The sequence below is a fragment of the Shewanella gelidimarina genome, assembly GCF_023283945.1.
Taxonomy (GTDB): Bacteria; Pseudomonadota; Gammaproteobacteria; order Enterobacterales; family Shewanellaceae; genus Shewanella; species Shewanella gelidimarina.
On record NZ_JAKIKW010000017.1, the window covers coordinates 1 to 115,343 of the forward strand.

The following is a 115,343-nucleotide window of genomic DNA, read 5'->3' on the forward strand; positions in this document are numbered from 1 at the left end:
CCAAAAAAGCGTAAGATCTTACGCTGATATTTACACTATAAAGGTATCACTCGGGCTTGTTCAACAATCGGGATAAGGACGCGGCTACGCGCGGCCTATCCTTATTCGTTATATTTTTTTACACACTGTAATTTCGTTGGTTTCACTGTTAATTTTCTCCCAACGATTTTCATTTATGGACTTAGTAATAGTTGACGCTGTATCAGCTAACATAGCTTTCCTTAGACTTTCTTCTGCACCCGTAAGAAAACCAGTCTCATCTTTAATTATTGCTATTTCAATTGAGTCTATCTGCTCTTTAACTATAAGAGACTCTAATTGAAAAGTACCTACAGTGTTAGATTCTAAAATGGATTCCACTCCACCTTTTTGAATAAAGGTAACCTTGCCATTATGCGTAAAGCTCATGTCTTGCGTTCGATATTCGACAATACTAATAAGTGCCATTTCACCATTTGCCTCAGGTGAGCAATCCCACTTACCATTTATTTTCAATAAGTCATTTGCGAACGCAAAACTATTCAGACTAAAGAACATAAATAAAACTAGAATTTTACGCATACGTTTCCTAAAAATATAACGCCTTACTAAGCGGCGCGAAATTGTTGGCTAAAATGTACGAGGAACGAGTGCTAGCCAACTGTTTAGCGTCCGTTTGAGTAACTTGTTATACGAACCTACGCCTCACCCGTGCTTTTTCCCCACTGTTTCGCAGCGCCTAAAGATGCACCTAAAGGGAATACAGAAGCTACTATGAAGAAAAAGTTAGAATTTTCAAATTTACTAGACTCAAATATACCGAAAATTAAAAAGTTAATAAAACCAAAAACGCCAAAGCACCAAAAAAACATAATGGCATAGTCTACAATTTTGGATTTTGGCGAGTTAAATGGATTTACTCGTTGAAAGCCAATAATAAACATGAGCATTGCCATACCAGCAAAGTACATAAAAATTGTCATCAAAGGAGCAGCGATGGCTAAAGCTAAATCATCGATTGCATACAGACCTACAAGCAGTGACATTGAGCACCAAATTAATACAAATTTTGTGAGCCACTTATTAGAAAGTTCGATGTAATTATTTAACCGTAATTTGAAATTCACGACATAATCCAAGTTCGTATAACGTCTTAGTATTTGTGCGTTGCGCTGTTTGTAAGGCACAAATCGCTTGTTGGACTTGGCTGCTGCCACATCCATATATTTGGTATGCTTTATGCTATAGGAGTTTGCTTTTTTGCGGTAGTTGTTTTTTTAAGCTTTATAATGATAATTACTTGATATAACTTGAAGTTTGCTCAAACAATTGGCTATCTTTAACTTCAGTTATCGCTATTTTACACCTTCTTGCACCCTTTATATCCCAGATCCAAGCCATATAGCCGCACACATTCACCTCACGGGATCTCATCGTAAGGTTTTCCTATTATTCCCCATTAATTCATGTTGTTGTCTTTAGCCTGCTCATGACTCTTATTATTTAGCCTGTCAGTCGAAAGGGTTCTTCTACCTGTTGCGCTAGGAGCAACAACTGCGGTTCGATGATACGGATGAACTGCAAGTAACCCTGCTGACACCTTGGACACAGCCACATGCAGCTTTGTTTGGCATCTGTTTTTGTAACTGTGGGATTTTCTCGCTGCGCTTGTACAGATGGGAGCTGCGCCTTAATCTGCTCTAACTTATTTCGCTTACAAGCATTGGCTAGAAAACCAAAGTGACGCACCCGCATCACACCTTTTGGAAGCACATGTAATAGGTAACGGCGGATAAACTCTTCACCATCAAGTTGCATCATCTTCCGCTTATTGCTGTCAGCATAATCGGTGTAACTAAAGCTAACACTGTCCGCTGTCACCCTTTTAATTCTCGACTCCTGTAGCATGCCTTTACGAGTATAGCGTCCCAGATATTTCACCACGGTGGCAGCGCGGCTTAAACACGCTTTGCTGTACACACACCACGCTTTACTCATTAAGATCTCAGGGTCAGGAACATCAAGTTCACGTGCCCTTAATGCTTGCAGCATCTTGGCGCGGTAAACGGTGGCAAGTGCTTTGACGGGGAACAAATAGTCTGACTTCACCCCACGCCACTCCCCTTGTTGTGTTAACACACCTCCAGGTATTAAGCAGTGCAAGTGGATATGCTGGCTCAAGTTTTGCCCCCAAGTATGTAACACCGCGGTACCCCCTAACTGACCTTGTAGCTGTTTACGGGATATCCCAAACTGGCTTAACGTCTGCCATACGGCTTCAAATAATGCGCTGTAAAGCGCCTTAGCCTTATAGTGAGCCAAAATATTCAACTCATGAGGCAGCGTAAAAACAAGGTGGAAGTATCGACAATTCAGGACTTCGGCTTCTTGCTTCTCTATCCACTCTTGAGTCTGCTTACCCTGACAGCGAGGACAGTGCCTGTCACCACAGGAGCAAAATATGCGCTGTTCATAATGACACTCATCACAGCGCCACTGTTGCTCACCTAAGGCTCGGGTGCGGCAACTTTTTATATGCTGACACACTGTCGCTTGCCGTGACGTTAACTTATACCACTGTTGATACAGCGGTAAGTGAAGCTTTAATATATCACTCAAGTGGTAGGCGTTTGCCATGACAAGCCTCCTAGATTTGCCAGCAAATCGGTACCTTGGTGTCCAAGCTCTGGCGACCAGTGTAAATATCGCTCTGTGCTTTTTATACTCAGGTGACCAAGCTGTTGCTGCAACTGATTTAGCGGCATTCCTGCTTGCAACTGGTGGGTGGCATAAGCATGACGCAGACTGTGAGGGTTACAAGGCTTGGTGATCCCAGATAAGTCTTTAGCAGCGATCAGTGCCTTACGAAAAGTTGTCTCATGGATAGGGTGATAGGTGCCATGACAAAAGGTACCAAATAGCCATGTTTCTGGTCGATATTGCAGCCAGTACAACTTTAACAGCAGCAGTAAACGGGGAGAGATTATTACCCACCGATCTTTAGCTCCTTTACCTTGTCGTACCGTTAGTAATTGTCGTTGACCGTCGATATCGCTGATCTTCACGTGAGTCAACTCACTGATCCTCAATCCACAGCCATAACAGAGTGCGATCATGGTTCGCTGTTTATGGGTTTTACAGTAGTTTATCAAGGTTGATATGTCGTTGGGTGTCAGTAACTGCGGTAACTTATCCCGCTTTTTGGGGAACACAATCGAAACGGAAAACTGACGATGCAGGACATGTTCAAAGAAGAAATGAATACCATTGAGCTGTAACTTGAGGGTCGATTTAGAATAGCGTTTCTCAAGATTCAGATGGCGAAAGTAATCTTCAATTTGACTATCAGTGACGGTTTCTAAGGGTTGATTAGCCCATTTAAACAAGTGATTGATGGCAAATAGATAAGATGTTCGAGTTCGTTCAGAGTAACCTCTGAGGCTGATCTCATCATTAAACTGTTGTAGAAGTTGTTTCATAAATACCTCCAAATCAGGGATTATCCCTAGAGGTAATTGTGGAACAAAGTGGTAAGAAGCTCCGCGCAGCGGCTTAGTTCAACATTTGTATACACGCCTTGCGCGTTTATCAGGTTAGACCAGTCAGCGCGTGTATCAATAAGTAATTAATTTGTGGACGTTTTTAACGAACACGCTCAAAGCAGCCGCTGGCAAAACGAGAATGGCGAGCTAACTTGCCTCGTATCTCCTGCAAACCGAGCAAGCATACTATTTAGTCAATTGAATTTACTCTGTTTTTTATTCTCACTCAATAGCAAACCGAGAACTGATTAGGAATAATTTTAAGGATCTTCGTAGGAAACCTAATAATACTGTATAAAACCACAGTAAATGGCTAACTTAAAAGTTATCGCTTAACAGAGTATTTTGTCTTTCGGTTGGTGAGAAAAAGTATTGCGAAGCGGACAATACTAAATTCGAGGAAAGACTGCCGCTGACTTGCAATGGGGCACAACTGAGTTACCTTCAGACCTAAGTCGTTCCAATTGCTGGCTGCAAGCGCATATATTTTACTTCTGCAATTTCAAACCTCAGAAGACTGCTCTGCTCTCCTCTTTAACAGCCCTAACCACTGCGCGGGCAATAAAAAGCCCATCCATTGATGGGCTAAATATCTAAAGAGCTGAAACACTAATGCGAGTAAAGAGTATTAACTTGCTGCTTTGTCTTTACGCGCTTGATGCAATTTCTTATAACTTTCAATCAATCTTAAATGTGGCTCTATGCCTTCAAGCTTCATGCTCGTGGGTGTGAGTCCAAAGAAATTCACTTCACCGGTTACCGAGCCAACCACATTTTCCATGGTCTCTTTGCCAAACATTCTATTGAAGTTGCCAATAAAGTGTTCAAGCTCAAGCTCCTCGTCCATGGTGACCTCTAGTACAGCGTTAACGGCTTGATAGAACAAACCACGCTCTACCGTATTGTCGTTGTACTGTAGGAATTCAGCCACCAGCGACATCGCATTTTCTAACTCGCCCATAGCAAGATAGATGAGGATTTTAAGCTCGATAATGGTGAGCTGACCCCAAACGGTATTTTCGTCAAACACAATTCCAATCAATGTCGGAATATCCGTTTGGTTATCGAGTTGACTCTCTTCGAGTCGCTCAACCAAACCTGCCAGTTCTTCATCACCCAATGCATGTAGATTCAAGATATCTTCACGATATTGCAGCGATTTATTGGTGTTGTCCCAAATCAAATCTTCAACCGGATACACTTCTGAGTAATCAGGGACGAGTATGCGGCACACTGATGCACCCAATTGATCAAACTCAGCAATATAAGCTTCTTTGCCAATGTCGGCTAATATGCCAAATAGGCTTTGAGATTCTTCTTCATTGGTGCCTGAGAAATCCCATTCACAGAAATCATAATCGTAGTTAGTGCTAAAGAAGCGCCACGATATAACACCGGTCGAATCGATAAAGTGCTCAACAAAGTTTTCAGGCTCAGTCACTGTCATACTATCGAACGTCGGCTTAGGAACATCGTTCAAGCCTTCAAAACTACGACCTTGTAGTAGCTCTGTCAAACTACGCTCAACGGCGACTTCAAAACTTGGGTGTGCGCCAAAAGAGGCAAATACACCGCCCGTTCTTGGGTTCATCAAGGTGACACACATAACAGGGAATTGGCCACCCAGTGAGGCGTCTTTTACTACAACAGGGAATCCGCGTTCTTCTAAGCCTTGAATACCCGCTAAAATACTTGGGTACTTTTCAAGTACCGCCATAGGGACATCTGGCAGAACGATTTCTTGCTCAATGATTTGTCTTTTAACCGCGCGCTCAAATATCTCTGATAAGCATTGCACCTTCGCTTCAGCTAAGTTATTACCCGCGCTCATACCGTTACTTAAGAAGAGGTTTTCAATCAAGTTAGACGGAAAGTATACCGTTTCGCCATCAGAGTGACGCACGTATGGGATTGAACAAATGCCACGCTCTGTCATGCCAGAGTTAGTATCGATAAGATTAGACCCGGCTAGCTCATCGTCTGGGTTGTAGATGTCTAAACAGTGCTCATCCAAAATGCCAGCAGGCAAAGAATCATCTTCTTCTAGCTCAAACCATTTTTCATTCGGGTAATGAACAAACTCACTGTTGGCTATCTCTTCCCCGAAGAATTGATCGTTATAAAAGAAGTTACAGTTTAAGCGTTCAATAAATTCGCCCAGTGCCGAACAAAGTGCACTCTCTTTAGTTGCGCCTTTACCGTTGGTAAAACACATTGGAGATGCAGCATCACGAATGTGCAGTGACCACACATTAGGCACGATATTGCGCCATGACGATATTTCAATCTTCATGCCTAAGCCAGCCAGCATGCTGGTCATATTGGTAATGGTTTGCTCAAGCGGCAAGTCTTTACCCAATATGTAAGTGCTAGCGTCGTTATCGGCTTGTCCCATCAACATCGCATTCGCGTCTTCGTCGAGGTTTTCAACGGTTTCAATTTTAAACTCAGGTCCGGTCTGAACGACTTTTTTAACCGTACAGCGATCGATCGAACGTAAAATGCCGGTTCTGTCTTTCTCTGAAATATCCGCTGGCAGCTCGACCTGAATTTGGAATATTTGGTTGTAGCGATCTTCAGGGTCAACAATGTTGTTTTGCGACAGTCTGATGTTTTCCGTTGGAATATCTCGAGCCTTACAATACACCTTGATAAAATAGGCCGCACAAAGCGCTGACGATGCTAAGAAATAGTCAAAAGGGCTTGGAGCTGAACCATCGCCTTTGTAACGAATGGGCTGATCTGCAGTGACGGTAAAGTCATCAAACTTTGCTTCAAGTCTGAGGTTGTCGAGAAAGTTAACTTTGATTTCCATTGAATAGTGTCCAGAGTCGTGCGTTGTCAATCGGCTAGCGTGCCTTAATATAGGGAATTATCGGTGTTTTTCAGGCAATAGTCTTGAGTTAATTACCTAAATCGCTTAATTAGGCTCGTTTAGTGCGTAAACGGTAGCAACGGTGAGTAATCTCCTCACACCTTAGATGTTGCCCGTCTTTGTGTTAAACAGGCTGGCTCTATGTCATTGCCATTGATTGAACGCGTAAAAACAAACAAGAGTCGAAATTAACGGCTCTGGGTATTCAAGACTGCTGTGTTGTTACACATAAAGAGAGGCTATCGATAATTTTGCCTGCATTGTTCTACCGTCTTCTCTCCTTGAGCGGTTAACTCCTGAATCCTTGCAGTCGAGTTTTTATATTGCTGCTGATAAAACGCAACTCCTGTTTGTGTACAGATTTAGTTGACCACATCAATGCTTGCTCACTTTTCATTCGGAGCTCAGAAACAAACATTTAGAAATGACTTGGATATAAAACGGTCGCTTGGTCAAAGAAGCAGCGACCATCGATAGATCCCACTGAGTTAAAGAATTTCAGATACGCTAGCCCTATCAATTGTCCTGCTATAAGGCCATACTGAAGCAGTTATTGATTGAATTGGCTTTTATACTAAAAGTCACTGATTACTTCAATCCTTAGGTTGGCTCTAGCTGGCTTTGGGTGTATCACGTAAAAAGGTGGAATGTATTATGAGTAAAGGACAAGACAGTAAAAAGGCAGTTAAAAAACAGCCGCTTTTAAATGCAAAAGAAAAGAAAGCCGCTAAGGCAGCTAAAAAATCTGCACCAAAATCGTCAGCGATGTAAGCAGCATTATGGCCGTCGACATTACACGATGGCCATTATTTTATCGCTCTAATATGACACTACAACATAACCCTACAACCGCTTTAATCACACCGCCATTATCAACATCTTAATATCTAGCGTGCAGACAATACAAACATTATTCGCTAAGGCTGCCCAAGCTTAATGTAGATCACTCCGACCTACGCTTCTCTTTCAACACGACATTCATAGGAAGCCATTTCGAATTCTCGACAAATCCAAGGACGATTTTCATAAATAGAGCACATCAGCGTCTCACGGTCTAATGCTGCGCACCAACCATCATCTAAACGCAACATCGTTTCTCCGCCCCAACTATCGACAGCAATATACTCTTCAGGCACACCAGTATCAGTAATAATCAGCACCTCTAAACGGCAGCAGCAAGCCTGACAGTTTGAGCAGGTAATTTCTGTTTCCGGTACATTTTTAATATCAATGGTCATGCGCGTCATCATAAAGAATAATCGCGTATTTTACCTTAACTAGACCCAATTTGAAATTAACATGGTTAGCGTTTGATGATTTGAGTGCTCTAGTCATCGCCTCTGTGCGCTCTTGCCTTATTAATAGCTGCCATTTTAGTATGTTCCGTTTAATCGCGTTGATTTTGGTGCCCGTCAGTCAAAGCTTAGCCCTGCTTAAAAAGCAGGCTAAGGCTTAACAATGTACATTGACGCGACCTAGACTAACGCGATTAACGGGTTAAACTTCCATCAAAACGTCGGTGCGGATAATGTATTTAGTGCCTTTGGTGATGGCGACAGAACTATGGATACAGTGCATAGGGTGCATTCCATGTGGAAAACACAACACGCTACCCGCGGGTGTTCTTACATCAATGTTGGCCACTTCATCACCGGCTTTTGCGGGTTTAGTGGCATCGTTTGCATTGACCAAAAAGCGTGTTTCTCCGCCTTCAAAATCTTCGCTCAGTAGAATTAAGAACGTCATTTGACTGAAACGATCTGGGTAAGCATTTGCGACTAACTCATTATCGATAATTCGACTCCCAGGCCAAGAACCATCGGAGTGCGGTTTAAAATAGTCATCTTGGCTATAACGATAAAAACGAAAACGGGCATTAATGCCTAACGCCTTATCGCCGTTAAAAATGCCTTGTCTATCGTCCATCAAGTGAGCCACACGTTGCCAAATCGTACCATCTGTTTTAGGGTCAACAATCCAAGTTAGGCTATCGTTATGGCGAACGCTTCGGGGCAAAGACACCGCAGCATCAGGCAAAAACTCCAGCTGCTCACTTATCGCTATCAATCTATTGCATTCGTCTTTAGACAGCACATTGAATATCTGAAAAGCACCCGGCACGTCGGCAAGTTCTCGGCGTTCTACTTGGCTAATATCAAAGTCACTGCTTAGGTTTGCAGGATTAAGCATAGTGTTGCCCCATGCTGGCAAGGCAGGATGTTCTGCTCCTGGCTCTAACGCGGCTACAAAAAATGATTCTGGCTTATTATCTTGTCTCATATATGTCTCAACTTTGTTTAATTTTGGTAGGGTGCTTACGCGATCGTTTGGCTTGATCAGGCGACTCATTAACTATTTTATTTGCTAAGCACTCTTACCTGGGCAAATTGTTGATGCCCTGCAGCCGAGCCATGGAATCCAAAGCCGCTTTGCTTAGCACCGACCCAAGGGCCTGCACCACCAGCGCCTTGATTTACCCCCACCATGCCAGCCTCCATTTGCTCTGCAACATCTGCAGCGCCAACGCCGCCAAATACCGATGCACCCAGCCCATAAGGGCTTGCGTTAGCACGTTCAATGGCCTCAGATATATGATTGAAACGACTGATGGCAACAATAGGGCCAAAGGTTTCATGCGTCTCTAACTGCATATCAGGGGTGATATTTGTAACAACAGTTGGTTGTATGAAAGGTGTCTCATAATGCGCCTGGCCTAACAGGAATCGAGCGCCTTTAAGCTGGGCATCTTTAAGTTGAGAAACAACACTCTGATGCTGCTTATGATTGACAATCGGACCTATATTGACGTTAGTTTGATCCCATGCACCTACTTGATAGCGGCGAGCAAGTGCCACCACTTTTTGCTCGAACTCATCGGCAACTCGCGCATCGACATAGACGCGTTCAGTCGACGTACACATCTGGCCTGCGTTCTCAAATGAACTTGCCACCGCAAATTGCACCGCTTTATCGATATCAGCCGTTGCCATTACGATCATTGGATCGTTACCGCCAAGCTCCATCACTAATCGTTTAAGTGATGAGGCCGCAGACGCCATAATATGTTTACCCGCCGCCAGTGATCCCGTGAAAGCCACCATGTTAATATCGGCATTGACTAACGCCTTACCTGTATCAGCACCACCGTGAGCGACTTGCAATACACCGACGGGCAATACTTCGTTAAGCGTGTTAACGAACAAATCGGCCACTAAAGGGGTTTCTTCTGATGGTTTTAATATCACGCTATTACCCGCCATGAGCGCTGGCAGTAGCAAGTTATTCGCCATTGCTAACGGATAATTCCACGGAGAGATTACAGCGACCACGCCCAAAGGCTTGTATTGCAGTTCTGCGCCATGCCCTAAAGATTCAGGCTGCAACGCTGCGGCAATTTCTTGGCAAAAATATTCAGTATTCTGCACCGTACCCGCGGCCTCATAACCGGCTCTTCGGTGATCCTTGCCCATCTCTTTACTGATGAGTAGTGCCAGCGACTTCTGCACTTTTGCAAGATTCTGATAAGCCTGAACCACTTTTTTCTGGCGTTCTATTAACGATAACTTAGCCCACGTTTTCTGTGCTTTTTTTGCTTGGCTAACCAAGTCTGGCATTTGTTCAATGGTGGTCACCGGGACTTCGCCGAGTGGTTTTTGATCGATTGGATCGTAAGATATGAGCATTGACATCTATTTGCTTCCTTAAAAAGGCATTCACTTATCGTAATGCAGAGCAATTTATCTTTGGTTCTTGGGGCATATTTTGCTAGAGTGGAGAATTAAAGCAACCAGTATACTTTTAGTAACCACGCATAATTTGATTGCAACATGACAAATAAGACTTCAAATACAATGACTAAAGATGAAAAAATAAATATTCAAAACTGCGAGCAACCTTGCCTTATCGAGAGAGGAATGCGTATTTTAGGCGGAAAGTGGAAAGCGTCTATTTTGTGGCATTTAAAAGATGGGCCAGTGCGATTCAATGAGCTGTCACGCATGTTAGGCGGTGCCAGTAAGAAAATGGTTGATCAACGTCTTAAAGAGCTAGAGAGCCAAGGACTGGTGACCAGAGAGGTTATTTGTACTCGCCCTATTGCTGTCACTTATGAGATCACCGAGTTTGGTCGCACCGCGTTAGAGATCTTAGAAAAGCTAAAAGACTGGACTGAAGAAAGTGATTTTTAGCTAAAAAAGCAGAACACGTACATTGGTGTTCTGCTCATTATGGTTAAAATTAACCTGCTAGATTAAACGTTACTTTTAAAAAGTATCGCCGGGCACCCTCACCCAACCTTCCATCAGTATTCGAGCGCTGCGGCTCATAACCGCTTTGTTGACCTTCCATTGACCATCAACTCGTTTTGCTTGAGCACCCACTTTTAAGGTGCCAGATGGATGACCAAATAGCACAGATTCACGTTCAACGTTACCGGCCGCAATACTCACCAGCGTGCCAGGAATGGCGGCGGCGGTGCCAATGGCAACTGCGGCAGTGCCCATCATGGCGTGATGCAACTTGCCCATAGATAAGGCGCGTACGTTAAGGTCGATATCGCCTTTAGCGATAGCCTTACCACTTGAAGAGGTGTAATCAACAGGCGCGGCGACGATGGCCACTTTTGGAGTATGTTGGCGACCCGCTGCTTCATCGATATGGCTAATAAGCCCCATTTGCACTGCGCCATAAGCACGTATTGTTTCAAACATCGTTAACGCGTTAGCATCACTGTTTATCGCCTCTTGTAATTCTGCACCGCTATAGCCAAGATCTTGTGCGTTAACAAACACGGTAGGAATACCTGCGTTAATCATGGTGGCTTTTAACACCCCAGCAGCGACAACGTCAGTCGGTACGATTAAGTCATCGATGAGATTGCCTGTGGGGAACATTGCCCCTTCGCCATCGGCGGGATCCATAAACTCGACTTGCACTTCAGCGGCTGGGAATGTGACACCATCAAGTTCAAAGTCACCGGTTTCTTGCACTTCACCGTTGGTGATAGGAACATGGGCAATAATGGTTTTACTGATGTTTTTTTGCCAAATTCTAACCACTGCAACCCCATTTTCTGGAATACGGCTGCTATCAACAAGTCCACAGCTAATGGCAAACGAGCCAACCGCGGCAGATAAATTACCGCAATTACCACTCCAATCGACAAAAGCCTTATCAATAGCGACTTGTCCGAATAGATAATCGACATCATGATCGGGCTGAGTACTGTTTGCCACAATCACCGTTTTACTGGTACTTGAGGTTGCCCCGCCCATACCGTCGGTTTGCTTGCCGTAAGGATCTGGGCTGCCGATCACTCGAAGTAGCAGTGAGTCACGGGCTGAACCTGCCACCTGCGCTGCTAATGGCAGATCCGTTAAATTAAAAAATACACCTTTACTGGTGCCGCCACGCATATAGGTTGCTGGCACTTTAATCTGGGGTAAATGTACTGTTTTATGCGTCATAAGAGATTACCGTTAGATTGCTAATATTGTGTACAACTGATCGCTGCAGCGCTAGAACCGTGAGTGATCTTAGGCGCTAACAAAACGTGACATACCGCCACTGATATAACACCGCGAGAATAAGTAAACCCTGCGCGGGCAGTCAATACACTGAGCCAATGGCGTTATTGCCACGAAGATGAGCTGTGGCGACGGGGATGTCGCCGCAAAGCCTACAAGCATTGACTTGCGGGATCTCATCTGCGTTGCAATATATAAAGTCTACGCGACTGAAGACTCTAAAAAGTCATTGGCGAAACGTTGTAAAATACCGCCAGCTTCATAGATAGACACCTCTTCGGCGGTATCTAATCGGCACTTAACGGCTATTTCAACGCGCTCGCCATTGCTGCGCGTCATAATCACGGTCAGTGCAGCGCCAGGCGTGCGATCACCCATTACATCATAGGTTTCTGTCCCATCGATTTGATGAGTATGACGATTTTCATTGTTGGTAAATTCAAGCGGTAATACCCCCATACCCACAAGATTAGTACGGTGAATACGCTCAAATCCTTCGGCGACAATCACTTCAACACCCGCAAGACGAACACCTTTTGCTGCCCAGTCACGGCTTGAACCTTGACCATAGTCTGCACCCGCAATAATGATCAACGGCTGCTTACGCTCCATGTAGGTCTCAATCGCTTCCCACATACGCGATTCAGTGCCTTCTGGTTCTATACGAGCATAAGAGCCCTGCTTCACTTCAACTTCACCGGTTTTGCCAAGCTTAGTCACCATTTCATTAAATAACTTAGGGTTGGCAAATGTGGCACGTTGCGCAGTTAAATGATCGCCGCGGTGAGTTGCATACGAGTTAAAGTCAACTTCAGGTAGGCCCATTTTATCTAAGTACGCGCCTGCTGCGCTGTCGAGCATAATCGCATTCGAAGGTGACAAATGGTCAGTGGTAATATTATCGCCAAGTACCGCTAATGGACGCATACCTTTCATGGTGCGCTCACCTGCGAGTGCTCCATCCCAGTAAGGAGGACGGCGAATATAGGTACTTTGTGGACGCCAATCGTACTGTGGATCGTTATCAGAGCCGTATTCAACTTTAATATCGAACATGGGTTCGTAGACTTTGCGGAACTGCTCGGGTTTAACACTTTGAGCAATGACCGCATCAATCTCTTCATCGGATGGCCATAGATCTTTTAGCATAATGGCGTTGCCATCGGCGTCAGTACCCAGCACGTCTTTTTCGATATCAAAACGGATGGTTCCCGCAATCGCGTAGGCGACGACGAGTGGCGGTGACGCTAAAAATGCTTGTTTTGCATAAGGATGAATTCGGCCATCGAAGTTACGGTTACCTGAAAGTACCGCAGTGGTGTACAAATCGCGTTCAATCACTTCTTGTTGAATCACTGGGTCCAGTGCGCCGCTCATGCCGTTACACGTTGTGCAGGCAAAACCGACAATACCAAAGCCTAATGCTTCAAGTTCTGTTAGCAGATTGGCATCTTCAAGATAAAGCTGTACCGCTTTTGAACCTGGAGCGAGTGAGGTTTTTACCCATGGTTTACGGGTTAATCCTTTAGCATTCGCGTTGCGCGCAATAAGTCCTGCGGCAATCACGTTGCGGGGGTTTGATGTGTTAGTACAGCTGGTGATCGCCGCAATAATGCAGGCGCCATCAGGCATTAAGCCCTCTTCATTTTCAACTACGCCACTAATGCCTTTTTCGGCAAGATCCTTGGTTGATACTCGGCGATGAGGGTTCGATGGTCCGGCAATGTTACGCCCGACACTGGACAGGTCAAAACGCAGTACCCGTTCGTACTCAACCTCAGTTAACGTATCAGCCCATAGGCCTGCACGTTTTGCATAGGTTTCAACCAGCTTAACTTGCTTGTCGTCACGGCCTGTCAGTTTAAGGTAATCGATGGTCTTATCATCGATATAAAACATCGCCGCTGTTGCACCAAACTCTGGTGTCATGTTTGAGATGGTTGCTCGGTCACCCAACGTTAGGTTTGCAGCGCCTTCACCATAAAACTCAAGATAGGTCGAAACCACTTTTTCATTGCGTAAAAATTCAGTAATCGCTAACACAATATCCGTTGCAGTAATGCCATCTTGGCGCTTACCCACCAGCTCAACACCCACAATATCTGGCAGACGCATATAAGATGGTCGGCCAAGCATGACACTTTCAGCTTCAAGACCGCCAACACCAATGGCAATAACACCCAGTGCATCAACATGAGGTGTATGGCTGTCGGTACCCACTAAGGTATCCGGAAACGCCACGCCTTCTCGAGCCTGCACCACAGGAGACATTTTTTCTAAGTTGATTTGATGCATGATGCCGTTACCTGGCTGGATCACATCAATGTTCTTAAAAGCCGTTTTGGTCCAGTTAATGAAATGAAAGCGATCTTCATTACGTCGATCTTCAATAGCGCGGTTTTTCTCAAACGCGTCTTTCTCAAAACCGGCGTGCTCTACAGCCAACGAATGATCGACAATCAGCTGTGTTGGTACCACTGGATTCACTTTTGAAGGATCGCCGCCCCTATCTGCAATAGCATCACGCAGACCCGCTAAATCAACCAAGGCAGTTTGGCCTAGAATATCGTGACACACTACTCGAGCAGGATACCAAGGGAAATCTAAATCACTTTTGCGCTCAATGATCTGCTTTAGACAGTCAGTTAGCGTTTCTGGGTTGCAGCGACGCACTAAGTTCTCGGCATAAACACGAGAACAATATGGTAGCTTACGATAAGCATCTGGGCTAATCGCATTTACTGCAGCCTCGGTATCAAAAAAATCTAATTCAGTACCAGGTAACGGTTTACGGTAGGTTGTATTCATAGGGCGTTCCACTTAAAAAGCATGACATCACGTTGGGCGGGGTCTTATTCATTTGCGATCACTTCTTCTATGAAGGAAATCGCTTTTGCATTGAAATTATTAGATAGAATAAAACCGATTAAAATCAATAGCTTTTTAAGTAATGGTAATAAAATTCATTACCACTACTTATTTCTATTGATTATCTTTCACTTATCGGAGAAACCTTACGCGGATCGCTACCGGTGTAATCTGCACTCGGACGAATAATGCGATTATTAGTGCGCTGTTCCATAACGTGTGCCGCCCAGCCCGTAAGACGTGAGCAGACAAAGATAGGGGTAAACAACTTAGTTGGAATGCCCATAAAGTGATACGCCGACGCATGGAAAAAGTCCGCGTTACAAAAGAGTTTCTTGCTGTCCCACATAAACTCTTCACACGCGACAGATATATCATAAAGTGAAGTATCACCAGACTCTTGAGCCAGCTTCTCAGACCACGATTTGATAATCACATTACGTGGGTCAGAGGTACTGTAGATAGCATGGCCAAAGCCCATTATCTTCTCTTTACGTGCCAGCATGCCCGCCATTTGCGCTTTAGCATCGGCTGGAGAGCTGAACTTTTGGATCATATCCATTGCCGCTTCGTTTGCGCCACCATGCAGTGGACCCCGTAACGTACCGATAGCACCCGTAATGCACGAGTACATATCTGATAGCGTTGATGCACAAACACGGGCGGTAAAGGTCGATGCGTTAAACTCATGCTCTGCGTAAAGAATAAGTGATACATCCATAACACGGCGATGCTGCTCTGATGGCGCTTTGCCATTAAGCAGGTGTAAGAAATGACCGCCTATAGACGCTTCATCGGTAACACAATCTATCTCTACACCATCGTGAGAGAATTTGTACCAGTAACACATGATGGCTGGAAACGCGGCTAATAAACGGTTTGCCGAGGTATTTTGCTCGCTAAAGTCATTCTCTGGTTCTAAGTTACCTAAGAAAGAACAACCGGTGCGCATCACATCCATTGGATGAGCATCAGCTGGAATGCGTTGCAGCACCTCTTTTAATGCTTGTGGTAGATCGCGCTGTGCAAAAAGCGCTGTTTTATAGTGATCCAGCTGGGTTTGGTTTGGCAGTTCGCCATTAAAAAGCAGGTAAGCGACCTCTTCAAATGTCGCGTTATCTGCTAGGTCAGATATATCATAACCACAATAGGTTAGACCTGAACCCGATTTACCCACGGTACAAAGCGTTGTCTCACCCGCGCTTTGCCCACGTAGTCCTGCACCCGCTAACTTCTTATCTACCTTTTTAGGATCAGCCATTTCTATCTTCCTTCTATTTTTTGTTACCCGTCAAATGACGACTGCGGGTATTTATATTTTTATTCTAAAGCGCTATTTCATCGCGCTTTAGATTTGTGTTGTAAGGTACTGCTGTCGAGCGTGTTGCTGCTTGCTTAAAGGTTTTTACCCTCAGCAAATAAACTATCAAGCTTTTGCTCATAGTCGTGATAACCAAGGTAGTCGTAAAGATCCATACGCGTTTGCATAGAATCAACCACCGCCTTTTGGTCGCCATTGTCTAGAATCGAGGTATAAACCATTTCCGCTGCTTTGTTCATGGCTCTAAACGCACTTAATGGATAAAGCACCATAGACGCGCCCCACTCACCTAACTGCTCTTTGTTCCACAGTTCGGTTTGGCCAAACTCAGTGATATTGGCAAGAATAGGCACGTCCAGCGCGTCAGCAAAGGCGCGGTAATGTTCTTCGGTTTTAACCGCTTCCGCAAAAATACCATCGGCGCCAGCAGCAACATAAGCTTTAGCACGTGCAATGGCCGCTTCAAGTCCTTCTTGTCCGAATGAATCTGTACGGGCCATGATGAAAAAATCTGGATCGGTACGAGCATCGACAGCCGCTTTAATACGGTCGACCATCTCTTCTGTTGAAACAATCTCTTTATTTGGACGATGACCACAGCGTTTTTGCGCAACTTGATCTTCCATATGCACAGCAGCTGCACCGGCTTTTTCCATATCGCGAACCGTTTTGGCGATATTGAACGCGCCGCCCCAGCCAGTATCGATATCCACTAACAACGGCAGATCACATGCAGAAGTAATACGCTGCACATCAACAATCACATCGTTTAGGGATGTCATGCCCAAATCAGGTAAGCCGTACGATGCGTTCGCAACACCGCCACCTGATAAGTAAATAGCTTGGTGACCAATTTTTTTCGCCATCATCGCTGAATAAGCATTAATGGTACCGACAATCTGTAGCGGACTATTGGCCACTAGTGCCTCGCGAAACTTCTTACCTGCGCTCATGTGCTGTTCCTTTCTTTGTTGCTCACACAGCTTGTTTAAACGACTTGTATAAATAGCTTATACAAGCTGGGCTCTGTGAAGATGATAATGATGACTTAACGGTCTATTGATTACGTTTTTATGATCTAACGGTTTCACTATTCGCTGAGCTATTTAACTCAAAAGCTTGCTCTCGATACTCGATTTTGAATACAAGATATGACGGCGCATGAGCATTTCAGCGAGCTCCGCATCTCGGTTACAAATCGCTTGTACTATGTGTTTATGTTCATCAAAAGCGGTGGTCACACGCGGTCCACTCATTCCCAACTGAACGCGATACATGCGTACAAGATGATAAATACCATCCGTCAGCATCGAAATAAGGTGTTTGTTTTTGCTACCAAGGATAATGCGATAATGGAAATCGACATCACCCGCTTCTTGATAATAAGACTGGCCCGATTGCACTTTTTCAAAATGAGAATTGAGCAGCGATTGCAGATCGGCTATTTCGCTATCGGTCATATTTTGTGCCGCTAAGCGTGCTGCCATGCCTTCTAGTGACTCACGGACCTGATAAAGCTCAATCAAACCTTCAGGTGTTAATGTCACCACTCTTGCACCAACGTTGGCTTTGCGCTCAACTAAATGGCTTGCCTCTAAACGGTTAATCGCTTCTCGGATCACCGCTCGACTCACGGCATACTTTGTCGACAACTCGGTTTCACTTAGCTTAGAACCCGCCAATATAGCCCCTTCTACGATATCTTTACGTAGTTGAAAAAAGGTCTTATCTGCTGACGTTACTGGCTGTTCGGTGAAAAATGTCATAAACCATCGTTGAGTTCTGCTAAAAGGATTGTCGACAATCTAGCGCCATTATGTGATCTAGTCAACACTTCAACCCTAAATTGTCGACAAAGTAGAGTAAAGCATAATGGACAACTATTGTTCACTCACATAAATATGGCAAATTTAACTGACAGTAAGGATCTCTATTTTTTAGCACTCAATAGCAGTATCACAAAGGGGTACACATATCATAATCAGTTATTAAAATTACTGCTGTAATGTTTAAATTCATGAGGTTACATGAAAGTTACAGATTAAATATCAAGAGGTAGAGTATTAGACAATTGAATTAAAACTGTTCTTTATTGATTTTGATTTCACCAGTCACATTTTCACTGTGAGGACAATGCCGGCACTAGCATGATGCCAGCAAGTGTCGACAATACCCTTTATCGAGAACACCAAATGCGACGGTCTTAGGCTAGTTGCATTAGGTGTCTCATTTTTAACAATTGTTTCCAACAAAAAAAAGCAGCACTGAGTGCTGCTTTTATAGATTGACTAAAAATAATGATTAGTGAGCTGGAATGCTCTCTACCTGCCAGTTACCCCCTAATGCTTTATGGAGGCCAATGGTCATATGCGCAGTTTGTAATTTTGCGGCTACCACACGGTCTTTAATCATATTTTCTTGACGCTGCGCGTCCAAAATAGACAAATAGCCACTGAGTCCCGCTTTGTAAAGTGATTTGGCTTTATTGACCGCATTAGTGGTCTCAGCTTCAGCTTCGCTGACAAGTTGCACATATTGTTGGCTATAGCCGTAGCCCTGCAATAGGGTTTCAACCTCACCAAAAGCGGCAATCACTGCATGTTGATAGCTGAGGACACTGGAATCGAACCGTGCCTCTTGCATTTCAACAATGGCGTCACCTCGACCACCATCAAACACATTCCAACTGACACCTATGCTACCTGCCCATGCTATGGAGTCACTGCTAAACAAGTCGTCAAAGTCTTTTGCCAAAACACCAGGAGCCCCCGTTAAGAATACTTTTGGATATTGAGCGGCGATGGCTGCAGCGCGCTCTTCATTGAGGGCCGCCATCTCGCGCTCGGCAATCCTGATATCCGGTCTGCGATTAAGTAAGTCAGATGGTAAGCCTGTTGGGATCACACCTTCAAAATTAGGCAGTGGCATAGGTTGACTAAAGCGTTGTTCTCCCTGTTTTGGCGTTTCACCTAGCAAGATGGCTAAGCGCTGTTTATGGGCATTTTCAGCAATGTTAAGTTGTGGCACTACAGATTTTGTCACTGCCAACATGGCTTTAGCACGTGCTTCATCAAGCTTTGATCCATAACCGCTTTTAACCATTAACTGTACTAATTTTAGCGTCTTCTCTTGATCTTCAACCGTGTGCAGTGCAATTTGCTTACGTTCTTGAGCGCCACGCATTTGCAGATAATTATGGATCACATCAGAAGTAATCAGTGTTGTTAAGCCTTCACGCATTATAACCATCTGTTCTTTGCGGATAGCGGCGGCATTGGCTAGCCTGTCTATTCTGCCAAAGAGATCCGCCTCCCACGCAATGGTCGCTCCCGCAAAGAAGGCGCTATTGTTATCATCAACCAAGCCCAACTCTTCACCACTAATAGGGTTAGTCGCGGTTATTGCGCCCCCGAGTAAAGGGTCATTGTCACTGATCTGATAGTTACCAAAACCTGCACCCAGATTAACCGTAGGCACTTTAAATGACTCTATAGCACTTTGATAAGACTGTGCCATTCTGATGCGTTGCGCTGCGATCTTTAGCGGGATCGCTTGATTTTGCGCATCAATGACCAACTGATTCAAAATAGGATCATTGAACTGCGTCCACCATGCATCTGTATTAGCAGCGCTTCGCTCACCAGCAACCGTCCCTGCCGTATCTTGATATAAATATTCGCTGTCTAAGCTAGTGGTCGGCGCCTGATAATCAGGTCCTACAGCGCAACCAGTCATGATCATAGCAATCGCTAACGGCGCAATTTTAAAGAGATTCATATTATTTTTGCTCCACAGCAGCGCTAGAAAGTATTGGGTCAGTTGCTTCTGCCTTATCATCGCAGTTGCGATAAAACAGGCAGTAGAAGGCCGGCATAATAAACAGTGACAACACCGTCGCCGCTGCTAAGCCGCCAATAATCGTTGCCGCCATTTGGTCAAACAATCTATCGCTCAGCAAAGGGATCATCCCTAACGCTGTCGTCAGTGCGCCCATAGAGATCGCCATCGTACGGTTAAGAGTTGCGGCTTTTACTGCTTCTTGTAATGGCTTATTATTAGCCCGTTCAAGCTCAATTTGATCCATCAATACAATACCATTCTTGATAATCATGCCTGATAGCGTAATGGCACCAATCAACGCCATAAAGCCAAAGGGTTTATCTAGCAAGAGTAAGGTCCAAGTCACACCTATAGCCGCCAGTGGCAGAGTGATTAAAATAATTGCAGGCTGCTTAAAGCCATTAAACATCGCCACCATAATCACCACCATCATCAGTAGCGCTTTAGGTAACTGGCTTAACGTGTCGGTGATAGTACGGTTTTCATCGTAGTATTCACCGCCCCAATTAAATTCATAGCCCGCAGGGAGCTTAATGGCTTCAATTTGATCTTTTATCTGATTACGTACTACAGCAGGCGTAGCATCAAACACATCCGCTTGGGTTGTAATTGTCGGCACACGGTTGCGGCGCCAGATAATGCTCTCTTCGCTCTTCAGCTCAAAACTATCAACCACCTGCCCTAACGGCACACTGTTAACGCCTAGCAATGAACGAACAGGTAAGGTTTCTAAGCTACTGAGATCAGCATTGGCGCTTCTGAAACTGATAGGAATTAGCTGATCTCCCTGATTCAATGTACCCACAGTTACGCCTTCTGTGGCTCGCTTAATCGCAAGGGAAATATCGGTGCGATTGATACCTGCTCGGCGCGCCTGCTCCTGGTTTACCACTGGTTTAATCACTTTACTCAGCTGACGCCAGTCATCACGTACATACTTGGTATTACTGTTCGCCTGCATGATAACTTGTGCTTCAGCCGACAATCTATGCAGGACCTGTGGATCAGGGCCAGAGAAACGCGCTTCAACACTATATTTATCTTTAGTCGCCAGCTTCAGATTTCTAAAGCGAGGTTCAGAGCCCGGAAAGTTATTTGCCAGCCATATATCACCCCGTTTGGTGAGCGACTCAATACCCTCGTAATCAACAACATTAATCACGATTTGCCCATAACTCGTATCAAAAGGTTCTGGTTCTACTGTGACTGAGAATCTTGGTGCACTTGCCCCTACGTAACTCGAAATAACCGTCACTTCAGGTTGTTTTATCAACCAGCCTTCAATTTTCTTCATGTCAGCTGAAGTGCTTTCTATCTTGGCGCCATTAGGCAACCAGTAATCTAAGAAGACCATAGGACGGTCAGAACTAGGAATAAAATTGATAGCGACATAAGGGGCTGCCAACGCAGTCACCAATAATAGCGGTGCTACCATAGAAATCGCTTTGACTGGATTCATCACCGTCCAGTTAACCGCTAGTTGGTAGCGACTTGGTTTGACGTTAGCATCCACCGTTTTCGTGCTTGGCTTTATCCATAACCAGCACAATAGCGGTGTGAGAGTGACTGCCACAAGCCACGAAAATAGCAGTGAGGAACACATAATCACGAACACTGAACTGGCAAATTCACCCGAATCCGTTTGCGAAAACAAGACAGGGCTTGAGCCCATGATGGCAATAATTGTGGCTGCAAATAGGGGTTTAGATGTCTCTTTGACTGAATCAACTGCAGCTTTAGTGCGATCAATGCCCTTATTTAACTTCACCACGAACAGGTCGGTGATAACAATCGCGTTATCGACTAGCATGCCCAGTGCCAAAATAAAGGTTCCTAATGAGACGCGTTGAAGGTCGACTCCTGCAAGGTACATATAAATAAGGGTTAACAAGATGGTAAAAACTAAGCTGCCACCAACAATGGTTGCGCTCTTAAAGCCCATAAAAATAAGCAAGACAACAAATACAATGGTGACACTCTCAAGTAGGTTCACCACAAAATCTTCTACAGACTTTTGCACTTCGTCCGGCTGAAAAGCGATAGTGCCAATTTCAATACCTAGCGGAAGCTCTTGCTGATATTCAGCAATGATCTGGGTTAAGCTTTCACCCAAGCTAACGACGTTAATTCCCGGAACCGGACTAACGGCCAGTGTAACGGCTTGCTTGCCATTGAAACGACTCAAAGTCATTGCGGGTGATTGGTAGCCTAAGCTGACATCGGCAATATCGCCCAGTCTTAGCAGCCCTGTGCTGTAGTCGCCGAACCCGCCTTTAATCGTGAGCGCTTTAATATCATCAATGGACTTAAAGGCGCTACTTTGGTCAACACGAATACGCTCATTGTCAGCTGCAAAACTGCCGCTGTTATAAGTTAAGTTCTGGGTTGCTAACTGATTAATCACCTGTGCAGAAGAGATCCCGTACTGGGCTAATCGCGCATCAGGAAGGTCAATATAAACCGCCTGACTTTGCACCCCGTGAAGCTGGACTTTCTTAATGCCATCAACGGTCTTAATTCGACGTTGTAGCTCTTTTGCGTATTGACGTAACGCTTCAGGCTGGGCGTTCTCGCCATAGACACTAAATAACATGCCGTACACTTCCGAGAACTCATCTTGCACTATGCTGATTTGCGCGGTAACAGGTAAAGTAAGCTTAACGTCATTGACCTTACGTCTCAGTAAATCCCACTCCTGTGGCAACTCATCAGAATTCGTCGTTTCTTTTAAATCGACAAAAATCATCGAACTACCAGGACGAGACAAAGAGCGTAGCTTCCACACTGAGCCCATTTCTTGTAGCTTAGTCTCAATTTTATCAGTAACTTGTAACTCAACTTCTTTTGCAGAAGCACCGGGGTAAAGCGTCACGACGACTGCGCTTTTAACCGTAAAAGTAGGGTCTTCCAGCTTACCCAGCTCAAAATAGGAAATGATACCGACAATCACACATAACACGCTAAAGAACAGCACAAACAGACGCTGTTTAATCGCAAATTCAGCTAAATTCATCATAATTCCTAATAGCTAAAAGCTTTAACAACGGTTTTAGTGACCGTTTGATTGGGTTGAAGATAATTAACACCGGCTGTAACGATGGCGTCACCCACACGTAAATCTCCGCTTAAACAAACACTGTTACTCTGCAGGGATTGCACTGTAACGGCGGTTTCAATAACCGTTTTATTTTTAACGACATAAACACTTTTACCTGCATTATCTTGGATCAGCGCCGCGTAAGGTACACAGTAATTGACCTGTTCATTGTTGAAACTCACTGCGACATTAACTGCTTTACCTGGCAACGCATCTGTTGGCTGTTCAATGACAAATTCGACGTTATAAGTCTGTTTAATCGGATCGGGCAAGGTGTCCATTGCGCTAAGTATTGACGTAAGCCCCTCCTCTCCTTGCCAGCTAACCGATGCTTGCTGTGACAGCATCAACTGACCCATCAAATTTTCGGGCACATCGATAATGGCTTTTAGCTCGTTAGGTTGATGCAGGGAAAAGACCACCGCGCCTGACGCAGTTTGTTCGAATGTTTGCTGAAACTTTGCGCCTATAACACCACTAAAGGGGGCTTTAAGTTCAGTATAATCGAGAGCATCTTGGGCTTTTTGCAGGTTCTGCGTCACAACATCGACCATGGCTAAGCTACGCTGAAAGGCGCTTTGGGCTCTATCTAGATTCACTTTAGAAATAGCATCATCAGCGATGGCTTGTTTGACTCGGTCGAGTTCAACTTTTGCGAGGTGGTGGGCGGCATTTGCTTCAGCTAGTCGAGCTTGTAACTCAACCACATTAACTTGGTAATCATGAGGTTCGAGCCTTGCCAACACTTGGCCTGTTTCGACGACATCGCCGGTTTTCACCAGAATAGCTTCGATGGTCCCCGAGACTTTAAAGGCTAAATTTGCAGTTTGTGTCGCTTCAAGTACGCCTGAAAATTGTTTAATATTGGCTTGCTGTGTATTGTCCAATGTCATCACTTGAACGGGGCGTTCAGGCTTTAACATATCTATGTGCACAGAAGCTGGAGCCTGGCTGCAGGCTGAAGTGATCACTAATGCAAGTGGTACAACAGCAAATTTTACGATTTTCGACGTCGGGTGGTTCATTATTTTCTCCCAATGGAACTATTGGGAGAGAGTGTATGCGTTTAACTTTGCAAGATAATCAGTCTTTCCTGCACTACACTGTCACGAATTTCATTACAAATTCGCACGTTCTGGTATTTCTTGTAATAAAAAGTCAATCAATAGCCGAGTCGGTAAGCTCATCCCTTTTCTATCAGGATAGATAAGCCAAACATCTTCTTTCTTAGATTCATACTCAGGTAAGATCCGTACTAAGTGTTTGGTTTCAATTGCCGCTAATGCAAATAGTGGAGGCATAAAACCTATGCCCTGCCCGCCAACAATGGCTCGCCGTACAAAACCCATATGGTTACAACTAAAGCGGCAATTAACTTTAACGGTATCAGTAATTAAATCCCAGTTATCATCCAGTGTTCCATCAGGCCAGCGATAACAAATGGCTTGGTGCTGTGCCAGTTCTGCTAACGACTTGGGCTCGCCTTTGTCTTGGATATACTCAGGGCTCGCATATATTGCCCGTCCAAGACTGAGCAAACGCCGAGCGATAAAGCCCGAGTCTTGAATTTTACCGGCATGAAGAACAAAGTCGAGAGCTTGAGAATAGATATCGGTGACATAGTTATTGGTGATCCGCAGATCCAGTTCAATATGTGGATATAACAGCTGAAACTTCGCCAATGCGGGCTGCAAAGCTTCATCACTTTCAGGTAAAAACCCCACTTTCACTTTTCCAACGGGTTTGTCATCGATGTCGAGCAGCTTATTTTTGGCTTGCTCAAAGCCCTCGAGCACCGTTAATAACTCGTGATAATAAGCATCACCATGTTGAGTCAATCTCAGTTGGCGGGTGGTTCTGAAAAAGAGTTGCGCATTGAGTGCTCGTTCCAATTCGCCTATTCGTCGACTGACGTTGGCGCGGGGCAGATCTAAAGCATTAGCTGCCGCAGTAAAACTGCCTAGCTTAACCACAATCGTAAATAACTTTAGATCTTCTATGCGCATACTAAACTGCCTTTATCGTGCTATTTATCTGTATTACAGAGGAAATTGATGCCAAAAAGTATCTGCCATCAAAAGACTAAGATTGTTTAGAACAATAACGGTTTTTAACATGCGGTCATAGTGTTGTCTGCCGCTATGTGCATTAACGCACAGATTAAAATACGCAAAGTTACCAGCCGATATGATTTCAGCAATAATTTTACTCAGCCATTTTTGCGCACGAGGCTATAGCGCTAATAATTCGAGATAGGATATCGGGAGCTAGCGCTTATGGACGCTTCAAAGCCAGCATAACTTCTTGTCTACACTTTGCGCTATTAGCAATTAACGGCATCAAACACTGCCAACCATCAATGCTGTTTATGTCATTTGATTAAGGATCATTGCTTAGCCCTGCCAATATTAGATGACCGCATAAGCTGTAAAAAACATCTCAAAAACAATAAAGGGGGTATTGATGCCCTTTCTCAAGATCTTGTTTAAGTGTAAAGTCGAATAAGACTCATGTTTATTTGATACCAAAAGGAACTGATTATCAAAAGTTTGCTAAGCAAGAAGCTAAGACTAAGTGCGTTTCAAGGCTGGGCATTACTGACATTTACGTTGATAAGTTTATTTGCCACTCAACACATCATTGCAGCCGAGTTTGTCGGTTCATTTGAATGTGAACAGTGTCATCAGCAAGCTTTTAACGATTGGAGCGGTTCTGATCACGATATGGCAATGAAACACGCCAATAAGCAATCAGTTGCGGCAAATTTTAGTACTCAATTCACGTACCAAGGTAAGCAAAACCGTTTTTTTACTCAAGGTGATGAATACTGGGTCAATATCGAAGATGGCAGCGGGCAGTTCAACGATTTTAAAATCAGCTATACCTTTGGTATCGAGCCATTACAGCAATATATGGTTGAGTTTGAAGATGGACGTGTGCAACTCATCCCTTTTGCATGGGATAACCGCCCAGTCGCAAAAGGCGGGCAGAAATGGTTCCACCTATACCCTGACACTAGCGCTAAACATGATGATTTTTTCTGGCAGAATGTAGGCCAAAATTGGAACTTCATGTGTGCAGACTGCCACTCAACCAATGTTAAAAAGAACTACGATTTCGAAAAAGATCGCTTCAACACGACTTTCTCCGAGATTAACGTCGGCTGCGAAGCCTGCCATGGGGCAGCAAGCAAGCATCTATCATGGGCGAACAAAACAGCTGACTCAGTGCCGCAAGCCAAAGGCTTCGACAGAGTCTTAGCCAAGCCCGTTTCAAATTGGACATGGCAGCAAGACAATGCTGATAAGAGTGACTTGGCCGATACCGCCATTCACACAGCAAAACCAGTAGGTTCACAACCCAGTGATCAATTACAAACGTGTGCTCAATGCCATAGTCGCAGACTGCAAATAAGCGACAATAATCCATTAGTTAATACTGATTTTGGTGATCGCTATCAGTTAAACCTGATTAGCCAAGATCTCTATTATGATGATGGCCAGATCTACGATGAAGATTACGTTTACGGCTCGTTTCTGCAGTCTAAAATGCATGATAATGGCGTGGTTTGTAGTAACTGTCATAACCCCCATTCGACAAAAACGGTACTGCCAGGTAATGCGTTGTGCAGTCAATGCCATAGTCCTGCTAAGTTTGATACTAACGAGCACCATAAGCATCAAGCCGATAGCAGTGGCGCTCAATGTGTGAATTGCCACATGCCACAAACAACCTATATGCAAATAGATAAGCGGAGAGATCATAGTTTTAGTATTCCAAAACCCGCGAACTCTCAGCGCATAGGCACCCCAAATGCTTGTAATCAATGCCATCAAGACCAAGACATCGCGTGGGCAGTCGATAAAACAACCGCTTGGTATCCAGCAATAAACACCTATGATGCAAAACATTTTAGCAGTGCTTTTGCTGGCGCTAGAGCGCGTATGCCCACGGCTGGAGATCAACTTTCTTATATTGCCCAAGACCACCAGCAAGCAGCTATCATTCGCGCTGGAGCGCTGGAGCGCTTACAGCAATATCCTGGTAGAAACGGGGTGGTCGCCATTGCAAGAGCGACTCGCCATGACGACCCTTTATTAAGATTTGGCGCAATACAAGGCAGTACTCCGTACCCAATTGCAGACAGATGGCGTATGTTAGCGCCACTGCTCAATGACGATGTCCTTATGGTGCGCAGTCAAGCTGCTGGAGCGTTAGCGGGGTTTTGGCCAGAATTGACCTCTGCGCAGCAAAAGCAATTATCGGCGCCATTGGCTGAGTATATTGAAATCTTAAGGTTTAATGGCGACCGTGGCTTTGCTCGTACTAACCTTGCGCATCTTTATGCTAATCAAGGTAAAGTAAAACAAGCGGTTACAGAATATAAAGCGGCTATTGCTGTGCAATCAAATTATGCAGCTGCCTATATCAATCTTGCTGATCTCTATCGCTCAAATGAACAAGATACGCTAGCACTGACCACTCTCGAGCAAGGCATTAAGGCGCAACCCACCTCAGGCGCAATCCAGTTCAGTATGGCCCTTGCTCTTTTACGGGCGAAACAAGCGGAAAAAGCCATGGGACACCTTGTCCGAGCAACAGAGCTTGAACCTAATAACGCTCGATTTTGGTATGTGTATGCCATTGCTATAACACCCACTTCAGTCGCCAAAGCGGGCGCCGCATTTGATAAAGCTTATCAGATCAGTGGTAATCCGCAGTACCTGTATGCTTTATGTGAGCTAATGCTAAGTCATCACAGCCCACAGGCTAAGCAATGCTTACAGCAGTTATCGACTCGGGTACCCGCAGATACAGTCAATCAACTGAAGGCGCGTTTCCAACCCTAGTTTGCCGCATTGATAATGATCAATTTAGGCTAAAATAGAGGGTATACACGGCTAGTGGCAGTTGATCTTTCACGGTTGTTTTTGCCGCAGTTTATTGGCTATTTTGACAAGGCGGAGGCTATGTCGTTTAGTCATTCTCCACAAATAGCCTACAACACAGTAAAAATAGCCAAGAAGCGCGGCCCTTCGGGATCGTTTCAATGCTTCTATTCTTTTAGAACTAGCGTGCGTTACGCGCTTTTCGCTCAAGCTTTATTCTAGAATCATTATTGTTCACGGTAAAGAATCGAACAAAAACCAAGCTCGAAAGAGCAATAGCCCCTAATCTCTTATGGATAATTCAACCTGCTCATGTACACTCATAACATACTGACTTATAGGATAAGTGCATGAGCCAACGTACGCTTCATAACCTTTTCAAACCAAAATCAGTCGCGATTATTGGCGCTTCAAATGACCCCAAACGAGCGGGTAATGTGTTGATGAAAAACCTGCTCTCAGGCGGTTTCTCTGGGCCTATTATGCCTGTAACGCCAAAATATGAAGCTGTAATGGGGGTGCTTGCTTATCCAAATATTCAAGCTTTGCCGCTTAAACCTGATTTAGCCATCATCTGCACCGCTGCAAGCCGTGTACCTGCCATTATCGAAACCTTGGCCCAGTTTGGCTGTAAAGTTGCTATCGTGATGGCGTCGGGGATGGCAGATGAGTTAACCGAAGATGGCATTAGCCTACTGACTCAAATGCAGCAGCATGCTAACCGTTATGGCATACGAATCTTAGGACCCAACAGTCTTGGCATGATCCTGCCTAACTTGGGGCTTAACGCCAGCTTAGCGCACACCAGTGCCCTGCCAGGCAAAATTGCGTTTGTGTCTCAATCAGCCGCAATATGCACCACAGTTTTGGATTGGGCTAATAATAAGGGGATTGGATTTTCATCATTTATTTCTCTTGGTGATGCCAATGATATCGACTTTGATGAACTACTGGATTATTTAGGTCGGGATTCAAAAACCAACGCCATTATGCTGTATATCGATTCGGTTAATGAGAAGCGTCATTTTTTGTCTGCTGCTAGAGCAGCATCTAGAAATAAGCCTATTTTAGTGATTAAGTCAGGCCGAAGCGCTGAAGGCACCAACGCCGCTCAACTGCATACGGGGGGGATCCCCGGTAATGATGCGGTGTACGAAGCTGCTTTTAGGCGCGCTGGTATGCTGCGCGTAAATGACTTAATCGAACTCTTTGCCGCGGTAGAAACGTTAGCACACTCCGCGCCCTTACAAGGTGAGCGTCTTGGGATCATCAGCAATGGTGGTGGCCCCGCGGTACTTGCTCTTGATGTGTTAATGTTAAGCGGTGGCAAGTTACCGCTGTTATCGGCCGATATTCATCAAAGATTAAATGCACTCTTACCAAAAAGCTGGTCAGGACAAAATCCCGTCGACATTGGCGGGGATTCCGATGCACAAAGGTATGCCAAATCACTTGAGATCATGATGGATAGCGATAACTTGGATGCTATATTAATCTTGCACTCGCCTTCAGCATTGGGCGAAAGTGTTCAGATAGCAGAAGAGATTGCCAATACCATCGCAAAACATCCCAATAGAAATAGAGTCAATATCTTAACCAACTGGAGCGGTGAAGATTCAGCTTATGCTGCGCGCAAACACTTCTCCCGTTCTGGGATCCCAACGTATCGCACCCCAGAGGGAGCCGTCGGTGCCTTTATGCACATGGTTGAATATCGCCGTAACCAAAAGTTGCTGCAAGAAGTGCCACTATCGATCCCCGATAATATTCCAGCCAATACCGAGGTGGCGCGTGAAAGACTGCAACACGCTTTAAGCCAAGGTAAAACCATTTTAGAAACCCATGAATCACGCAGTATTTTAAACGCCTATGGCCTTAAAACGATTGATACTTGGTTTGCCAGTAGTCCTGAACAAGCTGTAGCCTTAGCCAATCAAGCTGGATACCCTATCGCGTTAAAAGTGCAGTCTCCTGATATCCATCATAAATCTGATGTACACGGGGTGATGTTAAACCTGACATCGGATCAAGAAGTTGAGCATGCCGCAAAATCAATGATTGAACGAGTGATCTCGCTTAATCCTGACGCCAGAGTTGAGGGACTCATAGTACAAAAAATGGCGCTAACAGCCGGAGCACAAGAGATTAGGGTCGCTGTGGCGAATGATCCAGTGTTTGGTCCCGCGATATTACTCGGTGAAGGTGGCTCTGAGTGGGATCCAACCAAGGATGCCGCCGTTGCATTGCCGCCATTAAACATGACCTTGGCCCGTTATATGGTGATCCAAGCCCTCAAAACTAAAAAGCTCAAAGATAGACATCTCCCCCTTGGACTCAATATGAATGCCCTTTGCGTGATGTTAACGCAAATATCACACCTGATTATCGATTGCCCAGAGATTGCCTCGTTAGATCTCAATCCTGTTTTATGTGCGGGCACGTCAATCACGCTATTGGATGTGAATATCCAACTGCATAAAGAGCCAGTAGACAACGCAGGCCGTTTAGCTATCTCTCCGTACCCTAAAGAGCTTGAGCAACTAGCAACGCTTAAAAATGGCAATCAAGTGATGTTACGGCCTATTTTGCCTGAGGATGAACCTAAACATTTGGCGTTTGATAACTCATTGTCTGATGAAGATAGATATAAACGCTATTTTGGGGTTCGCTCTAAAATGACCCATGAGGAGATGGCAGTACTCACACAGATTGATTACGCTCGCGAAATGGCCTTTATTGCCACCACCAAAGGGGAAGATGGAGAGGATATTACCTTAGGTGCAATTAGGGCCTCTATCGATCCTGATAACACTGAGGCTGAATTTGCGATGGCGGTAAGAAGTAACCACCAAGGACAGGGACTCGGTAAATTACTGCTTGAAAAGCTGATTCGCTATTACAAAGATAATGATACTGAGGTTTTGACCGGCTTTACCCTGTTTGAAAATCGCAATATGGCAAGTCTAGCTAAACATTTAGGCTTTACGGTCACTTTTGATATGGAGGAGCGTTTAATTAAAATGCATATGGATTTAAAACCTAAGCCTTAACAGGCACCTTAACTCAATCTGCAAATGGGCAGCAACGGAGCTGCCCACATCGATAGTGATAAAGTGACGCAGCAGCCTACTCTACTGCTGACTCCGCTATCACACAGTTTCGCCCTGCAGATTTAGCGCGATACAAGGCTTCATCAGCGCGAATAAAATAACTGTCTTTGCTATCGTTAAATTTCAGTGATGCACAGCCCACTGAAACGGTAATATTACCTAATGGCAGTTTCTTCTCTTTACCAATGGTGAGATTTCGCTGGGCAATTTTTTTACGTAGATTCTCCGCAACTATTTTGGCTTCGGCTATTCCAGTATTATGCAATAAAATAACAAACTCTTCGCCGCCATAGCGCGCAACAAAATCATCGCCTTTGACGCTCTGTTTTAGCGCTTGAGCCACATAAGTTAACACCTTGTCACCGATTAAATGGCCATGTACATCATTGAATTTTTTGAAATGGTCGATATCAACAACCAATAAACTGCTTTTAAACTCTTGTTGGTTGAAGGTGTCGATATGACTAATCACTTCTTCGTCAAAAGCACGGCGATTATTAAGGGCGGTAAGTTGATCTGTCATAGCAACCGAGCGCAGGTCAAGCATTTCTGTTTTAAGCGCGCTCACCTCCTGATTCATGCTATTGAGGCTTTCATCCATGGCGATATTGGCACTAATAATGTCATCTAGCTCTGTGGCGATGTCATCAACTAGCGTTTGTAATACTTCAGGGCTTGGATTATTTTTGAGCGCTTGATCAAACGTTTTAAGCGAGGTTGAAAACTTTACAGTGCCTTGACTCATCCCTGCGATTTTAGACAGCAGACTATTAATCAACATCTGCGTCTCTACCTGCACATTTTCTATCACTGCGGGGGAGTGCTGTTGGATATAAGTGGTAAATAAGCCATCGCTAACATCAACGGTAAAGCTGACTTCATTCGCGAGTAAACCATCGATCGCTCGCTTTAAATCCAAATTAATCCCTAAATAATATTCATACCATACTGAATAATTATTAGGGGTGACGGGGATATTCAATTCTGACATTTTGGGGACAGCGTGCCGTAAAATTCTCGCTGACAGCTCTATCTCTGACAAATGTTGCGCCATATCCATATAATTCCCATCCCTAGTTCTAAACTTGATACATATCAATACAATAAACAAAAAAGAGGATGTTGCCATCCTCTTTTATTATTTATTTAACGCTTTTGAATGAGCTTTACTGACGGCAGCGAGAGAATATATCTTTATCTTGTTGATAAACCTCAGTTCTAACGTTCATCAACCCCAATAAACTGTCAAATAAGTTGTCATGAGAATAACCACCCTGTTCGGCTTCTTTCGCTAAACACGCAAGGTTAAGGCGATTTTGTTTGGCGAAACTTTTCGAGAACCATCCTAGAAAAGGCACTTTGGTTTGCTCTTCAGGTGCAAAGGCATAAGGCGCACCATGAAGGTACATGCCACTTTCACCTAACGACTCACCATGATCACTAATATAAAGCATTGCGGTATCAAACTTATCACTCTGCTGCTCTAGCTTTTTAACCACTTCAGAGACGATATAATCGGTATAGAGAATAGTATTATCGTAGGTATTCATTAGTTCTTCATCGCTACAATTCTGGATATCACTGCGCTGGCAATCAGGCGTGAAAAAGCGATGCGCTGCTGGGTAACGTAAATAGTAAGTGGGTCCATGAGAACCAATAATGTGCAGTACTAATAGGCTGTCTTTACTCTCGATATTTTCAAGACGGTTATCAAGCGTGTTAAGTAGCACTTGGTCATAACAGTACTGTCCATTGCAAAGCTCAGGATCACTGCTGCGATCAATAACGATATTGTCGACATTGTCACATACGCCTTTACAACCGCTGTCGTTATCTAGCCAATCTAACGCTATCCCAGCATGATTAAGGACATCAATTGCGCTGTCCTGAGCTCTGGCTTGCCTTGACTCATAATCTTCTCTATCCATCCGCGAGAACATACAAGGCAGTGACACCGCTGTAGACGTTCCACAAGAATTTGTGTCCTTAAAGGTTAGCAAGCCTTGGTTTTCTGTGTGCGCATTGGTCGGTTTATCATAGCCGTAGTATTCGTAGTTCATCTCACGAGCAGTTTCGCCCACCACTAACACCACTAGATTAGGTTTTCCGTTGGCTTTGTCAGTGTTGTTTTTAGCATCCAGTCCTAGTTGCTTATACTCAATAGGCTCTTGCAGGTAGTTAATATTAATATACTTAGCAGTAGAGCCAATAAAGTAAGTTGGAATGATATTGCGCTTAATGATGTCATTATTTCGACCAAAAGAGACATAGTTCTGATAGAAAAAGACAGCAATAACAGCAATGCCAATCAGCATTACGACCATAAAGACCAGTTTATGTAACAACTCTTTAGCTAATGGCTTAAATTGGATGTTGGCTTTATAAATGAACAAGGCAGGTATAGCGCCAGTGAGCATAAAATTAAGCCCTGAAGCCCAATTCAAATAGGTCGCTGCTTCGGCATAATTGGTTTCGAACGTGTTCTCGATCATGCCGTAATCAAACACAACCCCGTATTGTAACGCTGCAAAAAAAACACTCGACGACATCAATGTTAGTACAATAAAAAAGGGTTTCGCTACATGTTTAAGGCTAAAAATACTGAATATAAAGCTCAACGCAAAGATAAGAAATAGTGGGATGGTAGCAATAAAAACAAAGTTTACATCAGCCTGCTTGTCTACACCTTGCTTAACAATTTGGAAAAAAGGAATATTAAAAATACAGACATAATAAAGTGCCAGTAAGACAGTGAACTGATTGCTACTAAGGCTTTTTAAACGAGATAACACAATGAGACACTCTCTTCTTATTTGGGATTGATAACGTTACGATACTAAGCCAAATTCTGCTTGGTCAGCGTGATTATGATGAATACTTAAACTTACACCTCACTGTAACAAAGTTTAATTAAAAGTGAGCGTTTGAAGATATTCTAACATTTGATCTTTGTTGAATGAATGCTTTTGACCCTTTCTTTCAATAAAGACAATCTACTTTGCATTAATGAGTATTAAAAATAGTACGATGTAGCGTGATTTATGCGTACTGACTTATAGGCAACAAATGAACCTATAAGTTCATAACGTTTTTTACAGGAAGATAAAGAGGAGGCGTAAAACAATAGATGAAGCGCTTTTGCGGCCTAAATGGCGAGATTACCTATCCTTGCGTCATAGTAAGAACTCGCGATCAAGTGTTGAACGTTTAGCACTAACTTTGAACATTTGGGTTTAGGTTTGGTGCTTTAAGTCGATTAAAATTCCTTATTGATACGATTAAAAAAGTCTAACATCTGCGCTCGCTCGGCTTCGCTAAATTGAACCGTGAGATCGGTCGTTAACTGCATATGCAATTTGTCGTGCTCTTCAAACATAACTTGGCCTGGATCCGTTAATTCAACTAATATCGAGCGTCGATCTGTTTCATGAGCACGACGCAACACTAGACCCGCTTTAACCATTTTATCAATTTGAACGGTTAACGTGCCTGTAGTCACCCCAATTTTCCCTGCCAACTCTTTCATTCGCATAGGGCCATTAAGACCTAGGATTTCAACAATGTGAACTTGAGGTAAGCTAAATCCATTATCTTTGACTACAGCCATTTCCCAAGACGATAACTTTTCATAAAACTCGATAATCGCATGATTTAGATGATCGTCTTGGTTCTTCATTAATTAATATTCCTTAGCGGTTTCGGGCTTATTGTGCCTGACTCGCCATGTGCACTTCAACGGTTACATGACTTAAGGCCTTAATTTGTGCCAATTTATCTTTGAAATGGTCACTATTTGCGCCACTTTCGCTGACAATAATCAAGCTAGCTGCATAATGGTCTGCACTGACTTTCCATACATGCAGGTCAACTAAGCAATCGCCCTCTTGTTCTATCATCTGTTTTATTTCAGTGAGCTGTTTCTGCTTCATGCTGGCATCGAGTAAAATGGGGGCGGTTTGCCTCATTAATCCCCAAGCCCAGCGAGAGATGATCACCGCGCCCACGATGCCCATTAATGGGTCGAGCCAGTTCAGTCCAACATATTTACCCAGTAATAACGCACCGATTGCCAACAATGAAGTCAGGGCGTCTGCCAGTACATGAAAGTAAGCGGCTTTTAAGTTATGATCTTCATGGCCGTGTGAATGGCCATGGCTAACGGAGTGATCGTGGCTATGATCATGATCGTGTCCATGACTATGTCCGTGGTCATGACTGTGATGATCTTTTAGTAAAAACACACTGACTATATTGACGATTAAACCAATAACCGCAACCATAATAGCCTGATCAAAGTGAATGTCTTGCGGATTAAAAATCCTAACACCCGATTCTACCAACATAACCAGCGCAACTAAGCCTAACGCGACGGCACTGGTAAAACCGCCCAATACACTCACCTTACCGGTGCCGTATGAGTAGCTAGCAGAATTGGCGTGCTTACGTGCATAGCGGTACGCAAACAGCGTAATAAGAAAAGCGGCCGCGTGGGTGCCCATGTGCCAACCATCGGCAAGTAAAGCCATTGAACCGTAAATTGTACCGGCTGTAATCTCAGCAAACATGGTTACCACGGTCAATAACAGCACGATTGCGGTATTACGTTCACCGCTATTATTGTGACTTGCAAAATTGTGCTGATGTGACCATTGCTGACGTAATTGTTCTGTGTTTCCCATAATCCCTGTACCTTATGCAACGTTCGATATCTTGTAATTAATGTCTTTCACTAATTGTGTTATCAGTGTTTTGTCATCAGTTGTTTTATGCGTTAATGATGATTAATCATCGACCAAGCACCCTAGTAAGCGTCTCTATTAGATGAGTGATCAGATAAAGGCTTGTCTGTATCTTTCGATTCTAAACATCATTCTGTTTGATATACAACTAGTTTGACTATCGCTTAACTTGAATGCCATATAGTTCGTTAATCAAAGTAATAATCCTTCATTTATTTTTAACTGACAACCTAAGAACAAAAATCATGTGATCTAAGTCCAAAAGACTTAGTATGGCAAGATCAGTTGATTCCGTCGCAACACTCCCAAACAGGGACTAGTGATCAAGCTTATCGCAATACTCAAACCACAAAAAATACCTTTATTGAACATAGGGGAATTACAGTAAGGCATTGTTTTAATATGTTATGTTTAAATATTAAAATAAAGTTTAAATTATTTTGGAAATATTTAACCCTTTTCAATATTAATGCCGTTTATAGAGGTATATCAAACAAGTACACCCTATATTTATTTTTGGAGATATTATGATTTTCAACTTATTGACTAACAAACAAACCCGTTCTTTTACGCTGGCATCAGGTCTTCTACTCTCCGCTTGTGCTTTTTCAGCCAATGCAACTTCACCCAAGCACCCGAGTGGAGAAAATGAACAGATGGTTAACGCACAAACTTATTCAGCCTCAAATTACGTGTCACAGGAAAACTCAAAAATGTTTCCTGTGCCTAAAGAGGGTCAAGTCCAGCATATACTGACGCTTAAAACACTAGAGAACGAAGCTGACTACATGCTAGAGATCCAAATCGGGCAAACCAAAATGGTCGATTGCAATAAGCATGGGCTTTCGGGAAAGGTCATTCAAAAATCAGTACAGGGCTGGGGTTATAGCTATTATGAAGTAGAGAGCATATCTGCAGGTCCGAGCACGATGATGGCTTGTTTTGATCAAGCATTAACAGAGAAGTTCCTCCCAATTACAACGGATTTGAAGATGCGCTATGACAGCAGATTACCTAAAGTGATATACCTGCCTGAAAATAGCCAAGTACGTTATAGGATCTGGAAAGTTGAATCACCTTTTTCTTATTCAGGTGATAAACAGAAATAGTTGTAACAGCAGATATAGAAAAAGCTACCGTATAGGTAGCTTTTTTACTTTAGAGGTATAGTTAAAATAGCTCGCCTAAAGCAAGCTAAAACTAATGTAGATTAAAGCGCACTAATGGCTTCTTTACATAAAGCTGTGATTCTGCCCCAATCGCCCTGCTCCATTGCATCAGTCGGCGCTATCCAGCTGCCACCAATACAATCAACATTTTTAAGCGCTAAATAGTCTTTGTAACTACTTGGGGTAATACCACCGGTTGGGCAAAAACGAATATCCGCTAATGGGCCTGAAAATGCTTTAAGGGCATTAACACCGCCAGACGCTTCTGCAGGAAAAAACTTAAAGTTCTTATATCCAAGCTCCATGCCTGCCATTACTTCAGAGATACTTGCTACACCTGGGATCAGCGGCGTAGTCCCTGCCATTGCAGCTTTTAGCAGTTCAGTAGTCGCGCCCGGGGTGATCACAAATTGAGCGCCAGCTTTTACAGCTTGAGCTAACTGAACTTCATTTAGAATAGTACCTGCGCCGACTAATGCTTCAGGCACTTCTTTAGCAATTTTACTAATCGCTTCTAATGCGCAGTCAGTGCGTAAAGTCACTTCTAAAACACTAATACCGCCGGCAACAAGTGCTCTTGCTAATGGTACTGCATGTTCAATCTTATTGATCACCATGACAGGAACAATAGGGCTGCGATCAAAAATATCTTGTGGTTGAATTAACCAGTTATTCTCAAGCATTGCGTTACTCTTCCTTAGTCTTTAATAATTTTCATCGATGGCGCTAGTACTACGGGCACCCGTCTCAGGACTACTTAGGCTAGCTCTTAGAGCTCCGAAGAGTTCACGTCCCATGCCATAGCTTGATTTGTGTAGATCAACTTTTTCAGCGGTTCTAGCGAGAAGCTCAGCTTCATCAACTAGAAGACTTAATTCGCCTGTAGTGGCGTTAACACGGACTAAATCACCATTATGGATTTTGGCAATTAAGCCTCCATCAAGCGCTTCTGGCGTTAAGTGAATAGCGGCAGGAACCTTACCTGATGCACCAGACATACGGCCATCAGTCAGTAAAGCGACCTTATAACCTCGATCTTGGAGCGTACCCAGTATGGGAGTTAACTTGTGTAGTTCAGGCATACCAATGGCTTTAGGCCCCTGTCCTTTCACTACCACAACACAGTCTTTATCTAAGTCACCAGCATTAAAGATGGCTTCCAACTTATTCTGATCATCAATCACAATGGCTGGAGCTTCAACAATACGATGCTGCTCTGCCACGGCTGACACTTTGATAACCGCTCGGCCTAAGTTACCTTTCAATAACTTCAAGCCGCCATTGACTTGGAACGGTGTATTTAAACTGGTTAATACTTCTTCGTCTAGGCTGGTATGCTGCCCATCAACCCAAGTCAGTTGTCCATCTCTGATCTGTGGCTCTTGCGTATAGCGCTTTAGTCCAAATCCTACAACCGTGTGCACATCTTCATGCAATAGGCCGCCATCGAGCAGTTCCTTAATAAGGAATGCCATGCCACCTGCTGCGTGGAAATGGTTAATATCAGCATGGCCATTAGGATAAACACGTGCCAGCAATGGCACTGCATCAGATAGCTCTGAGAAATCATCCCAATTGACAATAACGCCAGCAGCTCTAGCTGCAGCAACTATATGCATCGTCAAGTTAGTTGAACCACCAGTTGCTAGCAATGCGACGATACCGTTAACCACTGATTTTTCAGATACAATATGTCCAATCGGTGTGTACTGCGTGCCCATTTCGGTAAGACGACAAACCTGTTTGGCCGCTGTTTTACTTAAGACTTCACGTAAAGGATCATCAGGATTCACGAAAGAGGAACCGGGTAATTGCAGACCCATCACTTCGAGCATCAGCTGGTTACTGTTTGCCGTACCATAGAAGGTACAAGTACCGGCACTATGGTAAGACTTTGACTCAGCATCTAGCAGCGCTTCTCGATCAAGTTTACCTTGAGCATACTGTTGGCGAATGCGGGCTTTCTCTTTATTAGGAATGCCTGACTTCATCGGTCCTGCGGGGACAAACAGCATTGGAAGGTGACCAAAACTGAGTGCGCCAATAAGCAGCCCAGGTACGATTTTATCGCAAATACCAAGCAACAATGCGCCGTCGAACATATTATGTGACAGACCAACAGCCGTGCCCATTGCGATAACTTCACGGCTTAATAAGCTCAGCTCCATTCCCGGCTGACCTTGCGTTACACCATCGCACATTGCAGGTACACCGCCGGCGACTTGCGCTACGCTGCCAATTTCATTACAAGCCTGCTTTAACAGATCTGGATACTCGCCATAGGGCTGATGCGCAGATAACATGTCGTTAAATGAGGTGATAATACCGATATTAGCTTTTGTGAGCTGTTTAATCGCTGATTTATCCGCGGGATTACACGCCGCAAAACCATGAGCTAAATTACCGCAACTCAATGCACTACGATGAACGCCTCTATTTTTTGCATCATCTAAAGCCGCAAGGTACTTTGCGCGGGAATCTTTGCTTCGTTCAATAATTCTGTCTGTAACAGACTGTACAACGGTGTGCATAATCACTCCTTAGGCGCTCCAGTAAACATCGACAGGTGTTTTATGTTGATCGAGAACCGCTCTGATCGGCATTTCACTGCTGTCATCGTTTGCTAGCGCGAGTCGATAAACATCAAGTTTCTGTTCACCAACAATATGTAAATAGATTTGACGGCTAGCCAAAATGGCTGCCTTTGAAAGCGATATACGTGCATGTGGAGCACTACCAGGGGTTACTGCTACACATAAGTCATTTGTTGTTAGTGCATTTTCAAGCTCTTGTGCTTCTGCACAAGGAAACCAAGAACAAGTATGTCCGTCATTTCCCATACCGAGTACGACTACATCAAACGGTTTTGGAAAATGTGCCAGCTGCTCCATGGTCATTACTCGACCCTCTTCTGGAGTAGAGTACATATTCTTCAAACCACAAAACTTGGCGCTAGCGGCACGATTTTTAAGTAAGTTATTTCTAACCAGCCTCTCATTAGAGTCGCTATGGTCGTTGTCGACCCAACGTTCATCCGCTAACGTGATATAAACGTCATTCCAATCGATAGACTTCTTACTTAATAACTCAAAAAGCTTTAAAGGTGTCGAACCGCCAGAAACAACTAAACTCGCTTTGCCCTTGGCATCAACAGCTTCTTGTAACTGGTTGGCGATTCGGTCTGCAAGTTGCGCTTCAAGCGCATCTTTGCTGTCGAATGATTTAAAAACAGTTTCTTTAATCATCTTTATCCCTTACTCATCCCAAGAACGGCCGTCTTTAGTAATCAGGGCGATTGAAGCAACAGGTCCCCAAGTACCGGCAGGATATGGCTTAGGCTTTTCGTCTGTTTCTTCCCAAGCTTGGATGATTCCATCAACCCAAGTCCAGGCTTGTTCTACTTCATCACGACGCACAAACAGTGCCTGATTACCCAGCATCGCTTCTAATAACAAACGCTCATATGCATCGGCAATGCGTTCATTTTTAAAAGTGTCAGAAAAACTTAAATCGAGTTTGGTCGTCTGAAGACGCTGCTTTTCACCAAGGCCTGGTACCTTATTTAGCATTTGGATCTCAACCCCTTCATGAGGCTGTAATCGGATAGTCAGCTTGTTTGGCGGCAAATTACGGTAGTTTGAGCGATATAAGTTATGCGGTGGATTTTTGAAATAAACCACAATTTCAGAGCTCTTAAACGGCATACGTTTGCCACTTCTTAAATAGAACGGCACTCCAGCCCAACGCCAGTTATCAATATCAACTCGCAGCGCAACGAAGGTTTCAGCATTAGAATGAACATTTGCGCCTTCTTCTTCTAAATAGCCAGGAACAGGAGCCCCTTTTAAGAAACCACTAGAGTACTGCCCACGCACGGTATTTTCGTGGATATTGTCTGAGTTTATCGGACGAAGTGATTTAAGCACTTTTACCTTTTCGTCACGAATATTATCAGCATCTAGGTTGACTGGCGGGTCCATAGCAACCAGCGTCAGTACTTGCAGTAGATGGTTTTGGATCATATCGCGCATCTGACCCGCTTTATCAAAGTAGCCCCAACGCCCTTCAATACCCACTTCTTCAGCAACGGTTAATTGCACATGGTCAATCGTACGATTATCCCATTTTGAAGCGAACAAAGAATTGGCAAAGCGCAGTGCTAGCAGGTTTTGAACCGTTTCTTTGCCTAAGTAGTGATCAATTCGATAAACTTGATCTTCATTGAAGTGGGCAGAAACTTGGTCATTGATAATTTTAGAGGTGGCGAGATCTGAACCAATAGGTTTTTCTAATACAACACGAGAATCAGGGAAGATAAGATTTTGTTCGTTTAAGCAACGGCATATATCACCGAAAATTGAAGGAGGTGTAGCAAAATAACTCACCATCACTCTTTTTTCAGGCTCTAAAACATCATGGAATGCTTTATACCCCTCAGAATCCGTAAAGTTTGTTCCTATATAATGACAGCGGTCTAAAAAACGATTTACGGTTTCTTCACATAATTCGTCTTTTACAAATGTCTTCAATGCCGTTGTAACTAATTCACGATACTCTTCCTGAGTAAAGTCATCTTTTGCAACGCCTAGTACTTTGGTCTCTACATTTAATAAGTTTGCTTTATCTAGCTGATATAGAGATGGCAGCAACTTCCGCTTAGCGAGGTCGCCCTTGGTACCAAATAGAACAAAATCACAAGCTTTGGCTTCTGGTGTTGGTATGCCCATAGCGTCAAAATCTCCTTTTGATCCTGTGTCTCACCATTTTTGATGAGTATTCACATATTTGTTGTAATATAACAACAGAAATTAGTAATTGCATCTAAATTCTATAATAAACTTCAACTCAGTCTATTAGGTATGTTGACTCAATCTCTGATATGCTTTCGTGATAAAATTACTAAATTTTATCATCTTTGTACCTGTTATCATTATAATTTAATGTCAGCTTCGGTGCTTAGCCACCAACGGCGCTATAACGATATAATAAAACTACTATTGAGTGGACGTACGTATATGAATACCCTAGAAAAGGTCCAAAAAAGTCTTACCCATTTTAGTAAATCTGAACGTAAAGTAGCGGAAGTTATTCTTTCTTCACCGCAAACCGCAATTCATTCTAGTATAGCTACACTTGCCAAAATGGCAGATGTCAGTGAACCAACGGTAAACCGTTTTTGCCGTCGGCTTGATACTAAAGGCTTTCCAGACTTTAAGCTGCACCTTGCCCAAAGCCTCGCCAATGGTACGCCTTACGTAAGTCGTCACGTCGAAGAAGATGATACCCCTGACTCATATACCACAAAGATATTTGAGTCATCTATGGCATCGCTTGATACCGCGAGACAGAGCATAGATACCAGCGCGATTAATAAAGCCGTTGATGTTCTTACCCAGGCGAAAAAAATCTCCTTCTTTGGTCTTGGGGCATCGGCATCTGTTGCTCATGACGCTCAAAATAAATTTTTCCGCTTTAATGTTCCTGTCATATGCTTCGACGATGTTCTTATGCAACGTATGAGTTGCATAAACAGTAATGAAGGCGATGTAGTCGTACTTATTTCACATACTGGTAGAACTAAGTCACTAATAGATGTAGCAAAGTTGGCTAGAGAGAATGGCGCCGCAGTGATTGGTATTACGGCCCGTAACTCACCACTTTCAACCGTTTGTACACTGCCTGTAACAATGGAAGTCCCTGAAGACACCGATATGTACCTCCCTATGGCTTCACGTTTAGCTCAGTTGGTTATAATTGATGTGTTAGCAACAGGATTTACATTGAGACGAGGTCCTCGTTTCCGTGAGAACTTGAAGCGAGTAAAAGAAGTATTGAAAGAATCTAGAATAGACAAAGATCCCATTCTGTAAGTAGCTTTCGGCATGCTTTAGGACAGTTTAGTCAATGCTCGGCTGTCCTTTTTGGTTCATAATGTTGCAATAGGTCACAAAATTTAAAACTTGAGATAGATCATTATGTTCGTAACTTTACTACATTTATGGGTATTGTCTGTTAATATAGTGTCAGAATTTTTAAAACTTAACGGAGTATGTCATGTTCCGCAGAACCAAGATTGTAACAACTTTGGGCCCAGCCACTGATCGTGATGACAACCTACGCCGCATTATTATTGCCGGCGCTAACGTTGTTCGCTTGAACTTTTCTCACGGTGTACCAGAAGATCACAAAAAACGCGCAGCAGATACACGAGCTATTGCAAAAGAGCTTGGCGTACATGTTGCCGTACTAGGTGATCTACAAGGTCCTAAAATTCGCATTTCAACTTTTAAAGACAACAAAAAGGTACAGGTAACCCTAGGGCAAACTTATACTTTAGATGCTGATCTTGAAAAAGGTGAAGGCGACGAGAACCAAGTGGGTATCGATTATAAAGAGCTACCAAATGATGTCAGCTTAGGCGACATTCTAATGCTCGATGATGGTCGTGTTCAGCTGCGAGTTGAAAAAGTAGACGGTAATAAAGTTCACACTATTGTTACCGTTGCTGGTCCTTTATCTAATAATAAAGGCATCAACAAGCAAGGTGGTGGTTTATCCGCTGCTGCATTAACTGAAAAAGATAAACGCGATATCATCACAGCTGCAGAGATTAAAGTTGATTTTCTAGCAGTGTCTTTTCCACGTAGTGGTGCTGACCTCGATTATGCTCGTGCTTTAGCACTAGAAGCCGGTAGTAACGCGCTGATAGTGTCTAAAGTTGAGCGTGCTGAAGCCGTTGTTTCTGATGAAGCCATGGATGATGTCATCCTTGCATCAGATGTCGTGATGGTTGCACGTGGTGATTTGGGTGTTGAGATTGGTGATCCTGCACTTGTTGCGGTTCAAAAGAAACTAATTAGCCGCTCTCGCCAACTGAATAAGCCTGTTATTACTGCGACTCAAATGATGGAGTCAATGATAACAAGTCCTATGCCTACTCGTGCAGAAGTCATGGACGTTGCAAACGCAGTACTTGATGGTACTGACGCTGTAATGCTTTCTGCTGAAACCGCTGCTGGTGACTTCCCTGAAGAAACCGTTAAAGCAATGGCTGAAGTTTGTTTAGGTGCTGAGTTACACCCAAGTGTACAGGTATCAAAGCATAGACTTGATCAACAGTTCACTACGATTGAAGAGACTATTGCGCTTTCAACAATGTATGCTGCAAACCATCTAGGTGGAATTAAAGCCATTGTTGCATTGACTGAGTCTGGTGCTACACCGCAAATGATGTCTCGTATCAGTTCAGGGCTGCCTATTTTCGCGCTGTCACGTCACGAAGTCACTCTTGCTACAATGGCGCTTTACCGTGGTGTTCAACCTGTTTATTTCGACTCTACGGCTTATGCTCCTGAGTTTGTTGCTCAAAAAGCACTAGAAACGTTAGCAGCTGCCGGTTACCTAAAAAGTGGTGACATGGCAATGATGACTAAAGGCGACGCAATGGAAACCGTTGGTGGTACTAACACCAGCAAGGTTGTCATTGTCGCTTAGTTTATTGCTCGTTTGAGCCATACTAACGCGTCTTAATAAAATGCATGTCAGCTAATTACTGACATGCATTTTTTGTATCTACACTTAATATGCTTGTTCTCATTCGGTTTTAATTCCAGCATCTTTTCCTTAATGTGTTATTCCCTTAACGCATCAGTCTATAGCCCATTCAGTTTAGTCCTACTTCCCTCTGCTTCATTGGCATGACTTGTCACGGATAAATAGTCATCGGCAAGTTCATTTTGAATTCATACTGTTTTGTTGGCATAAAAAAATCCGTTGAACTTAATTCAACGGATTTTAATTTCAAAGCGTATACATATTTACTAACGAAATATCAATTCGTTATAAAGTGATTTATTGTGCCTAGCATCACTTTTACAATGCATCAAAGTCATCAACATTTATCGCTGCTAACCGTAATTGATTAGCCTCACTCAGCTGTAGATGCTCATCTTGATTAATGAGGTCAAGCTCAAGGGCTGAATCAAACAACGCTTGCGGCGCAAGTTTACGCGGTAAACCTCCCTCTCTTTGAGCCTGTTTTAATCGACTAAAGAGCACTTTGCACTCATGCTTTGCAATAAAAGCATTCTCAACATCAGCAATGCCACTATTGTCATCTTTAATGTTAGGACACAAAAATGTCAATCTATCGCGAGCAGGACCTGGGGTACTCATCGATTTAACCACTTCAATTGATAATTTATCATCAGGTTGGTTAAAGTGATTTCCCAGAGGGAAGATCATGACACGCAGTAGCGCTGCGACAATAGGGTTAGGGAAATTACGGATAGCTTCATCGAGCGCTTTCGCAGCCAAATGTAGTCTTGTCGCCATCACATGCTTAACCGTGGGTAAATCATCAAACTGACGACCATTATCTTCAAACAATTTTAATGTTGCAGATGCCAAATACAACTGACTGAGTACATCCCCCATTCTCGCACTCAACATCTCTTTACGTTTCAGCTCGCCGCCGAGCATCAACATAGACATATCTGTCATTATTGCCAATGCAGAAGATATCCGCGTCATACTCTTATAGTACTTCTTCGTTTCGCCACTCACTGGAGATGCTGCAAATATGCTTCCCGACAGGGCGTGGCTAAAAGCACGGAAGGCATTGCGGGCAGCGTAACCAATATGACCCGTTAATAGATCATCGAATCGTTCAAGCCCTGCACTTTTATCTTCCATACCAGCAGCTTCCATTTCAGCCAGCACATAAGGATGGCAACGTGTCGCTCCCTGGCCAAAAATCATTAAACTACGCGTAAGAATATTGGCACCTTCTACCGTAATAGAGATAGGAAGTGCAATATAGGCATTCCCTAAATAGTTTTTAGGTCCTAATTGGATACCTTTACCCGATTGAATGTCCATCGCATCATCAATCACCTGACGACCCAATTCGGTCATATGATATTTGGCGATTGCAGTCACAATTGAGGGTTTAACGTTGAGGTCAATACCCGTAGTCGTTAAGCGTCTGGCCGCTTCGAGCTGGTAAGTGTTACTAATGATCCGCGCCAAGGCTTCTTGTACACCTTCAAACTGACCGATTGGCATACCAAATTGTTGTCTTACTGCACTGTATGCAGTGGTCGTTTTAGTGGCCATATGCCCCAAAGCCGTTGACAGTGCAGGCAGTGAAATTCCGCGCCCAGCAGATAAACACTCAACCAGCATGCGCCAGCCGCGACCGGCGTATTGCGGCCCACCAATGATCCAGTCAAGTGGAATAAAGACCTCTTTCCCTTGAGTCGTACCATTCATAAAGGCTAAATGTAATGGATCATGACGACGGCCAATCTCGACACCGGGATGATCTGTTGGGATCAATGCACAAGTAATGCCTATATTCTTTTGCTCTCCAAGCAGTCCGTCTGGATCATGCATTTGAAACGCTAGCCCTAACACATCAGCGACGGGGGCAAGCGTTATGTAGCGTTTATTCCAAGTTAGCTTTAAGCCTAAGGTTTGTTCGCCATTAAACTCTTGGCGACAGACAATGCCAGTATCAGGAATTGCGCCAGCATCACTGCCAGCTTCCGGCCCTGTTAAAGCAAAGCAAGGGATCGCTTGTCCATCTGCAAGTTTAGGTAACCAAAAATCCTTTTGTTCAGTCGTACCGTAATGGGTTAATAGCTCTCCAGGACCTAATGAATTAGGCACCATGACGGTGACTGCAGCACTCACACTTCTGCTGGCAATTTTACTCACAATCGTTGAGTTTGCATAAGCAGAAAAGGCACGACCACCGTATTTCTTTGGAATGATCAGGGCAAAGAAGCCCTCTTTTTTAAAGTATTCCCAGAGCTCTGGCGGGAGATCTTTTCTATTGGTGACGATGTCATAATCGTCAATCATAGATAACGCAGTTTCAACTTGGTTATTTATAAAATCGTGTTCTTCAGACGTTAGCGTAGGTTTGCCGTAACTGTGTAAAGTTTGCCAGTTAGGTTTACCTTTAAAAAGCTCCCCCTCCCACCAAACATCGCCAGCTTCCATTGCTTCTTTTTCGGTGTCAGATAGAGGAGGCAGTACCTTCTTAAAGAAACTAAAAACAGGCCGCGTAACCAGTTGCATTCTAATGTTCTTCACACTAAAAACGACCACTACGCCGATAATCAAGAGTATTAATAACGTCATAAACATAATTTCTACATTGCATCCTTGTTCACAGGAACCGATACCCCCGCCGATAGATAAGGGATAACTTTTCGAATAACCGCTTCTATATCATTGTGTTCGCCAAAATCTGCTGCTGCAATCTCGGTTAATGCGTCAGCTGATGCCATCGTGAACACGACTGTACCTAAGGTGAAGTGTAAGCGCCAAAACATCTCTGCGGGAGGAATATGTGGGGTACTCTCGCTAACAGCTTTGACAAATAGGCTCAAATACTTGCCATAATGGGTGGTAATAAACCAGCGCAAATGGCCTTGGCTTTCTATATAGCCACGCCCTAAAAGTTGCAAAAAGGTCGTAGTGCCTTCAGATCTTAATTTGTTTAGCTCTAGTAATGGGTTAACCAAGCTTGAAAAGATATCATCTAGCGATGCATTCGCATCTGCAGAGCGCACCGCCACAATAGCATCTGCCGCCGCCGGCATAAAGACATCGAGATAACGTGCTAAAACCGCTCTTATCAACTCTTTTTTTGAGCCAAAATGGTAGTTTACCGATGCTAGGTTTACTTCAGCTTTACTGGTTATTAATCTAAGAGACGTTTCTGAAAAACCTCTCTCAGCAAATAGCTTTTCTGCTGCATCCAGTATTCTTGTTTTTGTATCGGAGCGATTTGCCATTCCGTTGCCTTTAGTCATTCAATTTAAAACACTCGTTTAAATTAAACACTCGCTTGCTTTTTGTCAAACAAAAACCCCGTTTACCTTACATATGTACACTATTTTATCCATCTAAGTCTCATCACTATCAATCAGCAACAAAATAAGTAAAATAAGCAACACAAAAATAACAAAGGATTTTGACAGATGAACATGACCTTTACTAAGGTTTCTAAGTTATCCGCTTTGATTGCCATTTCACTCGGCGCAACAGCATGTAATGAAACAGCAGCCGTCAGCACTCAAACTGTTGATAAAACCGTTGAAGCGCAACAGTTTATTGCAGATGCTGAAGCCCAAATGGCTGACTTATCGATAGAGATCAATCGTTCAGAGTGGATTTACAGTAACTTCATCACCGAAGACACAGCAGCCCTATCAGCGAGTGTCTCAGAAAAGTACACAGGTACATCTGTTAAGCTTGCGACTCAATCCGCTCAATACGCTGACCTACCACTGAACAATGCCGATAAAAGAAAGTTAAACATTTTGCGCAGTTCTATCGTTCTCCCTGCACCTTTAGATCCCGCAAAGAATACTGAGCTGGCTAACATCAGTGCCAAATTGAACGGTCTATACGGTAAGGGTAAATATTGCTTTGAAGATGGACGCTGTTTAACCCAGCCGGAGCTATCAGCGATTATGGCTGAGTCAAAAGACCCTGCTGAGTTACTTGAAGTTTGGCAAGGCTGGCGTGAAATAGCAAAACCAATGCGTCCGCTGTTTGAAAGAGAAGTGGAACTTGCAAACGAAGGTGCACAAGATCTTGGTTATGCAAATCTTTCTGAATTATGGCGCAGCCAATATGATATGAAACCTGACGCGTTTTCAAATGAATTAGACCGACTTTGGGGGCAAGTTAAGCCACTTTATGACTCCTTGCATTGTTATGTCCGTGGTGAGTTAAACGAACAGTATGGGGAATCTGTAGCGCCAGCATCTGGCCCAATACCCGCTCACCTTTTAGGTAACATGTGGGCACAAAGTTGGGGCAATGTTTATGATCAAGTTGCACCACAAGATGCTGATCCTGGCTACGACGTCACAGAGCTACTAGCAAAACATAATTACGATGAAGTAAAGATGGTAAAACAAGCCGAAAGCTTTTTTACCTCGTTAGGTTTTGATGAGTTACCCGATACCTTTTGGGAACGCTCTCTATTTGTTCAACCTGAAGATCGTGACGTTGTTTGCCATGCCTCAGCCTGGGATCTGGATAACCTCGACGATATACGTATAAAAATGTGTATTCAAAAAACAGCCGAAGACTTTACGGTTATTCACCACGAACTGGGACACAATTTCTATCAGCGCGCTTACAAAGAACAGCCATTTATCTTTAAAAACAGCGCAAACGATGGCTTCCATGAAGCCATCGGTGACACGATAGCGCTGTCCATCACACCAAATTACTTAAAACAAATTGGTTTACTCGACGAAGTCCCTGATGCATCAAAGGATATCGGTTTACTCCTAAAGCAAGCGTTAGATAAAGTTGCTTTTCTGCCATTCGGATTAATGATCGATCAATGGCGTTGGAAAGTATTTAGTGGCGAGATCACACCTGAGCAATATAACCAAGCGTGGTGGGATTTACGCGAAAAGTATCAAGGTGTCAAAGCGCCTATCGCGCGTACTGAAAATGACTTTGACCCCGGCGCTAAATACCACGTGCCAGGAAATGTGCCTTACACACGCTATTTCTTAGCCCATATACTTCAATTCCAGTTCCATAAATCACTCTGTGAAATTGCAGGCGATACCGGACCCGTTCACCGTTGCAGTATATATGGCAATAAAGAAGCCGGTGCTAAGCTTAATACCATGCTCGAGATGGGACAAAGCAAACCTTGGCCAGAAGCGTTAGAGGCGGTGACAGGCACTAAAGAGATGGATGCCAAAGCGGTACTTGATTATTTTGCGCCACTGCAAACATGGTTAGATCAACAAAACAAAACGGCTAATCGTCAATGCGGTTGGTAAAACTGAAGTCTCGTTAACATACTCGTCTTAACCGAGTGTCTAAAAAGCCATTTTTCTTTAGGGGAAGAATGGCTTTTTTATTTTTTGTTATTGATCAATTCATCAGTCTAAAGCCTTAGTACTCCTTTACTCAAATCTACCTAACTTTGCTTCTCTGAGTTATATCTAAGCCGACAACCTAGTGATTACAGTACTTTTGATTCATTACACTACCGGATGGTTTAGAAAAAAGGGCATATAAAGGGCCTGAACCACACTAGTAACGCTGATAACGCGGCTATTATTCAAGCTTAGCTCTCATTAATCCTTTGTTAAACCGACTCTTTAATATTTATACTTCAATAGTAATGCTTTATAGACCCCGTTATTTTTCTCGTTGTATCCCATGAAAAGTATCAGGCGAGCCGTTATAGACCCGCTTTTATATCTTACTCATTACCCAAACTCCTCGAAATGCAGCATTTGGCCTGTTGATAAGTGACAGAGTTCAAACTCGTCAATTGCTCCAGCATGTTGAAGTAGTCTGGGTATAGCCTTTAAAAATACGCCGAAGAGTCGACTTTGTGGCTTAAATAATAACCAAACCGCTATTTTTACACATCTTGTAAAGATCTAATTCTTTAGTTCAATTAAGGTGTCTATTATAGTGATACTAGGAATTATTTTTTTGAAGTAATACATGTTTAAAAAAGCAGCAAATCGTTTGGCGTTAACAGTATGTCTGTACCTCGCCGCTATGCATTTAGCCTTCGCTAATGATAACGAAGCGTTAAACGAACTTTATACTCATTTTAACGAAGCATTTAACGAATTGGATATCAGTAGGATCCAATCAATTTATTCGGAAGATGCCTGCTATATCCCTGAAAGCCAAGGCGAAGAAATCACGCTTGGGCGAGACAATATTGTTGCGCTTTATAAAACCTTTTTTGGCAAGATAAAACATAAAAATGCCAAAATTGAAGTGGACTTCAGAGTGATCGAAAGAAACCTTGAAGGCACCAGTGCAACGGATATCGGCTACTATCTTATTCGTTTTCACCCTTCAATCGATGCTGGTGAGCCTGTTAGCGAATTTGCGGGGAAATTTGTCACAGTGTCTCAAAAGAAAGAGAACGGCAAATGGTACTTAACTGTAGACACTAATAATCGTGCTGAAGCCTCGTTTTATTTTAATGCGAAACCCACTTCAAACCTTTATTATGGACGTCAATTTTCAGCACTAAACAGCAATGTAAAACCCAAAACTCATGATGAACCAGAACATTGATCCAGAGAGTCCCTGCCCTTGCTGCTCAAGTAAGACCTATAGTCACTGTTGCCAACCACTGCATTTAGGTGTCAAAGCAGCACTAAGCCCTGAACAGCTTATGCGTTCACGTTTTTGTGCTTTTTATTTGGGGCACTTTTCTTACCTCATAGACACTCACCATAAAAACTACCGATTGGGCCTAACACAGCAAGCATTAAGTGATGGCCCGCAACCTAATTGGTTAACGTTGGATATTATTTCGTTTTCAGAAATGGGTCACCAAGGTAAAGTTAGCTTCCAAGCTTGGTTTCTCGACAACGACAAGCTGGATGCAATACATGAATGTTCAGATTTTATAAAAGAAGACGGTCGTTGGTATTACACTGAGGGCCTACAACAAGATCCTGTGTATCCCAAACGAAATGCGTTGTGTGTCTGCGGTAGCGGGAAAAAGTTTAAGCAGTGCTGCTTATAACCGCTTCAAAATTAGGATGTTAATAATGGGGACATTTAGAGCGAAATATGGTCACACAGCCTGGAAATAAAGAGGACTTAATGTACCACGGTAGATTCTGCTAAAAATTCGCCAAACTCAGAGACTCTTAACGCTGGGCTGTATAAAAAGCCTTGTGCTTGGTGACAATGGTGTTCAGCTAAGAAAAGCTCCTGTTCTTTTGTCTCAACACCTTCTGCAGTAAGAGAAATATTTAGCGCTGACGCCATTGCAATAATCGCACTAACGATTTCTCGGCTTTCGTGGCTGACGCTTAGATCCGAGATAAATGAGCGGTCGATCTTAAGCTTACTAATGGGGAACTGTTTCAAATAGCGCATTGAACTGTAGCCGGTACCAAAATCGTCTATGGCTAAACCGACACCCAGCTCTGCTAACTCATTGCATAGATTGGTGGCTAAACGGATATCTTCCATCAATTCTGTCTCTGTAATTTCCAGAATTAAACTCTGTGGAGTCAACTTATAACGGCCAATGAGTTCCCAAACTTGCTCAAACAACGTCCCGCTAAAAAACTGTCTCGCAGAGACATTAACGTGCATTGAAATATCTATTTGACGATGCTGCCATAAATTTAGTTGTTTACATGCCGCTTCTAAAACCCATGCCCCTATATCGGTGATAAGCCCCGTTTGTTCTGCAATATCAATGAAAGCCCCTGGATACAACACGCCTTTTTTAGGGTGATGCCATCGAATAAGGGCTTCTGCACCAATGTAAGTTTTTTTCTTCAAATCTTTTAACGGTTGATAGTAAAGTTCAAACTGGCGACCTTTTATCGCTACTGCTAAATCTCTCTCTATTTCAGCATCCTCTTTAAATGCATTGAGTAATGCAGAGTTAAAGACTTGAATTGCATCACCTTGCTTATTTTTTGCATACTGCAAAGCAATATCAGCGCAAGTGAGTGCCGGAAAAAGCTGTTCAATCGACGCTATATCAACAGAGGCTAAGGCGGGTTTGGGCTCTATCTGCTCGGTACCGATACTGACAGGGAGTTCTACTTGACGATATAGACGTTCAATTAGGGCGTTAATAACGTTAACATCACACGAATCAGCGATTAGCACAGCAAACTCATCACTGCCAATACGCGCTATCTCTGCAATATGGTTAATATCGGCGAAGTGTCGAATTCGCCTAGCGACTTCAATCAGCATCAAATCGCCATTAGCATGGCCATAAGTATCATTAAAGCGTTTGAAGCCACGCAGATCGATCAGTACTAGGTGACCCTCTTTTGCCTTATCTAACACGCGGCCAAAATGAGTACGATTAAATAAGCCGGTTAAAGTGCAACGCCACGCCAACCTTTCTAATTCGCTCTGATGAAGGTGCTGTTCGGTACAGTTGTCCGCATTAATTAACGCAAAGTGATTGCCTCGTTCTGAGATAAAGCGCTTTACGCTGAGCCGAACCCAATAATCGGAACCATCACGACGAACAAGTCTAATTTCCTCTTCAGAGCTTTCTCCTGCCCGCGCTTTTGCAAGCACACTCTCTGCTTTTTCGGGGAACTGTTTAAAAAACTCTAGCACCTGAACTGGACGCCCAATGATTTGATCGTTGGGGATGTGAGTCAGCTCAAAATGGGCATGATTGACGTATTCGATACAGGCAGTCGAAAGGTTCACCACCATCATGATCTGGTCAGACTGCTCGGTTGCAGACAAAAATAGCTTTAAGCGCTCATCTTTATCATAAGAGTATTGGGTTGCCAATGTGAGCGCGAGTTGGTCGGCGACTTGGGAGGCTAATTGGATCTCTGAGTCTTGCCAGGCAGGAGTCTCGGTATCACGCTCTAAGCTCAATACACCTTCTAAGTGACCATTGATCCTTATTGCGACTTCTAAAGCGGCTTTGACGTCGTGTTGCTGATAATAGCCATTGAGTTCTATAAGACGGCAATCTTCCACACAGTTGTCGGAAGCAACATGTCTGTTCACTCTAAGTTCTTCAACAAAGATAGGGCAAGCTAATGGTTGAGGACGAGATTGGAGTGCAACGTTTAGCGCAATAACGGGTTCGGTGTATACCGTTTCTAACGTATTAGTGAGTTCACTTAAACCAGAAATAACAACACGAGAAACATCGAGTTGTTCAAAAAGTAACTCAGTCGACATTTTAGCCGTGGCGTGAAAGTCGCCGACTTGCTTTGCCTCTGAGTTAACAATCTGTTCTAAAAGTTTCTGGTATCTATGTTTCTTCACTCGATATCCTAAAGCACGGCAAACAAAAGGTTCACCAAATGGTCGGAGAAATTAGCTTCATACTTGCGACTAATTTTTATAGCAAAGAAGATACCGAAAAACAGTGATACCAGCAAGACATACCGTTATTGCTTACAAACTATTCTCTAATTGAAAAATCATCTTTTCTGCACTAAATGAGAAGGTTAGTACCAAATTAACATCGTTACCCGTTATTGTTATTTCGCTGCCAACGTCAACAAAACGCTTGGTCGCTTTCTCTGCAACGACTTTAGCAGCATCTTCGCTAGAAAACGCTAACTCTAATACTGTGTCATGTTCATCGATCACCGCACCAACGTCAACAAAGCTACCACAATCATTACACGTGTCATTAACGAGATCAGATTGTGCCTTTTGAATATTTTTCATGTTAAGCCTCTTTCCTACACAAGATATATGTTGAGATTATATCTCAGCTTAACGTGCGACAAAGGGATCATTCTCAAACTTGAGCAATTAATTCGCTCATTTGACGTTGCATAACCAGTTGGTCAACAAAATGGTTGAGTTTTACAGGGTGTTCCATGGATATGTTTTGGTGACGAAGACGAGTGTTAAGCTCACAGTTTGCAATAACCTCTTCCATCTCTAGCGGTTCTTTACGCCGAATAACCAACGCTTCTTCATGAATAGCATTGGCTAATCTGAACGAGGTGGTGCCACCGTTTTGGAATGAAGCACAGTTATTGGTAATATGAGTGTCACTGTTAAGTAGGTTTATCAGCGGCTGGCTTTCGCCTAAGTTGAATTTCGCGCGTAAATCCACCTGTTTAAACTCAGGCGTTTGGAACTGTGCCATATCGCTAGCATCGGCAGATAGCAAAGAAAGCAATAAAGCAAACTCACCACGACGATTCGACTCGACTGCACAGTTAAGACGTGAGCCTAACTGTAATTCATTAACTAAAGGGTTAACTGCTTGCATAACACTCGATTAGCATAAAAAAAAACCTACAAAACAACCTGTTGATAGTTAATCGACCACTTAACCAAATACTTTAGACATTATTTCAAATTTAAGCTTTACACAGGAAAAAAATCTGACTACTATTGCCGCCGCAATTGAGGAGGGGTTCCCGAGTGGCCAAAGGGATCAGACTGTAAATCTGACGGCTCAGCCTTCGAAGGTTCGAATCCTTCTCCCTCCACCATTTGCGCACAATTAGTTAGTAGAAAGATATTCGTGGAGGGGTTCCCGAGTGGCCAAAGGGATCAGACTGTAAATCTGACGGCTCAGCCTTCGAAGGTTCGAATCCTTCTCCCTCCACCATTTCTATTTACGATTTGTGTTAAGTGTTAAGTGTTAAGTGTTAAGTGTTAAGTGTTAAGTGTTAAGTGTTAAGTGTTAAGTGTTAACCACAGTAGGCCAATATTGTGGGCAAGATTAAAGTAAAATGTGGAGGGGTTCCCGAGTGGCCAAAGGGATCAGACTGTAAATCTGACGGCTCAGCCTTCGAAGGTTCGAATCCTTCTCCCTCCACCACTTTACTTTAAAATATATAAGAGTTAAGAGTTAAGAGTTAAGAGTTAAGAGTTAACCACAGTAGGCCAATATTGTGGACAGAAAGAAAGTAAGAAAAATGTGGAGGGGTTCCCGAGTGGCCAAAGGGATCAGACTGTAAATCTGACGGCTCAGCCTTCGAAGGTTCGAATCCTTCTCCCTCCACCACTTCTTACTTCTCTAGCCAAAGATCAAATTCATTTATTCCTATCGATATCCATCTCATAATTTAAAATCATCATAGTTGTAAAAACAAGGTTAATCATTAGCTTACTTAAAGTTGCCAAACCTCATTTCTGATTATTATCTACCGTTTCTACTACCAATCCCTGATCAATTTCACTATGATTTAGCTTTATAATTACCAGCTAAGGCCTTAACGTGACCAATTATTGGGTAAATCAAGCCATCGAGAAAATTGAGGCTGACTTTCAGCGAAGTGCTGACACTCATCTCATCAAACTTGAAACCCCGAGTTTGAGCGGAATAGATATTTATCTGAAAGATGAAAGTACCCACCCAACTGGTAGTTTAAAGCACCGCCTCGCCCGCTCTCTTTTTCTTTACGCTTTATGCAATGGCTGGATAAAAGAGAACACCACGGTGATAGAATCATCTTCAGGTAGTACTGCGGTATCAGAAGCCTACTTTGCCCGTTTACTTGGACTGCCCTTTATCGCAGTCATGCCAAGTAGTACTGCTAAGACAAAAATTCAGCAAATAGAATTTTACGGAGGGCAATGCCATTTCGTCGATCACTCAAGTAAAATCTATGCCGAATCAGAACGACTAGCACAAGAGCTTGATGGCCATTATATGGACCAGTTTACTTACGCAGAGCGTGCAACTGATTGGCGCGGCAACAATAACATTGCCAACGCTATTTTTAACCAGATGGAAAAAGAACAACATTCTATTCCTACTTGGATAGTCATGAGCCCTGGCACGGGTGGCACCTCGGCAACGATAGGACGCTATATCCGCTACCAACGGTTAGCCACTAAACTTTGTGTCGTCGATCCTGAAAACTCAGTTTTCTTCGACTATTTCAATCATGGCGATAAAAAAATCACTTGTGTTAACGGCAGTAAGATAGAAGGTATCGGCCGCCCAAGAGTTGAACCCTCTTTCATCCCAGGTGTGGTTGATGAGATGCGTAAAATCCCGGATCCTGCATCGATAGCGACCATCTATTGGTTGGAAAGTATCATTGGTCGCAAAACGGGTCCATCAACAGGCACCAACCTTTATGGTGTATTGCAGTTAGCCTCTGAAATGGCTAAGAAGGGACAAACAGGTTCTATCGTCACTCTGATCTGTGACTCTGGTGAACGCTACCTAGATACTTATTATAGTCCTGAGTGGGTGCAAGCTAACATTGGTGATTTAACGCCTTATAATGACGCTCTGAAGCAATTTAGTCAGACTAGTGTGCTAGATTGTCCCTCTAAAATTTAGTCTTTAAACAAGATCTAAAAAGCCCTCGTGAAACCACTCTCACCAGGGCTTTTTGCTATCTTTTTATTAGTATATTAATCACTAATCAATATTTAAGTATTTATGTGTCTGTATCGATAAACGCCAATTACGCTCAATACAGGTTTTCATCGCCAGTTCAGTTGCTCTTGGCTTTTGGCTGATAGGTTGCAGGCAAATGGTTTTACCTTCAACGCCGATATTAGCCAACAATTGGTCGAGCTCTTCAATGTGGTTGTTGGTCGCAACAGGGTGTTTTATCTCATTAGCGCGCTTTAGCGCCTGCTCTAAGACCTTATAACCGCCTTTCATATTCACTTTAGGTGAAACTGTCACCCAAGTATCGCTGTCGCATAAAACGTCAAATGTGCCACTGGTTTCTATCTGTGTTTGATAACCTTGCTGGTGCAGGTATTCGGTCAATTCGACTAAGTTATACAGGCATGGCTCGCCACCCGTGATCACAATGTGCTTCGCAGTAAAGCCTTTCTGTTTAAACGCATTGACAAGCTGTTCACTTGAAAGCTCAGACCAGCGGCCTATTGTACCGTCAACTTGGATCACTAATTCAGGCTTAACCCGATTATCTTCCACTAACTCCCACGTATGTTTGGTATCACACCATGCGCAGCCAACGGGACAACCTTGAAGCCTTACAAAGATAGCAGGCACACCAGTAAAATAGCCCTCGCCTTGTATTGTTTCAAACACTTCATTGACTGGATAGTTCATCTAATTTACCTCGTGATTAGCAGGGCGGCATTTATAGAGGATTTTTAACCGAGTCGCAAGTAGTTTAAAAGCAATCGATGCTGCGTTAAACTGTCGGTTCTCATTATAAATATAAATTGAAGTCTCATTATGTCCAAAGCTGTTGTCGTTTTTAGTGGTGGTCAAGATTCTACTACCTGCCTTATTCAAGCACTCACCCAATATGATGAAGTCCACACTGTGACCTTTGATTATGGTCAGCGGCACAGTCAAGAGATAGAAATAGCAAAAACTTTATCTAAACAGTTGGGAGCCGTAAGCCATAAATTACTCGACGTTGGAATACTCAATGACCTAACTGTCAGTGCATTGACTCGTGATATACCGATCGAAGAAAACAAAGATAGTAATTCAATCCCAAATACTTTTGTTCCTGGTCGCAATATTCTATTTCTCACTCTTGCGGGGATCTATGCCTATCAGCTTGATGCTGACGTCATTATTACTGGCGTATGCGAGACAGACTTCTCTGGTTATCCTGATTGTAGAAATGAATTTATCAAATCAATGCAAACAGCATTGATGCAGGGAATGGATAGACAATTGGAGATCAGCACGCCTTTAATGTGGCTTGATAAAGCCGAAACTTGGGCTCTCGCTGACAAATACGATAGTCTAGAGTTAGTTCGCCAGCAAACCTTAACCTGCTATAACGGCCTTAAAGGTGATGGCTGTGGTACCTGCCCTGCGTGTTTATTACGTCAACGCGGCTTAGATGAATATTTAGCAAACCCAAAAGATATTCAAGCGCAATTAGCGGTTAAATGCACCAAATAACGACAATGGTAAAAAGCCCTTACGCCGTGGCTGCCATTATTAGCATCATTTGCATTGCTCTTTTTTATTTAGGCTTAGATGATCTTTTAGCCTATCGGCGTGATCTGATTTTTGATGGCCAGTGGTGGCGATTGTTAACCGGGAACTTTCTTCACACCAACGCCTGGCATTTGTTCATGAACTTGGCCGGTTTATGGGTGATACTGTTATTACATGAGCAACATTACCGCGCCAGATCGCTCGCGGTCATCATCATCGTCGTCGCTTTAAGTTTAATGCAAGGTGTTGGGCTGTTACTGTTTTTTCCTGAGACTAAAGGCTATGTCGGCCTCAGTGGCATGCTGCACGGATTATTTGTTTATGGTGCAGTGCTTGATATCACTAAAGGATTGAAAACAGGTTACTTGCTTACACTAGGGGTGATTTTAAAAGTTATCTATGAACAAACATACGGTGCCAGTAGCGAAGTAACAGCGCTTATCGGCGCGAGAGTGGCAACTGAAGCACATTTTGTCGGGCTTGTTAGCGGCTTTATCTGTTTAGGCTCAGTATATGCCGTCAGGAAGTTAAAAAAATAGGGACTAGGTCCCTATTTTTCATTCTCTATATCATTACGGTTCATGACTAGGCTTTTATAAACTGCTCTCGTAATTGACCCACTCGATCTCTTACCGCTGCAGCTTCTTCAAATTCAAGATTCTTAGCATGCTCGTGCATCTGCTTCTCAAGCTTATCGATCTCGTGGCTAATATCTGCAGGTTTAACCAGATAGTCAGCGCCCTGCTCTGCTACCTTGCGCGAGTTACCATACTGCTTACTATCACCCACATCCATAATATCGGTAATACGCTTAATAACACCTCTAGGGGTAATACCATTATCAAGATTGTACTGGTGTTGCATCACTCTGCGGCGATTGGTTTCGGTAATCGCTTTATCCATAGACTTGGTAATGCGGTCACCGTAAAGAATGACTTTACCATTCACATTACGTGCAGCACGGCCAATCGTTTGGATAAGTGAACGCTCTGAGCGCAAAAAGCCCTCTTTATCAGCATCGAGAATACACACTAATGACACTTCAGGCATGTCTAAGCCTTCACGAAGTAAGTTAATACCAATCAGCACATCGAACACGCCGAGTCTGAGATCTCTGATGATTTCAACTCGCTCAACGGTATCGATATCCGAATGCAGATATCTGACTTTGACTCCATGTTCATCTAAATACTCAGATAGATCTTCAGACATTCTTTTGGTTAATGTTGTCACTAGCACTCGTTCGTTAACCGCCACTCGCTTAGCAATTTCTGAGAGTAGATCGTCAATCTGAGTCCCTACCGGCCTAACTTCAATCTCCGGATCCAACAAGCCTGTCGGCCGCACGACTTGCTGAGCAATTTCACCGTCTGATTTATTAATTTCATAATCACTCGGCGTAGCTGATACAAAAATGCTCTGTGGCATTAAGGCTTCAAACTCTTCAAACTTTAACGGACGATTATCGAGTGCAGACGGTAAGCGAAAGCCATATTCAACAAGGTTCATCTTGCGAGAACGATCACCTTTGTACATCGCCCCAATTTGTGGAACGGTCACGTGAGACTCATCGATAATTAATAAACCATCTTTGGGTAAGTAATCGAGCAAGGTCGGTGGCCCATCGCCCGAAGCTCGTCCCGATAGATAGCGTGAGTAGTTTTCGATCCCCGAGCAATATCCGAGCTCAGTCATCATCTCAATATCATATTGAACGCGCTCGGTAATGCGTTGCTCTTCAATCAGCTTATTGAGTTCCAGTAGCTGCTTCTTACGGTCTCTTAACTCTTCTTTGATGTATTCTGTTGCGGCGAGTATCGATTCACGCGGCGTAACATAGTGACTCTTAGGGTATACGGTAATACGGGCAATACGCTTAACAATGTGGCCCGTTAACGGATCAAACAGGCTCAGTCGCTCAATTTCATCATCAAAAAGCTCTACTCTAATGGCATGTTTATCGGAATCGGCAGGGAAAACGTCAATAACCTCGCCGCGAACACGGTAAGTACCGCGCTGAAGATCGATATCATTGCGCTTATATTGCAATTCACTGAGTCGTTTCAGCATATCGCGCTGTTCCATTATCCCACCTTCTCGAAGGTGCAATAACATTTTCATATATGCCTTTGGATCTCCCAAACCATAAATGGCAGAGACAGAGGCAATCAGCACCACATCTTTACGCTCAAGTAGCGCCTTAGTTGCCGACAAACGCATCTGTTCAATGTGTGCGTTAACCGAAGCATCCTTTTCGATAAAGGTACCGGTAGAGGGAACATAAGCCTCAGGCTGGTAATAGTCATAGTAAGAGACAAAGTACTCAACGGCATTATGTGGAAAGAACTCTTTCATCTCACCATAGAGTTGAGCTGCCAGTGTCTTGTTGGGTGCCATGATAATAGTCGGTCGAGACATTTGTTCTATCACATTGGCGATAGTAAACGTTTTTCCTGAGCCCGTTACACCTAATAAGGTTTGACTGGCAACCCCAGACTCGAGTCCATCGACAAGCTGTTTAATTGCCGTAGGTTGATCGCCCGCAGGTTGGTATTGCGATTCCAATTGAAATACAGATTCAGACACTAGGTTATGCTTCCTCATTTTACTTGGGCGCATTTTACCCTATTTAACACTAAGATGGCATGAACCGTAAAATTATCACCAATACAGAAGATTCAAATATAGAGGTGACAGCAGAGGTAATAGCTAGATATACGGCGATCCAAAATGAGTCCCGTACATAGCCTTCACAACAATAGCATTGATATCATGAGCGTTTAAGGCTAGTTCAACGACATACGGGCTACTTTTCCACCTTTAATCCAATGTAACGAATATCGACCACCACAACGTTTATAAGCATTGCTTTATATTAGGAGAATGGGCTTAGCAACATGTTCTTCTTACTAAACGTCTCTACACCCATGTTATTACCGTTTATGATTAATCATATGAAAGTTTGTGACAAGATAACAATCAAGTACTTAGCAAAGTAATTAGGCTACAACGGCCTAGAACAGGCACTTTAATTCACAATTAGGCCACAATAAGCGGTTACAATTTGGCAACACCCCCTGAATAGCAAAAAATTAACTGTTGATTTTTACATCAGTCTGTTTTTAAACAATAAAAAAAAAACTCAACAAATTTGCTCATTTTAAGCTCAAGCCCCTATTCATAGGCTTTAGCAACCGATTTTTTCACTTAACCCACAGGCTTATCCACAGATTTAGTGGATAACTCACTCTAGCCTTGTTATAGCGGGACTTTTAACCAATACTGCTACTGAAGCATTATGTAGCAAGATTTTGTAATTTTATTACATATGAAGTTCTCGTACTCTTCTATTTGAAGCATTGTTTTTATCAATATACTTTGAAAGTAATCGAAAACTACGATTAACTCATTCACTTGCGTTCTAGCTGTTCAGTTAATGACAAATATGGTGCATTCGTCACCATGATGCACATTTGATGAACACTTAACCGCATAAATTCACTTTTTTCCCATTGTTGAGTTGACTCAGTAGTAAGAGCCATTTAATATGCGCTCCGTCTTCAACGAGACGTAACTTAAACGATTCCCCTGTAGTTCAGTTGGTAGAACGGCGGACTGTTAATCCGTATGTCACTGGTTCGAGTCCAGTCTGGGGAGCCAAAGTTTAAGTTAATCAGATATTTATCTGGTAATGTAAAAGAGCAATTCCCCTGTAGTTCAGTTGGTAGAACGGCGGACTGTTAATCCGTATGTCACTGGTTCGAGTCCAGTCCGGGGAGCCACTTTTATATAACCGTTAAATATTGGTAAAAATGCAATTCCCCTGTAGTTCAGTTGGTAGAACGGCGGACTGTTAATCCGTATGTCACTGGTTCGAGTCCAGTCCGGGGAGCCACATTTTTATCAGCGTAAAAGAAGTAAAATGCGATTCCCCTGTAGTTCAGTTGGTAGAACGGCGGACTGTTAATCCGTATGTCACTGGTTCGAGTCCAGTCCGGGGAGCCAACATTTTATTTAAGATTTAGATTTAAAGCGATTCCCCTGTAGTTCAGTTGGTAGAACGGCGGACTGTTAATCCGTATGTCACTGGTTCGAGTCCAGTCCGGGGAGCCAATTTAAAGATACATCAGATATAGGTAGTACTGTGATTCCCCTGTAGTTCAGTTGGTAGAACGGCGGACTGTTAATCCGTATGTCACTGGTTCGAGTCCAGTCTGGGGAGCCAACCTTATCTAATTTAATCTCTGCTTTACCAATACAAGCCTCTCGCTAATCAAGAAATATCGTTCAAATAAAACACTCCTCAAACAAAGCAACTGATATTCAATCTAAAACCTGTTTATAATGCCCATAGTGATACACCTTTTTAGAACAATTTTGTCTTCTATGATTGTGAATGGACTCATTATGACCAGCTTCAGATACTCTCAACTGTTTTTAGTGTTCGTTTTCTGCGGACTCACCTACATTACCTATTCAATCAATCAAACTAATTTTGCCCATAGTCGCGAGCAAGAACTCACCAAATATACAGCAAGTATTGCGACCCAAAGCAATTGGCAAGGTAATGGCAAGGCGTTATACCAACATTTGACGACGAGTTTTAATTTTCAGTTCTTCCAATACATCGACACCAATGACAGTGACAATAGCTTCACTCACGGCAAGTTACTTGCTGAGAGTAAAAGTATTATTCAAAATATCTATCAGATTGACATCCCGTTAACCCGAACACTCGCTAATGGGCGATTGCAGGTCAAGCTTGCCATAGACAAAGAGCTCACTGCGGTATCCAATCGATTTGAATATCAACTGCTGTTAATTTGGGGCACGTTCCTACTCATCAGTGTTTTTAATTTATTGCTTGCGGCACTCCACGCTAAAAAATTGCGCTACAGTTGCAAAATAATCGATGACTTACCCAACTTTACTTTCCATGCGATTCAAAAATCTAAATTAAAGGGAGAGTTCACTCCATTAGCAAAAGTGCTTGAGTCATGCCAAAGCAATTTAAAAGCTAGAGTGGATGAGTTCAATCAAGCTCATGAAAAACTGATTAGAACAGCGTTTCAGGATCCGATTACAGGTTTTGGTACACGCGCTAAATTCACAGAAAAGTTAAATGAAATCTGTTTGCCTAACAGCCAGCAATTGGGTGTATTGGCTATGGTTAGAGCTACTGAACTTGGCGCAATAAATCAGTTACATGGGCGTGAAGCGGGTGATGATTATTTAACACGCATAGCCAACCACATCAGAAAGTCTTTGGTTAAATCACCTAATGCTTATTTTTATCGCATATCGACTGCTGATTTTGCACTCATATTACCCGACATATCCTTAAAAGATGGCACCACAATCATAGAACAGCTTAAGGTTGCCTTTGATGAGTACCAACTGAATTTGGGCACTGATTCAGTTGCTTACATTGGCTTATGCCCCTACCTGCAAGGTTGTGATCCCGTGTCATTAATGACATTGGCCGATACTGCCGTCAGTATTGCTCAAACACTTGGCCCAAATAGTTTTCATGTACAGCAGAAGCTGACGGGTGATGAACTGTTTGGCGATAGCCGTTGGAAAATCGCAATCGACGACATTCTAAAACGGAAAGCGATAAAATTTTACGCTCAGCCAATTCGTCCCTGCCGAACTAATATTGAGTCTTACCGAGAGCTTTTGTCTCGCTTTTACAACGACCAAGGTAAATTCTTACCCACTACCACAGTTATCGCGATGGCAGAGCGCCATGGCATGAGTGAAGAACTTGATAAATTAGTGATATTAAAAACCCTGAGCATGCTCATTAATATGCCTTCGCTTACGGGTCTATTTGGGATCAATATCAGCTCATCATCCGCAAACCAAGAAAGCTTTGTCGCTTGGCTCAAAAATATTTTGGTTCGCCAACGACACTTGGCCGCTAGACTCGTTTTTGAGGTCAGTGAATCAGGGATGCAAACCAACTTATCTGCGACGTATCATTTCATCAATGAAGTGCATAGTGTTGGCGCTCGGGTATCGATTGAAAGGTTTGGTCTCGGCTTTACCTCTTTCAAGTTCTTTAAAGATGTGCGCCCAGACTTTATCAAGCTAGATGGCAGTTATACTCAAGGTATTATTTCAGACACTCATAATCAGTTTTTTGTGAAAATGATTATTGATATAGCAAGAAAACTGATGATTAAAGTGATTGCGACCAGCGTCGAAAATCAACAAGAAAAATTGGCCATGGAGCAACTACTACTCGATGGCCTTCAAGGCTACTATATTGCGAAGCCAACGCCTTTAATCACCGTAAGTAAGAGCGAAAATTTGAAATAGTGCGTTAATTTCACCCACAAGAAATCAAATTTATTTGTCCTTGTTTTCTTTGTGTTGTTTATAGCGTCGGAAAAGCCGATAATAGCCCCAAGATTGTCTAAAAAATGAATTGAGATGAGTGAATATCTCCTATTGTTGGTCGGCACAGTGCTGGTCAATAACTTTGTGTTAGTAAAATTCCTAGGTTTATGCCCTTTTATGGGGGTATCCAGCAAACTTGAGTCTGCTATTGGTATGTCCATGGCGACCACATTTGTGTTGACGCTCGCGTCTATTCTCAGCTATCTGGTAAACCAATACCTGCTATTACCTTTTGATCTCGGTTACTTGAGGACAATGAGCTTTATTTTAGTTATCGCCGTGGTTGTTCAATTTACCGAAATGTTAGTCCAAAAAACCAGTGCCTCATTACATCGCGCGTTAGGTATTTACTTACCCTTGATCACCACAAACTGCGCAGTACTCGGTGTTGCCCTGCTCAATATCAACGAAGACCATAATTTTTTTGAGTCTGCCATATTCGGTTTCGGGGCAGCGGTTGGATTTTCGTTAGTCTTAATCCTATTTTCAGCAATGCGTGAACGACTCGCAGCAGCAGATATACCCGCCCCGTTTCAAGGCGGCGCTATCGCAATGGTAACCGCGGGTCTTATGTCCCTTGCATTTATGGGCTTTACAGGGTTGGTTAAATAAACATGTCAGGTATTGTCATTGCTGTTGTTGTTCTCACAATACTCGCACTTGTCTTTGGTATTTTACTGGGATTTGCTGCTGAAAAATTTAAAGTTGAAGGAGATCCGCTTGCAGAGCAAGTGGAAGCATTACTGCCCCAAACACAATGTGGTCAATGTGGGTATCCGGGTTGCAAGCCTTATGCTGACGCTATTGCCAATGGTGATAAGATCAATAAATGCCCCCCCGGTGGTAATGCCACTATGGAGAAGATTGCTGATCTCCTTGGCGTAGATCCTGAACCTCTCAACGCCACAGAGGAAGTCCAGGAAAAAAAAGTCGCCTATATACGTGAAGACGAATGCATAGGGTGTACTAAATGCATTCAAGCTTGCCCTGTAGATGCCATTTTAGGGTCAGGAAAGTTGATGCATACTGTCATTATCGATTACTGCACGGGTTGCGATTTATGCGTTGCTCCCTGCCCTGTAGATTGTATTGATATGCTTCCTATCGAACAAACAACTAAGACCTGGGATTGGCAGTTAAATGCGATTCCAGTGACACAAGTGCAAGAGGATCCGCAGTGCTAACTTTATTAGAACAAGTTGATAAAGGAACGCTTTGGCGCTCGCATGGTGGTATCCACCCCCCAGAGTTAAAAACGCTATCAAATAAGACCGCTATTGCCGATTTCCCCTTAGCAAAGCAATTTGTCATTCCTATTCCACAAGTGGGCGATAGCGCGTTGCTTAGTATCAACGCCGGTGAGCGGGTATTAAAAGGCCAAGCACTGACAACAGGCACCAGTTTCTCTCATTGCCCTGTGCACGCACCGACGTCAGGCACTATCACAGCCATTAAACAGATGCCCAGCAACCACGCATCTGGCTTACCTGTTTTAAGCTGTGTGCTCGCCGCTGACGGACAAGATGAAGCTATCGAAGCCATTACCAGTGACGTTTCAGCGTTGGATAATCAACAGATCTTAAAAAAGATCCAAGATGCCGGTATCGCCGGTCTCGGTGGAGCTGCTTTTCCGACCCACATAAAACTACGGCCAGCGAGCGACATTGAGCTCGTGATCATCAACGGCATTGAGTGTGAACCTTACATCACGTCCGATGATAGATTAATGCAAGAGCATAGCGATCAGATCCTGTCCGGCATCGCCATTATTGAACGTTTATTGACGCCTAAACGGATCATTATCGCCATTGAAGATAATAAACCCGAAGCCAGTGAAGCGATGCAGCATTCACTCAATCGAAGCGAACTGTCCAGCGACCAAGTTAGGATCACAAAGGTTCCCACAAAATATCCATCCGGCGGTGAAAAGCAGCTAATCCAAATTTTAACAGGTCAAGAAGTACCTTCAGGCGCAATACCTGCCCAGCTTGGTATGCTGGTACAAAATGTCGGTACCGCATACGCAATACAAGATGCTGTCATTAATGGAAAACCACTCACATCAAGAGTCGTCACCGTGACTGGACTTAATAGCAAAAATCCTGGCAACTACTGGATGCCTATAGGCACGCCGATTGAGCATATTCTTCACACTAACGGTTTTAAAGGCGATCTAAACCAAGATAAAGTCATTATTGGCGGGCCAATGATGGGCCACTTATTACCTGATGTCGCAGCGCCGGTGCTTAAAGGGACCAACTGTGTATTATTGCCAAGCAATGAAGAGATCGCAGAAGAACAGCAAGAAATGCCTTGTATTCGTTGTGGAGAATGCGCCGTAGTATGCCCTGCGCTGCTATTACCGCAGCAGCTTTTTTGGCATGCCCAAGCAGAAGAATATGACAAAGCTGCTAGCTTTAATCTTCGTGATTGTATTGAGTGCGGTTGCTGCAGTTATGTTTGTCCAAGTGACATTCCATTAGTTGAATATTATCGCGTTGCTAAATCTGCACTGCGTACACAGTCTGAAGAGAAAAAACAGGCGGATTTAGCCAAACAACGTTTTGATGCGAGACAGCAACGACTGGAAGATGAAAAACTCGCTCGAGAAACTAAAGCAAAAGAAGCTGCCGAACGTCGTAAAAATAACATGGGGAGCACCGACAACAATGCGGTTGCAGAAGCCATGGCACGCATTAAGGCGAAGAAAGCCGCCGAGTCTAATGCTGGAGACACCACTGCAACGGAACCAGTTCAAGATAAAAAGGCGCAAATAGCCGCCGCGGTTGCTCGTGCAAAGGCAAAGAAAGCCGCTCCTGCGGCAACGAATAAACAGCCAGCAGACTCCGGCGATGTTGAAGTCGATGAGAACAATGATAAAAAGGCCAAAATAAAGGCTGCAATTGCCAGAGCAAAAGCCAAAAAGGCACAACAAAACACCACGGTGGTAAAGGATCTCGACGTTACAGAAGAAACTCATGCTGTAGATGAAAAGAAAGCGAAAGTGGCCGCCGCTATCGCTCGCGCCAAGGCAAAGAAGCTACAACAACTTGATTCAGAGCCACTTCAGAGCAACGCGATTGTGGCTGAGTTGGCCACTAAAACAGATTTACAGCTCTCACCTGAAGAGATCAAAAAAGCCCGTATTGCTGCAGCTGTCGCCAAGGCGAAAGCTAAAAAGCAATCTGCTGTTACTGATGCACCAGCCCCGACAGAAAGTAACGTGCTAGATAACGATTTAGGGACTCCGGCAGAATTAACACTGTCCCCTGAAGAGATCAAAAAAGCCCGTATTGCTGCAGCTGTCGCCAAGGCGAAAGCAAAAAAAGCGCAAGCCAAATTGGAAGAGAAGGAATAATTCATGGCATTTAAGTTAGCTTCATCGCCACACTTAAAAGTGCAGCTGCAAACCCAAAGTGTGATGCGAAGAGTCATTTTGTGTGCACTCCCCGGTATCGCTACCCAGTTTTACTTTTTTGGTTGGGGTGTTTTGATCCAAGTATTGCTGGCGATTGCCGTTGCTTTGCTCAGTGAATCTGCCGTACTCAAGCTAAGAAAGCGTCCTGTTCGACCGACCATAAGCGACAATAGCGCAGTCCTAACGGCGTTATTAATTGGCGTATCAATACCCTCAATAGCACCTTGGTGGGTCGTGGTGATAGGTACTGTCTTTGCCATTGTCATCGTCAAACACCTATACGGTGGCTTAGGGCAAAATATATTTAATCCCGCGATGGCAGCCTATGTCATGTTACTGATCTCCTTTCCAGTACAAATGACCAGTTGGGCAGTGCCGTTATCATTAGCGCCAACGCCAATGGATTTAGGGCTAACACTCAAAGCCATTTTTGGAACCATGACGGCAGAGCAACTCAATATATACAAACTGGGCTTTGACGGCATAGCAATGGCAACGCCTCTCGATACAGTAAAGACTGACTTATCACTTGGATTAACCATTACAGAGAGCCTAACGAAAGCCATTTTCTCTGACGGTTACGGCGTTGGTTGGTTTTGGATAAATATTGCCTACTTGCTTGGCGGCCTAGCCATGCTTAAATTAAAAGTTATCCGATGGCAGATAAGTGTCGGCATTATTGCCTCTCTTTTTGTATGCAGTAGCTTTGGTTATTTATTAAGCCCAGACACACACATTGGTCCATTGTTCCAGCTGTTTTCAGGCGCAACGATGCTGGCCGTATTTTTTATCGCCACCGATCCGGTCACCGCTGCGACCAGCGTACGAGGGAGGTTGCTATTTGGTGCCTTAATCGGTGTATTAGTTTATGTTATCCGTACTTATGGGGGCTATCCAGACGCATTTGCCTTCGCGGTTTTGCTGGCGAATCTATGTGCACCTTTCATCGATTATTATGTAAAACCACGTAGCTACGGCCACCGCTCTGGAAACTAATCGCCGGTAAATGGCGAGTAAAACAGCGGAACTCAAGTCAAGTATGTGCCATCGATACTGTGTTTAGAGGCTATATTTTGAAAATCAGTTTAGAGACAATATTTTGAAAAATTCAATGTTAAAAAATGGTTTGTTACTCGCACTATTTGCCCTGCTTTGCACCGGACTAGTCGCAGTAGTCAACCAGCTTACATTTGCAAAAATAAAGCAACAGGAACAGATTGAGCTGGCAAGAGTGTTACATCAGATAATTCCTGATGAATTACATGATAACGAGCTCACAGAACATTGCATAACCATTACATCTGTTGATTTCCTAGGAACTGACAAGCCCCTTCCAGCTTATATTGCTACAAAAGAAGGTGTCGGTATTGCCATCGCAATTGAAACTATTGCACCCGATGGTTACAACGGTGACATTAGAATTATCATCGGCTTAGATAAGTCGGGCACCGTGTTAGGCGTGCGTACACTTTCACATCAAGAAACCCCTGGCTTAGGTGACAAAATCGAGCGAAGAAAATCAGATTGGGTATCTTCGTTTACAGGGTTATCGGTATTGTCAGACAAAGATAAACGCTGGCATGTAAAAAAAGATGGCGGAGAGATAGACCAATTTACTGGTGCTACAATTACACCCCGAGCATTCGTAAAAGCGGTTAAAAAAGCCACGCTATATTTTAATGCACATAAAGACGAACTATTAGATGCACCCGCTAACTGTGAGGTAGGCAATGAGTGATTATAAAGAGTTAGCCTGGCAAGGACTTTGGAAGAACAACCCAGGGCTAGTTCAATTACTGGGCTTATGTCCGTTGCTTGCCGTTACAGCCACTTTAACCAATGCGTTAGGGCTTGGTTTGGCGACATTACTGGTGTTGATTGGTTCGAACATTTTAGTCTCTTTAGTGAGAGATTTTGTCCCAAAAGAGATCCGCATACCGGTATTTGTAATGATCATTGCCGCATTGGTCACCAGCGTTCAGCTATTCATTAATGCTTATGCCTATGGTCTTTACCTGTCGCTAGGGATCTTTTTACCACTGATTGTGACCAACTGCGTCATCATTGGCCGAGCTGAAGCATTTGCCTCGCGAAACAACGTGGCAAAATCAGCCTTCGACGGATTAATGATGGGGTTAGGTTTTACCCTCGTACTGTGCGTACTGGGTGCTAGCCGTGAAATATTAGGTCAAGGTACGCTCTTTTACGGTGCAGACCAGTTATTAGGTGAATGGGCAAAAGGATTAACGATCCAACTCTGGCAAGTCGATACCACTTTTTTATTAGCCATGCTTCCTCCCGGTGCTTTTATCGGAATTGGACTGCTGATTGCGCTTAAAAATGTAATTGATAGTTACTTAGAGGCTAGACAGCCTAAGCTAGAGGAAACAGCGCCAACGCGCGTTAGGATCACGAAAGTTAACTAATACAGGTTCATTTAATCTTAAAATATCATCTTAAAATAATAATAACATCGATGGATACTGGCATATGAACACAGAAAAACGCCGCATTATTTTAGAGCGACTTAGAGACAACAATCCTCATCCTGAAACTGAGCTGAATTTTTCAAGTCCATTTGAGCTGTTAGTTGCAGTGACACTTTCAGCTCAAGCAACCGATGTTAGCGTTAACAAAGCAACAAAAAAATTATTTCCCGTGGCTAATACAGCGCATAGTATTGCCGCCCTCGGGGTTGACGGACTCAAGCAGTATATTAAGACAATAGGCTTATACAACAACAAAGCGATTAATGTCGTTAGAGCCTGTGAGATCTTAGTCGACCAATATGATGGTGTTGTACCCGAAAATAGAGAAGCATTAGAGGCGCTACCTGGCGTTGGTAGAAAAACAGCTAACGTAGTACTTAATACCGCATTCGGCTGGCCTACCATCGCGGTAGACACTCACATTGATAGAGTTTCAAATCGTACTAAGTTTGCGATGGGTAAGAATGTCGTTGAAGTCGAGAAAAAACTGTTAAAAGTGGTTCCAGCTGAATTTAAAGTTGATGTACATCACTGGTTAATTTTACACGGGCGCTACACCTGCATTGCCAGAAAGCCTCGCTGTGGCAGCTGTATAATTGAAGACTTGTGTGAATTTAAAGACAAAATTTACCCTGAAGATTAATAGCGCCTTCACGGTTTATGATAAATATTACCCATAAAAAAGCCGCTTTCGCGGCTTTTTTTAAAACATATTGATAAAGAAAATAGACAGTCCAACCGCAATAATAACGCTAAGCCCTAGCGACATTTTTAGTTCAGTTTGCATCGGTAACTCCTCGAATAAGTTAATTAATACTATAAGATAAATGAGACTTTATCAGGCTAATTTAAACGTTTTGTGATCTGCACACGGTCTAATGTAGTCAAAACTCTATCCTAATAACAAACAGTATCCATCGGCTATATTTTCGATATAATTCAATGAGAAAAAACAACAAATAAAGAGGACGAAATGGCACAGTTACTACATACCATGTTACGCGTAGGTAATTTAGAGCGCAGTATTGAATTTTACACCCAAGTTATGGGTATGAAATTATTACGTAAAAGCGAAAATAGTGAATACAAATATACCCTAGCATTTGTTGGCTACGATGAAGAATCTACAGGCAGTGCGGTGATTGAACTTACCTACAACTGGGGCACTGAAGAATATGACATGGGTAACGCTTTTGGTCATATAGCCATAGGTGAAGAAGATATTTATGCCCGTTGTGAAGCAATAGCGAACGCTGGCGCTAAAGTTATACGTCCAGCGGGTCCCGTTGCTGGCGGCAGTACTGTCATTGCCTTTGTAGAAGACCCTGATGGTTATAAGATCGAGCTAATCCAAATGAGCTCATCTCAGCAAGGCTTGGGATAACGTTTAGACAAAATAAACACAAAAAAAAGCGCCTTTCGGCGCTTTTTTTATTAGCTTTAAACTCTATTCTCTAGAACTGTTTGTTAGCACTAGTTTTTAAATCAGTTTTAAGCTTAAAACTTAACAGTTACACCCGCAAAGTACTGACGACCAATGGTGTCATAAACTTCTGGAACTGTTCCACCGTCACTGCCGTTAGAGACGTTTGATGGTTCTTCGTCAGTTAGGTTTTTAACACCAGCACTTACCATCCAAGTATCATTGATGAAGTAGCTAGCTGAAACATTATGATAAAGAATAGAATCAACCTTAGTGCCTTCGCCTAAGTCATCCATCTCACCGATATAACGGTTGAAGTACATAACATTCCAATCATCTTGACCGGCTTTAATACTGAAGTTGTTACGTACTTGAGCATATGCACCGAAGTTACCATCGATAGTATTAGTGTAATCTACGCCATCTTGCTCAAAGTTAAGCAAATAAGTGGTGTCATTACTCACTGTCCAATCAAGATTTAACACTTCAAAATTATACGCTAGGTTAAAATCGATACCGCTTGTATCTTGGTAACCGACGTTAGTTAACGAGTTAGTTAGATTATCTAAATCACCGTTTGGACCGATGTTAAAGGCATCACACGCCACTTGGTCACCCGCAAAACAGTTATTTAGACCATTTTGAGTATCCATACGTGCAATTGCGTTTTTCACTTTAAAGCGCCAGTAATCGACAGTCAATGACATGCCATCTACATAGCTAGGTGAATATACTAAACCTGCAGTGTATGACTCAGATTCTTCAGGTTGAAGATCTTCATCTGAAGTACGGTTAACTAAAATCTGTGGATCTTGCTCATTTCCCCAAGGATCGTCTAGGTAGTCAAATGAACCTGAGTTACCACCGAATAGCTCGCTGACACTTGGTGCACGGAAACCTGTCGCCGCAACGGTACGGATCATTAAGTCATCAGTCGCTGCGTATGTTAGACCAATTTTCCAAGTCGATGCGTTACCGAATGTAGAGTAATCGTCGAAACGAAGCGCGAATTCACCGGTTAGCTTATCAGTAAACGGCACGCTGACTTCTTGGAAAACAGAAATTACGTTGTAGTTACCATCAGTAGGATCTTGTTGAGCAGCAGTACTTTCGCCTGCAACAACAATTGGGTCAGGATTGTAGAAACCACTCTCATAACGGTATTCTGCACCGATAGCGTAAGCTACAGCACCTGCATCAAGATCAAAAAGCTCACCCGTTAGACCAGCAGAGAATACATGTTGCTCATTACCACCATCAGACTGTTCATCATAAGAAACACTATCAAGTAATGCTTGGTCCGTCATTGGCTGGCCACTAAACCATGCATCTTGATCGGCATAGATTGCATCTGTCATGATAGATGCATTGATCGAGTTTTCTACTGCGGTTTCAGCTTTGTTTTTACCGTAAGTATAGGAAACATCCCAATCCATACCGGTATTGACATCAATTGAACCAGCAAGAGCAGCTGAGACACGTAATGTATCAGTGTCCTGAGTATAAACACGAGGACCAACGTCATTCATACGTTTTCTGTAGTTAACTTGGCCTTTGTCGTTTGGCTTGATGCCTGCATCGGTCATGTCTTGGTCAATTTCAACACACTTAGTAGGATCGTCACCTGCCTCACAAACATCTAGGTCGAGGTTAGCTGGCTGAGGTGCCAACTGCTGGTTTGACTTACGCTTGGTGTAAAGAATATCACCGGTCAACACTAGGTCATTGCCAAGCTCTTGAGTCATGTTAGCGAACAAGCTGTAACGCTTACTTGGCGTTTGGTAAAAACTATCTTGTGTATAGTCGTAACTTTCTTCACGATCTACCCAATTGCCATTCTCATCTTTAACCTGACCGCCTAAAGAGCCATTAGGTATGAATGAGCTAGCACCTGGATCTGTCCAATCACGATCTGACTGAACAACACCACGACGCTCAGAGTAAGCAGCACCGAATGTGTAGTTACCTGTATCGGTATTAAAGCCGTAAAGTGCACTGATTTCGCCGTTTTCACCGTCGCTCTTATCAGTCATGCCACCAGTAACATCTATCTGGAAGCCATCAAAATCTTTTTTAGTGATGATGTTAACAACACCTGCAATAGCGTCAGAGCCATAGACTGCAGATGCACCATCTTTAAGTATTTCTACACGTGCAATCATTGCAACAGGGATAGAGTTAAGATCCACAGCGCTATCAGCACCTGAACCTGAGTTAACCATACGGCGACCGTTAAGTAATACTAACGTACGCTGTGAGCCCATACCACGAAGGTCAACTTGAGCAACACCGTCTGAACCGTTGTTAGTACTTGACCCCATAGCAGCACCAGCCATAGAAGTTTGTGCTTGTAGCATTTGGTCGACTGAAGTAAAGCCTTCAGCTTTAATTGTTGCTGCGTCAATAACAGTCACTGGAGAGGCTGTTTCCATATCCTGTCGTTGAATACGGGAGCCGGTTACAGCGATACGCTCTACTTTAGCTTCCTCTTCAGCGTAGGCTGCTGTAGAAACTGTAATTGCTGATGTAGATACAGATGCGATCAATCCGAACTTTATTGCAGAGGCCAATTTCGATGGTCTGTTCATTTATGTCGTACTCCCTAGCTTAATTATTTTTATATGCACGTCATTTGTTATCAGTGACGTTGCTAGAGATACTGCAATTTCACGTTTATGCCGTCAATCCACCAAATCGTTAACCATTCACTTTACCTTGTTAAGTAATGTGATAAATAAAGTAACCAATAATCGAGCTTGTCGTTTTTCATGAAAGCAATGACACAGCAAGGCAGAGGAATAAGCCACAACGTACCAGTATACTGGTGTAAACACCTGCCGAGCTGGCAACTTTTTGTTAACCATCAAAATAAGTAAAGTGTGACACAGGTCGCGTTTACTCTTTTGATTTTTTAGTAAATAGACCACGTAGATGGTCAATTATTAGAGTTGGCTCATGCTTTTTTATGCAGAAATAGACTAGCCAGCAAGAAACTGTTCAGAATTGAAACAGCACTTCACACTGAGCTTGTTACCATCGGCAACATAAGGGCAAACAATCACGCGCCAAACTACACATAGCAGCAACAGATGTTATAACTTTCGATGTTAGGAGTAACATTTAAGAATTAGAATAAATACTCACAATCCATGGATAACTAAGCTGACGAAGTGCAGATTTTGACTCATTACATCACAGAGCATTCAATCACAGCGAAATAATCAACATGGGCTAGAATCACCTTCAGTTCATCACTGATACTCAAACGACAGTGTAAAGATGACTGTCTACATTTTTTGAAGGGGGGAATTGTTGCTCTTGGATGCCATTAGAAAGTACAGGATAGATTCGACGTGGACATGACGTGCACCAATGGTTTTGACTGTTCGACCTTCACTACTTTGCAGTTTTATTTTACTAAAGTTGCATTCGAACGCGCACAAGTATCACTTAAACGTTTATCAACATGTATAAATCCCGCCATTAAAATATCCAACACCAATTAAGAATGAGGGACAGTCCACTGTTGTTGTCATTAATGGGAAAGGAAATTTAGCGTTCGCTCAGTGCAGCACTGCTCGATAATGATGACCATCAAGGAAAGTTATGAGTCACATCAGATACAGAGCAACCCATTACAATAGCGCTCTTTCAATTAGCCAATGAACATACACTAAATTTAAAACGTTGCGGCTTAGATAAAAAACGACATTTATACGCTCTTTCCGGCCATTAGTGTAGAGAATTTAGACGTCGTCGGGGAAATGATGGTGATAGGTTCAAAGGTCGTGATGGGTAAAAATGCGGCTGCAGGTGATAAGCACCCACAGTATATATTGTGGATTGAAGAGCAATAGTAACGCGATTGCTCAAACAATGAAGTAAATGGAATGCTTACTTAGATTCTGGTTGGATCATATTAAAATGGTTATAGGCTCGTTGCGTTGCAATACGTCCACGTGGCGTTCTTTGTATAAATCCTTGTTGGATCAAAAACGGTTCCAGTACATCTTCAATCGTTTCGCGCTCTTCACCAATCGCTGCCGCTAAGTTATCAAGTCCTACAGGGCCACCCATAAATTTGTCGATAATGGCAAGCAGTAGTTTTCGATCCATATAATCAAAACCTTCCGCATCGACATCGAGCATGTCTAAGGCTAACTCTGCAATCACCTTGGTCACGTCACCACTATGTTTAACTTCTGCAAAGTCACGTACTCGCCGCAGTAAACGATTGGCAATACGAGGTGTACCACGAGAACGTTTGGCTATTTCAACCGCGCCTTCTTCGTCAATTTCTAGATCCATCACTTTTGCAGAGCGGAGCACAATGGTGGATAAGTCTTTAACGTTGTAAAACTCTAAACGTAGCGGAATACCAAATCTCGCCCGTAGCGGAGAGGTCAATGACCCCGCTCTTGTGGTAGCTCCCACTAATGTAAATGCCGGTAGATCCAGCTTAATAGAGCGCGCCGCAGGACCTTCACCAATCATGATATCTAATTGGTAGTCTTCCATCGCAGGATACAAAATCTCTTCCACTACCGAGCTTAATCGATGAATTTCATCAATAAATAAAACATCGTTTTCTTCGAGGTTAGTCAACAAAGCCGCTAAATCACCCGCCTTTTCTAGCACTGGTCCTGATGTAGACTTTATATTCACGCCCATCTCATTGGCAACAATCATCGCCAATGTTGTCTTTCCGAGACCCGGAGGACCATAAATCAGCATATGATCTAACGCTTCGCCACGATTTTGCGCCGCTTCAATAAAGATTTTTAACTGTGCGCGAGTATCATCTTGCCCAGTATACTCGTCCAATAGCTTAGGACGCATCGCCCTATCAATGACTTCTATAGGCTCGATAACGTGTGGTTGTATTAGGCGATCAGCTTCAATCATCGGTTATCCTTAAAGCATCGATTTAAGTGCTGATTTAATCAGCGATTCAGAGTCTATACCATCAACATACACTGCAGAAACAGCTTTACTCGCTTGCGCTGGTTTATATCCCAGCGACAACAGTGCGCCAATGGCATCTTCTTCGGCAGTATTGACGACAACGGGAACGGTATAGTTTGATTGCAGCATAAACTCTCTTTCAGATCCCACCGATGCTTCCATCAGGCTCTTGAGCTTATCACGCATTTCAATGAGCAAGCGTTCCGCTGTTTTCTTACCGACGCCAGGCAACTTTACCAACGTAGCAATATCATCTCTGCCGACGCAAGCAACAAACTCAGCCGCTGTCATGCCCGATAAAATGGTCAACGCCAGTTTTGGCCCGACGCCATTAGTCTTAATTAATAGCCTAAAGAGTGCACGTTCCTGCTTAGAGATAAAACCATACAATAACTGCGCATCTTCTCTGACCACAAAATGGGTAAAAACAACGGCCTCTAGCCCTACTTCTGGTAACTCATAAAAGCTTGTCAGTGGCATTTGGATCTCATACCCCACACCACCAACATCGATAAGCACTTCAGGTGCTTGTTTTTCTACGAGTAGACCACGTATACGACCAATCATTTATATCTTCCGTATGTACTTGAATTCGCTTTGCCGCCCATGGCAACCAAGCTTTGACTTGTATGAAAGTGACATACCGCAACCCCTAATGCGTCTGCCGCATCGGCTTGAGGCGCACTCGGCAACTTTAAAATTTGCTGGATCATGTGCTGTACTTGCTCTTTTTGCGCTCTACCGGTACCGACAACTGATTTTTTTATTTGGGTAGCACTGTATTCAGCAACGGGTAAATTTGCTGCGGTGGCCGCCACAATTGCAGCACCACGCGCTTGACCAAGCTTAAGTGCTGAATCCGCATTCTTAGCCATAAATACCCGTTCAATAGCAAATTCATCAGGTTGGTATTGTCTGATAATTTCGGAAAGACCATCAAAAATTTGCTTAAGACGCAGTGGTAATTCGTCTGAACTGGTTCTTATACAACCGCTCCCCACATAAACATGTTGGCGACCAATACATTGAATCACACCATAACCGGTGATCCTAGAGCCTGGATCAACGCCTAAAATAATAGCCATATCGCTTATTCCAGCCCCGCCATGACATCGTCAGAAATCCCACCATTGTGGTAAACCTCTTGCACATCATCATGATCTTCAAGGTTATCGATTAAGCGTAAAAACTTTGGTGCCGTGCTCGCATCAAGTTCCGCTGTTGTGGATGGCAACATGGTCACTTCAGCATTCACCGCTTCAAGCCCTGCAGCATCCAATGCATCTTTTACTGCACCAAAATCCTCTGGTGTGGTAAAGACATCAATAGAACCGTCTTCATGCGCAATAACGTCATCAGCACCAGCTTCAAGTGCGGCGTCCATAACAGTATCTTCATCTACATCTTGATAAGAAATAATACCTTTTTTATCAAACAAATAAGCAACAGAGCCATCGGTGCCTAAGTTACCGCCTGATTTACTAAACGCATTTCTGACGCCGGAAACCGTACGGTTTTTGTTATCCGTCATGGTTTCAACTAATACCGCTGTACCGCCAGGACCATAACCTTCATAGATAATGGTCTCTAATATTTGACCATCTAACTCGCCAGCACCGCGTTTTACCGCTCGCTCAACCGTGTCACGCGTCATGTTATTTGATAATGATTTATCGATGGCTGCCCGCAATCTTGGATTTGAATCGGGATCAGAGCCACCTTCTCTTGCAGCGACAGTGAGCTCACGGATAAATTTAGTAAAAAGCTTACCACGCTTAGCATCTTGCGCTGCTTTACGGTGCTTAATATTGTCCCATTTACTATGACCTGCCATCTCTTTCTCCTACATTCGATTCTCTAGAAAATAAGCATTTCATCATGCCCATCACCAAAATTATTCGAAAAAAAAGCCGAGTCTAAACTCGGCTCTTTTTAACAGTATTTACTGCTCGTCTTTGTTCTCTTCCGCAATGACACTGATACCCAGTTCAACTAACTGCACTGGATTTGCAAAGCCAGGCGCATTCGTCAATGGACATGCCGCCGTTGTTGTTTTAGGAAATGCCATTACATCACGAATTGAGCTTGCGCCCGTCATCAACATGATGATGCGATCTAAACCAAATGCTAAACCTGCATGTGGCGGCGTACCATAACGTAGCGCTTCAAGTAGGAAGCCAAACTTTTCGTTCGCTTCTTCGTCATTAATCCCTAGAATTCTAAATACTGCTGACTGCATCTCACTATTATGGATACGTACCGAACCGCCACCTAACTCACAACCGTTCAATACCATATCGTAGGCATCTGAAATAGCGCCAATAGGATTCGCTTCCAGTTCTGCTGGTGTCATATTGCTCGGCGCGGTGAATGGGTGATGCATCGCATGTAATCCACCATCTGAAGTAGGCTCAAACATCGGGAAGTCAACGACCCAAAGTGGTTTCCAATCGCCTTGTAGCAATTCAAAATCTTCACCGGCTTTCAAACGAAGTGCGCCCATAGCTTCGGCAACGATGTTCGCTTTATCTGCGCCAAATAAGATTAGGTCACCAGTTTGTGCACCCGTGCGCTCAAGCAGTGCGGTAACAACATCTTCAGTTAAGAACTTAAGCACTGGAGATTGAATACCTTCCATGCCCTTATCAAGGTCATTAACCTTCATCCACGCTAGGCCTTTTGCGCCATAAATGGTGGCATATTTTGCATAGTCGTCAAGATTCTTGCGTGAAAGTTTAGCGCCGCCAGGAATGCTAAGAACTGCAACACGCCCTTCTGGATCATTTGCTGGGCCATTGAACACAGCAAACTCAACATCTTTTACAAGGTCAGCAACATCAATTAGCTCAAGTGGGTTACGTAAATCCGGCTTATCTGAGCCGTAACGACGCATCGCTTCAGCGAAGGTCATTTTTGGAAATTCACCCAAATCAACATTTAACAATTCTTTAAATAGACCGCGAGTCATCTCTTCTGTTTTAGCCATCACTTGCGCTGAAGACATAAACGAGGTTTCAATATCTATCTGAGTAAATTCTGGCTGACGGTCAGCACGTAAGTCTTCATCACGGAAGCACTTCACGATTTGGTAATAGCGGTCAAATCCAGACATCATCAACAACTGCTTAAATAGTTGTGGAGATTGTGGCAAAGCGAAGAACTGACCTTTATAAGTACGACTCGGCACTAAGTAATCACGTGCACCTTCTGGTGTCGCTTTGGTCAGGATTGGTGTTTCAATATCTAAGAAACCGTTCCCATCAAGAAAACGTCTAACAGCACTGGTCACTTTAGAACGGAATACGATACGGTCAGCCATTTCAGGACGACGTAGATCTAAGTAGCGATACTTTAAGCGTTGCTCTTCAGTATTGTGCTGGTTTTTGTCCATATTAATCGGCAGTGGAGCAGAACTGTTTAAGATGGTCAGTTCAGATCCAAATATCTCGATTTCACCGGTGCGCATATCCGCATTAATCTGGCTATCGGGTCTAGCGCTAACTCGACCTTTAATTTGAACACAAAACTCACTGCGTAAGGTGCTTGCTATCTCAAACACCTCAGGAAGATCGGGATCATAAACAACTTGAACAATGCCTTCTCTATCACGCAGGTCGAGAAAAACAACGCCGCCTAAATCTCGGCTACGATTAACCCAACCCACTAGGGTTACTTCTTGACCAACGTGAGACTGATTAACGTCCCCACAATAATGACTGCGCATTTAACTCTTTCCTTTATTCCACAAAATGATGTTTGAGGATCTGGTTCAAAACAAGACAAAAGCGGCATTATAGAGACATATTGCCGTTTTCCAAATAACTTATCGACTAGTCGGTTAAGTATCAGCCAATTTTCAAAAAAAATGAATAGATTTAACCGAATGTTACTGCTGTTGCGAATTTCTGGATGATTTTCCGCCGGCATTCTTAGCACGATACATATGCCTATCCGCCGTCTTTAATAATGTATCAACACTGTCACCATCCGCAGGGTATAACGCAATCCCCATACTGGCAGATGCCGATAGTGAAAGTTCATCAATCACAAAGGGGCTCGACAAGCGCTGCAGCAAAAGTTCTGCTACATCATTTGCTGCGGATATCGAATCCACTTTATGAAGTATGATAATGAATTCATCGCCACCTAATCTGCCGACCGTATCGGCACGTCTAACAGCGTTGCTCAATGCTTGGCTAATCGCAATAAGATAGTCGTCACCTACATGATGACCATATTCATCATTAATGGCTTTAAAACCGTCAAGATCAACAAAAATAACGGCAAACTGTGACATTTCGCGACTATGGGCCAATATTGCCTGCTCCAATCGTTCCTCTATCATTGAGCGATTAGGGAGTTTGGTTAAGCTGTCATGTTTAGCAAACAGCGCCATCTTATTCTCAGCCGCAATTCTTAACGCCACCTCTCGGCGCAAGCGCCTATTTGCCAACAAGGCCACAATAACCAATACCGCAAGCGCACTAAAAACAATAATACTTAACCGCAATCTATTTTCAAAATCTTCACGACCAAACTCTATCGTTTGCGATACCCATTTTTGATGGATCTTTTGCTGCTGAGCACGATCAATGTTGCCAATGACACTATTAATAAAAGGTAACAAAAGCTGTTGCCGCTTATTGATCCCTATGTGGCTACGTTGCTCAGAAAAATCAACCAACATCGACATTTTTAGTTCAGAAAATTGCCCTTCTTTCAGGCCCGCACTTAGATTCATCACTTTATCGATAAAGACATCCGCTAAGCCCTCATCTACAGCATTTAGGCCAGCGCGACTATTAGGCACCAATACCAACTCTAATGTGGGGTACTCTTGCATTAAATCAGCAACAATATGGTAGCCCTCAACAACCGCAAGTCGCAAGCCTTTGAGCTCCGTTAAGCTAAATATATTAACGCTATCTAACGAGCTCACCAGTCCCCATGGTGCTGGCCAGTAAGAGTTGGAAAATACTAACTTATCTTGACGCTGCGCCGTAGGCACCATACTACCCGACATATCGATATCACCGCGTAATAGCGCATCTAGCAATGTCTGCCAATTACTGAATTCGACATAGTTGAGCTTCAAACCAAGCTCCTGCGAAATAATCTTAAATACCTCGCTATTAATCCCTGCGTAATCACCATTGTCGCTTTTATATTCCATCGGAGCCCAATTATTAACAAAACCCACTTTTATCTCACCCATGCTTTTTATCATGGCGCGTTGTTTTGAGTTCAGCTGGACAAGTTTTTTGGTCGAGGAATAAATCCTATCAGCAGGATTTAAAATCCACTTCCTCTCAATCGCAGCCAACTCCGAAGAGTTAATCGCGTTAAACCCTTTTGATATACGCTCAGAAAAATCTCGATCATTGTTTCGATTTAATACGTAAAGGTCGGTTTTAAAATGGATCGGTTTAAACTGGTAAAAATCTTCCCAGCGATTCTTTAACAATAAGTAGTGTTGTGTCCATGCTGCTGCCGCAATAAAACCGTCCACTCTGCCCGATTCTGCGGCCTCTATCATCTGCTGGACATTGGCCACATAGTAAAAGTCAGAATCCGGCAGGGCTTCAATTAATTCGGCAAGATAAGGCGATGTCGGCGCGACTGCAAATACTTTGCCCTTTAGCTCTTCAACTGTCTTAAAAGACGTTTTATAGGAAAACAGTCTGCTGCTAACTTGATAGATCAGATGGGCTCGATTGAGTCCTGACTTCATAGACTCACTTTCGGGGTAACCCAGCTGCACGTCCGCGATGCCGCGTTGAACATTCACGATGCCTTGCTGCATGTCTCCAGCAATAAAGCGTATCGGCAACCCCGTTTTATCCGACCATAATTTCCAAATATCAACCAATAAACCATGTGGTAAACCGTTGGGGCCAATATCCGCATAGGGTTCAACCCCTGTCTGCATCGCCACGACAACTTCGTTCTGGCTGCGCTGTATGCCCAACCAATCACGTTCAATGTTATTACGCTCTACAGGGTCAACTAAACTGAATCCTTGCATTACGGTTCGTAACAATGACGCTTTACCTTTTTTAACTGCCGGATAAAATGCAAATTCACTAATCGCAATACGTCGATTAACTGGAAATGACATAATCACTTTTTGACTAATGTTGCTCTCACGCAGGTAACCTTCAAGACCTGCAAAAACAAAAACGTCATTGTTAATCACCGCATCCAGTAACTGTTTACGATTAGCGTAATAAGCAAACGTCAGCTTCGGCTGCTTTTTGAGCAATGCGTCAATGTGGGCAGCCCCCTTAACAACACCAATTTTATAAGGAATTAGCTTTTCTAAGGTATTGATATTGGTCAAAGCTTTATTGATATAAAGGTAGCCATTTACCTTTGAGATAGGTTCAGCAAAATCAAACAGTTTTAGCCTCGCAGGCGTCTTTGCCATCCCAATGTGAATATCGGCAAGTGATTGTTCAACACTGTCTAAAGATTGCTGCCAATTAACGGGCCTAAACACAACGTCTTGTTGATTAAGACGCGCCCATTGCCGCCAAAAATCGACTAAGAGACCATTAGCGGTGCCGTTTTCATCGACATATTGGAACGGGTAACTATCATCGCTCATTGATATCACTAATGGCTGCCCGCTATCTTTAGCTGCAGAAAATACTGATGTCGTAAAAAAGACGGAGAAAACAGCCAGCAACACGTAAGCGTTATATTTCAATTACAATCCCTATAAAAGGTCAACTATCTGTAAATAATTTGTATCGATAATGCTATTAGACAAAATTTTATGAGGAATTTCCAGTACTAGTCTTGCTGGTTGCAGATATGTTTAGCTAGAATGAGGAGTTGAATCCCCACTATTTGATCACATGAAACTTTCTCAAGACGACCTATATGCTAAACCGTACCAACAAGTCAGCGATTTTCAATTCGATGATAAAGTGGCAGGTGTGTTTAATGACATGATCCGTAGATCTGTACCTGGATACGGGCAAATCATTAATACTATTGGAGATTTAGCACAAAAATATGCTGTGCCAAACAGCAAAGTGTATGATTTAGGCTGCTCTTTGGGCGCGGCAACGTTAAGCATTAGACGTCGAGTAGAGGGCCGTAATTGTCAGATAATCGCCGTCGATAACAGCGAATCCATGGTTGAACGCTGCAAAGAAAACCTTTCAGCTTATGTCAGCGAAACCCCCGTTAAGTTAATCTGCGGTGATATCCGCGATATTGAGATAGAAAATGCCTCTTTAGTCATACTCAATTTCACCATGCAATTTCTTGCGCCAGAGCATAGAGAAAACTTGCTCAAAAAAATCTATGATGGATTGTTACCTGGCGGGCTTTTAGTCCTGTCTGAGAAGATTTACTTCGAGCAAGACAAAATTCAATCAACTTTAGATGATTTACATCTCGATTTCAAAAGAGCAAATGGTTACAGTGAGTTAGAGATCAGCCAAAAAAGAAGTTCACTCGAACATGTCATGAAGCCAGATACGCTTCAACAACATGAAATACGGATAAGAGAACAGGGTTTTAACCAGTTTAGTGTCTGGTTCCAATGTTTTAACTTTGCATCTATGGTGGCAATTAAGTGATAAGTTTTAGCTCGTTTTACAAACAAATTTCGGACTCTAGTCTACAACACTGGCTAGAGACCCTCCCCGCCATTCTAGGTGAATGGCAGCGAGAACATAAACATGGTTCGCTGCCTAAATGGGAAAAAGTGCTCAACAAATTGCATTACCCTACGCCCGATAGCATTGATTTTAAGACTAGTGTGACGGTAGGTTCTGGTAGCCAGTTATCAGCAGGCGAACAAGAGAAACTTGAAAACCTGTTAGCGATATTTAAACCGTGGCGTAAAGGCCCATATTCTATCCATGGTATAGAAATCGATACAGAATGGCGTTCAGATTGGAAATGGGAACGTTTAGCGCCGCACATTTCACCTTTAGCCAACAGAACTGTGCTGGATGTAGGTTGTGGCAGTGGTTATCACATGTGGCGTATGCTGGGTGATGGTGCTAAACATGTGGTAGGAATTGACCCATCACCACTGTTTATGTGTCAGTTTGAAGCCGTTAAAAGAATTGCAGGTAACGACCAACCTATTCACTTTTTGCCGTTAGGCATTGAAGAACTGCCACCCCTTGATGCATTCGACACCGTTTTTTCGATGGGTGTACTTTATCATCGCCGCTCGCCAATCGATCACCTGATCCAACTCAGAGATCAATTACGTACGGGTGGAGAACTCATTCTAGAGACCTTAGTCATCGATGGCGACGAGAACACTGTTCTAGTCCCAGAAGACCGCTATGGAAAAATGAATAACGTGTGGTTCTTACCTTCAGTTGCAGCGCTCATGCTTTGGCTTAAAAAGAGCGATTTCATCAATATACGCTGTGTTGATATTGATGTGACCTCCTTAGCAGAACAAAGAAGTACAAGCTGGATGCCGAATGAGTCATTAGTCGATTATCTAGACCCTAATGATGTTAGCCTTACCGTTGAAGGTTATCCTGCGCCAAAAAGAGCAACAATTATTGCCACCAAGAACCAACCAAATAAAGATTTAATCTAGCCAATAGTAATGGGAAGCACTATGTTTAAGCAGATAATTTGTATCGCCGCCATCGCCACCGCAATAAGCGGTTGTGCATCAACTAAAGACGTCAACGCACCTATGCCCGTTGATGCAACTGTGCTTGAAGCCAGTTTGAATCAACAAGAAGTTAATATTGTGAATGCGATTGATTCTTGCAAAGAGATGCAAACAGCAAGCATGACAACCTTGTCTGCCCAGTTAGCGCAATTAGACGCAAAAATCACCACACTGAATAAAAAAGATAAAGCCGTTGTCATCCCTGTTGTTGCGCCTGCGCAATGTCCGCCATCACCGCTCCAAGGCAAGTTTATTCTGGGTGCTGTCGAAAATGTCTATGTCGATGAAATAAAAGCAAGCTTCAATACTCGAATCGATACTGGTGCAGAATCCTCTTCACTAGATGCTCATAATATTATTTTATTTGAGAGAGATGGTAACCAGTGGGTTCGATTTGATGTGCTCACTAACGGCGCTAAACAGCCTGCACAAACGTTTGAATCTAAAGTCGAACGCTTCGTGCGGATTAAAGAATCAGATGATAAGACAGACAGACGTCCTGTTATTCATGCACACCTCGAAATTGGTCAATATAAAGCAGAGACAGATCTAAACTTAAGCGACAGAAGTCACTTAGAGTTCCCACTGTTACTTGGCCGCAAATTTATGCAAGATATTGCCGTGGTTGATGTTGGCCAAACTTATATCCACGGAAAGAAAAAAGGCGATAGCGCATCGTCTGCTTCTAAATAATAGGAATACAAATAATGCATTCTAGAAAGCCTTTTTATATTTTAGTTGCCTTGCTCTTTATTGCAGGCATCACCGCGAGTGTCTATCGCGGCATTGAACACAGCGTACCCTTTTTCCCCGGCAAACAAGTTCAAAGTTGGGCCATTGATGCAAAAGTCAGCTTCCAAGGGACCGGCGAACCTTCTGAGGTCTCTTTCTCTTTACCTGAAGATCCTGCTTATGAAGTATTAGTCGAAAATGCAACATCACCCGGCTATGGTTTAACCATCACGAATAACAAGTATGATCGCCGCGCAATATGGTCTATTCGCAGCGCGACTGGCCAACAAGATCTCTACTATAAAGTGACCTTGATCCCAACAGGTCAAGAGCAACTGCTTGCAAAGGGTGAACCAGAAGCACCAACGCCATATATGTGGCCAGCAACTGAAAGCGCTGCAGCCACACAGGCAACGGAAGAAGTTTGGGCTAAAAGTGCCACTAACCTTTCGTTTGCACAGCAGCTCAACAAAGAGCTGAATGCTAATGAGCGCAGCCAAAATATTGAACTACTGCTGACAGGAAATTCACCGAATAAGTTATTTATTAGAATGCTGCACAACAAAGGCATTCCGGCTCAAGAAGTGAGCGGATTATTCCTTGAAGATCAGCGTCGCAGACAACAATTGACCACTTTCGTTGAAGTGTATAACGACGGTGAATGGCACTTATTCGACCCAGTCAAAGGAACTCAAGGGCGTCCAGAGAATCTATTGCTTTGGGATCGTTCAGGAACATCGGTACTCGATGTCATTGGTGGTGTTAACTCGCAAGTTAATTTCTCAATGCTACAAGATACCCGTTCCGCACTTGCGACTGCAATTGATGTAATGAAGAATGACAATGCACTTGATTTCTCTTTGTATCAATTACCGCTTGAGGAGCAAAGCCTTTTTAAAGGTATATTGCTTATCCCAATCGGTGTCTTAATGGTGGTGTTTTTACGCGTACTGATCGGCATTAAAACCTCTGGTACGTTTATGCCGGTGCTAATTGCCCTCGCCTTTATACAAACAACACTCATTACAGGACTGGTTGGTTTTTTGCTGATTGTGGCATTTGGCTTGATGATCCGCTCATACCTATCTGAATTGAACCTGTTGCTCATATCGCGGATCTCCGCCGTGATTATTGTGGTTATCGGCATTATCGGGCTCTTTACCTTAATATCTTATAAGTTCGGTTTAAGCGAAGGCCTCACAATTACATTCTTCCCAATGATTATCTTGGCATGGACAATTGAAAGAATGTCTATTCTCTGGGAAGAGGAAGGCGCTAAAGAAGTGGTTATACAAGGTGGTGGTAGCCTATTTGTAGCAACATTGGCTTACTTAGCCATGAGCGCGACTTGGGTCCAACATTGGGTATTTAACTTCCTTGGAATTCACCTAGTGATCTTGGCCCTCGTGTTATTGATGGGACAATATACGGGTTATCGCTTGCTTGAGCTAAAACGCTTTAAGCCTTTGGCTGGAGAATAATATGTTTCTCGCTAACCCCTCTGCTTTAAAGCGTGGCGGTGTTTTGGGTATGAACAAACGTAATATCGACTATATTGGTCGTTATAACCCGCGTAAGTACTACAAACGAGTCGATGACAAGCTAACAACAAAGCAACTCGCCCTTGCTAACAATATTGCCGTACCTGATCTTATTGGTACTGTCTCCGAACAACACGGAATTAACGATATTCCGGCAATGGTTAATGACACGGTTGGTTTTGTCATTAAGCCATCAAAGGGCTCTGGCGGCAAAGGGATCCTAGTGGTCACTAAAGTCGAGAATGGTCGCTATTACAAGCCAAACGGTCAGGAGGTTACGCCTTCTGAAGTTTATCGTCATGTATCAAATGTGCTCAGTGGTCTGTTCTCATTAGGCGGTAATCCCGATGTTGCGATTGTTGAAGGCTTAATCCAGTTTGATCCTGTGTTCGATGGTTACTCCTATGAAGGAGTGCCAGATATCCGTTTAATCGTGTTTAAAGGCTTCCCGATTATGGGGATGATACGCCTATCGACGGCAGCATCAGACGGTAAAGCGAATCTACACCAAGGTGCTGTGGGTGTTGGAGTTGATATTGCAACAGGCAAAGGGCTGCATGCCGTCCAGTTTGATAAACCTATAGACTTGCATCCAGATACCCAAAAGAAGCTAACTGACATTCAGGTGCCCCACTGGGATATGCTGCTGCATACCGCCTCTAAAGCCTATGAAATGTCTGAGCTCGGCTATTTGGGTACCGATATGGTGCTCGATAAGTATAAAGGCCCTTTATTACTAGAGCTAAATGCGCGTCCAGGCCTTGCGATTCAAATTGCAAATGGCTGTGGGATTTTGGCAAATTTGCGTCATGTTGAACAGATGCCAAACCACAACATGTCGGTTGAAGAACGTGTGGCGTATGCCAAGATACACTTTAGTGCTAAGAGCTAAATTCAAAGTAAACCTTGTTGGCTTGGTTATTGTGCTAACAAGTATGGTCCACACGGCAGCCAGTGCTGCCGTGTCACCTATTCCACTATTGGTTGAGCAATGCCTGCGCTATCGTTTTCCAACTCATGCTATTGACCCCGCCTTAGACAGTAATACCAATGCCATAAAACTTGAAAGACAGCTTATTGGCTTTTTTAATATTAACGATCGGATTAAGTATTATCGTCAATATCCTCTCTCTTATTCGGATAGAGAACGGGTACTGCAATGCCAATTATACCTCGCTGATGAACTAGCACTTTTTTTAGATTCCTCACCGTTTCAAACTTTACAATTTAGCTTGGCCAATAACGATAGTCAGCAAATAACGGCTCTGCTAAAACGTATCAATCAGTTATCAAAGAGCAGTCAATCCCCGAGATACAAAGCACAACTGCACACTGCACAAGCAGCGTTTAAGCAGGAAGTGAGCTCGCAAGCATTAAGCTTGAATATGCAAGATAAAACATGTGAGTTATCCCATAACCCTGCCGATGAAACGAGTACTGACTTCAACGGGTCACTAGCCAGTTATTTGATCCGCCAGCCTGATGAGCTGTGTCGAAAGCGTGTTTGGCAAGCCTATCAATCGAGAGCATCAACTAAAAATAAAACCGCATTAGACACCATTAAAGACTTAAGGTCTCAGCAGGCGCGACAGTCAGGTTTTGCTGATTACAGCCAATTTAAGTTACATCAACAAATGCTGTCATCTTCAGAGATTGTTGAGCAATTTCTGCTGTCTCAAACCAAGAATATCAACATAGCACCGTGGGACCTTGGTCGGGTGCTTGCGTCTGCCCCTTCTTCTCCTGTCACCGCAATGGATTCGAGCAAATGGCTCACGTTGGTGGCTAAAGAACTTGCAGTGTTAGCCATACGTTTTGAGTGGATAAATGAAAAATCGATTCGTGTATGGCATAAGCAGCGACTTCTCGGTGATATTTATTTAACTGAAAATAAGAAGATAGCCATTAAGCCAATTCGACAACTTGTGGTTGGACAACAGTTCGGTCAAGTTGAACTGTCATTACCGGTAAAACTAACGCGATACCAACAACAAAGACATGCCGTTAAAGCCGTTGCAACGGCAATCAAAAAACTGAGTAAAGGTCATCAATTTTATTTGCTCAACACCTTAGGCGAAACGGCAGATAGCAATAATATTGATGCGTTGTGGATAGAGTATTGGTTATTAGATAAACTGCTTAAAGCACCTCAACAAGGTTCTCGAGAAGCCATACTGCAACTCTATTCAGAACAACTTTCACTATTTCGATCTAAAGTCGCACTAGACTTATACCGAGCAGACTCAAGCTCACCGCTGTTCGACCATAATAAGCAGTTTTCACTAAGCTTCGGAAAATACTGGGATAAAATAGAAGATGCGCCCTTTACCTTTAGTGCTATTGTTTACGAAGGTCCTCTCTATTATCAAAAATTATGGCAACAAAACGTCGCAAATTATATCTATCAATCGACCAAGGGTTGCCAACATCAAGCCGTTATTTTTGACACCTTGGTGGTGAATGAACCTTCCGACAGTATTGAAGTGATCCTTCAAGAGCTATTGGGATCGCCGATTACCGCTGTTCCACTTATAAAAAGGATTCAATATGCCTTCGATACTCCGAATAAGTACCCTAGCCGCTGCACTTTTTTGCGCCAGTAGTTTCGCATCAGCCCCTTTGGTTACTGAAGCGGCTAAAAGTGAAGTCTATCAAGGAATTAAAGCTAATCTTGAAACGCATCTATTTGAACTACCTCCGCGTGTTCAAGGCCACTATGGCATTAGACAATATAGAATGACCGGTGACAGCCGATATGCCAATGCAGCATTGGTTGACCTATATGCGGTAACAGAAGCCCAAGCCTTCTACGCTTGTAACCTTGATAACAAAGACTTCATCAGCAACGAAGCAACCAAAGCCATTTCAGTTTTGGGTAAAGGGCCCAGAGCTAAGGCGCGTAAAAAAGCCTTAAAGCCCTTTCCAGAATTTATCTTCTACACCGACGTATTGTTACGTTATTCAAGCCGCATTGATGAATTTGGTCTCACTGGCCCATGCCATGAACAATTGATCACTACCTTGAAAAAAGCCGATCTAAAAACCGGACTCACTGACAAAGCCATGATAGAAACGTGGGCAGCTCAACTCATTAACTATGTCTACTGGGCAAAGCAGATTGGTGTTGGGGATTATTTAGCGGACTATAAAAGTGCGTTTATTGGTGTCTACCCTGATAACCAAGATCAACAGCTCGATAAAAAGCAATATCGGAATAAACTCTACGGTATGACCCATTTTATTTTTGCCGCCAGTGAATATTACCAACACAACGTAAATGCTAAAGAGTTTGCTTGGATTTTAGATCATTTTGAGAAAAATATTGACCGGATCCTTGAAGACGCTACCGATGATATTATTGCAGAAGTTGGCATCAGCTTCCTACTTGCAGGACAGCCCAATAACCCCGTTGTCGCCAAAACTCAACAGCATATTATCAAGGCTTTCAATCAACAAGAGCAGATGATCACTTCGCCTCGTGGCAATCCAGATCTGGCGATGGGTGAGCATCGTAATGTGTTAGCAATGATGCTGCTTGATTGGCCTGAAAAACTGCACAAAGGCCCCTATTTGTCTGAACTAAAAGCAACCAAAAAATACTTGCCAAAGCAGGTTCAGGCTAAACAACAAACCAATAGTGAACGCTAAAAAATGGATAGAGCAAAATCTACATTAGAGCAATGGCGTATTATACAAGCGGTTGTCGACTACGGTGGCTATGCCCAAGCGGCGGAAAAACTGAATAAGAGTCAGTCTTCACTCAATCACGCCGTTGCTAAGCTGCAATTTCAACTCGGCGTTCAACTGCTTGAAGTTAAAGGCCGTAAAGCGTACCTCACTGAGTGTGGCGAAGTACTGCTACGCCGGTCGCGCCACATTACCCAATCGGTGAATGAGTTGGAGCTGCTGGCCAATAATTTAGAAACGGGTTGGGAGCCGACACTGACGATAGCGCGTGAAATTATCTATCCTATGGATGATCTTGTTGATGTACTCAGTCAATTCTATCCTCTTAGTCGCGGTACACGCATTACTGTCATCGACACGGTATTAACCGGTACGTCCGAGCTTATTATCGATGAGGCTGTGGATATTGCCATCTGTGGTGGCCCTCCCCCTAAGGGACATTTGGCTGAGCCTTTAATTGATATTAACTTTAATCTCGTGTGTCATCCTCAGCACCCACTGGCTCAGTACGATGTGATTGAAGAAGATGAAACGCTTGCTCAGCATCTGCAAATTGTTATCAAAGACACCGGGCTAATCCCCAATACTGACTTGGGTTGGCTCAAAGCTGAGCAGCGTTGGACGGTAACCAACTTTCACGAAGCCATTGTTATTTTAAAAAAGGGGATGGGATTTTGCTGGTTGCCAGAGGATGTGGTGCAGTCTCTCATTGAAAATGGAGAGCTGAAAAAGCTCCACTTGAAAGGTTCATCTAAACGCAAAGCAACGCTAAGTTTGGTTATCCCTAATAGAGATAAACAAGGGACCGCGAGTGAGTTAATCGAGTCATTGATAAAAAAACATCATTTAATCGATACTATCTGAAAATTTAAAAACGCTCGAAAGAGCGTTTTTTGTGATTTCTACACTTCAATATTAATCAACGTTCCTATGGTCTCAGATGAGGCCTCAATAACCTCGGCTGATGCTTGAGCGTGACTTACGGCTTGCGCTGCACTTATTAACGCCGCTTGACTATCACTGCTGTCGACAGTGGTCGTTGAAGACACCGATTGACTTGAACTTGCCACATCAACCGTTGCTTGCGTTAAATCAGACTGTGCGCTTTGAAAACCATTGTGCCCTGAAATAATACTGGGAGGTATTTGCATAACGTGTCTCACTTATTAGTCAGTGCTTGGATTATCAAGTAACGTATTAATAATGTACAGCGTTTATCCAAAAATAAGCTTTTAGATTCAACGCCAAAGCACTTTTACTATTGAGCTAAAGATGACACTTTACATCATAACCACAATGCCTTTCTCTGCGAACTTAATGAGGGGGTAAACGACTAAAACTTCTATTTTAAAGGACTGTTACCTATAATGTTATTCAGCTTTAGTACAAGGTTTATAGCGTAGTATTTTATTCTCGGCTTTAAATAGCCACTCTTGTTTTTAAATGATACGGTTATAACGTTATGATCAAAAAATCAATCAATCCTGGAAGAGGAAGCCGTTTATATGGATAAACCTAAAATACTCGTTGTTGATGATGACCCCATTTGTTCAAGCCTACTATTATCAGTGTTAGGTGATGATTATCATGTCATTACAATCAATTCTGGTATACATGCCATTGAGCTCGCCAGTAGTTTACAACCCCACTGTATTTTTCTTGATATCATGATGCCGGAAAAAAATGGCTACCAAGTGCTCAAAGATCTAAAGAGCAATGACTTAACCAACGTAATCCCAGTCATCATTATTAGCGGTCTAAATGAAGGTTCAGATGAAAATTTAGCCCTAAGATTAGGCGCCCAAGACTACATCTTTAAGCCTATTAACCCTGATGATGTATACAACAAATTAAAGACACATCTTAAATAAGGTCAGTGGATTAATTTATTGCCAAACTGTATGAAAAATATTCGCTGCCTTTTACGAAGTCCATTTTTTCATAAAGCGATTGTGCGGAATAGTTATCTTTTGCCGTTCCCAAATCAATCCTAATTGAACCGTTATTTTTTGAAAAAATAATTACTTGTTCAATCAAACCACGAGCAATACCCTGCTTACGATGGGAAGGTACGACAAATAGGTCGTTGAGTATGGTTATTTTCCCAAGAGACACCGATGAGAAACAGTGATAGTTCAACACAAAGCCAACAGGTTGCATATCATCGCTGTAAGCAATAAGCACCCTCGCCTCTTTATTGGCTAAGCGTTCGGCTAAATAAACACGATACATCTCTGGTGCAGAGGCTTGCTTATAGAAAACCATATACTGATTAAAAAGCATCACCAGTTCATCTAACTCGTCGATTGAAATTTCTTTTATGTTCATTGCAGAATCATCTCCTTAGAAAAATCCCCAGTGATAGGGCATCAGTCAAACATAGTTATAACCGCAAGTATTCAGTCTCATTCTGGCATCCTATAGCAAGCATTACATCTATAAATGCACTATTTATTAAACTCTCAATATTCAGATTTCTATATTGAACTCTATCTATCTCCATCAGGATGAAATCGGGTCATCATTATGACAAAGACATTACCAACCGGCTTCCCAATCTTTCCATACTGGATTTAAACCTCGCGCACTTATCGCTTGAGCAACTTGCAGAGGGCTACGCTCATCACTTATCTCAAATTGGTCTAATTGTGAATTGGGCTCGTCGTAGCCGCCAGGTTGGGTTGAGCTGCCCGCACTCACATTGGTCACCCCTAGTGCAAATAGATTATCTCGCAGCGCTGGTGTTTCACGGGTTGATAAGCTTATTTCTAATTGCTGATTAAATAACCTGAATGCGCAGATCATTTGCACTAAGCCTTTATCTGTTAACTCCACTTTAGGTGAAATGCCACCAGTACAAGGCCTTAAACGCGGCAGTGAAATACTATAACGGCTGCGCCAGTAGGTTTTCTCTAAATACGCAAGATGATGTCCCATCAACAGCGCATCTGAACGCCAGTCATCAAGGCCAAGTAAAACGCCTAAACCTATCTTATCAACCCCGGCTTGTGCCACTCGCTCTGGGGATTCAAGACGATAACTAAAGTCTTTCTTTTTGCCTCGCGTGTGATGCTTAGCATACGTCAGTGGATTATAGGTTTCTTGATAGAGCATCACAGCATCAAGCCCATCTTCTATCAACGACTCATAGTCGCTCTGCTGCAACGGCTGAACTTCCATTGCAACATGACTAAACTGCTGCTTTACCAGCGGTAACATCTGCTTAAAATAGGGTAAGCCGACTTTAGTGTCATGCTCACCCGACACTAAAAGAATAGCGTCGTAGCCCATCTGTTTCACTAAAGACATCTCTTTAAGCAGTTCAGTTTCTGACAGCGTTTTACGTTTAAGCTTATTACTCATGGTAAAACCACAGTAATCACATTCGTTAGCACATAGATTTGAAAGGTACAGCGGAATATACATCCCCAGGCTGGCACCAAAACGCTGTCGCGTCAGTGCAGCAGAGCGTTGCGCCATCTCTTCAATATAATCTTCAGCCGCGGGAGACAGTAATGCCAGCAGACTATTGAGATCGCCCGCAGGACTCTGCAACGCGCGTTCAACCTCTTGCTTTGTCGTCGAATACAGCGACATTTGTAACTCACTGCGGGACAACTTTTTAAATTCATCGACAAAGCTCATAAAGCCGCCTTTTGATTATGCTCAAGGCCGTTAGCGTTAAACATTTAAAAACCCCGTGAGCGGACTGGTGTTATTTGCCTGTTGGCAAATAACACCAAGCCCAGCCAAATAAGCCGTTCTGCCCGTCGCAACGGCCTGTGCAAAGCAGCGGCCCATCGCCACAGGATCTGCACTACTGGCAATGGCCGTGTTAACCAATACAGCATCCGCGCCCAGCTCCATTGCTCTGGTCGCTTGCGACGGTGCGCCAATCCCCGCATCAATCACAACTGGCACATTTGACTGTTCAATAATGATTTTAAGAAACGGTTCGGTCGCTAAACCTTGGTTTGAACCAATAGGGCTGCCAAGTGGCATCACTGCAGCGCAGCCCACCTCTTCTAAACGTCGACACAAGACAGGATCGGCATGCACATAAGGTAATACCACGTAGCCTTGCTCGCATAAAATACGCGCCGCCGCTAAGGTTTCAATAGGATCGGGCATTAAATACTTTGGATCGGGATGGATCTCAAGCTTTATCCAGTTAGTGCCTAACATTTCTCGAGACAAGTGCGCCGCAAAAATGGCCTCTTTCACATTACGAGCGCCTGCAGTATTTGGCAGCAGTTTTACCCCGCTGTCTTGCAGTGGTTTTAGTATATTGTCACTACCAGTCTTTAAGTCCAGTCGCTTAACAGCCAAGGTCACCAGTTGAGATTGCGATGCACTCACGGCTGCAAGCATGTCGCATGCTTGAGAAAATTTACCCGTCCCCGTAAACAAGCGTGAACTAAACTCTGTATCGCCAATTCTTAACACATTAACCTCCTGCAACAACTGAAAACACGTCCAACTTATCATCCTGCTGACAGACAATATGTGGCCAACGACTTTTCGGTACCACTTCAGCATTTAGCGCCAACGCCACCGCATCGAGTTCAATGGCTTGGTGTTCCAATACCTTAACAAGTGATGTTCCAATTGAAACGGTTACAACTTCATCATTGAGTACAATGCTGATCATCTGTCTATCTCCTAAATCTCTCATCTTTAGATTGCTCACGGTTTACCGCTCATGAACCCTGCACACCGTACAATCAGGGTCCCGTGCCAGTGTTGCTTGCCGCCAAGTGAATTTTGCACCATCGAATCGGTATAATTGACCTAACAACTGACGGCTATCCATGCAACGAGACTGCACAGCTATTGGTGGGAGTTCTGCTGTTGCATCATGAGTCAGCAAGAGGTTTAAGCTCATTAATGCCTGCATTGACGCTAAACTACCGACCATAGGCCCAAGCACGCCGACCGTTTGACAGGTTTGACTCACGCTCATGTCGCTTGGATATAAGCAGTGATAACAGCCTGTATCGGGAGAAATCTGCTGATTAACACTTAATAACTGACCTTGAAAGTGCGCAGCAGAAGCTGATACCAAGGTGACTTTATGTTCTATGGCCAGCTGATTAACAAGCTGCCTAGCCGCGAAATTATCTGAGCAGTCCAACACTAAGTCGATAGCGTGGTAACGGTTATTAAATACCGTGGCGGCACTGTCTGCCGTCAAATAGTGTTGATAACAATGGATGTGGCAATCACGGTAAGCTCGCATTAGCTTTTGGGCTGCCACATCAGCTTTGTTGCCGCCAAGATCGTCGCTGGTAAATAGCAGTTGCCTCGGCAGATTAGAGCGCTCAATCCTATCGCCATCGATTAGGCTTATCCGACCCACGCCAGCGGCGGCCAAGTACTGTGCTGCCAAATTACCTAAGCCGCCCACCCCCACGATGAGAACATGAGACTGACTTAACCTGCTTTGCCCATGCTCACCCACTTCAGGCAGTAGAATTTGCCGTGAATACTGCATAAATGCTTGATCAGTCAGCGCCATAACTTGCTCCCAACACCCATTCAGCAACCAATGTTTGATACGCTGTTGCTGGTGCATCGGCATCGGTCACTGCCCGTACGACCGCAACATCATCCACACCACTGGCTTTCACTGCCGCAAGATTACTGGCATCAATGCCGCCAATCGCGACAATAGGCAGTACGCCTTGCATCAGTTCTACATAGCGAGCGAGCTTATTTAACCCTTGAGGCGCCGATGGCATCTGCTTAGTGGTGGTGGGAAAAATATGCCCAAAGGCGATATAGGAGGGATTATGCTGTTTAGCCAACAGTATTTCAAAGTAACTATGACTGGATAAACCCAGTGCAACGTTTACCTCACTGAGTAACTGTAGATTGCTTTCAACCAGATCTTCTTGACCTAAATGCACCCCATAGGCTTGATGTTTTATGGCCAGTTGCCAGTGATCATTGATGAATACTTTCGCGCTATAGTCTCGCCCTAACCCAATCGCCTGAACGATTTTCTGTTCCAGCAAAGGATCGTTGCCATCTTTTACGCGCAACTGAATCGTGCTAGCTCCGGCGCGGAGGAGTTGTTGTAAAAGATCAATCTCAGCAACCACAGGATAAACGCCTAACGGCTCTGCTATTTTTTTGAACGTATAAACCTGCTTGTCATTGGTAGGCGGCGCATTCAATGATGCCGCAAGTTGCTCAATGATCGGATAGGACGCCAAATCATTTGGCCAACCGCAGTGCGCTAAACACCCCACTCCATTGCCGCTCTGATAACGGTGCAGCAAACCTTGCGACACATACGCTTTTGCAACCACAACCGCATCGTTGAGCACAAAGCTCTGCGCCATTACCGCAGCGATGGCCGATGACAATATACAACCCGTGCCGTGATTATTGCCGCTATCGACACGAGTTGAACTCAGCCAGAATGACTGATTCTGATGCAGGCTTGAGATCCCATCCACTTGATGACAAACCAACAGATCAACGGCTTTATCATGTTGCCAAACTGGCCCTCGGTCTCCACCTTTAGCCAGCACCGAGGTAGCCAAAGCATGCGACAACCCAATTGCAGCCTGCACGCTATCCGTTGCGGTTAATAATTGACGTCCGGCTAAAATGGCCAACTCACTTACGTTGGGGGTGATCAAGGTTAGCAAAGCTTTGAACGGACTAAAATCCAGTGTGCTACCTTTGGTAAGGGTGTCTCCGCACGTTGCCACCATCCCAGGATCCAAAATAACCGGCACCACCACCCCAGCACTTTTCCATTGTGCTAACGCACTGGCTAGCCACGTTGCGAGTAAATTGATTTGCGCCTGATCAGCAAGCAATCCTATTTTAATCGCAGCGGGTTTGAGATCCGCCGCTAACGTATCAAGTTGCACAATCAGCATTGTGGCTGATACCGCTTCAACCGCAGCCACAGTGACCGAGCTTTGCGCGGTTATCACGCAGCAAGCATGACACTCAAGATCTGACAGGGTGGCCAAGTCAGCTTGAATGCCCGTCCCACCACTGCTGTCAGAACCGGCAATCGTCCACACTCGTGGACGATTATCCAAGCCTGGCTGACGGTTATTCACCTCAGCCATGCTTACTCCTCAGTAACTGCATCTTTGACAGCGGAGCCATTCGTGATGGCCTCATGGTACAACTCAGCACCTTGGGCTTTAAATTGCGCCGACATTTGCGCCATGCCATCGTCAATGGCGGTGGCTGAAAGATCAGTGCTATTGGCATCAACGCGAGCAGAGTGCGCTTGCTCAGCCGATGCTCGGTACTCTGCTGGCGTTTTCACTTCAACAGGTTTCGCTGCGGCTAAGCCGAGTTTTTCTTGCGCTGCGGCGTAATCACGTACTTCTTGAGTGATCTTCATTGAACAGAATTTCGGTCCACACATAGAGCAAAAATGGGCCACTTTGGCTGACTCTTGCGGCAGTGATTCATCGTGATAGGCACGGGCCGTTTCAGGATCTAATCCTAAGTTGTATTGATCTTCCCAGCGGAATTCAAAACGGGCTTTCGATAGCGCATTATCGCGAATTTGAGCACTTGGATGACCTTTAGCGACATCGCCGGCATGAGCTGCTATTTTATAAGCGATAAGCCCCTGCTTAACATCATCTTTATTGGGTAAGCCTAAATGTTCTTTCGGCGTGACATAGCACAACATCGCACAGCCATACCAAGCGATCATCGCCGCACCAATCCCTGAAGTGAAGTGGTCGTAACCCGGCGCAATATCCGTCGTTTGCGGACCCAAAGTATAGAAAGGCGCTTCGTCACATACGTCCAACTGCTTGTCCATATTCTCCTTGATAAGGTTCATCGGAATATGACCTGGCCCTTCAATAATGGTCTGCACATCATACTGCCACGCAATCTTGACCAACTCACCCAAGGTTTCAAGTTCAGCAAATTGGGCTTCATCATTAGCATCGGCAATTGAACCTGGACGCATACCATCGCCTAAAGATAATGACACATCGTAAGCAGCGCAGATCTCGCAAATATCGATAAAGTGCTGATAAAGGAAATTCTCTTTATGATGCGATAAGCACCATTTCGCCATTATCGAACCGCCACGAGACACTATGCCAGTAAGGCGTTTTGCCGTCATCGGCACGTAGCGCAGCAATACCCCAGCATGGATAGTAAAGTAATCAACGCCCTGCTCTGCTTGTTCAATCAAGGTATCGCGGAACGTTTCCCAATTAAGATCTTCAGCTACGCCATTCACTTTTTCTAACGCTTGATAGATTGGCACGGTTCCAATTGGCACTGGCGAGTTACGGATGATCCATTCGCGAGTTTCATGGATATAACGGCCAGTAGACAGATCCATCACAGTATCTGCGCCCCAACGGGTTGACCAAACCAGCTTTTCAACTTCCTCTTCAATCGAAGACGTCACTGCTGAATTACCAATGTTGGCGTTTACTTTTACCAAGAAATTGCGACCTATAATCATAGGTTCAGCTTCTGGGTGATTAATATTTATCGGAATAATTGCGCGACCACGGGCGATTTCACTGCGTACAAATTCAGCGGTGATGGGCTCGCCAATCGTCGCGCCAAAGCTTTCGCCTTTATCTTTTTGAGTCAGAATAGGATCGGTAACATCCGCCATCGCCATATTTTCACGAATAGCGATATATTCCATTTCAGGAGTGATAATCCCTTGGCGGGCGTAATAAAGCTGAGTAACGCGCTTGCCCTCTTTCGCTTTACGCGGTGGCAGTAAGGATTCAAATCTAAGGTGGTCTAAACCATCATCGGCTAACCTTTGCTGGGTAAAACCAGAGGTGACACCATCGAGCTGTTCAGTGTCATTACGCTCAACGATCCAATCATTACGAAACTTATTCAGCCCTATGCGAACATCTATTATCGCATCAGGATCCGAATATGCTCCGGCACAGTCGTAGACTTTAAGCGGTGGGTTTTTTTCAAATTTAGGATCGCTTTCGTCTCCACCAATCAAGGTATCCGCTTGATGAATTTGCCGCATACCGACGTTAAGATCGACACGACTACCTTGGAGATAGATCTTCTCAGAATTTGGGTGTTGTAACGGTTTTAGGTTATCAATGAACTGTTGAGCTTGAGCTCGGGTTTCGCGGCGTTTAGACATTAGCAAACTCACTATTATAAAAATGAAGTTGCTTGTCAGGAGAGATGAGAATGTAAAAAGTTGAATGCACAATTTCAAACGGCACAATAGCACCCATTAAAATTACACTTAACTACCGAAATAAGATCTGCTAGCGGTTTTTAACCAGCCTCATGATGCAGTTATTTCGCTTGTTACCTACGCAGGTTCTAGCCTGATCAGGTTCAACGGATCCCGAATAAACGGTCTCAGCCATATGGCACTCCGACAAGTTGAGCCGGCAGTATAAGCCTAACCGTGACTAAGAAACAAGTACAAATAATTCACAAACCTCTGTCATGGCAAATGTTTTAATTGACTCATAGCCTATTGATAATAAAGTAAATAACTTAACAATTCATGTTTAAATGCTATTTACCATGAAAAATTATCACCTCAAAAACTACTGTTTTCGGCTAATCATTCTCTTTTCTAATCGTGCTGAGATAGCGTCGTTAATTGCTTTTTTAACTTTATCGCCACCGCAGTTGAAGGGATAGCCGATGTTTTCTGCGTAAGGGTTAATTTGGGTTGGCACCTGTACTATTCGAAAGCAGGTATCGCCGCGACGTACGATGCGGTTTGGATCGAGTCGATGGTCTGTCGTGGGGATTTTGCTGTACTCATCTACCTCAGGAAAAATTAACTCTACCATGCCACCATCCATCTCACTCAATGAGTGCGGCCCGCTATATTCATTGGCTTTATCGACAATAAGTGCATCTAGTGCGGCATCATTTTTTCGTTGAAGATAGGATTGAGCAATAGCCATTGCACTACGGCGAGGAATGTTCGTCGGCAGTATGGCTTCAATAGTGTTGTCGGCCTCAATCGCGGTTTCTATCACTGGCAATGTCTCGACAAGTTCGTCAGGATCGGTGGGGTTGTCGCTATCTGTTGGTAAATGACTTTGTGATCTCACCTTAGTTGTTGAGCTGTCGATGGTATCCACCACCTCACCTTTTACCGGTTTAGGTTCGACATACAGGTATGATTGGATTTTGATTGGGGCAACAGTTGTAACCTTTAGCGTTTGTCTCACCCAAAGCTGATTAATAAACCCAATCAATACAAGGTGCAGTAAAATAACCCATATGAATAATCGAAGCAGCTGAGATGAACGCGAGGCTGATGAGCGTTTCACGCCGCCTTTATCACGATTATCCGGCTCAACAACGACTTCAGAGATAGAGGTTAATTCAGCCGCGGTGTTGATACCAAACATAGGTTCAAATAGATGATGGCTACCCGAAAGCTCAAACTGTTTATCAGCCCTAATGACCGCCAAAGTGCCACTGACGGGCTCAGTGCTTACCGATAAACAGAGCAGAGGTTGCCCTTTGCCAGGCTCTGCTGCGAACGCACTAGAAACAGGTACTGCGGATCTGCTCACTGGTTTCATCCGATGAATAACTCTATAGTCCATAAGGTTCAATTAACGCCATGAGAAGACAAGGTTAACCATTAATAATGGCGTTATTTTTAACGATTTATCATGCTAATTTATTTAACATGAAGCTTGTTTGAGCGTGGTTAATTAGGATAATTTATCAATGAATAATAATCACTTAAAACATTAGAGGCCGCTTTATTACAAAAGTTCAACATCTAGTGTTAGTGTCTGTTTTTTATCATTAATCATCGCTAATGTAACGGTAATTCCATTGGGACGTTTTTAAGCTAACACGTGTACGCTAAACTATGGCTATTATCATTAAAGCTGATACACTGCAGCTAATCGTGGTCAAACCAGAAGTCATTTACGCCTTATGTCTACTCAACAATCAACCTTGTCGCCAAAGCAAACCCTAGTATCAAGTGCTAGTTATAGCGTAAAAGAAGAGCTAGCAAACAGCTTAAGTCATGGGCTAGGCGTTGTGGCAGGTGTTATCGGCTTGATTATGTGTATTTTAAAAGGCTATGAGCAATTAACTTTTGTTCAAATGGCGGGTGTAGTGGTTTATTGCGGCAGCATTATTTTGCTATTTCTTTGCTCAACCCTATATCATAGCGCAACAGATAAAGCCTTGAAGCATAAGTTAAAAATCGCTGACCATTGTGCCATCTACCTGTTGATAGCGGGTACCTACACCCCTTTAATGCTGATTAGTTTAGAAAATGAAAATGGCAACGGAAATGCCAACTTAGTGCTCATTGCCATTTGGTCATTGGCAATCGGAGGCATTCTTTTCAAAACACTCTTTATCACTCGCTTTAAAGTCTTCAGTCTCGTCTTGTACCTTGCCATGGGTTGGCTCTGTGTCACGGTGATGAAAGAGTTAATTGCTGGAATGTCGCCATTAGGCTTTAACCTTCTCATTATTGGCGGGTTATTTTACAGTCTAGGGATTGTTTTTTATGTTGCTAAACGCATTCCCTACAACCACGCGATATGGCACCTGTTTGTATTAGGTGGCGCCATTAGCCACTTCCTCTGCGTTTACTTAACGGTCATTTAATCGCGTATAAATAGTCTGCATTGTGTAATGACAATTAGAGACTAACGACTTAATGCTTATCTGGGCAAGAATGAGATAAAAGTTATTACACTAAGTGGTCTTTCAAAAAATCCAGAAACACCCTAATTTTAGGCGAAATAAGCTCTCGCCTTAGAAAAACAGCATAAACTGACGTATCTTTTCCATGTGGACAAAAGCTGTGATTATGCATAACTTGCGTAAGCTCACCATCGAGCAATGCTTTCTTCACAGCCCAAGACGGCATTAAAGCTAACCCACCATGGTTCAAAATCATTTGCTTTTGGCCATTAACCGTATTGATTTCCATAGCGTTTCCAATCTCTATTTTTTGTAATTGTTCACCTTTTAAAAACCAGCTCCCCCAACCGGCATAACCATGCTTTATACAAAGGTGGTTCGCTAAGTCTTCCAGTACCAACGGAGTGCCATTTTCTTTCAAATACCTTGGGCTAGCGCATAATACAAAATCATTTGTGGACAATTTTTTAGCGATCATTGAAGAATCAGCTAGACTACCGCTTCGAATAGCAACATCAATATTTTCTTCTATTAGATCAACAACTCTCTCGCTAATTTCTATTCTCAAATTAATGTCGGGATATTGGGCTTTAAAGGCTGGAATTAAGGGAAGGATAATGGCTTCTCCAAACCCCACGGTAGTACTGATATTTAGCATGCCTTTTGGAATGGCCTGTAAGTCATTAACGACCCGCTTGGCTTCATCTAGTTCAGACACTATTTGCTTAGAATAGCCGTAGAACCGATTGCCCGCTTCAGTCAGGGATATACTGCGACTATTACGATTAATCAGCCTAACCCCGAGGTCATTTTCCAATACTGCAAGCTGCCGAGAAATTGAAGAGGGTTGCACATCAAAAATACGACTGGCCTCCGAAATGCTTTTAGCCTCAACAACAGCATTAAAATATTGTAAGCGTTTCATCATTTAATTCGTCACTCGCGGTATATGAAGATAAAACTTCACAATGGTAAAAATAAAAGTTCTGTACGTAAATCACAAAACTTTTATACGTTAAGTACAAGCCAAATATTAACGACACGTCTTAGTGTGCCGATCGAACCTAAACGTTGAAATCGCAATTTAGATTCACATTAACAGCTAAGTTAGATCCAACGTTTCAACATGTGTATTAGGCCCACAACTTAGTAAATAGTCGATTGCCTTGGTTATTTCGTCCGTCCCCATCTTCTGCTCTTTTGGTGTATCAAAGGCTTTGGTCATATCCGTATCAACCACACCAGGGCAAAGTGCTGTAACCTTAATATTGTATGGTTTTAGCTCTTGATGTAATGAACCATTAAAGCCAAGCACTGCGTATTTTGAAGCGCAGTAGCCGCCCCCCGTAGCAAAGGTCTGCTTACCTGCGATAGAGCCTAAATTGAATATATATCCGTGTTTTTGTCGTTTCATTTCATTACAAAACGCCTTAGCAACAATAAATAAGCCTTTAACATTAATATCGATCATATTGGAAAAATCATCCACATCGATATCTAACGTACCCAAGGTAAACACACCGGCATTATTGAAAACAATATCAATTCTATTTAATGTTTGAGCGATAGTAACAAGCTTTTCATAAGCGTTCTTGTCATCAGACAAGTCAATAGAGTGAACATCAACGCTCAAACTGGGGAAGACTGAATGAATTTCAGTACGCACTTGATTCAATGCATCACTGTTTCTCGCAATTAGCGTCAACTCATAGCCTTGAGTGGCTAGATATTTAGCGACCGCTTTACCAATACCTTTTGAAGCGCCGGTTACAACTGCATGTTTGTTCATTTTGACCTTACTAATGGTTAACAGAGTGGACGTTGCAGTAGTCGTATTAATGCATTTTCGCATTAAATGCTATAAGAGCACCGCTGAGGTTCGTTTTTGTTGGTTGAGTAAGTTCAATCATTAATTCTGCCATCTCTGCTGGATCAACCCAATTAGCGGGATCAATATCTGGCATCGCCATTCGGTTAACGTCAGTATCAATAATCGTGGGCAGTACGGCATTTATCTTAATGCCATATTCCACACCTTCGGCCGCCATACTTTCGACAAGGCCATTCAATGCCAATTTAGAGGCCATATATGGCCCAAAACCCGCTGGAATGTTGCGAATAGTGTCGCGAGCAGAGACAAACATGATAGAACCGCCATTGTTTCTTTCCATCGTGTTAAAAATTTCACGACCAAACACAAAAGCAGTCATAAAATTCGCATTGAATAGTTGCTCAACTTCTTTAACTTCGATGTCCTTCCAATGTCTCCACGTGTAAATACCAGTACAATGGTAGTGCGCCTCGATTTTACCTAGAATGCCAATTGTTTTTGCTACAAGAGCCTTACTTTCTGCTTCATTTGAAAGGTCACCAAGAAGAACGGTGAGCTTTCCATCGTATTTAGCTTCCATTTGTTCAGCTCTTAGCTCATCCCCTTTACGCCCAAAAGCGACGACTTGAGTGCCAGATGCAATAAGATTTTTGATGATGATTTTGGCGGTCACTGAAAAACATGAGGCGACAGTTGCTGTTTTGATAGTGTTCATTTTTATCCATTAATTTCTGTAAGTGGTTTAAGGATTAAAATAATATCTTTTGCCATAAACGTTTAGAAGATGGCAAAAAACAAAGCATGATTGCTTAAAAGACAACGATGAAGTGATATTCCGACACCATGAGTCAAACTCAAACTCAGCCTCAGCACAATAAACACCGTTCTAGAAGGTGTCTCTAGCGCCAATGTCATCGTAGCCATTAATGGTGCCTGTCAGCGTTAATGGCTCAAGATATTGTGAAGATGACTATTCAATTAATGAAGTAGCCAAGAAAGATGACAACGCCAGAGAGTATCAAGGTAACTATTGCTGGAATGCCATCTTTCCAAGTATCGAAACGCAGGTGAAAAAAGATAGCCCCAAGAGACGTCGCTGATAGCAACGCGGCCCCCAGAGTTCCTAATATACTGCTTTGAAACCAGATACTTGTCGCCCCAATCAGCTCTATGATCCCTACCAAAGCCATTATCTGGCGGTTTAATCCGTAGGAATGAAAAAACTCAAGCTGCTTGTCGAAGATCATTTTCTGCCAGCCCAGCAATTTGATGGAGCCTGCAAAGATGAAAAAAGCCGAAAGTACACTGATAATGACGGTCATTAAGGTATCCATTATTGAGCCTCCTGAATGTTAGCCATATGTTCAATATTGACTGATTTAAGAAATGTCTGTTGAGCATGTTCAAGCTGATCATTTAACATCGCCACTTGTCCTCCTAGAACTGAAGGATCCACCAGAGTTCGAAAAGGCCGACTACCATAAGGACGCTCTAGTAAGGCCACGACTGAATCGGCAACCATCTTGGGGGAGTTATTGAAAAAGCTATCCTGAACCAATGCCATAAATTGTTGGATCATATTTTCTGTTTGATTCAGCGTGGCCCCGTACCCGCTAGCGCGTTCACTCTCATCTGGGGCATGTGATTTTTCCATGATGCCAGTATTAAAAGCTCCGGGTTGCACGATAAGGGTTTCAATACCAAGCGGTGCCAGCTCATAAGCATAACTTTCGGTGACGGTCTCCAGCGCTGTTTTACTCGCCGTATAGAGACCACTTAGAGGCAGTACAAAATTTGAGAGACTACTGGTAACATTAATGATAGTCCCTTTACCCTGCTGGCGAATCGTGGGTAATACCGCTCGCATCACGCGCAGTGGCCCTAGCAGGTTGGTATCAAACATCTGCTGAACTTGTGAGGAGGTAAATGTTTCATTCAGTCCTCCGATATAACAGCCAGCGTTGTTAATCACCACATCAAGCGTGCCAGACAAGTCATTCGCAACAGTAACCAACGCATTTTCTACTGAAGCATCGGACGTCACATCCATTTCCAGAGGAATGATTTGTCCTTCTAGCGTTTCAGATAAGTCCATAAAGGCTGCTGCGCTGGTGTTATTTTTTCCTTTCAGACAACGCATTGCGGCATAAACACGGTGACCAGATTGCGCAAGGGCTATTGCCATTTCTCGACCAAAACCACTGCTGGTACCCGTAATTAATATATTCATATTACTCTTTCCATTTTTTGGGGTTGAAAAGAGTGTAGACCTGCATCATTATTAATTGTACTGATTACAACTAATAACCATTATGAATACAAATCATCTTAGTAAGGTCGATCTTAATCTGCTTAAATCTCTGCGTGCGTTGCTTGAAGAACGACATGTAGGACGAGCGGCACTGAAAATGAATGTCACCCAGTCAGCAATGAGTCACACTCTTTCGCGGCTGAGAAGTGCTTTTAACGATCCTCTTTTCATACGCAATGCTAAAGGACTAGAACCGACATCACGGGCACTTGAGTTATCAGGTAAACTCAGATTTATTCTCAGTGAAATCGATATTTTGCTAACACCAAAAACCTTGGATCTTGCACAAGCCCATGCTCATTTCCGTATTCAGACCCATGACTTTATTGTCGCGTCATACCTTTCAAAGGCATTCATCGCAATCAATGCTGAGGCACCTAACGTTATTTTTGATGTGCAAATACTGGACAAAAGAGCTTATCAAAAGCTAGATGATGCTAAGTTAGATATGATCATTGGCGCAGGATTGGAAGCCAACCCCCGCTTTATGCAGAAACGCCTTATCGATGAAGCCTTAGTTTGTTTGCTCGATAAACAGAATCCAGTGCTGAATAATTGGAATCCAGAGGCGATTTTTCGTTACCCTCATATCAAATCCAGCTTACTAGATGATCAAGACGATCCCATCTTCCAATACGGCAAAAGTGCAGGTCTACCGCAACGGAAAATAGGCCTTTATGCCGAAACCCTCAATTTGCAGTTAGCATTATTACCGAATACCAAATTGATAGCCTTCTTACCTCAATCGATTGCAAGGCATGGAAATCAACTGTATGGACTCACAATCAAGGCCTGTCCATTTACTTTACCGGCACTGACCATCCGTGGTGTGTGGCATGAAAGACACCAAAACGATCAGTTACATAAATGGATCCGCGATAAAATTAGTGATGCTTTCGTGGATATAAAATAGCGGGAGATTGAAGTAGCAGCGTCTACCGCGCTACGGTGCCAAGTATTAGGTATTTATCGATATTACTATCTGCAATATTTAAAATCGCAATACTGAGTAGCTTAGCTGTTTTTTTTCGTTAGTCATCATCCGGATTCATTGCTTCTTTTATTTCATCACTGCCGAATCCTTTGCGGGATAAATAAGCGTACGCTTTCGACTTTCCTTTATAGTCCGATAAGTCATAGCGCTTTTTCGCCAACTCTTTTTTACAACTTTGATAAAAGTCGACATCTTCTGATAGCGTTAATTTGTACACCGTATTTTCAAAGTCACTGACATCAATCAGTCGCTGCTTTAATTCTTGTAGGATCAAGGTTTCGCCTTTACCTTTATTAAATAGCTTGATTATTTCCGTTGTTAAGTCGACTTTGTCTGCTTTCACCGCTAATTTACTGCGCAGTGTTTCACGCTCTGGATGTTGTGATAATGCGTGATCTATTTCTACGCGAGAGAAACCTTTAGTGGTCATCTGCGTATAGACCTTTTCTTTGTTGGTGCCATAAAAGTTATCAAACTTACTTAACAGCCTAGAGGTGGCCATCTCAAACGCATCGACTTTTTGCTCGTCCATTACTTGCTCAATCGCGGTATCAATGTCGGTAACGGGAATGCCGCGCAGTTGCAACTTACGTCTTATCGCGCCTTTACCGAGTTCATTATTAAAGGCTACCTCGCAATAGCGCACCGCAAAGTCAAAGTCATTTTTTAAATATTCGTTCTCTATTAGTTTGGCGAGGACGATATCAATCCATTCTTGGTTTTCGGTTTTCCGCTCCAGCTTGGTCCGAATTTCATTAATGGTAAAATCTTGCTGACCAAGGTGCCAATAGGCGCTATTAAAAACGTTATCGATAGTTTTGGCTTGACGTAATGGTTGGCGCTGCATAAGAAATTGATCTTTAATTAAAAAATAACCAAAAGCAGTGTAGCAGATCCCTCGGTTGTTGAGTACGCGCTAGCCGTATCGCCGTGCCTGAATACGATTTGATAAAAAACCACGTATGCCCCGGTTAACTCTGCTGGTATTTGGGAATGAATGTTAGAAGTAGATGCAGATAAACGGGCATATGAACGGGTCTTTACTGCCAGCGCTTTTGGGCGTTTTTATAGGCACCTGCTGTGATAGGCACCTGCCCTAACCCACATCTGGACAAAATGGCTTAGAGTATTCAGTCTAAATTAACTGGTGTTGATTAGAACAAGTATCTCAAACATTCATGAATGCCATCCTTAACTAAGCAGTGAAAAATCGGATCACGAAAGCCTAATTAAGGATGGTCATAATCAGCAAAGATGTGCCTGTTCTTTCTTTTCTATGCTCTGCCGCGTAATACCATTGGCCGGCTCTGTCGAGAGCAAACACTTTTTACGGGTATCCCGCCATTAACAGTGGCTAATTTTTCACTGCCAGTATTATGTTTTCTTCAAAGCTTATGGGTGTCCACAATTACCGACCGTGTAAATCTCACAGCTAAAATAACTTTAACCATTATAAATCAGAGTATTAAAACACCTAAAAAGAAGATCAAACTCAACTAACCATTGAAGGAAAGTCGCTCTTTTTATCATGCCCGCTCTTTTTATCATGCCTGTCTATGTATTTTCTGATGTATTTTTTCCTAACCCTTATATTATGACTGAGGTGTATCAATCACTAATATTTCACAGTCTTCTAGCGCAATAATTTCCATTGATGCCGTTTTAGTAACTTCTGCTCCATCCCCTTTATTTAAGATCACCGCTTTGTCTGTTATTATTTCAAATCTTCCACTTGAAGCTAACACATAGGCTTGGTGTGTAATCGGGTGTTCAAAACGAGAACCCTTAGTAACTTTACCGCCATAAATCCTAGCTTCTTGATGAATAAATAAGGCTTCATTTTTATCTTCAGGATAGCCTGATACGAGTAATGAAAGACCATTATTATTTACTTTACTTGGAAAAGACTTTGTATCCCATCTAGGTTTAACATTGTGTTCATTCGGTTCAATCCAAATTTGATAAAGAGTTAAAGGCCCATTTGAACGATTATATTCTGAATGGGTAATCCCAGAACCCGCGCTCATTACCTGTACTTCACCGCTTTTTGTCGTACCATTATTTCCTGCACTATCTTCATGTGTTACAGAACCCGTTCTAACAAAAGTAATGATCTCCATATTTTTGTGGGGATGAGGAGGTATACCCCTACCTGATTCTACCCAATCATCATTGATAACTCTTAAGGCTCCAAATCCCATGCGTCTGGAATTATAGTAATGGGCAAAGCTAAAGTGGTAGTTTGCTTTTAACCAACCATGATTTGCTTTACCCAATTCTGCATGTTTATAAAGTTTAATCATTATTTACCCTTAATAAAAAGACTATCGCGCTCATGAGGTAAATCAAATTGAGGCTTTGGACCTTTCGCAACAATTAATGAAGGGTTCACTAACGTATGGCTTGCATAGTAATGTATTTTTATATATTCCATATCTACCGTTTCAGCAACACCAGGTACTTGGTATAACTCACGTAAATAATGACTAATATGATGAAACTCACTTAATTTGTTTCTATTGCATTTGAAATGGCCATGATAAACAGAGTCAAAACGAATAAGAGTAACAAATAATCGCCAGTCAGCCTCTGTTAAGGTGTCCCCTAAGAGGTAACGTTGTTTAGCTAGCGTGTCTTCAAGCCAATCTAAGCCCTCAAACAAATCATAAAATGCTGTCTCATAAGCGCTTTGGGTTGTTGCAAAACCACAGCGATAAACCCCATTATTAATACTGTTGTATATTTTATCGTTGTTATTATCTATGTCACTACGAAGCGCTTCAGGATAATAATCATCTGTATTTGTTGTTAAGTCATTAAATGCCGTGTTAAAAATTCTGATTATTTCACTTGATTCATTATTAACAATACTTTGTGTTTTCTTATCCCACAATACAGGAACCGTTACGCGGCCTTCATAAGTTTTATCAGCCTTCAGGTAAAGTTGATAAGCATATTCTAAGTTATATAATGGATCGCCTTTATCACCAAATACCCAGCCGTTTTCTAACATTTCAGGCTCAACCACACTAACACTAATAATATCTTCTAGGCCTTTAAGGTTTCTAAAAATTAAGGTGCGATGTGCCCATGGACAAGCAAGTGAAATATACAAATGATATCTCCCTACTTCTGGTTGATATACATTATTGCTGTCAGTTGAAATGGTATTTCTAAAGCAACTATCAGGACGTTTGAAGTTTCCTTTTGAATCTTCGTCGTACCATTGCTCAACCCACCTTCCGTTAACGATCAACCCCATGATTTACTCCTCAATAATGTTACTATTTTCATTGTGTATTGTTAATGCACTACGAGATACGTAGTGCATTTATAGGTATATTACTTGCTTAATTTGTGATCAACCGAGTATTTACCACCACCTTGAACTAACAAAGCAAGTGTAATCGCTAATAATGACAAGCCAAACTCATAACCGTTAGTCGCCAGAAATAAACCATTACCGATATGAACACTTAAGATAGCGACAATCATAGTGATAGCTAATACAAAGGCTGAAGGCCTTGTTAGTAGACCAATAATAAGTAATAAACCACCAAAGAATTCAGCGCTACCGGCAAGTAAAGCCATAAAGAACCCCGGAGACATACCAATAGAATCCATCCATTGGCCAGTACCTTCTAAACCGTAACCACCAAACCAAGCAAAAAGCTTTTGGGCACCGTGAGCGGCAAATATAATTCCGGCGAGTATACGTAAAGGCAATGCTGCTAATGTTGCGTCTGTTTTAATTATATTGTTGAATGTAGATGAATTTTTTGATGTAGTCATAATATTCTCTTAATGTTTAAAGTTGGTTTTAAAAGCGCTATTAAGCGGAATTATTCGCTACCGCTATTTGATGAAGCTATTCTATAGCTTGCTTTCAAAACGAATCACCCCTATATTTTGTGAGAATCATTCAAAAATTTTGAACAAAAATAAAAACGTATAATTAAGTATGTTTTTTGTAGGAATCATAATGTATAGATCCCCTTTAACATTAGAAGCACTCTTAGTGTTAGACGCTATTGATAGGCGTGGTAGCTTTGCTGCTGCTGCGGAACAACTCAATAAAGTGCCTTCTGCTCTGTCTTACATTGTTCAAAAATTAGAAGAACAATTATCGGTTACATTATTTGTTCGGCAAGGAAGGCGCTCTGTACTAACACCCGCAGGAGTGCACCTATTAATCGAAGGGAGAAAAGTGTTAGGTGCAGTAAGTAAAATAGCGGAACAAACCCAGACCATTGCACATGGGTGGGAGCCAAAAATAAAAATTGCTGTTGATTCAATTCTAAACACGACACTCATTTTTGAAGTAATCTCCAATTTTCTTCACCAATACCCTTCAATTGAAGTTGATATTCGTGAAGAGGTGATGAACGGTACATGGGAGGCTCTGATAAATAATGAAGTAGATTTAGTTATAGGTGCTTCAGGACCTATGCCAAATCAACAAGGTATCCGGTCAATTAATATTGGTACTTTGGAACATATTTTTGTCGCCTGTAAAACACATGAAATTTTACAAATTGAATCGCCTTTGAATAAAGATGACTTACGTCAATTTAGAACGGTTGTTGTACATGATTCAGTAAAAATAGAAATACCACATTCAACCAACGTGATAGAAAACAGTCTAAATTTTTATGTGTCTTCTATTAGTCAAAAAATTGAAGCTATCCTCATGGGAATAGGTATTGGTTCTCTCCCTAGAAGTAGAATTGAAAAATTTCTTAAAAGTGGTGATCTAGTATCAGTGCCTTTTACCGCTCAAGTACAAACCAGCGATTCACTTATGGCATGGAAAGTTGTTAACAAAGGTAAAGGATTACAACAATTACGCACAGCATTAGAAAAAGCACTATGTAAGTAACAAGGGCAATTTTGAGCAACATGGCAAAAGGGTAAAACAATAAAGGGTAATAGGCTCTTCGGTTGTTCGCCTTAGCCAAAATGACAGCCAGCCATTGTTAATCAATAACATAACAAAGGGTGAAAATGATAGCCAGCCATTGTTAATCAATAACATAACAACATTCGTGACAGCAAACAGTTACGACTCTCAGCTAAAGAAGGAATTTGAGAAATGTCCAGTAAGGAAACATTGATAAATACTAAATATTAAGTAAAAACATAGATATTTATGAGGTTATATACATGGGGAATCCCCACGAATGACTTAAAGGGGAATGGGTGCCTAAGGTGCGGTTGCTCTTTAGCGCTATAGTATAAATTGGCAGCTATTTGAAAAATGCCGTCGCCGTCTATCTAAATGCTCACAATAGACACTCAGCTCTTGCAGTGTTCCCACAGGGCCATGGAATAATTGTCCGAATTCGGTGACCATTTTCACCCAGTTAGCGACAGGTATATTAAGCCTAGTGAGAATATCTTCTGCACTAGAACAAATGGCTCCACGCTTGTCATCACGAATAACTCGGCCTGTTTCATCAACCAGTATTAAGTAGTCTTTAAGTGAGAAAGTAATGCCTTTGGGCTGGTGTGCTCGTTCGTTACCAATGAAAGGTAATAGTTTCTTGGGCTGCTCACCTTTCAGAGCGGCTTTGACTCTTAGTTTGATACTGGTGAAGTCTGATTGCTCTGGGGTGTTAGCTATCTTAGCTCGAATAGGATTGAGCTCAACGTAAGCCATACAAGCAAGGACTGCCGCTTCATCAAGTAAAGCTTGCGACTTGAAACGCCCTTCCCAGAAGTGCCCGGTGCAGTTGTCCTCTAGATTGGCTTGGCGTGCGATAGGCTCATTTAGGCACCTCATAAACCAGCTGATATCACTGAGCCTTGAGCGATAGGTAGCAATAAGGTGTTTGAGTTGAACCACTAAATGCTCATCAATGACTTCACCTTTGACGAATCTTTGCGTTAGTGCCGTGCCGTTAAATAGCTTATGCCATTGTAAAACAACCTCTATATCTGACCAGTTGTTCACCGTCTCTAGGTCAATATAAAGCACAATATGCAGATGGTTACTCATCACTGCGTAAGCCGCTACATCAATAGCAAACACATCGGAGAGCTTAAGTATTTGCTCCTCTACCCAACCACGACGATGGTCATAGTTCTTACCAGTGTATTTATCGTCACCACACAAAAAAGCTCGCCGAACAACACGGCTACAGCAGTGATAATAGGGCGTGTCTTCAATGCTAATGAGGGTTCGTCTGGGGCGCGGCATACAACCTCCTTGTTAAATGCTCGTTAAAAGCATAGTAGAAGGTCGCTATTGAGGCCATTAACTATGGCTGTCTATGTATTATTGTCGTTCGCGCTAGCCGTATCGCCGTGCCTGAATACGATTTGATAAAAAACCACGTATGCCCCGGTTAACTCTGCTGGTATTTTAGAATGAATGTTAGAAGTAGATGCAGATAAACGGGCATATGAACGCGTCTTTACTGCCAGCGCTTTTGGGCGTTTTTATAGGCACCTGCTCTAACCCACATCTTTACATCAGTGGGTTAGTGCTTAGGCTTTAATTCATGAAATTCTGATTAGGGAATGTAGGAAGCTTACGGTGTCGCAACGCCTTAAAAACAAATAAGATTGGTTGAAAAAAGTGCAAAGAGTCAAGGTGGATGTTAAACTTTATTTTCATTATCAAATCGTTACACTGCCTATACGTATAAAACCCCTTTCAACGTAGTTATCGCTGAACCAATCAGTTTCACTCGATTATTTGGCAATAATTCAACATTGACGAAACCACCACGGGCAGAAGCTTGATAGCCTTTAAGCTTGTTTTTCTTAAGCTTTGCTTCCCAATATACAGCTAAAGCACAATGTGCTGAACCCGTAACTGGGTCTTCATTAACACCAACCCAAGGAGCAAAATACCGAGAAATA

92 protein-coding genes, 10 tRNA genes and 1 riboswitch (1 of these 103 running past the window's edge) are annotated in these 115,343 nt (G+C 43.1%); of the genes, 43 read left to right on the plus strand and 59 right to left on the minus strand.

All coding sequences use genetic code 11. The features are described from left to right. Window positions 1-108 precede the first annotated feature (108 nt). From L2729_RS14395 to L2729_RS14430, 8 genes are all read right to left on the minus strand, one after another. Entirely contained in the window at window positions 109-561 is a 453-nt protein-coding gene (locus L2729_RS14395; RefSeq protein ID WP_248988890.1) for a hypothetical protein, read from the minus strand. 116 nt (window positions 562-677) lie between these two features. Further along, window positions 678-1,202 carry a hypothetical protein gene (locus L2729_RS14400; RefSeq protein ID WP_248988891.1) on the minus strand — a complete coding sequence of 175 codons (525 nt, stop codon included), beginning with the start codon at window positions 1,200-1,202 and terminating at the stop codon, window positions 678-680. Window positions 1,203-1,482: 280 nt separating this feature from the next. Next, window positions 1,483-2,616, minus strand: coding sequence for an IS91 family transposase (locus tag L2729_RS14405; protein ID WP_248988892.1), 1,134 nt, complete (start codon window positions 2,614-2,616; stop codon window positions 1,483-1,485). After that, window positions 2,595-3,458 carry a tyrosine-type recombinase/integrase gene (locus L2729_RS14410; RefSeq protein WP_248988893.1) on the minus strand — a complete coding sequence of 288 codons (864 nt, stop codon included), beginning with the start codon at window positions 3,456-3,458 and terminating at the stop codon, window positions 2,595-2,597. The genes L2729_RS14405 and L2729_RS14410 overlap by 22 nt, the downstream gene beginning before the upstream one ends. 691 nt (window positions 3,459-4,149) lie before the next feature. Next, window positions 4,150-6,336, minus strand: a complete 2,187-nt coding sequence (locus L2729_RS14415) for an OsmC domain/YcaO domain-containing protein (protein ID WP_248988894.1) — start codon at window positions 6,334-6,336, stop codon at window positions 4,150-4,152. 1,013 nt (window positions 6,337-7,349) lie between these two features. After that, complete coding sequence (locus L2729_RS14420) at window positions 7,350-7,634, minus strand: YkgJ family cysteine cluster protein (protein ID WP_248988895.1); 285 nt, start codon at window positions 7,632-7,634, stop codon at window positions 7,350-7,352. Between the two features lie 259 nt (window positions 7,635-7,893). Beyond that, entirely contained in the window at window positions 7,894-8,676 is a 783-nt protein-coding gene (locus L2729_RS14425) for a 2OG-Fe(II) oxygenase family protein (protein ID WP_248988896.1), read from the minus strand. A gap of 77 nt (window positions 8,677-8,753) precedes the next feature. Continuing rightward, complete coding sequence (locus L2729_RS14430) at window positions 8,754-10,085, minus strand: aldehyde dehydrogenase family protein (protein ID WP_248988897.1); 1,332 nt, start codon at window positions 10,083-10,085, stop codon at window positions 8,754-8,756. 138 nt (window positions 10,086-10,223) lie between these two features. On the opposite strand from L2729_RS14430, the gene L2729_RS14435 reads away from it, so the two are divergent. Then, entirely contained in the window at window positions 10,224-10,583 is a 360-nt protein-coding gene (locus tag L2729_RS14435; RefSeq protein ID WP_428848252.1) for a winged helix-turn-helix transcriptional regulator, read from the plus strand. Between the two features lie 75 nt (window positions 10,584-10,658). Here the strand turns inward: L2729_RS14435 and prpF are convergent, their stop codons facing one another. From prpF to L2729_RS14480, 9 genes are all read right to left on the minus strand, one after another. Then, window positions 10,659-11,861, minus strand: coding sequence for a 2-methylaconitate cis-trans isomerase PrpF (gene prpF, locus L2729_RS14440; RefSeq protein ID WP_248988898.1), 1,203 nt, complete (start codon window positions 11,859-11,861; stop codon window positions 10,659-10,661). 261 nt (window positions 11,862-12,122) lie between these two features. Further along, window positions 12,123-14,729, minus strand: coding sequence for a Fe/S-dependent 2-methylisocitrate dehydratase AcnD (gene acnD, locus L2729_RS14445; protein WP_248988899.1), 2,607 nt, complete (start codon window positions 14,727-14,729; stop codon window positions 12,123-12,125). 181 nt (window positions 14,730-14,910) lie between these two features. Next, the gene (gene prpC, locus L2729_RS14450; protein WP_248988900.1) at window positions 14,911-16,050 is read right to left on the minus strand and encodes a bifunctional 2-methylcitrate synthase/citrate synthase; all 1,140 of its coding nucleotides are present in this window, start codon (window positions 16,048-16,050) and stop codon (window positions 14,911-14,913) included. A 134-nt stretch (window positions 16,051-16,184) separates the two neighbouring features. Continuing rightward, window positions 16,185-17,063, minus strand: a complete 879-nt coding sequence (gene prpB, locus L2729_RS14455) for a methylisocitrate lyase (RefSeq protein WP_248988901.1) — start codon at window positions 17,061-17,063, stop codon at window positions 16,185-16,187. Between the two features lie 153 nt (window positions 17,064-17,216). After that, window positions 17,217-17,876, minus strand: a complete 660-nt coding sequence (locus L2729_RS14460; RefSeq protein WP_248988902.1) for a GntR family transcriptional regulator — start codon at window positions 17,874-17,876, stop codon at window positions 17,217-17,219. A gap of 535 nt (window positions 17,877-18,411) precedes the next feature. Beyond that, window positions 18,412-19,887: an efflux transporter outer membrane subunit gene (locus L2729_RS14465; RefSeq protein ID WP_248988903.1), complete on the minus strand. Its 1,476-nt coding sequence runs from the start codon at window positions 19,885-19,887 to the stop codon at window positions 18,412-18,414. Window position 19,888: 1 nt separating this feature from the next. Next, window positions 19,889-22,963 (minus strand): efflux RND transporter permease subunit, encoded by a 3,075-nt coding sequence (locus L2729_RS14470; protein ID WP_248988904.1) that lies wholly within the window; start codon window positions 22,961-22,963, stop codon window positions 19,889-19,891. Between the two features lie 8 nt (window positions 22,964-22,971). Continuing rightward, entirely contained in the window at window positions 22,972-24,072 is a 1,101-nt protein-coding gene (locus tag L2729_RS14475; RefSeq protein WP_248988905.1) for an efflux RND transporter periplasmic adaptor subunit, read from the minus strand. Between the two features lie 93 nt (window positions 24,073-24,165). Next, complete coding sequence (locus L2729_RS14480; RefSeq protein ID WP_248988906.1) at window positions 24,166-25,053, minus strand: LysR family transcriptional regulator; 888 nt, start codon at window positions 25,051-25,053, stop codon at window positions 24,166-24,168. A gap of 603 nt (window positions 25,054-25,656) precedes the next feature. On the opposite strand from L2729_RS14480, the gene L2729_RS14485 reads away from it, so the two are divergent. Then, window positions 25,657-27,897 (plus strand): tetratricopeptide repeat protein, encoded by a 2,241-nt coding sequence (locus L2729_RS14485; RefSeq protein ID WP_248988907.1) that lies wholly within the window; start codon window positions 25,657-25,659, stop codon window positions 27,895-27,897. Between the two features lie 389 nt (window positions 27,898-28,286). After that, the gene (locus L2729_RS14490; RefSeq protein WP_248988908.1) at window positions 28,287-30,986 is read left to right on the plus strand and encodes a bifunctional acetate--CoA ligase family protein/GNAT family N-acetyltransferase; all 2,700 of its coding nucleotides are present in this window, start codon (window positions 28,287-28,289) and stop codon (window positions 30,984-30,986) included. A gap of 76 nt (window positions 30,987-31,062) precedes the next feature. On the opposite strand, the gene L2729_RS14495 is transcribed toward L2729_RS14490, so the two are convergent. From L2729_RS14495 to dmeF, 4 genes are all read right to left on the minus strand, one after another. Next, window positions 31,063-32,106, minus strand: a complete 1,044-nt coding sequence (locus L2729_RS14495; RefSeq protein ID WP_248988909.1) for a GGDEF domain-containing protein — start codon at window positions 32,104-32,106, stop codon at window positions 31,063-31,065. A gap of 106 nt (window positions 32,107-32,212) precedes the next feature. Beyond that, the gene (locus L2729_RS14500; RefSeq protein ID WP_248988910.1) at window positions 32,213-33,838 is read right to left on the minus strand and encodes a phosphoethanolamine transferase; all 1,626 of its coding nucleotides are present in this window, start codon (window positions 33,836-33,838) and stop codon (window positions 32,213-32,215) included. 464 nt (window positions 33,839-34,302) lie between these two features. Continuing rightward, window positions 34,303-34,722, minus strand: coding sequence for a MarR family winged helix-turn-helix transcriptional regulator (locus L2729_RS14505; RefSeq protein WP_248988911.1), 420 nt, complete (start codon window positions 34,720-34,722; stop codon window positions 34,303-34,305). A 28-nt stretch (window positions 34,723-34,750) separates the two neighbouring features. Further along, entirely contained in the window at window positions 34,751-35,725 is a 975-nt protein-coding gene (dmeF, locus tag L2729_RS14510) for a CDF family Co(II)/Ni(II) efflux transporter DmeF (RefSeq protein WP_248988912.1), read from the minus strand. A gap of 587 nt (window positions 35,726-36,312) precedes the next feature. Here dmeF and eco point away from each other — a divergent pair. Beyond that, window positions 36,313-36,894 carry a serine protease inhibitor ecotin gene (gene eco / locus L2729_RS14515; RefSeq protein WP_248988913.1) on the plus strand — a complete coding sequence of 194 codons (582 nt, stop codon included), beginning with the start codon at window positions 36,313-36,315 and terminating at the stop codon, window positions 36,892-36,894. A 101-nt stretch (window positions 36,895-36,995) separates the two neighbouring features. Here eco and L2729_RS14520 read toward each other — a convergent pair whose 3' ends face one another. From L2729_RS14520 to zwf, 4 genes are read right to left on the minus strand one after another with little or no spacing between them, the layout of a single operon-like run. Beyond that, window positions 36,996-37,637, minus strand: coding sequence for a bifunctional 4-hydroxy-2-oxoglutarate aldolase/2-dehydro-3-deoxy-phosphogluconate aldolase (locus L2729_RS14520; RefSeq protein WP_101092073.1), 642 nt, complete (start codon window positions 37,635-37,637; stop codon window positions 36,996-36,998). Window positions 37,638-37,658: 21 nt separating this feature from the next. After that, a complete protein-coding gene (edd, locus tag L2729_RS14525) occupies window positions 37,659-39,485 on the minus strand; it encodes a phosphogluconate dehydratase (RefSeq protein ID WP_248988914.1) in 1,827 nt (608 codons plus the stop codon). Window positions 39,486-39,494: 9 nt separating this feature from the next. Further along, a complete protein-coding gene (gene pgl, locus L2729_RS14530) occupies window positions 39,495-40,199 on the minus strand; it encodes a 6-phosphogluconolactonase (protein WP_248988915.1) in 705 nt (234 codons plus the stop codon). A 9-nt stretch (window positions 40,200-40,208) separates the two neighbouring features. Then, window positions 40,209-41,681 (minus strand): glucose-6-phosphate dehydrogenase, encoded by a 1,473-nt coding sequence (zwf, locus tag L2729_RS14535; protein ID WP_248988916.1) that lies wholly within the window; start codon window positions 41,679-41,681, stop codon window positions 40,209-40,211. Between the two features lie 288 nt (window positions 41,682-41,969). Here zwf and L2729_RS14540 point away from each other — a divergent pair, with 288 nt between their 5' ends. Together L2729_RS14540 and pyk are read left to right on the plus strand one after the other, a co-directional pair. After that, entirely contained in the window at window positions 41,970-42,824 is an 855-nt protein-coding gene (locus L2729_RS14540; protein WP_248988917.1) for a MurR/RpiR family transcriptional regulator, read from the plus strand. Between the two features lie 184 nt (window positions 42,825-43,008). Continuing rightward, window positions 43,009-44,448, plus strand: coding sequence for a pyruvate kinase (gene pyk / locus L2729_RS14545; protein ID WP_248988918.1), 1,440 nt, complete (start codon window positions 43,009-43,011; stop codon window positions 44,446-44,448). A gap of 378 nt (window positions 44,449-44,826) precedes the next feature. Here the strand turns inward: pyk and L2729_RS14550 are convergent, their stop codons facing one another. Both L2729_RS14550 and psrA read right to left on the minus strand, forming a co-directional pair. Continuing rightward, window positions 44,827-47,103: an acyl-CoA dehydrogenase gene (locus tag L2729_RS14550; RefSeq protein ID WP_248988919.1), complete on the minus strand. Its 2,277-nt coding sequence runs from the start codon at window positions 47,101-47,103 to the stop codon at window positions 44,827-44,829. 11 nt (window positions 47,104-47,114) lie between these two features. Beyond that, on the minus strand, window positions 47,115-47,762 hold the full coding sequence (gene psrA, locus L2729_RS14555; protein WP_248988920.1) for a TetR family transcriptional repressor PsrA: 648 nt from the start codon (window positions 47,760-47,762) through the stop codon (window positions 47,115-47,117). Between the two features lie 186 nt (window positions 47,763-47,948). Here psrA and L2729_RS14560 point away from each other — a divergent pair, with 186 nt between their 5' ends. From L2729_RS14560 to L2729_RS14570, 3 genes are all read left to right on the plus strand, one after another. Continuing rightward, entirely contained in the window at window positions 47,949-49,784 is a 1,836-nt protein-coding gene (locus L2729_RS14560) for a M2 family metallopeptidase (protein ID WP_248988921.1), read from the plus strand. A 679-nt stretch (window positions 49,785-50,463) separates the two neighbouring features. Next, a complete protein-coding gene (locus tag L2729_RS14565) occupies window positions 50,464-51,054 on the plus strand; it encodes a YybH family protein (protein ID WP_248988922.1) in 591 nt (196 codons plus the stop codon). Continuing rightward, window positions 51,050-51,511: a YchJ family protein gene (locus L2729_RS14570; protein ID WP_428848253.1), complete on the plus strand. Its 462-nt coding sequence runs from the start codon at window positions 51,050-51,052 to the stop codon at window positions 51,509-51,511. Before L2729_RS14565 ends, L2729_RS14570 begins: the two co-directional genes overlap by 5 nt. 77 nt (window positions 51,512-51,588) lie before the next feature. On the opposite strand, the gene L2729_RS14575 is transcribed toward L2729_RS14570, so the two are convergent. The 3 genes from L2729_RS14575 to L2729_RS14585 form a co-directional block, all read right to left on the minus strand. After that, complete coding sequence (locus L2729_RS14575; protein ID WP_248988924.1) at window positions 51,589-53,760, minus strand: sensor domain-containing phosphodiesterase; 2,172 nt, start codon at window positions 53,758-53,760, stop codon at window positions 51,589-51,591. A 132-nt stretch (window positions 53,761-53,892) separates the two neighbouring features. Beyond that, window positions 53,893-54,171 (minus strand): DUF406 family protein, encoded by a 279-nt coding sequence (locus L2729_RS14580; RefSeq protein ID WP_248988925.1) that lies wholly within the window; start codon window positions 54,169-54,171, stop codon window positions 53,893-53,895. A 73-nt stretch (window positions 54,172-54,244) separates the two neighbouring features. After that, on the minus strand, window positions 54,245-54,727 hold the full coding sequence (locus L2729_RS14585) for a VC2046/SO_2500 family protein (protein ID WP_248988926.1): 483 nt from the start codon (window positions 54,725-54,727) through the stop codon (window positions 54,245-54,247). Window positions 54,728-54,868: 141 nt separating this feature from the next. Here L2729_RS14585 and L2729_RS14590 point away from each other — a divergent pair. The 5 genes from L2729_RS14590 (at window position 54,869) to L2729_RS14610 (ending at window position 56,761) form a co-directional block, all read left to right on the plus strand. Further along, window positions 54,869-54,953 (plus strand) — tRNA-Tyr (locus L2729_RS14590). A 34-nt stretch (window positions 54,954-54,987) separates the two neighbouring features. Then, window positions 54,988-55,072 (plus strand) — tRNA-Tyr (locus tag L2729_RS14595). Window positions 55,073-55,200: 128 nt separating this feature from the next. Continuing rightward, window positions 55,201-55,285: transfer RNA gene (locus L2729_RS14600), tRNA-Tyr, on the plus strand. A gap of 101 nt (window positions 55,286-55,386) precedes the next feature. Further along, window positions 55,387-55,471, plus strand: a tRNA-Tyr gene (locus L2729_RS14605). A gap of 213 nt (window positions 55,472-55,684) precedes the next feature. Beyond that, entirely contained in the window at window positions 55,685-56,761 is a 1,077-nt protein-coding gene (locus L2729_RS14610) for a PLP-dependent cysteine synthase family protein (RefSeq protein ID WP_248988927.1), read from the plus strand. An 81-nt stretch (window positions 56,762-56,842) separates the two neighbouring features. On the opposite strand, the gene queE is transcribed toward L2729_RS14610, so the two are convergent. Further along, entirely contained in the window at window positions 56,843-57,511 is a 669-nt protein-coding gene (gene queE / locus L2729_RS14615) for a 7-carboxy-7-deazaguanine synthase QueE (protein WP_248988928.1), read from the minus strand. 129 nt (window positions 57,512-57,640) lie between these two features. Between queE and queC the strand changes: the two genes are divergently transcribed. Both queC and rrtA read left to right on the plus strand, forming a co-directional pair. Beyond that, the gene (queC, locus tag L2729_RS14620; RefSeq protein ID WP_248988929.1) at window positions 57,641-58,327 is read left to right on the plus strand and encodes a 7-cyano-7-deazaguanine synthase QueC; all 687 of its coding nucleotides are present in this window, start codon (window positions 57,641-57,643) and stop codon (window positions 58,325-58,327) included. A 5-nt stretch (window positions 58,328-58,332) separates the two neighbouring features. Next, window positions 58,333-58,905: a rhombosortase gene (gene rrtA, locus L2729_RS14625; protein ID WP_248988930.1), complete on the plus strand. Its 573-nt coding sequence runs from the start codon at window positions 58,333-58,335 to the stop codon at window positions 58,903-58,905. Window positions 58,906-58,951: 46 nt separating this feature from the next. Here rrtA and uvrB read toward each other — a convergent pair whose 3' ends face one another. Further along, on the minus strand, window positions 58,952-60,952 hold the full coding sequence (uvrB, locus tag L2729_RS14630; protein ID WP_248988931.1) for an excinuclease ABC subunit UvrB: 2,001 nt from the start codon (window positions 60,950-60,952) through the stop codon (window positions 58,952-58,954). Between the two features lie 998 nt (window positions 60,953-61,950). Between uvrB and L2729_RS14635 the strand changes: the two genes are divergently transcribed. From L2729_RS14635 to gloA, 15 genes are all read left to right on the plus strand, one after another. Further along, window positions 61,951-62,026, plus strand: a tRNA-Asn gene (locus tag L2729_RS14635). A gap of 46 nt (window positions 62,027-62,072) precedes the next feature. Then, window positions 62,073-62,148: transfer RNA gene (locus L2729_RS14640), tRNA-Asn, on the plus strand. Window positions 62,149-62,185: 37 nt separating this feature from the next. Then, a tRNA-Asn gene (locus tag L2729_RS14645) sits at window positions 62,186-62,261 on the plus strand. Between the two features lie 34 nt (window positions 62,262-62,295). Next, a tRNA-Asn gene (locus L2729_RS14650) sits at window positions 62,296-62,371 on the plus strand. 32 nt (window positions 62,372-62,403) lie between these two features. After that, window positions 62,404-62,479: transfer RNA gene (locus L2729_RS14655), tRNA-Asn, on the plus strand. 36 nt (window positions 62,480-62,515) lie between these two features. After that, a tRNA-Asn gene (locus L2729_RS14660) sits at window positions 62,516-62,591 on the plus strand. A 182-nt stretch (window positions 62,592-62,773) separates the two neighbouring features. Continuing rightward, window positions 62,774-64,690 carry an EAL domain-containing protein gene (locus tag L2729_RS14665; RefSeq protein ID WP_248988932.1) on the plus strand — a complete coding sequence of 639 codons (1,917 nt, stop codon included), beginning with the start codon at window positions 62,774-62,776 and terminating at the stop codon, window positions 64,688-64,690. A gap of 114 nt (window positions 64,691-64,804) precedes the next feature. Beyond that, the gene (gene rsxA / locus L2729_RS14670) at window positions 64,805-65,383 is read left to right on the plus strand and encodes an electron transport complex subunit RsxA (RefSeq protein ID WP_101092056.1); all 579 of its coding nucleotides are present in this window, start codon (window positions 64,805-64,807) and stop codon (window positions 65,381-65,383) included. 2 nt (window positions 65,384-65,385) lie between these two features. Continuing rightward, entirely contained in the window at window positions 65,386-65,955 is a 570-nt protein-coding gene (gene rsxB, locus L2729_RS14675) for an electron transport complex subunit RsxB (protein WP_248988933.1), read from the plus strand. Continuing rightward, window positions 65,949-68,129, plus strand: coding sequence for an electron transport complex subunit RsxC (gene rsxC, locus L2729_RS14680; RefSeq protein ID WP_248988934.1), 2,181 nt, complete (start codon window positions 65,949-65,951; stop codon window positions 68,127-68,129). The genes rsxB and rsxC overlap by 7 nt, the downstream gene beginning before the upstream one ends. A gap of 3 nt (window positions 68,130-68,132) precedes the next feature. Further along, window positions 68,133-69,185 carry an electron transport complex subunit RsxD gene (rsxD, locus tag L2729_RS14685; RefSeq protein ID WP_248988935.1) on the plus strand — a complete coding sequence of 351 codons (1,053 nt, stop codon included), beginning with the start codon at window positions 68,133-68,135 and terminating at the stop codon, window positions 69,183-69,185. 103 nt (window positions 69,186-69,288) lie between these two features. Further along, window positions 69,289-69,927 carry an electron transport complex subunit RsxG gene (gene rsxG / locus L2729_RS14690; protein WP_248988936.1) on the plus strand — a complete coding sequence of 213 codons (639 nt, stop codon included), beginning with the start codon at window positions 69,289-69,291 and terminating at the stop codon, window positions 69,925-69,927. Continuing rightward, a complete protein-coding gene (locus tag L2729_RS14695; RefSeq protein WP_248988937.1) occupies window positions 69,920-70,615 on the plus strand; it encodes an electron transport complex subunit E in 696 nt (231 codons plus the stop codon). The genes rsxG and L2729_RS14695 overlap by 8 nt, the downstream gene beginning before the upstream one ends. Window positions 70,616-70,679: 64 nt before the next feature. Next, the gene (gene nth, locus L2729_RS14700) at window positions 70,680-71,321 is read left to right on the plus strand and encodes an endonuclease III (protein ID WP_248988938.1); all 642 of its coding nucleotides are present in this window, start codon (window positions 70,680-70,682) and stop codon (window positions 71,319-71,321) included. Window positions 71,322-71,651: 330 nt separating this feature from the next. Next, a complete protein-coding gene (gene gloA / locus L2729_RS14705; RefSeq protein ID WP_101092049.1) occupies window positions 71,652-72,062 on the plus strand; it encodes a lactoylglutathione lyase in 411 nt (136 codons plus the stop codon). 113 nt (window positions 72,063-72,175) lie between these two features. Here gloA and L2729_RS14710 read toward each other — a convergent pair whose 3' ends face one another. From L2729_RS14710 to L2729_RS14740, 7 genes are all read right to left on the minus strand, one after another. Continuing rightward, window positions 72,176-74,689, minus strand: coding sequence for a TonB-dependent receptor (locus L2729_RS14710; RefSeq protein WP_248988939.1), 2,514 nt, complete (start codon window positions 74,687-74,689; stop codon window positions 72,176-72,178). A gap of 1,306 nt (window positions 74,690-75,995) precedes the next feature. Next, window positions 75,996-77,006 carry a Holliday junction branch migration DNA helicase RuvB gene (gene ruvB, locus L2729_RS14715; protein WP_248988940.1) on the minus strand — a complete coding sequence of 337 codons (1,011 nt, stop codon included), beginning with the start codon at window positions 77,004-77,006 and terminating at the stop codon, window positions 75,996-75,998. A 9-nt stretch (window positions 77,007-77,015) separates the two neighbouring features. Beyond that, on the minus strand, window positions 77,016-77,633 hold the full coding sequence (gene ruvA / locus L2729_RS14720; RefSeq protein ID WP_248988941.1) for a Holliday junction branch migration protein RuvA: 618 nt from the start codon (window positions 77,631-77,633) through the stop codon (window positions 77,016-77,018). Further along, window positions 77,630-78,151, minus strand: coding sequence for a crossover junction endodeoxyribonuclease RuvC (ruvC, locus tag L2729_RS14725; protein ID WP_101092045.1), 522 nt, complete (start codon window positions 78,149-78,151; stop codon window positions 77,630-77,632). Before ruvC ends, ruvA begins: the two co-directional genes overlap by 4 nt. 5 nt (window positions 78,152-78,156) lie before the next feature. Further along, on the minus strand, window positions 78,157-78,900 hold the full coding sequence (locus L2729_RS14730) for a YebC/PmpR family DNA-binding transcriptional regulator (protein WP_101092044.1): 744 nt from the start codon (window positions 78,898-78,900) through the stop codon (window positions 78,157-78,159). Between the two features lie 108 nt (window positions 78,901-79,008). Further along, window positions 79,009-80,790: an aspartate--tRNA ligase gene (gene aspS, locus L2729_RS14735; protein WP_248988942.1), complete on the minus strand. Its 1,782-nt coding sequence runs from the start codon at window positions 80,788-80,790 to the stop codon at window positions 79,009-79,011. Window positions 80,791-80,952: 162 nt separating this feature from the next. Continuing rightward, the gene (locus L2729_RS14740) at window positions 80,953-83,775 is read right to left on the minus strand and encodes a transporter substrate-binding domain-containing protein (protein ID WP_248988943.1); all 2,823 of its coding nucleotides are present in this window, start codon (window positions 83,773-83,775) and stop codon (window positions 80,953-80,955) included. 151 nt (window positions 83,776-83,926) lie between these two features. Here L2729_RS14740 and cmoA point away from each other — a divergent pair, with 151 nt between their 5' ends. Genes cmoA through L2729_RS14780 form a run of 8 tightly spaced genes read left to right on the plus strand, consistent with a single transcriptional unit; the run spans window position 83,927 to window position 92,552 of the window. Further along, window positions 83,927-84,658, plus strand: a complete 732-nt coding sequence (gene cmoA / locus L2729_RS14745) for a carboxy-S-adenosyl-L-methionine synthase CmoA (RefSeq protein WP_248988944.1) — start codon at window positions 83,927-83,929, stop codon at window positions 84,656-84,658. Beyond that, entirely contained in the window at window positions 84,655-85,647 is a 993-nt protein-coding gene (cmoB, locus tag L2729_RS14750) for a tRNA 5-methoxyuridine(34)/uridine 5-oxyacetic acid(34) synthase CmoB (RefSeq protein WP_248988945.1), read from the plus strand. Before cmoA ends, cmoB begins: the two co-directional genes overlap by 4 nt. A gap of 21 nt (window positions 85,648-85,668) precedes the next feature. Continuing rightward, complete coding sequence (locus L2729_RS14755; RefSeq protein WP_248988946.1) at window positions 85,669-86,421, plus strand: ATP-dependent zinc protease family protein; 753 nt, start codon at window positions 85,669-85,671, stop codon at window positions 86,419-86,421. Between the two features lie 14 nt (window positions 86,422-86,435). Continuing rightward, the gene (locus L2729_RS14760) at window positions 86,436-87,941 is read left to right on the plus strand and encodes a UUP1 family membrane protein (RefSeq protein WP_248988947.1); all 1,506 of its coding nucleotides are present in this window, start codon (window positions 86,436-86,438) and stop codon (window positions 87,939-87,941) included. A 1-nt stretch (window position 87,942) separates the two neighbouring features. Continuing rightward, complete coding sequence (locus tag L2729_RS14765; RefSeq protein ID WP_248988948.1) at window positions 87,943-88,893, plus strand: alpha-L-glutamate ligase-like protein; 951 nt, start codon at window positions 87,943-87,945, stop codon at window positions 88,891-88,893. Further along, the gene (locus tag L2729_RS14770; RefSeq protein WP_248988949.1) at window positions 88,862-90,604 is read left to right on the plus strand and encodes a M3 family metallopeptidase; all 1,743 of its coding nucleotides are present in this window, start codon (window positions 88,862-88,864) and stop codon (window positions 90,602-90,604) included. The genes L2729_RS14765 and L2729_RS14770 overlap by 32 nt, the downstream gene beginning before the upstream one ends. Continuing rightward, a complete protein-coding gene (locus tag L2729_RS14775) occupies window positions 90,549-91,649 on the plus strand; it encodes a DUF3541 domain-containing protein (protein ID WP_248988950.1) in 1,101 nt (366 codons plus the stop codon). Before L2729_RS14770 ends, L2729_RS14775 begins: the two co-directional genes overlap by 56 nt. 3 nt (window positions 91,650-91,652) lie before the next feature. After that, window positions 91,653-92,552, plus strand: a complete 900-nt coding sequence (locus L2729_RS14780; protein ID WP_248988951.1) for a LysR family transcriptional regulator — start codon at window positions 91,653-91,655, stop codon at window positions 92,550-92,552. A gap of 38 nt (window positions 92,553-92,590) precedes the next feature. Here L2729_RS14780 and L2729_RS14785 read toward each other — a convergent pair whose 3' ends face one another. Beyond that, on the minus strand, window positions 92,591-92,839 hold the full coding sequence (locus tag L2729_RS14785) for a chemotaxis protein (protein ID WP_248988952.1): 249 nt from the start codon (window positions 92,837-92,839) through the stop codon (window positions 92,591-92,593). A 354-nt stretch (window positions 92,840-93,193) separates the two neighbouring features. On the opposite strand from L2729_RS14785, the gene L2729_RS14790 reads away from it, so the two are divergent. Next, complete coding sequence (locus L2729_RS14790; RefSeq protein ID WP_248988953.1) at window positions 93,194-93,559, plus strand: response regulator; 366 nt, start codon at window positions 93,194-93,196, stop codon at window positions 93,557-93,559. A 10-nt stretch (window positions 93,560-93,569) separates the two neighbouring features. Here the strand turns inward: L2729_RS14790 and L2729_RS14795 are convergent, their stop codons facing one another. The 8 genes from L2729_RS14795 to L2729_RS14830 all read right to left on the minus strand — a co-directional run bounded on the left by L2729_RS14795 (window position 93,570) and on the right by L2729_RS14830 (window position 102,235). Further along, complete coding sequence (locus tag L2729_RS14795; protein ID WP_248988954.1) at window positions 93,570-94,016, minus strand: GNAT family N-acetyltransferase; 447 nt, start codon at window positions 94,014-94,016, stop codon at window positions 93,570-93,572. A gap of 210 nt (window positions 94,017-94,226) precedes the next feature. After that, window positions 94,227-95,333, minus strand: a complete 1,107-nt coding sequence (gene thiH / locus L2729_RS14800; RefSeq protein ID WP_248988955.1) for a 2-iminoacetate synthase ThiH — start codon at window positions 95,331-95,333, stop codon at window positions 94,227-94,229. 36 nt (window positions 95,334-95,369) lie between these two features. Then, window positions 95,370-96,134 (minus strand): thiazole synthase, encoded by a 765-nt coding sequence (locus tag L2729_RS14805; protein ID WP_248988956.1) that lies wholly within the window; start codon window positions 96,132-96,134, stop codon window positions 95,370-95,372. Between the two features lies 1 nt (window position 96,135). Further along, window positions 96,136-96,339, minus strand: coding sequence for a sulfur carrier protein ThiS (gene thiS / locus L2729_RS14810; protein ID WP_248988957.1), 204 nt, complete (start codon window positions 96,337-96,339; stop codon window positions 96,136-96,138). Between the two features lie 42 nt (window positions 96,340-96,381). Beyond that, a complete protein-coding gene (locus tag L2729_RS14815; RefSeq protein WP_248988958.1) occupies window positions 96,382-97,206 on the minus strand; it encodes a HesA/MoeB/ThiF family protein in 825 nt (274 codons plus the stop codon). Next, window positions 97,193-98,782, minus strand: a complete 1,590-nt coding sequence (gene thiE / locus L2729_RS14820; RefSeq protein WP_248988959.1) for a thiamine phosphate synthase — start codon at window positions 98,780-98,782, stop codon at window positions 97,193-97,195. The genes L2729_RS14815 and thiE overlap by 14 nt, the downstream gene beginning before the upstream one ends. A gap of 2 nt (window positions 98,783-98,784) precedes the next feature. Further along, window positions 98,785-100,824, minus strand: coding sequence for a phosphomethylpyrimidine synthase ThiC (gene thiC, locus L2729_RS14825; protein ID WP_248988960.1), 2,040 nt, complete (start codon window positions 100,822-100,824; stop codon window positions 98,785-98,787). 157 nt (window positions 100,825-100,981) lie between these two features. Further along, a riboswitch (TPP riboswitch) is annotated at window positions 100,982-101,080 on the minus strand. Window positions 101,081-101,245: 165 nt separating this feature from the next. Next, a complete protein-coding gene (locus L2729_RS14830) occupies window positions 101,246-102,235 on the minus strand; it encodes a hypothetical protein (protein WP_248988961.1) in 990 nt (329 codons plus the stop codon). A 376-nt stretch (window positions 102,236-102,611) separates the two neighbouring features. Here L2729_RS14830 and trhA point away from each other — a divergent pair, with 376 nt between their 5' ends. Continuing rightward, window positions 102,612-103,301 (plus strand): PAQR family membrane homeostasis protein TrhA, encoded by a 690-nt coding sequence (trhA, locus tag L2729_RS14835; RefSeq protein ID WP_248988962.1) that lies wholly within the window; start codon window positions 102,612-102,614, stop codon window positions 103,299-103,301. Window positions 103,302-103,386: 85 nt separating this feature from the next. Here the strand turns inward: trhA and L2729_RS14840 are convergent, their stop codons facing one another. From L2729_RS14840 to L2729_RS14860, 5 genes are all read right to left on the minus strand, one after another. Continuing rightward, complete coding sequence (locus L2729_RS14840; protein ID WP_248988963.1) at window positions 103,387-104,268, minus strand: LysR family transcriptional regulator; 882 nt, start codon at window positions 104,266-104,268, stop codon at window positions 103,387-103,389. 174 nt (window positions 104,269-104,442) lie between these two features. Then, window positions 104,443-105,129, minus strand: coding sequence for an SDR family oxidoreductase (locus L2729_RS14845; RefSeq protein WP_248988964.1), 687 nt, complete (start codon window positions 105,127-105,129; stop codon window positions 104,443-104,445). Window positions 105,130-105,175: 46 nt separating this feature from the next. Next, window positions 105,176-105,886, minus strand: a complete 711-nt coding sequence (locus L2729_RS14850; RefSeq protein WP_248988965.1) for an SDR family oxidoreductase — start codon at window positions 105,884-105,886, stop codon at window positions 105,176-105,178. Between the two features lie 259 nt (window positions 105,887-106,145). Then, the gene (locus tag L2729_RS14855; RefSeq protein WP_248988966.1) at window positions 106,146-106,505 is read right to left on the minus strand and encodes a DoxX family protein; all 360 of its coding nucleotides are present in this window, start codon (window positions 106,503-106,505) and stop codon (window positions 106,146-106,148) included. Beyond that, complete coding sequence (locus L2729_RS14860; protein WP_248988967.1) at window positions 106,505-107,401, minus strand: SDR family oxidoreductase; 897 nt, start codon at window positions 107,399-107,401, stop codon at window positions 106,505-106,507. Before L2729_RS14860 ends, L2729_RS14855 begins: the two co-directional genes overlap by 1 nt. Window positions 107,402-107,483: 82 nt before the next feature. Here L2729_RS14860 and L2729_RS14865 point away from each other — a divergent pair, with 82 nt between their 5' ends. Beyond that, window positions 107,484-108,395 (plus strand): LysR family transcriptional regulator, encoded by a 912-nt coding sequence (locus L2729_RS14865; protein WP_248988968.1) that lies wholly within the window; start codon window positions 107,484-107,486, stop codon window positions 108,393-108,395. Between the two features lie 118 nt (window positions 108,396-108,513). Here L2729_RS14865 and L2729_RS14870 read toward each other — a convergent pair whose 3' ends face one another. From L2729_RS14870 to L2729_RS14885, 4 genes are all read right to left on the minus strand, one after another. Then, entirely contained in the window at window positions 108,514-109,323 is an 810-nt protein-coding gene (locus tag L2729_RS14870; RefSeq protein ID WP_248988969.1) for a RecX family transcriptional regulator, read from the minus strand. A 745-nt stretch (window positions 109,324-110,068) separates the two neighbouring features. After that, the gene (locus tag L2729_RS14875; protein WP_248988970.1) at window positions 110,069-110,779 is read right to left on the minus strand and encodes a pirin family protein; all 711 of its coding nucleotides are present in this window, start codon (window positions 110,777-110,779) and stop codon (window positions 110,069-110,071) included. After that, on the minus strand, window positions 110,779-111,738 hold the full coding sequence (locus L2729_RS14880) for a glutathione S-transferase family protein (RefSeq protein WP_248988971.1): 960 nt from the start codon (window positions 111,736-111,738) through the stop codon (window positions 110,779-110,781). Before L2729_RS14880 ends, L2729_RS14875 begins: the two co-directional genes overlap by 1 nt. A gap of 80 nt (window positions 111,739-111,818) precedes the next feature. Beyond that, entirely contained in the window at window positions 111,819-112,268 is a 450-nt protein-coding gene (locus tag L2729_RS14885) for a DoxX family protein (protein WP_248988972.1), read from the minus strand. Between the two features lie 190 nt (window positions 112,269-112,458). On the opposite strand from L2729_RS14885, the gene L2729_RS14890 reads away from it, so the two are divergent. Next, window positions 112,459-113,355 (plus strand): LysR substrate-binding domain-containing protein, encoded by an 897-nt coding sequence (locus tag L2729_RS14890; protein ID WP_248988973.1) that lies wholly within the window; start codon window positions 112,459-112,461, stop codon window positions 113,353-113,355. Window positions 113,356-113,703: 348 nt separating this feature from the next. Here the strand turns inward: L2729_RS14890 and L2729_RS14895 are convergent, their stop codons facing one another. Both L2729_RS14895 and L2729_RS14900 read right to left on the minus strand, forming a co-directional pair. Then, window positions 113,704-114,675, minus strand: a complete 972-nt coding sequence (locus tag L2729_RS14895) for a transposase (RefSeq protein WP_248988974.1) — start codon at window positions 114,673-114,675, stop codon at window positions 113,704-113,706. A gap of 439 nt (window positions 114,676-115,114) precedes the next feature. Further along, window positions 115,115-115,343 carry the 3' end of a PhzF family phenazine biosynthesis protein gene (locus tag L2729_RS14900; RefSeq protein WP_101092023.1) on the minus strand. It continues 572 nt past the right edge of the window, so the window shows 229 of its 801 coding nt (coding positions 573-801); its start codon lies off the right edge, out of view; it ends in the stop codon at window positions 115,115-115,117.

What these genes read in the sequence shown, in the direction of transcription:
- L2729_RS14395 (WP_248988890.1), bottom strand. Translation starts at nt 561, where the DNA reads ATGCGTAAAATTCTAGTTTTATTTATGTTCTTTAGTCTGAATAGTTTT.
- L2729_RS14400 (WP_248988891.1), bottom strand. Translation starts at nt 1,202, where the DNA reads ATGGATGTGGCAGCAGCCAAGTCCAACAAGCGATTTGTGCCTTACAAA.
- L2729_RS14405 (WP_248988892.1), bottom strand. Translation starts at nt 2,616, where the DNA reads ATGGCAAACGCCTACCACTTGAGTGATATATTAAAGCTTCACTTACCG.
- L2729_RS14410 (WP_248988893.1), bottom strand. Translation starts at nt 3,458, where the DNA reads ATGAAACAACTTCTACAACAGTTTAATGATGAGATCAGCCTCAGAGGT.
- L2729_RS14415 (WP_248988894.1), bottom strand. Translation starts at nt 6,336, where the DNA reads ATGGAAATCAAAGTTAACTTTCTCGACAACCTCAGACTTGAAGCAAAG.
- L2729_RS14420 (WP_248988895.1), bottom strand. Translation starts at nt 7,634, where the DNA reads ATGACCATTGATATTAAAAATGTACCGGAAACAGAAATTACCTGCTCA.
- L2729_RS14425 (WP_248988896.1), bottom strand. Translation starts at nt 8,676, where the DNA reads ATGAGACAAGATAATAAGCCAGAATCATTTTTTGTAGCCGCGTTAGAG.
- L2729_RS14430 (WP_248988897.1), bottom strand. Translation starts at nt 10,085, where the DNA reads ATGTCAATGCTCATATCTTACGATCCAATCGATCAAAAACCACTCGGC.
- L2729_RS14435 (WP_428848252.1), top strand. Translation starts at nt 10,224, where the DNA reads ATGACAAATAAGACTTCAAATACAATGACTAAAGATGAAAAAATAAAT.
- prpF (WP_248988898.1), bottom strand. Translation starts at nt 11,861, where the DNA reads ATGACGCATAAAACAGTACATTTACCCCAGATTAAAGTGCCAGCAACC.
- acnD (WP_248988899.1), bottom strand. Translation starts at nt 14,729, where the DNA reads ATGAATACAACCTACCGTAAACCGTTACCTGGTACTGAATTAGATTTT.
- prpC (WP_248988900.1), bottom strand. Translation starts at nt 16,050, where the DNA reads ATGGCTGATCCTAAAAAGGTAGATAAGAAGTTAGCGGGTGCAGGACTA.
- prpB (WP_248988901.1), bottom strand. Translation starts at nt 17,063, where the DNA reads ATGAGCGCAGGTAAGAAGTTTCGCGAGGCACTAGTGGCCAATAGTCCG.
- L2729_RS14460 (WP_248988902.1), bottom strand. Translation starts at nt 17,876, where the DNA reads ATGACATTTTTCACCGAACAGCCAGTAACGTCAGCAGATAAGACCTTT.
- L2729_RS14465 (WP_248988903.1), bottom strand. Translation starts at nt 19,887, where the DNA reads ATGAATCTCTTTAAAATTGCGCCGTTAGCGATTGCTATGATCATGACT.
- L2729_RS14470 (WP_248988904.1), bottom strand. Translation starts at nt 22,963, where the DNA reads ATGAATTTAGCTGAATTTGCGATTAAACAGCGTCTGTTTGTGCTGTTC.
- L2729_RS14475 (WP_248988905.1), bottom strand. Translation starts at nt 24,072, where the DNA reads ATGAACCACCCGACGTCGAAAATCGTAAAATTTGCTGTTGTACCACTT.
- L2729_RS14480 (WP_248988906.1), bottom strand. Translation starts at nt 25,053, where the DNA reads ATGCGCATAGAAGATCTAAAGTTATTTACGATTGTGGTTAAGCTAGGC.
- L2729_RS14490 (WP_248988908.1), top strand. Translation starts at nt 28,287, where the DNA reads ATGAGCCAACGTACGCTTCATAACCTTTTCAAACCAAAATCAGTCGCG.
- L2729_RS14495 (WP_248988909.1), bottom strand. Translation starts at nt 32,106, where the DNA reads ATGGATATGGCGCAACATTTGTCAGAGATAGAGCTGTCAGCGAGAATT.
- L2729_RS14505 (WP_248988911.1), bottom strand. Translation starts at nt 34,722, where the DNA reads ATGAAGAACCAAGACGATCATCTAAATCATGCGATTATCGAGTTTTAT.
- dmeF (WP_248988912.1), bottom strand. Translation starts at nt 35,725, where the DNA reads ATGGGAAACACAGAACAATTACGTCAGCAATGGTCACATCAGCACAAT.
- eco (WP_248988913.1), top strand. Translation starts at nt 36,313, where the DNA reads ATGATTTTCAACTTATTGACTAACAAACAAACCCGTTCTTTTACGCTG.
- L2729_RS14520 (WP_101092073.1), bottom strand. Translation starts at nt 37,637, where the DNA reads ATGCTTGAGAATAACTGGTTAATTCAACCACAAGATATTTTTGATCGC.
- edd (WP_248988914.1), bottom strand. Translation starts at nt 39,485, where the DNA reads ATGCACACCGTTGTACAGTCTGTTACAGACAGAATTATTGAACGAAGC.
- pgl (WP_248988915.1), bottom strand. Translation starts at nt 40,199, where the DNA reads ATGATTAAAGAAACTGTTTTTAAATCATTCGACAGCAAAGATGCGCTT.
- zwf (WP_248988916.1), bottom strand. Translation starts at nt 41,681, where the DNA reads ATGGGCATACCAACACCAGAAGCCAAAGCTTGTGATTTTGTTCTATTT.
- L2729_RS14540 (WP_248988917.1), top strand. Translation starts at nt 41,970, where the DNA reads ATGAATACCCTAGAAAAGGTCCAAAAAAGTCTTACCCATTTTAGTAAA.
- pyk (WP_248988918.1), top strand. Translation starts at nt 43,009, where the DNA reads ATGTTCCGCAGAACCAAGATTGTAACAACTTTGGGCCCAGCCACTGAT.
- L2729_RS14550 (WP_248988919.1), bottom strand. Translation starts at nt 47,103, where the DNA reads ATGACGTTATTAATACTCTTGATTATCGGCGTAGTGGTCGTTTTTAGT.
- psrA (WP_248988920.1), bottom strand. Translation starts at nt 47,762, where the DNA reads ATGGCAAATCGCTCCGATACAAAAACAAGAATACTGGATGCAGCAGAA.
- L2729_RS14560 (WP_248988921.1), top strand. Translation starts at nt 47,949, where the DNA reads ATGAACATGACCTTTACTAAGGTTTCTAAGTTATCCGCTTTGATTGCC.
- L2729_RS14565 (WP_248988922.1), top strand. Translation starts at nt 50,464, where the DNA reads ATGTTTAAAAAAGCAGCAAATCGTTTGGCGTTAACAGTATGTCTGTAC.
- L2729_RS14580 (WP_248988925.1), bottom strand. Translation starts at nt 54,171, where the DNA reads ATGAAAAATATTCAAAAGGCACAATCTGATCTCGTTAATGACACGTGT.
- L2729_RS14585 (WP_248988926.1), bottom strand. Translation starts at nt 54,727, where the DNA reads ATGCAAGCAGTTAACCCTTTAGTTAATGAATTACAGTTAGGCTCACGT.
- queE (WP_248988928.1), bottom strand. Translation starts at nt 57,511, where the DNA reads ATGAACTATCCAGTCAATGAAGTGTTTGAAACAATACAAGGCGAGGGC.
- queC (WP_248988929.1), top strand. Translation starts at nt 57,641, where the DNA reads ATGTCCAAAGCTGTTGTCGTTTTTAGTGGTGGTCAAGATTCTACTACC.
- rrtA (WP_248988930.1), top strand. Translation starts at nt 58,333, where the DNA reads ATGGTAAAAAGCCCTTACGCCGTGGCTGCCATTATTAGCATCATTTGC.
- L2729_RS14665 (WP_248988932.1), top strand. Translation starts at nt 62,774, where the DNA reads ATGACCAGCTTCAGATACTCTCAACTGTTTTTAGTGTTCGTTTTCTGC.
- rsxA (WP_101092056.1), top strand. Translation starts at nt 64,805, where the DNA reads ATGAGTGAATATCTCCTATTGTTGGTCGGCACAGTGCTGGTCAATAAC.
- rsxB (WP_248988933.1), top strand. Translation starts at nt 65,386, where the DNA reads ATGTCAGGTATTGTCATTGCTGTTGTTGTTCTCACAATACTCGCACTT.
- rsxD (WP_248988935.1), top strand. Translation starts at nt 68,133, where the DNA reads ATGGCATTTAAGTTAGCTTCATCGCCACACTTAAAAGTGCAGCTGCAA.
- L2729_RS14695 (WP_248988937.1), top strand. Translation starts at nt 69,920, where the DNA reads ATGAGTGATTATAAAGAGTTAGCCTGGCAAGGACTTTGGAAGAACAAC.
- nth (WP_248988938.1), top strand. Translation starts at nt 70,680, where the DNA reads ATGAACACAGAAAAACGCCGCATTATTTTAGAGCGACTTAGAGACAAC.
- gloA (WP_101092049.1), top strand. Translation starts at nt 71,652, where the DNA reads ATGGCACAGTTACTACATACCATGTTACGCGTAGGTAATTTAGAGCGC.
- L2729_RS14710 (WP_248988939.1), bottom strand. Translation starts at nt 74,689, where the DNA reads ATGAACAGACCATCGAAATTGGCCTCTGCAATAAAGTTCGGATTGATC.
- ruvB (WP_248988940.1), bottom strand. Translation starts at nt 77,006, where the DNA reads ATGATTGAAGCTGATCGCCTAATACAACCACACGTTATCGAGCCTATA.
- ruvA (WP_248988941.1), bottom strand. Translation starts at nt 77,633, where the DNA reads ATGATTGGTCGTATACGTGGTCTACTCGTAGAAAAACAAGCACCTGAA.
- ruvC (WP_101092045.1), bottom strand. Translation starts at nt 78,151, where the DNA reads ATGGCTATTATTTTAGGCGTTGATCCAGGCTCTAGGATCACCGGTTAT.
- L2729_RS14730 (WP_101092044.1), bottom strand. Translation starts at nt 78,900, where the DNA reads ATGGCAGGTCATAGTAAATGGGACAATATTAAGCACCGTAAAGCAGCG.
- aspS (WP_248988942.1), bottom strand. Translation starts at nt 80,790, where the DNA reads ATGCGCAGTCATTATTGTGGGGACGTTAATCAGTCTCACGTTGGTCAA.
- cmoA (WP_248988944.1), top strand. Translation starts at nt 83,927, where the DNA reads ATGAAACTTTCTCAAGACGACCTATATGCTAAACCGTACCAACAAGTC.
- L2729_RS14755 (WP_248988946.1), top strand. Translation starts at nt 85,669, where the DNA reads ATGTTTAAGCAGATAATTTGTATCGCCGCCATCGCCACCGCAATAAGC.
- L2729_RS14760 (WP_248988947.1), top strand. Translation starts at nt 86,436, where the DNA reads ATGCATTCTAGAAAGCCTTTTTATATTTTAGTTGCCTTGCTCTTTATT.
- L2729_RS14765 (WP_248988948.1), top strand. Translation starts at nt 87,943, where the DNA reads ATGTTTCTCGCTAACCCCTCTGCTTTAAAGCGTGGCGGTGTTTTGGGT.
- L2729_RS14770 (WP_248988949.1), top strand. Translation starts at nt 88,862, where the DNA reads ATGCCAAGATACACTTTAGTGCTAAGAGCTAAATTCAAAGTAAACCTT.
- L2729_RS14775 (WP_248988950.1), top strand. Translation starts at nt 90,549, where the DNA reads ATGCCTTCGATACTCCGAATAAGTACCCTAGCCGCTGCACTTTTTTGC.
- L2729_RS14780 (WP_248988951.1), top strand. Translation starts at nt 91,653, where the DNA reads ATGGATAGAGCAAAATCTACATTAGAGCAATGGCGTATTATACAAGCG.
- L2729_RS14785 (WP_248988952.1), bottom strand. Translation starts at nt 92,839, where the DNA reads ATGCAAATACCTCCCAGTATTATTTCAGGGCACAATGGTTTTCAAAGC.
- L2729_RS14790 (WP_248988953.1), top strand. Translation starts at nt 93,194, where the DNA reads ATGGATAAACCTAAAATACTCGTTGTTGATGATGACCCCATTTGTTCA.
- L2729_RS14795 (WP_248988954.1), bottom strand. Translation starts at nt 94,016, where the DNA reads ATGAACATAAAAGAAATTTCAATCGACGAGTTAGATGAACTGGTGATG.
- thiH (WP_248988955.1), bottom strand. Translation starts at nt 95,333, where the DNA reads ATGAGCTTTGTCGATGAATTTAAAAAGTTGTCCCGCAGTGAGTTACAA.
- thiS (WP_248988957.1), bottom strand. Translation starts at nt 96,339, where the DNA reads ATGATCAGCATTGTACTCAATGATGAAGTTGTAACCGTTTCAATTGGA.
- L2729_RS14815 (WP_248988958.1), bottom strand. Translation starts at nt 97,206, where the DNA reads ATGGCGCTGACTGATCAAGCATTTATGCAGTATTCACGGCAAATTCTA.
- thiE (WP_248988959.1), bottom strand. Translation starts at nt 98,782, where the DNA reads ATGGCTGAGGTGAATAACCGTCAGCCAGGCTTGGATAATCGTCCACGA.
- thiC (WP_248988960.1), bottom strand. Translation starts at nt 100,824, where the DNA reads ATGTCTAAACGCCGCGAAACCCGAGCTCAAGCTCAACAGTTCATTGAT.
- trhA (WP_248988962.1), top strand. Translation starts at nt 102,612, where the DNA reads ATGTCTACTCAACAATCAACCTTGTCGCCAAAGCAAACCCTAGTATCA.
- L2729_RS14840 (WP_248988963.1), bottom strand. Translation starts at nt 104,268, where the DNA reads ATGATGAAACGCTTACAATATTTTAATGCTGTTGTTGAGGCTAAAAGC.
- L2729_RS14845 (WP_248988964.1), bottom strand. Translation starts at nt 105,129, where the DNA reads ATGAACAAACATGCAGTTGTAACCGGCGCTTCAAAAGGTATTGGTAAA.
- L2729_RS14850 (WP_248988965.1), bottom strand. Translation starts at nt 105,886, where the DNA reads ATGAACACTATCAAAACAGCAACTGTCGCCTCATGTTTTTCAGTGACC.
- L2729_RS14855 (WP_248988966.1), bottom strand. Translation starts at nt 106,505, where the DNA reads ATGGATACCTTAATGACCGTCATTATCAGTGTACTTTCGGCTTTTTTC.
- L2729_RS14860 (WP_248988967.1), bottom strand. Translation starts at nt 107,401, where the DNA reads ATGAATATATTAATTACGGGTACCAGCAGTGGTTTTGGTCGAGAAATG.
- L2729_RS14865 (WP_248988968.1), top strand. Translation starts at nt 107,484, where the DNA reads ATGAATACAAATCATCTTAGTAAGGTCGATCTTAATCTGCTTAAATCT.
- L2729_RS14870 (WP_248988969.1), bottom strand. Translation starts at nt 109,323, where the DNA reads ATGCAGCGCCAACCATTACGTCAAGCCAAAACTATCGATAACGTTTTT.
- L2729_RS14875 (WP_248988970.1), bottom strand. Translation starts at nt 110,779, where the DNA reads ATGATTAAACTTTATAAACATGCAGAATTGGGTAAAGCAAATCATGGT.
- L2729_RS14880 (WP_248988971.1), bottom strand. Translation starts at nt 111,738, where the DNA reads ATGGGGTTGATCGTTAACGGAAGGTGGGTTGAGCAATGGTACGACGAA.
- L2729_RS14885 (WP_248988972.1), bottom strand. Translation starts at nt 112,268, where the DNA reads ATGACTACATCAAAAAATTCATCTACATTCAACAATATAATTAAAACA.
- L2729_RS14890 (WP_248988973.1), top strand. Translation starts at nt 112,459, where the DNA reads ATGTATAGATCCCCTTTAACATTAGAAGCACTCTTAGTGTTAGACGCT.
- L2729_RS14895 (WP_248988974.1), bottom strand. Translation starts at nt 114,675, where the DNA reads ATGCCGCGCCCCAGACGAACCCTCATTAGCATTGAAGACACGCCCTAT.